Consider the following 81,390-nt stretch of genomic DNA (forward strand, 5'->3'; position numbering starts at 1 on the left):
GTAAGCTGCTAACCAACCGCCTTGTTGATATTCCAAGGCAGTAATGCCTCTACATCTTCAAGTGTTTTTGCTTGGGGTAATAACGTGAATACTGTTTTTAAATAAGTTGACGGCTCTAGGCTGTTCGCTCTAGCGCTTTCCACCAAGCTATATAAATTAGCACTGGCTTTTGCTCCCTCTTCGCTCGTAGAGAATAGCCAGTTTTTTCTACCCACCACAAAAGGCCTAATGCAATTTTCAGCATGATTATTATCCATCGGCCACGCGCCATTCTCCGTATATCGGCTCAGTTTGTACCACTGATTGCTTAAATAGGTGAGTGCCTTGGTTAACTTCGCTGATTTTACGGGATGCTTTAACGACTTATCGAGCCACTGTTTTAACGCCGCTAATATCGGGGCACTTTCTTGTTGTCGAACAAGATGTTTTTTATCGGTTGTTGCTGTTTTTATTTTGGCTTCAATACGAAAGAGTTTTTGAATATAAGACAGCGCTTGCTCAGGTTTTCCCGCGGTGCCTTTTGGTTGTGCATCACTCGCTTCCTTAAAATAACGCCTCGCATGTGCCCAACAACCTAAATGCGTTAAGCCATTTGTTTTAGCAACCGCGTCGTAAACAGCATAACCATCTGTCATTAACGACCCGCTAAAGTCACCTAACATCAGCTCGGCCACGCTGGTTTCTCTGGTGGGACTGTAGTAAAACAAGACCATCCGCTGGTCGGTATTATTGGTCATTATCCACATGCGACTTTGTTGGCTCGCACTACGGCCTTCTTCTTTGAGTACTTGAGTCACCGTTTCATCCATGAAAAGTACATCTTGCGCCCTTAATACATCAAGCCCTAAATTAATCAGGGGTTGCACTAATTGGCCACACTTAATCATCCAGTTCGCCATACTGGTTGAGTCTAGCTCAACGCCTAGGCGTTTAAAAATAAGGTTGCTTTGGCGATAAAGCGGTAAGCCGTCACAATATTTATGCGTAGCGATTTGTGATAATAATCCTGGACTAGCAATAGACTTTTCAATCGGTTGCGCGGGTTTTTTAGCGGTAACAAAATAATCATTACAACATGGACACATGTATTTACGGCGAATGTGGTTTAAAACGGTTACCTTAGCAGGGATATAATCGAGCTGCTTATGGCATTCATCACTAAAGTGCTTTAAGGCTTGGTTGTCATGCGGGCAAAACTTTTCATCTTCTGGTAAGTCATGAATAATATCGGTAACTGGCAAATCATCAGGGATTGATAGGCGTTTCTTTTTACGCTGGTGAGCAGGAACAAGCGTTGTACTTTCTTGTGCGTCATCTTCATCACTTAATAATTCAGCTTCGTCGAATAAGCCCAATTGGTCGGGAGACCATTTTTCACTAGAAGCACCAAACCGTTGCTGAGTCATGTAACGAATGTATTCTTCTAAGGTGGCGATTTTATCTGATTTCTTAGTAAGCTGTACGTCTTTTCTTAAGAGTAATTTTTCATTATCATCAAGCACACTTTTCTGCTCAGACAACTGAGTTTCTAGCGATAAAATACGCTGAATTAATTGCTCGTTACTGAGCGTGACAGGATGATTTTTCATGGCTGTATTATAACAAAAAACCGTCAAAAAGCCGAGCCAAACTCAATGTTTTTATGGAGTTTTATCGCACTAATATCCACGCCTCGCAGTAACCAATGCAACTGTTCTTCATCAATGTTAATCGTCGCTAAATCATGTTTTTTAGGCCACTTGAATTTATCTTTTTCAAGGCGTTTGTACCACAAACAAAACCCCGTTTTATCCCAGTAAAGTAGCTTTAATTTATTGCGTTGTTTCGAACAGAAAACAAATAGAGCGCCTGAGCTTAACGATTGCTCCATCGTCAACTCAACAATGGCGGCAAGACCGTCAATTTGTTTCCTAAAATCAACAGGGTCACAATGCAAATAAACAGCGATGGGCTGAATAAACATCTTCATGCGAGTTGCCTCACTAAATTGACGAGCCAGCTCACCTCTGTTTTACTATCGAGTGTTAGCTCAATGTTACCGATATTTAGCTTAATATCATGTAAGGGGACAATGCTTCTGTGCTCAGGCTCTGCCAAGTGAATTTGAGAAAAGGGTGATTGAACAGTGGTTGTGACTATTGACGTTTCAGAGGTGAATTTTGCTTTGTTTTTGTAAAAGTTAGACGTGGATATACCGTGTTCAAGGCAAAACTGTTTTATTGATAAATCACTTTCAGTTTGGGTTTTAAAAAGTGTAAGCCATTGTTGTTGTGTTCGTCGCATGATGATCTCCTTAAATAATTAAAGTGATCATAGGCGAATGCTAATAGCTAGGGAATTAGGTGGTTGGTTAGGTGCTTACGTTTTAGCTCTGCTGAATAAGCATAATCTGCAGGTAAAACTAATTGTCCCTCAGTGTCAAATTCAATCGTCGCTGGGGGTGAAGGTATGCCATATTGTTCTAGTAATGCTTTAAATTCTTTTTCTGAGTATTTAGATAACGTATCAATATTGTGAGCTGTAGGAAGTAATAATGGTATATCATTTATATTCACTGAGCCTGATTGTGAGCTGGGTGTAAGATATTCATCTAGATTAATTTCTTGTTGATCTCCTTGCGTTGTGTTCATTTTAAATACCGCATCTGCGCTTGATTTATCTGCCTCTACAACGGCTTGTTTTTCTTGATAAGCGATAAATATGTCAGAAAAAGTATGGTTACTTTTTTGCTGATTGATTTGCGGTACACTTTGTGAGTTCGTTTGAGAAACGGTATTTGTTATTTCCATTTTAACCTCGATACTTTTTGTGTTGTATGGTTTCTAGCATATCAAGTACGCTTGCCCTTAGCTTTGCATCGCTGCTTTGTGCTGAACCAAGGGATTGATCAAATTCTACTGATTTTCGTGCCAAGGCGACCGTGTCATATTTTTCATCAGGATCGAAGTCTCTACTCGGAGGAGCTCTCATTGCTAATCCCTCTTGAGATGTAATTAACCCGTTTATTTGTAACTCTGACGACATACGGGTTAATTCGTTATATGACATATTAGTCGGGTCGTATTTATTGGCGATTTCTTGCAATTTTTTTTCCGCATTTAAGCCAGCATTACTAATATTTACTGTATCTGTAGTGTTTTTACTTTGAGTTGTAGGATTATAGTTAGTTGAGTCAGTGGCAATAGTATTGTCTGTTTGATAGATACGACTCACTTGGTTACTACTATTTATTTGCATAAAATTCTCTGATGTAAATTAAGGTGTAATAAATGCTTTATTTGAATATAGCAATGAATATGCCAATAGGTTTTATCTGCGCTTCTAGCTTAAAACTGACTTTTAATACTTTTTTAAAAGCAAAGTAGGCAGGTTATTGCCAGCACTGGCACAACAACGGCAATAAAAAGATTATTCAGTTACAAAATGGTGAGTTTTATTTGTTAGGAATTGCAGTGTCATCACAGATATTTACAGGTTGAGCTTTCAAGTAATCATAAGTGACAGATCGCCATGTCTCAGAACAAAAATATAAAATAGTCAGTATTTGTAATGTATTTTACCTTCGGTTGTAGCAACCACTGAAGGTACTACATATAGTCATTTAACATTCATAAATATTTAATTTGTAGTCATCTTGTTGTCAAAATTAGTGACTAATATCTTGGTGTAAATTTATACAAGTAACATAAATCATTCCGTTTTGGGATAAAAATATCCTAGATTAATTGAGAGACCAAATGAATTTGATACATAAAATATTTGCCCTAAGTACTATTAGCTCTTTAATGCTGATTAGCGGCTGTAACAATGATAAAAGCCCATCACAAGATGAAAGTTACAAAGCTGTTGATATAACAATACTTCATACAAATGACCATCATTCTTATTTAGAAGGACAAACTTATGACCTTAAAATAGATCATGATGAAAGTGCTGAAGGGGTAGAAGATATACGTCTTAATTTAGGTGGTTTTTCTCGTATAGCGAGTGCCATCTCTGAATATAGAGATACAAATACCTTAGTGATTAATAGTGGAGAGCTAAATGGAACGCTTTATTTTAGCTTATACAAAGGCGAAGTAGATGTTAAAGTTTTTAACTATCTTAACTTAGATGCCTACCAATTAGGGAATCATGAATTTGATGAAGGTGAGGCTAGGCTAGCTGAACTTATTGAAATGGCTAATTTTCCTATTATAAGTGGTAATGTTCATCCAACTGCAGATAGTCCTCTTTATAATTCAGATATTAAACCTTACGTCATTAAAGAAATCGACGATGAAAAAGTGGCAATTTTAGGTGTACTGAAAGTAGAAAAAACTCGTGAGTCATCGCTTGTCACTAATGCAGTTGAGTTTACTGATGAAATCACCTCAGTTAAAGCGCATGTGGCAGATTTAACTGAGCAAGGTGTAAATAAAATTATTTTATTAAGCCATTTGGGTTATGATTTTGACCAAGTTTTAGCCACTCAAGTCACGGGTATAGATATTATTGTCGGAGGTGATACTCACAATGCTTTAGATTCAACAGGTGAGTTAGCTAAATTAGGTGTTAACGTAACTGGTGAATACCCGAGTGTTGTTAATAACCCTAATAACGAGCCTGTCTATATTGTACAAGCTTGGGAGTACGCTAAAGGATTAGGAAAGTTAAATGTGAGTTTTGATGCTGATGGTAAAGTTACCGAAATTGGAGGGCATCTTGAGCTATTAGTAGGGCAACCGTATCAAGTTAAAAATGAGTCTGGTAGTTGGGTTGATGCCTCCGTAGCAAAAATAGCTGATATTTCAAAAGCTATCAGTAATGTAAGCAGCATTCGAGAAATTGAAGAAGATGTTGCGGTAAATGAAATTATTCAGCCATACAAAGATTCATTAGAGGAATATCAGCAAGTTGAGCTAGGAACTGTTTCAAAAACAATGCCATTTACTCGTATTCCAACTGATTTTAGTTTAGGCCAACAACCTTCTGGTAGTTATGCGGCTCAAGTTGTTGCTGATGCATTTTTAACGTATTTACCCAAGGCTGATGTATCGATTCAAAATGCTGGTGGTGTAAGGAGTGAGTTTACCAGTGGTGTATTTACAGTTGCTGATGCTTATACTATTTTGCCTTTTTCAAATACCGTTGTAACTATTGATATGACAGGGGCACAAATAATTAAAGTATTGAATGAAGGTTTGACCTACTCACAAGGTATTTCAGCTTCTACAGGATCATTTCCATATTCATCTCACTTACGTTATGACGTTATTTTAGGGGCACTCGAGCAACAAGGTATTACCAATGTTGAAGTTAAAGATAGAATCACAAATGAATGGAGTGAAATTGATCTCAATGCCACCTATTCGGTTGCTACTAACTCGTTTACGGCACAAGGTAAAGATGGTTATGTCACGTTTGCCGAAGTACGTGAAAACACCCCCGCAGCATTTGAAGAATCAGATGTTGTTTATGTTGTGCCTCTTATTGAATATTTCCGTGACGAATTAGAAAACAATATGCTTTCAGCTCTAAATAATGAGGAGTATTGTATAAAATCTGTTATAACGCTTAATTAGTTGTTTGTTTAATCACCAGCTCATCATTTGTGAGCTGGTGATTGTTTCTTCATTATTTTATGTTTTTGAAAACCATTTTTTATACTCTATTGATTATTAAGGTTTTTTAAAGTTCTGGTATATACTCTATTTCAACTTTTGCATCAAGTGCCAACCCAGCTGTAGCAAAAGCACTGCGTGCGAGGGGCTTTCAAAAAAGGACAGGTAGGCTTCATTTGCTTTGTTCCAATCTTTTATGTCAGCTAACATCAAAGTACATTTAGTAATGTCACGATAATGTAAATTATATTCTTAATGAAATGCTTGGGTAGTTGAGTCAACGTTTGATCATGTCTCAGGTGACGTTATGGACGGCTGCTTACAATATTTACTGTTTGTGCTATTTCCTATTTTTAGAATAGCTACCGCTCGCATCAGCAAAGCTACTCCTATCAGCATTACAATAACTGTGATGATCAACCCATTTGTAAAACTCTCGCTTTTTTCAGTAATTATTCCAACTAGTGCAGGTGCAATAACCTGTGCAAGCCCATAACTGAAGGTTAGATGACTCATTGAGCGGGAGGCATTATCAGGGTATAAACGTCCTACCATTGACAATGTCATGCTAACAATGCCAATAAAACTGCAACCATATAGTACAGCACTAATATAAGTCACGGTTGCTGACGGATCAAACAAGAGTATAGCTGTACTTACCATGTTTAAAATATAGGCTTGGAACAATGATGACCAAAGGCCAATTTTTCTTACATAGATATCCCATAACCAACACCCTGGTGCAGCAGCAATCCCCACTAACAACCAAACAATCCAACCAAGGCCTTGCATTCCTGGAAGTAACTCAACTATTGCAATCAGAAATGTTGCTGTGACTACATACCCAAAACCAGCGCAAAAGTAAGCGGCTTGCAAGGTTAAAAAAAACTGTTTTGAGGGAAGTGCTTGAGTTTCTTTATAATCAGTATTTTGCGTGCTAATTGTTGATCTAGAAAAGTCGGGGAACCAAAACAGCACAGGGATAATTAGAACGAGAGCAAGTACTCCATAAATTAACCATTGTTGATCCCATGTATAGTCTATTTTTATGAGTTGGGCAGTAATTGCTGTCAGCACAATACCAATCCCTAAACTTGAAAAAAAAATGCCAAGTTCAGCTTTCGCATTATTATGTCTGAGCCAGTGCATTAATAACCCACCACCGAGTAAAACACCTGCGGCACTGCTTAAGCCAGAAACATAACGCAATAAGTACCATAACCATTCATTTGTGGTTAAAGCCATGCACAGTGTAGTAACAACTGCTGCTATTAAACCATAACGGTACAATGTAATTTTTAATTGAAGGTTATGCATGAAAGAGATAAGTAATGCTCCACATAAATATCCTGCATAATTTGCAGCGGCTAAAAAACCTGCAATAGTCTCCGTAATACCAATATCTTCAGCCATTTCAGGCAACATGGGTGTATAGGCAAATCTAGCTATACCGACAGTGATTACACCGCCAGTTACGCAAGCAAGCTGAATTTTAGATTGTTCTGATAATTTCAAACTACATTACTCGTCAATAGTATCTACCTTAGAATATCTAATAATCGAAAGACAATCTCTATACACTATGACAATATATACATATAAAGCGTCAATATGTGAAATGAATGCCAGACTACACAAATGAACTTAAATTACTTGATTTGAAAAGCCTGCCTCGCGAGGTTTTTGTACGGCAACAATATATGCCACCAAGGCACACGTTTCCAGCGCATAAGCATATGTGGCACCAATTTTTGTACGCTAGTTCTGGTGTGCTAATTGTTGATGTCATTGGTGAAAGACTTTTCATTCCACCAGAAAATGCAGTTTGGCTTCCTTGTGGGTGTCAACATAGTGTTTCAACTGAATATGGTGCTGAGTTAAAGAGCTTGTACATTGATAGTAAATATCAGCAGTTACCTACGGACAAAAGCTTGGTACTAAAAATATCTCCCATCATAAAAGCACTGATAACAGAAGTTTCTACATTTGATGTTGAATATTCAACACTAGGTTATGAAGAACAGGTTATTTCGCTTATGTTAAGTACGTTACCAAGATTAAAACATGTAACCGATCATCTTCCTTGGCCCACATCAGTAGAGCTTTTGAAAATGTGTAATCAACTTTATGAACGACCAGGAGGTAAGCAAACAACACAGATGTTGGCAGAACATTTAGCGATGTCGAAACGCACATTAGAGCGAAAATTCCATAGAGAAACCAGTATGACTATTCAGGCATGGAGTTTAAGACTTCGTTTTTTAAAAGCGATAGAGTTACTTACAGCGGGGCATAGTATAACAAATATTGCTTTGGATTTAGGGTACAGCTCAGCTTCTCCTTTTATTTATATGTTCCGAAATATCTCTGGCATGAGCCCTGGAGAATATATAGGGAACTTATCTAATACAAAGTCAAAGTAAAACTGGAGATACTGGTATTAATTAATACGCATTTTTACACTGTGTAGCTTTAAAATACAGACTAAAGCTACATTGTGTAATTACATAAGTTACTGATATTTAATGCGCTAAATTAATATTTTCGATAATGTACAAACGGTTGCCATCAATCACTGTTTGACCCGCATCAAGGTATTTTTGCTCAAGTACACCGCTTGATGCCCATGTAGCAAAGTCATCGTCGTTTATCACGCCAATAGTGTTATCGTTGATTAACCATATACCTTCTAATTTATCGTGCGGATAACCAGTTTCAGCGATTAAATCTACCAGCAGAGTTTTGCTAATAGTTTCAATTCCTGCATTAGCAAGCGTTGTCCAGCCATCAGCTTCAAGTGTTATTTCTTCAAGCGTTTTGCCATTAATCAATAAACCTAATGAGTCATCTTGCGTCAAATCAGTGGTTGCAGTAATTGTTTCTATATTGGTGGCATTGCTGATATCAATTTTATATAGGTGCTTCATGGCGGAACTATCTTCATTATAAAACTTACCATCACGTTCAATAACAACAAACTCTGTATTGCTTAAAGCAACAATACCTGATTGTGAATTTTGCGTTTTTTCTTGCTTATAAAGATATTGACCAACATTACCATCGGTTAAATTAATGGTAACAATACGAACAATATCGTTAACTTTCACTGCACTAATTGGATTGTACATAGTAGATTGCATAATACCTACTAAGGTAGTTTCATCAGGTGTAACGGTTAATCCTTCCATACCGCGGTTAGCACGGCGATTGGCAAATTCAGCGGGCAATGTGTAGGTGTTACGAGGATCTGCAGCAAAGGCATTAATACGTCCAATTTCAATGCCTTCAGCATTAAAATGAACCATATGTGGACCGTATTCGTCACTTATCCAAAATGTTCCATCAGACAAAGCGACTAGACCTTCGCCATCTAAACCATAATCATCTAATTTAATTGGGTTAGTTGATTCATCAAAAGGTAAGTTCATGTCTTCGACAATTATATTTCCATCAGCGTCATACGGGGTTTCACCTGTGCCACCTAATGCGCTGCTATTAGGTAAGCCTGTGATAAGTGTGCCATCAGGACGTTTTAATAAGAGCTCTTTAATTTTTTTTACATCGCCATTATCTTGCAGTTCAAATAAGCCAATTCTAGGGGTATAGTCAGGTGTGGGGAATTTTTTACCTGTACCTTGTTCTCCAGTATAAGAAGCGTTGGGCCCCCGATCAGTTAAGGCATAAAAACGCGTTGAGTCTGAAGGATGCGCAACCATATCAGAGCCGAAACCACCGTTGCGAATTTCCATAAAACTTCCTGGTAAAGCACCATTGTCAATATCAGAACGCATTACAGTATAGGGTAATGGTGAGCCAGAGGTACTAACAGGGTTTGCATTACAATTTGAGCTTGTATTCGTTATCTCTGTTTCAGCTAATACATTGTCACCATTGGTATCTAAGCCAGATATTATCTTTAAACCACCAAAAAAACATGCGTCATTACCTAGCGCTAACGTTTCATGGGCAATTAAACTATTTAAGCCGTTGATACCTTGCTCACCTTTATCTCCATCATCACCACATGCGGTTAAACCTAAGCTAACCATTAAAACTAATGTTAATTTTGTGTGTTTCATTTTCACCCTTTTATTTTTTATCTTAGTAATTATTTGATTAATTTGAGATTAAATAAAACTTATTACAAATAGATTAAGAAAAAATTACCGTTTGATGAAATAGGGTAGACGGGTGAAATTTGATACAATCATTGATGTTGATTAGATTTAGAAACAGGGATGTTTAGTTTGATGACTTTACAAAACAGCAAGAATCTTCATCATTGGGGGGCGTTAAACATTGTAAGGTTTCAATAATATTATCATCTTTTTTTAATTGCAGCTTAGTATTCTCAGATTGAATGATATTTGTATGATACTGGGGTGAATACATTTTTATTGTTTTTTTGTGTTTAGTTGCTTGCATGTAAGTATCTCCTTAAAACGTTAACCTTAGCGTTCATGTAGAACAAAAATAAGCGAGTATGTTGAAGATGCAGAATTTATTTAACGTAATCCACATCTTCAACCATCGTTCTATTAATTTTTTGCTACGTGATCAAATAATTTGACAAATTGATCTAATCCTTCATTTGCTGTTTCATTACTAATGGTTAATGCGGGTAAGAATCGAATAACATTACTATAGAAACCACAAGCTAGTAGCACTAAACCGTACTTAGCTGCATTTGCAATAATTGCTTGAGTTAACTCGGTATTAGGTTGTTCACTGTCACCGTCTTTGAATAATTCGATAGCGATCATGGCTCCCTGATTGCGAACGTCACCAATAAGTGTTGGATATTGTGATTGTAATTGCGATAAACGTTCGTTAAAAATAGCGCCAATTTGTGCCGAGCGACTAACTAAATTTTCTTCTTCAATGACTTCTAATACAGCTAAAGCGGCAGCACAAGCAACAGGTGAACCACCATAGGTTCCACCTAAACCACCAGGTAGCGGAGCATCCATAATATGACTTTTGCCTACAACGGCAGCAATAGGGAAACCACCCGCAATACCTTTTGCCATGGTAATTAAATCAGGTTCAATGCCTGAGTATTCACAACAGAACATTTTACCTGTGCGGGCGAAGCCTGTTTGTATTTCATCGGCAATTAATACTATGCCATGCTCATCACACATTTTACGTAATGCTTGTAAAAATTCTATAGGTGCCGCATAAAACCCACCTTCGCCTTGTACAGGCTCAACAATAATTGCTGCGACATCTGTTGGTGCAATATCAACTTTGAATAAATTTTCAACTGCCTTTAATGATGCTTCTACCGATATGTTATGACACTCAATAGGAAAAGGAGCATGGAAAATATCACCTGGGAATGGTCCAAATAAATTTTTATAGGGTGTAACTTTACCTGTTAGTGCCATGGTTAAATTGGTACGACCGTGAAAGCCACCGTTAAAAGCAATAACGCCACGACGACCAGTATGCGCTCTTGCTATTTTCACGCAGTTTTCTACTGCTTCAGCACCAGTAGAAACAAAAATGGCTTTTTTATCTGAATCGCCTGGGGCAATTTCGGTTAATTTTTCGGCGAGTTCAACACCAACTTCATAAGGGTTAATCATGATACAAGTATGACTAAACTTGTCCAGTTGTGCTTTGGCTGCCGCCGTTACTTTAGGGTGACTGTGGCCAGTATTACACACGGCAATACCTGCGCCAAAGTCGATAAAACGATTACCTTCTACGTCCCAAAGTTCAGAGTTTTTAGCGTGATCTATATAAATTGGGTATAAGTTGCCTTGCCCTCTTGCAATAACTTTTGTTTTACGGGTTTGTAAATTTTTGTTTGTCATTTTTATTACCTTTTCAATCTGTTTATAGCGTAATTAATAGAATAATAGTGGGGTTATTTGTTTAAACCACCCATGCATAAATACTTAATTTCCAAGTAGTCATCTAAGCCGTATTTAGAGCCTTCTCGGCCATTTCCTGATTGTTTTACGCCACCAAAAGGAGCCACTGCATTTGAAATTATGCCTTCATTTATACCTACCATGCCAAACTCTAATCCTTCAGCAACACGCCAAATAACACCTATATCGCGAGAATAAAAATAGGCTGCTAATCCGTACTCGGTGTCATTTGCTATTGCAAGTGCTTCTTCTTCATTTGCAAAGGAAATTAATGGTGAAACTGGTCCAAATATTTCATTAGCGGCAACAGGCATATCATTAGTTACATTGCTTAAAATTGTTGGTTGGAAAAAGCACGAACCTGCTTGGTCAACTTGTCCACCTAAGACAAGTTTAGCGCCCATTTTTATGGATTCATCAACCAAATTTTGTACATCAGCAACGGCTTGTTCACTAATCATAGGACCAACATTGACCCCATCAGTTAAACCATTACCCATTGATAATTCACTTACCGCGATAGCTAGCTTTTCACTAAATTCTGCCAACACATCTTGGTGAACTAAAATACGGTTTGTACACACACAAGTTTGTCCTGCATTACGGTACTTAGATACCAAGGCACCCTGTACCGCTGCGTCTATATCGGCATCAGCAAACACGATGAATGGTGCATTGCCACCAAGCTCCATAGAAACTTTTTTTACGGTAGAAGCGCATTGGCTAATTAATGCTTTGCCAACAGGAGTTGAACCAGTAAAGGTAAATTTAGCAACATCAGGGTGTTCTGTTAGTACTTTACCCATACCTCGAGCATCATCGCCCACAACCACATTAAAAACACCAGCAGGAATACCTGCACGTTCAGCAAGTTCAGCCATTGCTAATGCTGATAATGGGGTTTGTGTCGCAGGACGTACCACAAAAGTACAACCTGCAGCTAATGCCGCAGCAGCTTTACGTGCAATCATTGCGTTAGGGAAATTCCATGGGGTTATTGATGCAACCACTCCAACGGGTTGCTTTATAACAACAATGCGTTTATCACTTGCTGGCCCTGGAATAATATCGCCATAAACACGCTTACCTTCTTCTGCAAACCATTCAATAAAAGCGGCGCCATAAGCAATTTCGCCTTTTGCCTCAGCGAGTGGCTTACCTTGTTCTAGCGTTAAAATTCGACCTAAATCGTCTTGATGCTCGATCATTAGATTAAACCAATTACGCATTAAACCTGCACGTTCACTAGCTGATTTTTTAGACCACATTTTAAAGGCGCTTTTTGCTGCTTTTATTGCTAACTCTGTTTCAGCGATGCCAGCGTTGCTGACATTGGCAACCAGTTCACCTGTTGCTGGGTTATTTACAGCTAATTCGGTCTCACTACTATGCCAACTTCCGTTGATATAAGAAAAGTTTTTAATTAGTCGCTTATCTTTTAGATCGTACATATTCATCTCCGCAATATGATTTCTACAAATGAATCATTTTCTCTATTGAATAACAAAACAAACTCGGGTTAAATATAAAACATTCAACACAATGTTTTACGGTGGTAAAACTAATGAACAAATCATCTATTATTCCTAAACCAGTCACTGAATATGACTTACGCTTATTGCGTATATATAAAGCTGTGGTTGAAAATGGCGGCTTTGCTGCGGCTGAAAATGAATTAGGAATTACACGATCAACTATCAGTGTGCATATGTCTAATTTAGAAACTCGAATGAAGCTTAAGTTATGTTTACGTGGTCGAGGTGGTTTTGCGCTTACTGAAGAGGGGCAAGCTGTTTATTATGCAGCCATTAATTTATTTGATTCACTTAATGATTTTTCTTTGCTAGTCGGTTCTTTAGGAAGTGAACTTAGCGGCGAGTTAGTTATTTTATGTGCAGAGCAACTTGATGTTGCAAAACAGCAAAAAATTGCGAAAGTAATTCAAATTGTACACGATAGTTTTCCAAACCTACATTTGGTACTTGATGGTGACAGTATTCATAATATTGAAAAATCATTATTAAAAGACAAAGCGCACATAGCATTGTTTCCTAGTTATCAACAAACAGAAGGGCTTTGTTATCAATCAATTTACAGTGAACCTATTTATTTATGCTGTAGTAAGCAGCATGAATTTTTTACTCAGGTCGATACGGTTATTAGTGCTGAAAAGTTGGCGTCGGTGCCTGCTATTCATCCAGGTATTGATATTGATGCCTTGGGTAGAGAGCAATTAAAAAAGTTGAATTTGCTGGCTAAGGCGTATCAATTTGATATGCGAAAAGCAATGGTGCTGTCGGGAAGATATATTGGTTATTTACCGCAAAGCTACATTCAACAAGAATTAAATAGTGGTGATATACGTATTATTCAGCCTAGCTCATTAACGTATCAATTTAACTTATCGCTTGTTTATAAAAAATCACCTAGAGAAGTTAATAAGGTTGATTTGCTCAAGGAAGCATTTGCCAAAGCATTTTAGTTCTTTGGTGTAGAGTTAAAATATTTATTGTGTTGTTTTACATTGAAAAATCACCTCAGTAGTATTTATGATAATAACACTGAAGTGATTTGGTTAAGTTAGGCTGTGTACTATTGTTCTATATTTTAAACTGAATTGGGGTCTAGCAAATTTAGTAGCCCCCAATTTAACTAAATTATCGGGTATGTTTCGTTAAAAATATAACTATAAAACACCTTCTTTTTTAAGCCAGTTTTCAAAATCACATAGGGTTAAAGATAAGCGCTTTATTAAAAGTTTGGCTTCTTTTTGAGTAATGTTTAAAGGTGGGGCAATCATTACATATTCGCCATAATGGCCATTATTACTTCTACGTCCATAAATTAGAAGCCCATGCTTTGCCGCAAATTGTTTGAATTTTTCTGTGGCTTGATATTTTAATGGTATTGGGGTTTTAGTTGATTTACAAGAAACGAACTCAATGCCTAAAAGTAAGCCTTTGCCACGAACATCACCAATAATGAAGGAATCAGCTTGAAGTTGTTTTAATTCTTTTTTTAAATAACTCCCCATAAATTGTGTGTTTTCTAGTAGGTTATTATGAGTTATTTCAGATAAAACTGCACTTCCTACAGCACAAGCTAATGGGTTAGCGTTATATGTGTGAGCATAATTAAAACCTGTCAGTTCAGCTAATTCATCAACTAAAGTAGCACTGGTCAGCATCGCTCCTAATGGTATATAACCTGCTCCCAACCCTTTAGCTACAACAACAATGTCGGGTTTAGCATCAGACCATTGGTGATGTGTTAAAAAGGTACCCGTTCTACCAACACCTGACATGACTTCGTCATAAATTAAAAACACACCATACTTATTACAAATTCGACGAATTTCTTGAAAGTATAATTCTGGTGGGCTAATTGCTCCTGAGCTAGAGCCCCCAACAGGTTCTACAATAAAAGCTAATACACTTTCATTACCAAGTTCTAATATTTTATTTTCGAGCTGTTGTGCACATTGCAAAGCATAGTCATGTTCATTTAGATCACCAGCAAATCTATAATTCATTAAAGATTGAATTTTCTCTGATACCGTGATCATATCCGAAAATATTTCGTTAAAGGTAGGGTCTCCACTTACCGCTAAACAACCTAAAGTCATGCCATGATATGAAGGTTGACAACTGATCAATTTATGTTTGTTAATATCACCTTTTGCATAGCTATATTGTCTACAAAATTTAATAGCCATATCTACTGCTAATGAACCACCTGAAACAAACAAAGCCCTTTCAAATCCATCACCAGCTAATTCTGTAAGTTGTTTTGATAACCGTAAATTAGGTTGATTTCTTGCGGTTGAAGCAAATGAAAAGCAGAGCTTTTCAGCTTGCTCTGTCATTGCGTTAATAACTTTTTGATTACCATGGCCTATGTTACACGTTACAGGGCCAGAAGAAGCGTCTAAGTATGAGTTACCTTGTTCGTCCCATAAAAATACTCCTTCTCCCTTTACCATTGTAGGTCTAGGAAATTCATCAGAATTAGAATAAAACAAATCTTGTGCACCCCCAAAATTTGGTCTGCTGTTTTTTATACTGCTATCATGCTTATTTTCCATTACACACCATTACTATTTCATTAAGTTGTTAATTTTTATTGTGACATTCGTTCTATTATCATAGCTATACCTTGTCCACCACCTATACAAGCTGCAGCACATCCATAACGAGATTCTTCTGAAATTAGAATTCTAGCCAGTGTGCCAGCCAGTCTTATGCCTGAAGCCCCCAAAGGGTGACCAAGTGCTAGTGCGCCTCCTTTAATATTTAATTGTTCATTCTTTATATTAAAGTATTGTTGGGCATAAAGAGGAACGACACTAAAGGCTTCGTTAATCTCCCAAAAATCGATATCACTGGCTTTTAATCTTGCTACATTTAACGCTTTCTCTACTGCAGGGATGACTCCTTGCCCCATCATTTCAGGTTTTGTTCCTCGATCAGCAATGCTGACAATTCGAGCTAACGGTTTCATTCCTGTTTTGAGCAAAGCCTCTTCAGACATTAAAACGATTAAAGCGGCTCCAGTTGATAATGGAGAACTATTACCTGCAGTGATCAAGCCATTTTCTTGAAATGAAGGCTTTAATTGAGATAGTTTTTCAGCTGTTGTTTCTTCTCGAATACAAGCATCATTAACAACTTTTAAATTATTCATATTTGTTAATGGAATAATTTCTCCTTCAAAGAAGCCAGCATCACGGGCAATTGATGCTTTTTGGTGGGAAGTCTCAGAAAACTTATCCATTTGTATTCTAGAGAAGTGTTTACTGCTTGCTAAGTTTTCTGCTGTGAGTCCCATATTCATAACAACATCCATTTCATAGGACGAATTATAACGATTCACGTCAGGTACTTGTAAAATACCTTGCTCAAAAAGAGATGGCCCCATAGGAACACGTGTCATATGTTCATATCCAGCAGCCATAGCAATATCTGCTGATCCTGAAGCTATGTTTAGCGCACTAAATCGTAATGCTGCTAAACCAGATCCACATTGCTGTTCAATACTTCTACTAGCACACTGATCACCAAGTTGAGATAATAGTATTGGGTAACGACCACCAAAACTCCATTGTTCTTTTACTTGTAATGCACAACCTACTGAAAGATCATCTACCTCTTCTCCACTAAAGTTTCCTTCTTTAAGCTGGTGATTGATAAGCTGTGCTAATAGTTGGTCACCACTGATATCAGCAAATAGATCAATTTCTTGCTTGTAAGGATGAGCACGAGTAAAGGCAGAACGAGAATAACTTACTAAATAAACATTTTTCATTGTGGTTTTCCTATTTTACACCAACGACTTATAAATAAGGCGTAAGCCTTTAAGGTATGACGAATTGATTCAATATCAACGCATTCATCTATGCCATGAATATTTTTAGCAATAGGTCCGTAACATGTACCTGCTGTTTTGTTGTAAAAGTGAAATGCTCTGAGATCTGTTGTGCATGTTGACAAATATTGCTCAGGCTCACGTTGTGTTAAACTTTGATGGCACTCTGATAACATGGTTATTCCAGGGTTTTGCAAATCTACTAAATGACCTTCTGAGCGAAAACCATGAAAACGTAAGATAGGTTTGTATTGATTAAATTCTATGCATTCACTTACTGCTAGCTCAATTTTATCATTAACAAGCTGCATTATATGATTGCTTGTCATACCTGGTGGAAAACCTATTCTGCCTTCCATCTCTGCATGTGAGGGGACGCTAGATGCCCAATTTCCACCTTTAAATTTTCCTATATTTAAGTTGAAAGGGTGGTCATATTGATCATAGGGAGCATGGCGATATTTCTCATTAAGTTCATCTTCAAGTGACTTTAGGTAGGGGATCAACAGTTGTAGCATTTCAATCGCATTTGCCCCAGCCGTTGTATCTAAAACATGCGCTGGTCGACCTTTAATAATAATTTTGAACCACAATACGCCGAGTTGCCCACTGTAAATTTGTGGTCCAAATGGTTCGGGTATTAAGACAAAATCACCATCATAGCCTTTCTCAAGGCAAGCTAGAGCCCCATTACCCGTACATTCTTCTTCAATAACAGCTTGTATAGTTAAAGGAGAATCTATACGGTAGCCTGCATGTTGAATAGCGTGTACAGCATAAATCATAGCAGCAACGCCTGATTGCATGTCGCCTGCACCACGTCCGTATAACCAACCATCTTTTTCCCATGGTATATTGGGTGCTTGGGTCCACATATCAAAATGAGTTGCGCTAACAACATCAAGATGACCATTAAGAACTAATGTTTTACCTTCTGCTCCAGGATTTAATGCACTGACTAGATTGTATTTTTTATCATAATCCCACTCAACAGGAGCAAACAAAGGATGTTTACCTATACGTTTTATATCAATAGGAACTCTGATAACAGGTAAGTTTAAATCCTGTAAGTTTTTTTCAACAACATCAAGTACACCTTGTTCTTTATTTAAAACACTATATTGTTTAACCATTTCTTTGGTGAATTCAATCACTTCAGGAAAGATTGCATCACAGCTATCTAATATTTCTTGTTCAATAGTTTTAATCATTAGAAAGTACCAATGTTTTGAGGAATAATTAATGGCGCATCTGTTTGTTCAATTAACTCTTCTAACGTTAATCCTTCTGCAATTTCTTTAAGTAACAAACCGTTATCTGTGACATCGATAACAGCTTTGTCTGTGATAATTCGCGATATGCATTTTTTGGCTGTTAAGGGTAATTTGCATTTTTTTAGGATTTTTGAATTACCTTTTTTATCGTTGTGAGAACATAAAATAATAACTTTAGGCGTTTTTTGAGCTAATTCCATCGCGCCTCCAATACCTGGCGAAAAGTACCCTGGTATTTTCCAATTAGCTAAACTCCCTTCTTGATCAACTTCAAAGGCACCCATGATGGTTAAATCAATTTTTCCGCGTCTAATCATCGCAAAAGACACTGAACTATCAAAAAAACTAGCCCCATTTCTGATACCAATATATTTACCTCCTGCATCGATTAACTCAGGGTATATCAATGTTTCATCTGAAATTTTTTGTGCACCTAATACCCCATTTTCTGATTGAAAGAAAATATCTAAATCAGGTGAAATAAAGTCAAGAATTTTTGTTGGTAAACCAATGCCTAGGTTAACTATTTGGCCACTTTTAAGCTCTTTTACTGCTCTAGTAATGATTTTATTTACATTCATGTTAAATGCTCGCTAGTTTGTTTTTATGACTGGATAGTTCTAGGTTTACAATTGAATTAACAAAAGCACTTGGTGTGTGGATGTGTTCAGGGGTTAATTGACTACTAGGAATTAAGTGAGATATTTCTACAATGACATTATTCGCAGCCATTGCCATTAACGGATTGAAGTTTATTGCCGAGCTTTCATACACTAAGTTTCCATAGCGGTCAGATAATTTAGCGTGAATGAAAGCAAAATCTGCGTATAAAGCAGACTCAATTCTTAATTGCTTACCTTGATGTTCTATTAGTAAAGCTTTATCAGTTATTTCTGTATCTAAACCAATATCAGTTAAAAAACCATAGCAACCCGCACCAGCATTTCTTATTTTTTCAGCTAGTATTCCTTGGGGATAAAATTCTACCTTAACCTTTTGTTCGTTCATCATATCAATGACGGTTTTGTTTAACCCAATATGTGACGTAATTAATTTATCAATTTGTCCATTTTCTATGAGTTTGCTAATACCCAAAGAGGCCTCATTCGCATCATTTTTTATAATAGTGAGATTACGTTGTCCTTGTTTTAGTAATTCATCTATTAAAGTAAATGGTGTTCCAGGATTTCCAAAACCTCCTACCATAATGCTTGCACCATTGGGGATTGTTGCAACAACGTCTTCTATAGCAATCAGTTTATTCATAGATAGTTTTTCCAGATAAAAATAAAAATTAATGTGTTGAGTTTTATAAGTACTATTTTGTAAGTGTGCTAGTAACAGCGACATCGTAATCACTTTCTGTAAACATGTACTTATTGTTATAGGCTAATAGAATGGTCATTAACGGAGCGAAAAAAGCTAAAAAAGTATAAGGTAGATAATCTAGCGTAGAAACGCCTAGAACGCCTGAAAAATAAGCACCTCCCAATCCCCAAGGTACAAGTGGAGATGTGACTGTTGCTGAGTCTTCACTGACTCTTGAACACACCTCAGGTAATAAGTGCTTTTCTTTATATATTGGTAATAACATACGCGCAGGAATGATGATGGCAAGGAATTGACTCGCGCCGAGAAAGTTCACAACAATGGAGAAAATAACGTGAGTAGTTACTAAACCGCAGACAGATTGGACTAAGCTTTTTATGTTACTTAATAAAACTTCGAGCATTTTGGTTTTTTCCATTAAGCCACCAAGACTTAATGCGATAAAACCTAAAGAGACTGTCCACATCATATTTTGTAAACCACCTCGTGAAAGTAGGTTGTCAATATTTTCAATACCTGTTTTAGATTGATAACCATAATTCATTGCAGTAAACATTTCGTTAATTGACATATTCTGCGCAAAAATAGCAATTAACACTCCAATAAAGCTTGCGGCAAACATAACAAGTAGACCTTCAAACTTTTTAATTGCCATTATTATTACTAATACGGGAGGCAAAAAAGTAATAGCTGACAGTGAGTAATTATCGCTAAGCCCTGTTAGCATTGCATCAATATCTCCCTTATCAATAGTTGCATCTGGTGAAATGTTTAAGCCTAAGAAAAAAAAGGTTATTAAGGTTAATAAAATTGCTGGGCCTGTAGAGTAAAGCATACTTTTTATATGTTTGAATAAATCAGCTCCTGCAATACCTGCAGCTAAATTTGTTGAATCGGATAATGGCGACATTTTATCCCCAAAAATTGAACCTGAAATAACCGCACCAGCAGTGATTGCTGGTGAAATGCCAAGCCCAAAACCAATACCCATAAAAGCGACACCGAATGTAGCTGAAGTTGTCCATGAACTGCCTGTGGACAAAGAGCCAAGACAACAAATAAAACATGCGGAAAATAAGAAGTAAGTAGGAGAAAGAAATAACATGCCATAGTAAATAAATGCTGGAATAGTTCCTGCTGCAATCCAACTTGCGATCAATACGCCAACCATCATAAGAATAAGCATGGGGAGCATGGCAACTTGGCAACCGTGCAGTATTCCGTTTTGTACTTCTTTCCAGCTATAACCAAAAAACAATGCAACACAAGCCGTATAAGAGAGTACTAAGATTAGAGTTATGTGAATAGCACCACTGTTGTCAAAAATAAATACTTGTGCAGCGATAGCGATCATAAGAAATAACATGACACTAATAGCCCCAAAGCTTGAAATTTTATTTGCCATGTTCTTTTTTTTATTTCGCATTGAATGCACCTATGAAAGTGTGGCTATTATTACTTTATTTATAGCTTAGCTACGCAGCTTATTATTTAAATTAATAGTCAATAATATATTTTATAAGAGTTTATGTTGAATATTTGATGTATGTCAATATATGATGGGTTTTCTATAATTGATGAGTAAAAGTCATGAATAATATAAATTTAAATTCAATGAAGTCATTTTCTATTTTTAAAACATTATTTGAAAATGGAACAGCGTCAAAAACAGCCAAAATATTAGGGATAACACAATCTGGTGTTAGCCGTTCATTAAGTGTACTTGAACAAAATATTGGTTTTGACTTATTTATTAGGGAAAAAAAGGGGCTTATAGCAACACCTGAAGCAAAGGAGTTATATAAAGAAGTCTTAAGATTAATGCATCATCTGGAAGAAACTAAACATAGTATTTTAGCATTGAGAGAATTCGGTGCGTCTCGTTTTAGAATTGCAGCCATTCCTGCATTAGCATTTGGCTATATTCCAGAAATAATTTCTAAAATTCTTGAAATAAACCCTAAGTTAAATGTTTATTTTGATGTTTTATCAAGTAATGAAATTATGAATGCAGTTGAGTCAGATTCTTTTGATGTTGGTTTTGTTACCCTTCCTGTAAAAAGTAAGCAGCTGCATATTGAATCTATAATGGAGACGAAAGCTGTTTGTGTAATGCCTAAGGACCATCCTTTAGCATTACATGAAGAAATAAAACTGCATGACTTGAAAGGATGCAATGTTTTAGTACCTAATCAACCTAATGTTGCTGCAGATCAGTTGTTACATTTAATTTCTGAAAGCAATGTTCAACTAAAAAGTAAAACGGAAGCTAACTTGGCAAGTATATGCTCATTGGTAAGTAATAATGTAGGAATCAGTGTCATAAACCCGATAACGGTGAATGATTTACAATGCGAAAATATAGTTGTTAAGCCCTTTACACCAACAATCAGTTTTTCCTTTGCACTAGTTTATAAAACTAATTGGCAAGAGAATAAAATGATTAAAATTATTAAAAATATTATTGAATCTACTTAAATAACCTGAGCTCGGTTTAAGATATAGTTAACCTACTGAAAAATAAACATTAAATTTTTGATTCTCTTCTAGCTTGATAGTTTTACTTAATTCAAGGCAAATTTACGCGTTAATAGCTGGTCTATTGCAAGTGAATTTAACGCCGAAGTTAGTAAAAATAGCTGCTAGAAGAACATTTATTAAGCCGAGCTGAGGTTAAATAATATTAATTTCTATAATTTATTATTTTGATAGCACTCACTCTTTGTTATGACTTTTAATCATTAAAAAGTGCAAAAACATCATATATTGTAATACTTGGTGGTGTATGTATATTAACCGCTGGGAATAAATAAAAAGAGAGAGAAACATGAAAACTAAAAAAACTTTACTCGCTATTGCAATAACAACATCTATAGTTAGTACTTTTTCTACTAATCTGTATGCAAATGAGTTTGAAGGTAGCTCAGCAAAAGTCGAGGAAATAGAAAAAATATCTATTGTGGGATCTCGTGTTCAAGGTCGTGGTTCATTAGACACTGCAGCACCTGTAGATGTTATATCAGGTGAGGATTTTGTAAATCAAGGCTCAAATGATATTGGTGATTTATTAAGAACTGTTGTTCCATCGTATAATGTCAGTGCGCAGCCGATTAGTGATGCAGCGACATTTGTGAGACCTGCCAATTTAAGAGGTCTTGCCCCTGATCATACGCTTGTACTATTAAATGGTAAGCGTCGTCATCGTTCTGCTGTCATTGCCTTTTATGGCGCTGGACTTTCAGATGGCGCTCAAGGGCCAGATATATCGGCATTTCCAGCAATAGCGTTAAAACAAGTTTCCGTTTTACGAGATGGCGCTGCTGCACAATATGGCTCTGATGCAATTGCTGGTGTTATGGATTTTGCATTAAAAGATGCTTCCAAAGGTGGTACTTTTGAAGTGAAAGTTGGTCAATTTTATGAAGGTGATGGTCAGAATTATCAATTTGCAGGAAACATAGGGTTACCTTTAACCGATGCTGGCTTTTTAAATTTAAGTGCTGAATATGGCGAATCAGATCCTACCGATCGTTCTTTACAAAGAGATGATGCACAATCATTAATTGATGCGGGCAATACTTATGTTGCTAGCCCTGCCCAAATATGGGGATCTCCTGAAGTTCATAAAGATTTAAAATTAACCATTAACTCTGCTGCAGAAATGGATGATAACAGTACTTTTTATGCTTTTGGTAATTATGCTAATAAAGTTTCTGAGTCTGGTTTGTATTATAGAAATCCAAACTCTAAAGAAGGTGTATTTACCCAAGGAGATAACCATCTTGTTGCTGACTTAGACGGTATTGATAACGGTATTACTTGCCCAACATTTTTGGCTGGTGATAGTACTGGTTTAAGCCAAGTTATGGATAATACGACTGATATTGGCGCTAATTGTTTTGTATTCAATGAACAATTCCCTGGCGGTTTTACACCGACTATGACAGGTGAGGTTATTGACTTATCTGGTGTTATGGGCATAAAAGGTGATTATCAAGGTGGGGATTTATATTATGATATTAGTGTTGGGGCTGGTTATAGTGAAATTGATTTTGCAGTTGAATCTATTAATGCATCGTATGGGCCCCAAACACCTTTAAATATGGATGCGGGCACTTATATTCAACTTGAAAAAAATATAAATATTGATTTAAGTTACCCTGTTGTAGTTGATATATTTGACTCTGATTTGAATGTTGCAGGTGGCTTTGAATGGCGTGAAGAACAGTTTGAAGCAATAGTGGGTGATCCAGAATCATACAATATTGGTCCCTTGTCAAATCAAGGATTTAGCTCAGGCTCACAAGGATATATTGGTCTTAGTGAAGTCAGTGCTGGTAATTGGGATAGATCAAATATTGCCCTATATCTCGATTTAGAGGCGAATGTAACTGAAAATTTACTTATAGCTTTGGCTGGACGGTGGGAAGATTTTGAGGATTTTGGAACAACGACAAATGGTAAATTATCATTACGTTGGGATATGAATGATCAATTTGCTTTTAGAAGTACAATATCTAGTGGCTTTAGGGCCCCAACTCCAGGACAAGCAAATATAAGTAATGTGAGTAGTGTTTTACAAGATGGCGTGATTGTAAATAGTGGTCTTATTCCTCCAACAACTGATTTAGCTGTTAAGTTTGGTGCAACAGAATTACAACCCGAAAAGTCTAAAAGTTTTTCTTTGGGTACTATTATGAATTTTGATGACCTTTCAATAACAATTGATTATTTCAACATTGATGTTGAAGACAGAATTGCTGTATCAAACTTTATATCTTTAACTCCAGAAGAAGCTATTGGTTTAGAGAATCAAGGAATTGCTGGCGCGTCAGAATTTGCTAACTTCCGCTATTATACAAATGATTTTGACACAGTCACAAAAGGTGTTGATCTTGTTGCATCATATCCTTTTGATGTATTTGGAGGTGACTCTAATATTAGCTTAGTAGCAAACTGGACCGATACTGAGGTTGAAGGTTCATCAAGCAACCTTTTAGATGAAACTCGTATTAGAACGTTAGAAGAAGGCTTACCAAATATTAGAGGAAATATAAATTTTACTCATAATCAAGGTGACTGGCGTGCTCTTGTCAGAGTTAATTATTACGGTGACTATTATATCGCTCATGTATCATATGGCGGATTTGCCTTTGAGCCTAGTTCAGAAATAACAGTGGATCTAGAACTTGGTTATTCACTAAGTGATAATATGTCAGTAACGGTAGGTGCAAGTAATTTGTTTAATGAATTTCCAGACGAAAATCCTTTTGGTAGTATTTTAGGTGCTAAATATCCTGAATTTTCTCCTATGGGGATTAATGGTGGAATGTATTACTTAAAATTTAAATACAATATGTAACACGTTGTTGGGGTATTGACAAATAGCATATGAACCAGACTTCTTCATATGCTATTTTCAATGAAGTTGTATGGTTATGTTTTTTTCGATTTAGCCCTGATACTAACAATTAATTATTATACAACGTATATGAACGACTGTTGTTCCATCGGCAGTCGTTTTTTCAATTAAACCGCTCTATAGTCATTTGCCAAAAAAAATGTAAGACATATCTTACAAGACCGTAAGACATGTTGTCGTTATTTTGAAGGAAAAAATCAAGTTTAAAATTAAGTGTATGAATATATTAATTAAAAAAATTAATATAAATTTTACAAAATTGTTACATGAAAAATTTTTTTTAATTGATATCCCAAAATATTTTTTAAAGCGTATTATTAATCCTGTCAGGGAGACATAGAGAAGGAATCTCTATTAAAATATTTTACTTAAGTAATGATTATTTAATGGAAATATATTAAGGGAATGAATGTAAGGAGGCTTAAGGATTAAGTCGAGTGAAGAGGACTTCGCTGAAGGATGATATGAACATGGATGTGGTCAATTATGGATAATTGAAGTCAGGAAGATAATGTCTGGGAGACACAACTCGTTTTATAGGAAATAAAACGATAAGACTAAGGATAGCAATAGCATGGAAATATATGGATATAGCGCTTAGGACAATGAGTAGAATTTACTTAACGGATATACTAGGGATAGTCTTTCATGGATGAAATGAGAAAACTGAATACAATGCAGGATGCATTATAAGCTAGTTACAAAAATGCAGTTCTTTGAGCTGCATTTTTCTTTTTAAGTCTTTCCCTTTTGAGTCTCAATCACCTAAACGTATTTATAGAACTAGACTATCAATATTTTAACTACAGTACTCATATCAATAACTTAATAAACTTCATCAATACACGTGATAGTTCTTAATTATCGTCAGTCTATTTTTATAGAACAATTATTTCTTTATTTTCGATATATTTTCCAAGACTATTGCAGCAAAAAACACGATAATTAGTGCAATTATGCATAATGCACCAAAGAAGGGTAGCTAAATCTATAAACAGGTTTAGTTTAAACACTTTGTTGCAACAAAAACTATGGAACTATTTAATGGAAATCAAAGTAAACTTTCTCGATAACCTTAGACTTGAAGCTAAATTTGATGATTTTACGGTTATTGCTGATCAGCCTATCCGTTATAAAGGGGATGGTTCAGCGCCAGGCCCTTTTGATTACTTTCTAGCTTCATCGGCACTTTGTGCTGCCTATTTTGTTAAAGTCTATTGTGCATCTCGTGATATTCCTACTGAAAATATTCGTTTATCACAAAATAATATTGTTGATCCTGAAGATCGCTACAAACAAATTTTCCAAATTCAAGTTGAATTGCCTGAAAATATTTCTGACAAACATAGGCAGGGTATTTTACGATCGATCGATCGCTGCACGGTTAAAAAGGTTGTGCAAACAGGGCCTACATTTAAAGTAGAAACAGTGGAGAACCTTGAAGAAGATGCTCAAGCAATGTTAATGGGGCAACCAGATGATGACACAAGCACTTTTATTTTAGGTAAAGATTTACCGCTTGAGCAAACGATTGCTGATATGACGGGAATTTTGGCTTCTTTAGGAATGAAAATAGAAATATCTTCTTGGCGTAATATTGTACCGAATGTGTGGTCTTTACATATTCGTGATGCAGCGTCTCCTATGTGTTTTACTAATGGTAAAGGTTCAACAAAAGAGAGTGCGCTTTGTTCTGCTCTGGGCGAGTTTATTGAACGTCTTAATTGTAACTTCTTTTACAATGATCAATTTTTAGGCGAAGACATCGCCAATAGTGATTTTGTTCATTATCCAAATGAAAAGTGGTTTAAACCAGAAAACGATGATGAATTACCGTTAGGTATTTTAGATGATTATTGTTTAGGAATTTATGATCCTGAAAATGAATTACGGGCGTCTAATTTAATTGATACTAACTCAGGTAATGTTGAACGCGGTATTTGCGCTATTCCTTATACACGCCATTCGGATGGTGAAACAGTGTATTTCCCATCAAATTTAATTGAAAATTTATTTTTGAGTAATGGTATGAGTGCAGGTAATAATTTACCTGAAGCAAAAGTGCAATGTTTATCTGAAATTTTCGAACGTGCAGTAAAAAGACAAATTATAGAACAAGAGATTGTGTTGCCTGATGTTCCACAACAGGTACTAGAAAAATACCCAAGTATTCTAGCGGGAATTAACGGTTTAGAAGCGCAAGGGTTTCCTGTTGTCGTGAAAGATGCTTCATTAGGTGGGCAATTTCCTGTGATGTGTGTCACGCTTATGAATCCTAAAACGGGTGGGGTATTTGCTTCATTTGGTGCTCATCCTAGCTTTGAAGTAGCACTAGAGCGTAGTTTAACAGAGTTGTTACAAGGGCGTAGCTTTGAAGGTTTAAACGATGTTCCCAAACCAACCTTTAATAGTATGGCAGTATCAGAGCCAGAAAACTTTGTAGAACATTTTATCGATTCAACAGGTGTTATTTCTTGGCGATTCTTTAGTGCTAAGCATGACTATCCGTTTTGTGAATGGGATTTTTCAGGCACGAATGAGCAAGAGTGCGAAAGCTTATTTGCTATTTTGAACGGTCTCGGTAAAGAGGCGTATATCGCGGTGTTTAATCAACTAGGGGCAACAGCTTGTCGTATTTTAGTGCCAAATTATTCAGAAGTGTATCCAGTTGAAGATCTTATTTGGGATAACACTAACAAAGCATTAGAATACCGTGCCGATATTTTGAGCCTTCATAGTTTAAGTGATGAAGCATTAGCAAGTTTATTTGAACGATTAGAAGATAGCCAGCAAGATAATTACATTGATATTCGCACCTTAATTGGCATTGAATTTGATGAAAATACGGTGTGGGGACAATTAACGATTTTAGAATTAAAAATTCTTATTTGTTTAGCACTCGGCGCACTTGAAGACGCATTGGATTTAGTAGGGGAATTTTTACAATACAATGACAATACGGTTGAACGAGGTTTGTTTTACCAGGCAATTAACGCCGTGCTTGAAATTATGCTAGATGATGATTTGGCACTAGATGATTTTATTCACAGTTTAAGCCGTATGTTTGGTGAAGAAAACATGAAGAATGTTGTTGGCTCAGTATCGGGCGACATTCGATTCTATGGCTTAACTAAAACTAGTATGAAACTTGAAGGATTAGATAAACACTTGCGATTAATTGATAGTTATAAAAAACTGCATCAAGCACGACGTTTAACTATGTAGTGTTCTTCAATGTGTTTAAATAGTGTTACTCAAAAGCCATTATGTTTATATCAGCAAAGCTAATCTGCTTATTAAACTTTATTGCTGTTATTTAATGTCTGTTGAATCTAAGATAAATAGTGTTAAACTCATCCGACCAGATTAACATTAACAGGAAGAGTAAACATGGCAAAAGAAAAACCAACTAAAGTAATGGCGCTTTATAAAAGAGTAACGCGACTCCCATTTGGTCATAAAATATTCTCTATTATGGTGGCGCGAATAGCGCCTTATTTTAGTACTATTAAGCCACTTATTACTGAATTAAGACCTAATTATTGTGAATGTTTTATTAAAAAAACTAAAAATGTTCATAATCATATAAAAACGGTGCATGTTATTGCTATTTGCAATGGTTTAGAGATGGCAATGGGGACAATGACCGAAGCGTCTATACCAAAGCATCTGCGTTGGATACCTAAAGGAATGTCACTCGATTATACAGCCAAGGCTGGGTCTGATATACGTTGTGTAGCAAAAGTAACTTCAGAGAAGTGGCAAGTTGGTGATCTTTTTGTTGAAGTAACTGCCTATGATATTAATGATGTTGTGGTGGTAAAAGGGCATATTAAACTTTGGATTTCTGAAAAATAAACAGTTTAAAATTTTATATACTTAAGATGCATTTTTGGTGCATTTAATGACAAGTGCGCATCAATTTGATGCAATGATATTCACCATAATCAAAAATTCACAAAAATAAATTTAATACTTTGATATTAAAAAGGAAATTAATTCAAATAACCGTGCACTTTTTGGTGCAATTTTTGCAGATGTAGTAATAATATCTGCTTCAACTTAGCCGTCTTCTGTATAACGAGTAGTATAGACGGCTGTTGATGTTCATTAAGGAAGTAAAATGGACTCTATACTTGTTATTATTACTATTTCATTAGCGCTAGCTAGCGTACTAAATATAGTATTAACTAAATTTTCTATTTCTCATATTATTGGTTATATCATTACGGGTACTATTGTTAGTACGCTGTTTGATTTTAATGGTAGTCATGATCTTCATTCATTAGATTTAATCGGTGAGTTTGGAATAGTTTTTCTTATGTTTACGATAGGTTTGGAAATGTCCTATTCTAAACTTGATAAAATGAAACATTTGATATTTATCAATGGCTTTTTACAAGTTGCTTTTAGCTCACTTTTAATTTTTTCTGTCGCTTTTTATGTCTTTTCACTTGACGCTATTTCATCGTTAATTATTTCACTTTCATTTAGTTTATCTTCAACAGCCATTGTTTTACCGTATTTGAAAAAATCAAAAGATATAGTAACGCCTTATGGTGAAAAATCGGTTGCCGTTTTAGTCTTTCAAGATTTAGCCGTTATTCCTATTTTATTATTAATGAGCTTCTTATCGAATAATGAAATGTCGATGGTAGATATTCTATTAAAAACATTTCTGTATGCCACGGCTATTATTGTTTTTATGTTTACCTTGGGTAAAAAAATTATTGGTTGGTTGCTGCATTTCTCTTCTACTGCAAAAATGGAAGAGTTGTTTTTAAGCTCTGTTTTCACCATAGTGATAGGTGCCTCATTATTCGCCCATGAACTGGGTTTTACCTATTCGTTAGGTGCATTTATTGCGGGGATGATTATTGCTGAAACTAACTTTCATATTAAAGTTGAGTCAGATATTGCCTCCTATAAAGACCTCTTGTTAGGCGCATTTTTCTTTTCTATTGGTACTAAAATTGATATTTTTTATTTTGCTAGTAATTTATATTTAGTGCTGGGTATTCTTTTGCTCGTGATGACTATTAAAGCAATTATTATCTATTTTATTATTAGAAAAAATGCTAACAAAAGTGATGCAATAAAATCGGCACTTGCGCTTTGTCAAATAGGTGAGTTTTCGTTTGCTATTTTTGCTTTGGCAGTAAATCAAAATATTTTGCAAAGTGAACTGGGTAATTTTTTAATATTAATTACAGTATTATCTATGTTGCTAACGCCATTTATGATTAACAACATTTATAAAATTGCCTCCCTGTTTGTTGTTGAATTTTTTGAAGCAGATAAAATATCGCCAGTTAACATTAGCAATCACACCATTGTTTGTGGTTTTGCAATTCTAGGGCGAATTGTTGCGAAAGAGCTAACTAAAAAAGAAATTGATTTTTTGATTATATCTGACAATTTACAACACGTTTTGTTAGCAAGAAAAAGGGGCTATAAAGCGTATTTTGGTCATTTAGATAAAATACCCGTGTTGGAATCTCTGAAAGTAGAACAATCGAATAGTATTATTATTACTGTTAATACCCTAAAAAATAAGCAAATAATTTGTGAGGCAGTTTTAGATTATTACCCACAAGCCAATTTGATTGTTAAAGTTAATACCCTTGAAGAAAAAAATGCTTTGTCCGTGCTTAACATTAAAGCTTTTGTTCATGCGCATCATGAAACAGCTATGCTACTTGTTAAACGAAGCTGAAGTTAGATTAAATTAGTGTAAGTTAGCTTGATTTGAATTCAGTGAAATTACCTTTGATGCTTATCATTAGCCAACTTAAGGTGATTATTAATATAAAAGACCAAGGCAGAAACAACCACATGAAAAGATAGTTTTACTACTGAGATCAATATTCAGTAAAAAATAATAATATACAATGCAGGTGGCGTTTATTAAGTTTATATTTGTTACTTAATTTTATGATTTAAATCAAGTTTTTATGTCATGTTTTTGCTAAACCGCGACGTTATGTCACAGGTGTAAAGGAGCACAAAATTATATAATTTAGCCACTTTTTTAACCGTGGTTCAAATTATTATGAATAATGAAAAAAAATCTCAAGTTAAGCATTTAATATCACCTATAGCACTGATGATTAGTGCTATATTATCCCCGTTTGTTGTTGCTGATGATGATAATTCATTAGAAGTTATTGAAGTGCATGGACAGGAACAAAATTCACATTTGGAATTAGGCTCATCAGAGTCTTTATTAAGCGAAGCTGGAGTTGATTTTTCGGCTGCTGGCGGTGTTTCTAATTTACCTATTTTAAATGGTATGATGGGTGAACGAATTAAAGTATTAGTTGATGGTGCTGACGTTACAGCAGCATGTGCTAATCATATGAACCCACCACTTTCTTATATTTCATCAAATCAAATATCTTCTTATAGTGTTGTTGCAGGTATTTCGCCAGTAAGTGCTGGTGGAGATAATATTGCAGGTGTCATCAGCGTCAATTCTATTTCACCTAAATATAGTGAAGGCAGTGACTTTGCATGGCATTCTGGTTATCTTTCTGCGCGATATCGTAGTATTGACGATGGACGTTCTATTGGTGTTGGTACTCGTTTAGCCAGTGACACATTTAGTCTTAATTATCAGGGTGCTTTTACCGATGCTGATAGCTATGAAGACGGAAACGGTGATTTAGTAATTGATACCTTATATCGTGCTCAAAATCATAGTTTAACCGCGGCAGTGCGCGATCAAAAGCAACAGCTTGTAGTGAAGTTAACACATCAAAAAATTCCGTATCAAGGCTTTGCAAATCAATACATGGATATGGTTGATAACACCAGTTATGGTGTGGTTGCTCAATATAAGCGAGAGCTAGAAAATAGTGAATTTGAGGGGCAACTTAATTGGCATAGTGTAAAACATGAAATGGGTTTTTTCACACCTGAAAAAATGGGCATGATGCCTATGGAAACTGATGCTGAAGATGTGAGCTATCAATTAAAATGGCGTTTAAATTTAGCAAACAACAGTACACTATTACTTGGCCAAGAGTATTTTGACTATAGCCTTGATGATTGGTGGCCAGGCATTGAAGGTTCAATGATGATGGGCCCTAACGATTACATTAATATCAATAATGGTAAACGACAACGTGTAGCCGCATTTGCTGAATATGAAAATCAGCTAGACACAAAATGGTGGTTGAATGCTGGTGTACGTGTTGAAAATGTACATACCCAGGTTGATAATGTGCAATCATACAATAACGGCATGAGTATGGGAGGAATGGGGGGAATGTCAATGGCGCCCAATGATGCTGATGCAGCTGAAAAATTTAATGCTCTTGATAAAGAAAGTGATGATACCCTAGTTGATGCTAGTGTGTTGTTAAGCTACCAAATTACGAATAATGATGAATTGCAATTTGGTATTGCGCGTAAAAATCGTGCGCCGAGTTTATACGAGCGATATAGCTGGGGTGTTGGCAGCATGGCCACCAGAATGATTGGTTGGTATGGGGATGGTAATGGCTATATTGGTGACCCTGAATTGGATCCTGAAACAGCACATACCTTTAGTGCTACTTATACTAAATCTGCAAAAAATGATGATTGGCGTGTTAGTGCTAATGCTTGGTATACCGATGTAAATGATTATATTGATGCTGATGTTGTTAGAAACCTGAATACGACTGATGTTGAAAGTTCTGACCGAAATGCACTACAGTTAACTAATGTTGATGCTAAATTATATGGTGTGAAAATTGATTTGTTGGCAAGTATTTATGAGTCTAAACAACTTGGTGAGTTTCAGTTAAAAGCTAATGTAACTAATACGCGTGGAACACGTGATGATACTAACCAGTCTTTATATCAAATAAAACCTTTGCAAACTCAATTAGGACTTCATCAGAAAATAGGTAAATTTGAAAACGCCTTAACGTGGGAATGGGTCGACAATAAAACACGTGTTGATCATAACCGTTTTGAAAACCAAACGGATAGTTATCATTTAGTTAATTTAAGTACAAAAGCGTCATGGGATGCGTTAACAGTAAGTTTAGAAGTGGCAAACTTACTTGATGAATACTATCAACTACCGTTAGGTGGAGTGAGTGTTGCTCGATATAGACAAGATAATGCTAATGGATTTGAGCAAATAGCAGGCCAAGGACGATCTGTTAATATTGCACTAAGCTACGCTTTTTAAATAAAATTCTGTATTAAATTTAAAAACCTCGTAATAGTTTTTTATTACGAGGTTTTAAACAATCTAAAACTTTATAAGTGTATTGGTTAGGGCTAGGTTTAGCCACTTTTATTAGTTATTATAAGGCGACTTTTGATATTTAATAAAACAACTCATGACAAAAAAATTATTCGTTTGGGATCTTCCCGTTAGACTGTTCCATTGGCTTCTGCTTATTTCACTTTTATCTGCATGGTATACATCAAACGGTGAAAGAGACTTAATAGATTATCATTTAAAAATTGGTTATTTTACATTAGGGTTAATAATTTTTCGTATTATGTGGGGGATATTTGGTACACAATACGCTAAGTTTTCACAATTCTTTCCAACGAAAGCAAAACTGCTAAGCTATCTAAATAAATCAAAACAGAACCAAGTAGACACTACAGTGGGACATAATCCACTGGGTGGGTTAATGATAATTTTGATGCTGTTATTAATACTATCACAAGCAATCAGTGGATTATTTATGAATGATGATGTATTTACCACAGGCCCTTATTATGAGAGTGTTAATAGTTCAATTCAAAAGTTTATGTCGTTAATTCATCATAATGTTTTTGACATAATACTGTTCGTATCAGTAGTACATATTGGTGCTATCTTCTATTATTTATTTGCTAAGAAGATCAATTTAATTGTGCCAATGTTTACTGGCTATAAATCAACTGATAATAATGAAGCTAGCAGTATTAAATCATCTAAATTATTGTTAGCATTGGTCATTATTTTTTTGATAGTTGTGTTTTTATATTGGCTGTTGGTATTGAATATACCAATAGAGGAAGAATTTTATTATTAAGTGTAAGAAAAGTATGAAGGTCTATATCCAATCAATTTGAAAGTATAAAATTCAAGTTGACTGGATATAAATAGGTAGTGTCAGGGTCTATGCCTTATTTATCTTCTTTAAAATCATCATGGCAACCGCCACATGTTTTACCAACACCGCCAATAGCTGCTCTCATGGCTTTTTCATCACCAGAAGCCGCTATTTTTATCAATTTGTCTGAAGCTAGGGATAAATTTTTGATTCTTTTTTCAAATGCTTCACGTTCATTCCAAACTTTAGCTAATGCTTCGGTTTTAACTTTGTAAGCGCTTGTATCTGTTGCTGTATAATCGTCAATCATAAATGATAATTGATTAATGCGAGTTGCATTTTTTTCAATCACTTTAGCATCAAAGGGTATTTTACCTTTTGCCATGGCGCCCAAGGTACCCATATTTGCACCAAGCAGTTTAAAAACAGCTTGGCGTAATTCAGTTGCTTTTATCGCATGTTTTTCTGATGTTGCTGGGTTAGCTGCAGCGACATTAGTTGCTAAAATGAATGTACAAGCCATCATAATTTTTGTTGAATATAATTTCATTATTTTCCTTTTTTCCTTTAATCGTTAACGACTAAACTTTACCATTAAAATCTTTATGAGTTAACCACTAATACAAAGTGTGTTTAAAATTGTGTTATTTATCGTCATATAAACTAATTTGTATTCGCTGTGTTTTAGGACGTTGTTATTTGCTTTAATTACGAACGATTTCTTTTAATTCTTGTTTATAATAATTACCGTTATCAACGTAATGTATTGCCCCTTGTGCCAGCATAGTCTGTGCTTTTTCATCAAGTTGCTTAACGACTTTAGCGGGAGATCCCAAGACCAAACTCCCATCAGGAACATTCATGTTCTCAGTTACCAATGCATTGGCACCAATTAAGCAGTTTTTGCCAATTATTGCGCCATTAAGCACAACAGCATTGATCCCTATTAAGCTTCCTTTACCTATAGTGCAGCCATGTAGCATAGCTTTATGCCCAACAGTGACATTTTCAGCTATGGATATGGGAAAACCGTCATCAACGTGTAAAACGCTTCCATCTTGAATATTTGAGTTAGTTCCTATGCTAATTTTTGCCTTATCCGCTCTGATAACCACATTAAACCAGATACTTGCATTTTCACCTAATACCACATCACCAATGACACTGGCATTAGGTGCTACAAAACAGTTTTTTGGAATTATTGGGGAAAGTTTACCTAGCTGATAGATCATAAGTATGTACCTTTGCGTTATTTGTATTTATTGTGTTATTTATAAAGTTTCTTTAACCTAATGTTTTAATGGTAAAATTAATGAAAAAATACTACCTTTATTAATTTCACTGCTCACTGTAATGGTACCTTTGTGAGCTAATGCGATGTGTTTAACAATAGATAAACCTAAACCAGTACCGCCTAATTGCCTACTACGGGCTTTATCTACGCGATAAAAACGCTCGAATAATCGTGATAAATGTTCTTCAGGAATACCAGTACCTTGGTCAGCAACACTTATTTTTACGTTACTGTTTTGCTTCGTAACGGTTATTGTTATTTCACTGTCACCATTACTGTATTTAATCGCGTTGTTTAATAAATTAATAATTGCTTGTTCAATTAAAGCTGAATTATGCTTAAATATTATTTCTTCGCTATTGTGTAAAATTATTTTTATTTTCCGTTTTAATGCTTTCTCTTTACACAGAAAAATAGCGTTACTGATGGCTAAAGTAACTGATTCATCGACAAAATCAATTTCATCTATTTCTGTTTCTTTTTCTATTTTAGACAAGGTAAGTAAGTTTTCAATAATGCTTTCTAATCGAATCGAATGAGTATGAATAACATCAATAAAATAAGCTCTTTTTTCTTGTACTAGCTCAGGAAACTCTATCAATGTTTCAGACAAGCCTTGAATTGCCGTCAGTGGCGTTCTCAATTCATGGGATACATTGGCAACAAATTCTTTGCGTTGTAATTCAAATTCTTTTAGTTTGGTTATGTCATTAAAGACGATAAGAGTGCCACATTTATTTTTATGAATATCCAGTAAAGGTGCTGACTGAGCAAAGAGTACTTGCTCATAGTCGCCGCCATGGTGAATAACTATTTCTTGTCCCGCGGGAGAATCTTGTTGAAGCGCGAAAATAATCAGATTACGTAACTCATCATTTTTAATAATATTATTTAAACTTTTACCTTCGATATTTTTTGCAGAAATTTTTAAAATCTTATAAGCTGCTTGATTAATACGAAGCACTTGTTTGCTATTATCTACAGCAATAACACCTTCTACCATGCTAGAGAATACAGCCTCTTGTTCATTACGTTGGTTCAGAATAATTTCAATACGTTGATTCAGTTGAATGGCTATTTCGTTGAATGCTTGACCTAATTGCTCTGTTTCAAGAGAGTCATTTGAATGTAACTGAACACGACTAGAAAAGTCTCCTTTTGCTAGTCGTTGTGCTTGTACTTTTATCATTTCTAGCGGCCTAACTAAAGATTTTGACATCCACCAGCTAACAAAAATAGTGATAAAACTTAGTAAAGCAAAACCGATTGCCACTTTATAGTAGATATTCCAAAGGGCATTTTGCAAGGTATCTAAAGGTGTTGATGTTCTAATAAAACCGATAATTTTTCCTTGCGCAATTAGCGGCATGGCAAAATTCATTCCATCAGTAGATATTGTGTTGCTATATCTTATTGATAAACCTTTACCATTAAGTATTGCTTGTTTTATTTCAGGCCTATTTTTATGGTTATCCATTATTTGAGGATTATTCTTATTATCCCCAAGTACTTCACCTGACGGTAGCACTATCGTAAGCCTAGTGAGTGATTCGTTTCCTAAAATTAATGTTTTTTCTTGAATATCTTGGTAATTTTTAGATTGAATAAGGCGTGAGAATTCTGGCGCTAATAATTTTGCTCTTATTTCTAAATCAATAGCGCGCTCTTGATAATAAAACGATTTAAAAGACCAAAGAGCAATCATTACAATGGCGAGTAATGAAATAAATGAAATAATTAAAAAAGAGGGGTACAACTTCCAAAAAAGAGTTTTGCGTTTTATTGTCATTTTATAGTCGTTAGCGTAGCTGTTAGCAATGGATGTTGTTAGTGATTTCTTATTAAAAGAGTCACTTAACTATCAAGCCTGTGATAATACTATATTAATTGAATCAAAAATAGAAATGAGTTCGGTGAACAACATTTAGTTAGTATTTTTATTGTATATATGAAATTTTATATATATAATAAATTTTATATTTAGAGTTATTCAAGATGTATTGTTAAAATGGATATGAATAAACGTAGTGTACTTTTTATTTGTACTGGCAATTCAGCAAGATCGCAAATGGCTGAAGCTTTACTTAAACACAAAGCGGGCGATAGATTTGATGTTTTTAGTGTGGGTACTCATCCAGAAACCATTGACTTACGTGCTATAGAGGCATTAAAACAATTTGGTGTAGAGACAACCCATTTGGTTCCTAAAGGGGTTGATACTTTTGCAGGAAAAACTTTTGATTTTGTTATTACATTATGTGATAGAGCCAGCAATGAATGCAGAGATTTTCCTAATGCAAACAAGCAATTTTCGTGGGATTTTCCCGATCCTAAAACACGTTCAGGTTATATTCCCTTTACAACAACATTAAATGAGTTAAACACTCGCTTATCAATGTTTTTATTGATAGAAAGTGCGAGTGATGTAACCCCTTTAGATTCAAATGTAAATAAGAATGTTATAACGGAAAAGCAACAGCAACTTGTTCTCCTTGATCCTGTCGATTTTTATAAAAATTTTACTGATGAGATCAGAATAAAAGTGTTAATGCTGTCGCATTATCACGGAGAGCTTTGTGTTTGCGAGCTAATGGAAGCCTTAGCAGAAGATAGCCAACCTAAAGTATCACGTAATTTAGCCTTATTAAGAAAGTCTGACATTATTACTGCCAGAAAACATGGGCAATGGGTTTTTTATCGTATAAACCCTCAATTACCGCTTTGGGCAAAATCAATCATAGCAACAACAACTGAAAATAATACAGCCATGATCAGCGAACCACTTCAGCGGCTAGCTAAAATGAAGAATCGACCTAATAAAGACAGTTTTTGTAAATAAATTCATGTCAAAATATAAAGGAAATTTTAATGGGTATTTTTGAACGTTATCTCTCTGTTTGGGTTGGTATCAGTATTGTATTAGGCGTGGTACTTGGGTTGTGGCAACCTGATGCTTTTCAAGGTATTGCTAAGTTTGAAATTGCGCATGTTAATATTGCTGTTGCTGTATTTATTTGGGTAATGATATATCCCATGATGGTACAAATTGATTTTTCAGCAGTCAAAAATGTTGGTAAAAATCCTAGGGGTTTAGTGCTTACTATTGTAATTAATTGGTTGATTAAACCTTTTACAATGGCTGCTTTAGGTTGGTTATTTTTTAATATTCTATTCGCTGATTTAGTCGATTCCGCATCGGCACAAGAATATATTGCTGGCATGATTTTACTTGGTGTTGCCCCTTGTACCGCAATGGTGTTTGTATGGTCTCAATTAACAAAAGGTGATCCTAACTACACGTTAGTACAAGTGTCTGTTAATGATGTGATTATGATATTTGCCTTTGCTCCTATTTCCGCACTATTGTTAGGCGTAAGTGATATTCAAGTGCCTTGGGAAACGTTATTTATTTCCGTAGTGCTTTATGTACTGTTACCTTTGGTTGCAGGGGTGTTCACTCGAAAGATTTTGAATAATAGTGAGAAATCTTTAACCCATTTTTTATCAGCAATGAAACCTTGGTCAGTTATTGGTTTACTTGCTACAGTTGTTTTACTTTTTGGGTTTCAAGCTAATACTATTATAAATGAACCTGAAACCATTGGTTTAATTGCCATTCCTCTGATGATTCAAAATTACGGTATTTTCATTATTGCTTATATTGCAGCTAAATGGATGAAGCTTCCACATAATATTGCGGCTCCAGCCTGTTTAATTGGCACATCTAATTTTTTTGAATTAGCGGTTGCGGTAGCAATTTCATTGTTTGGCTTGCACTCAGGTGCTGCGTTGGCAACTGTTGTTGGTGTATTAGTTGAGGTGCCAGTGATGTTGTCTTTGGTTTATATTATCAATCGTACACAACATTGGTTTGGAGCAGCGCATGTTTGAGTGGTTTACTGATTTTTCTACTTGGTTGGTGGTTGATGTTTTTGGCTTATCAAAGGCCACAAAATTAGGGGATGCACTTCATTTTTTTATTGAAGATACCACCAAAATATTCTTTTTATTACTCATTATGATTTATGTGATTGCACTCTTGCGTGCATCAATGAATGTTGAACGTGTTCGTGATTATTTAGCAGGAAAAAATAAAGGTATTGGGTATTTACTGGGGGCTGGTTTTGGTGCCATTATGCCTTTTTGCTCGTGTTCGAGTATTCCTGTGTTTCTTGGCTTTACTTCAGCTGGTATTCCCGTTGGTATTACTATGTCGTTCCTCATTACATCGCCACTTATTAATGAGGTTGCGGTATTATTATTAGTGAGTTTATTAGGGTGGAAGTTCACCGTACTGTATTTAGTGGTCGGCATGTTAGTTGGTATTTTAGGTGGTTTCTTTCTTGATGCGATTAAAGCTGAGCGTTGGCTACAATCTTTTGCGGCTAAAGCGTTAGAAAAAGGGCAACAAGCGGCAATATCGACACAAAATTCACAGATTAGTCGTTTATCTTTTAAGGAACGGCATCGTTTTGCTAAAGAAGAAATGCTGGAAATCTTTGGTCGAGTATGGAAGTGGGTCATTATCGGCGTTGGTTTAGGTGCGGCGCTGCATGGTTTTGTACCAGAGGGCTGGATTAAAGAGCACTTAGGAAACGGTCAATGGTGGTCAGTACCTTCTGCAGTTTTATTGGGTATTCCATTGTACTCAAATGCTACGGGTGTAATTCCCGTTATGGAAAGCCTAATTAAACAAGGGCTACCTATTGGAACAACACTTGCTTTTTGTATGAGTACCGTGGCTGCCAGCTTCCCAGAGTTTATTTTACTAAAACAAGTTATGCAATGGCGTTTGTTGGCCATATTATTTTTGGTGCTGCTTGTTGCATTTACACTCATTGGGTGGGTTTTTAATTTATTAACCCCCTTTATTTAAGGAAATTATCATGAAAGAAATTAAAGTATTAGGTACTGGTTGCGCAAAATGTACAAAAACAGTTGAACTTATTGCGAAAATTGCTAAGGAATTGAATATTGACGTTAACGTGATTAAAGAAACTAACCCAGAAGTTATTATGGGATATGGAGTTATGAGTACGCCTGCGGTTATTATTGATGAGGTTAATGTTCATAGTGGTTCTATTCCACACCGAGAAGCGGTTGAATCTTGGTTAAAATAGTTATGGTCATAATTAGTACCACCTGAAACAAATAGAATACTCAAACCACGAAATATATCGACATAAATGTAGGAAAAATAATGACTATTAAAATTGGTATTAACGGCTTTGGCCGTATGGGACGTTTGTCAATGCGGGCAGCATTTGACTGGAATGATATTGAAATTGTTCATATTAATGATCCCGCTGGAAATGCTGAAACACTTGCACATTTAATGAACTTTGATTCAGTGCATGGACGTTGGCAGCATGAAGCTAAAGCGACAGCCGACGGTAGTGCAATGCTCATTAACGGTAGAACAATTCCTTGTACACAAAATAAAGCAACACAAGACAGTGATTGGTCAACTTGTGATGTGGTGATTGAAGCTTCGGGAAAATTAAAAACCAAAGCGTTATTACAAGCCTATTTAGATCAGGGTGTGAAGAGAGTCGTTGTTACTGCACCCGTGAAAGAAGAAGGAGTTTTGAACATTGTTATGGGTGTGAATGATGATTTATATGACAAAAATAGTCATCCCATTGTAACTGCTGCGTCATGTACTACTAACTGTTTAGCTCCGGTAGTAAAAGTGATTCATGAGAATATAGGTATTAAGCATGGTTCTATAACGACGATTCATGATATTACCAATACACAAACTATTATTGATGCGCCACATAAAGATTTACGTCGCGCACGCTCATGTGGTACTAGTTTAATTCCGACCACAACAGGATCAGCCACTGCTATTACACATATATTTCCTGAACTAAAAGGTAAATTAAATGGTCATGCGATACGTGTGCCGTTAACGAATGCGTCTATTACTGATTGTGTATTTGAAGTAGAAAAAGCGACCAGTGTTGAAGAAGTGAATCAATTACTTAAAGCTGCAGCTGATAATGAACTTAACGGTATTATGGGGTATGAAGAGCGTCCATTAGTATCGGTAGATTACAAAACTGACCCACGTTCAGCCATTGTTGATGCACCTTCAACCATGGTAGTGAATGATACGCAGGTGAAGCTATATATTTGGTACGATAATGAGTGGGGATATGCTAACAGAACGGCTGAACTTGCTCGTAAAGTGGGTTTAGCTGATTTGTGGTAAAAAGCATAATCATAGAATAAGGAATAGTATACATGGGGCTTTTATCGTTTAATGGGGTGCCATCATTAAAGTCGTTGTCTCTACAAGTTAAACAATATTTAGTGATTACAGGTAACTATTGGGCGTTTACCTTAACTGATGGTGCATTACGTATGTTAGTCGTATTGTATTTTCATCAGTTAGGTTACAGCCCATTAAATATTGCCATGTTATTTCTATTTTATGAAGTGTTCGGAGTAATCACCAACTTAGTTGGGGGGTGGCTTGGGGCACGATTAGGTTTAAATAAAACCATGAATATTGGTTTAGCGCTACAAATTGTGGCGTTAGCAATGTTGGCGGTGCCTGCTGATATGCTTACTGTTGCCTATGTTATGGTTGCACAAGCATTGTCTGGAATAGCTAAAGACCTAAATAAAATGAGTGCTAAAAGTGCAATAAAATTATTAGTACCTGATAATGCTCAAAGCAAACTTTATCAATGGGTTGCTATTTTAACTGGTTCCAAAAATACCCTAAAGGGAGTTGGCTTCTTTCTAGGTGGCGTACTATTAACATTATTCACGTTTAAAGGCGCGGTTATTTTAATGGCCATGTTACTAGTATGCGTGTGGATCTTTAGCTTAGTTTCTCTGAAAAAAGAGTTAGGAAAAGCAAAAAATAAACCTAAATTTAAAGAAATATTTTCAAAAAGCGCGGCAATTAATAGGCTCTCTGCTGCTCGCATGTTTTTATTTGGTGCTAGAGATGTGTGGTTTGTTGTTGCTTTACCTGTTTATCTTGCGGTTACGTTTAATTGGAATCATTGGTGGGTTAGTGGTTTCATGGCTTTGTGGGTTATTGGTTACGGTATGGTGCAATCTTTTGCACCTTATATTACGGGTAAAAAACAAGGCAAAGTACCTTCAGGAAAGTCAGCTTGCCTTTGGGCAGGTATATTAAGTGTTTTGCCAGTATTCATTGCCTTATCAATCTATTTTGATTTTCACATTCAGTTGTCAATTATTTTTGGCTTATTAGTGTTTGGGGTAATATTTGCTATAAATTCATCACTACACAGTTATCTTATTGTCAGTTATGCTAGTAAAGATGGTGTGTCATTGGATGTTGGTTTTTATTATATGGCGAACGCAATGGGCAGATTAATTGGTACTGTGCTGTCTGGTTGGATTTATCAACAATATGGGCTAACAGCATGTTTATGGATTTCTACACTCTTTATCGGTATTGCGGCAGTTATTTCCTTTAAATTGCCAAACGAAGTTAGCTAAAAACTAACCGATTCACAATATAATTGAGTAGTTATTCATTAGTTTTTTGCAATAGTATTCGGTTATGATTTTCTTGACCATGTGAAAATGTAGTTGCCTTATGCTATTTTGAGTATTTTATTGAACATTTGATTATAGTGGGGGGATTTCTTGAAGGCGATACTATCAACCATATTAGTTATTTTTATTGCAGGATTTATTGCAGTTAAATTCTTTTTTTCCAGCATTTTTGCATTATTTGGCTACACAGCATTACCTATTGATCAGTTAGCTAAATTAACACATTCTCAAAAAGTTATTCAAAAAATGCAAAAGCGGCATAAGAACAAAAGTGCTAATGTATCTAAACGTTTTATAAAGCGCTCAGGTAAGAAAGTAGCAATTACTGCTGCATCTGCTGCCACTATTGGTACCGTTGCGGTTATTGGCACCTTAACTTACTTAGAAGTTAGTCAGTATTGTGATGAACAGCGAGTATTAAGCGAAGACGCTAACATTTTGTTTGACACCAACACAGCGTTTGATATGAAAGCCTGCCTTGAACAAGGTAAACAAGATTCTGCACACTTTGCTAACGAAGCATGGCAAGGTGTGAAAAATAGTAGTAGTGAAGTATTGGATGACGTATTAAATAATATTGAGAAATCAAGTGATGAATTACTAGACCCAAGTCGAAAGGCAACCGCCGAATTATTTGAATCAATAGATAAATGGTATCAAAAAGTGTTTGAATAAAGCGTTAAAAATAACCTAAAGCACTATTCACAATGCGTTAAACAATGTTGTTAACATACTGAGTAAAACGTTGATAATCAATATTACCTCCCGTTAGAATAACGGCGGCTTTTTTTCCTTTCATTTGATCTTTTTCCTGATTAAGTGCAGCTAAAGTAATGGCTCCAGCGCCTTCAGCTAAGTTATGCGTTGCCTGATAATATTGCAGCATGGCTTTTGCAATATCATTGTCATTAACCTGCACTATATGATGACAACCTTTTTGTATTATATCGAACGCTTCTTGCATTGGTGAACGGGTTTTTACCCCGTCGGCAATAGTGTTTGCCTGTTCAGTATTAATTATTTTCCCAGCAGCTAATGACAAGGCAAAAGTAGGGGCGCCTTTTGCTACAACACCGACTATTTTAGTATTTAGGCCGAGTAAGTCTCTTACTTGAATGAGCCCAGCAATTCCTGAACCCATACCAATGGGAACATAAACAGTATCTAAATTTTTTACATGGTTAAATAGTTCTAATGCATAGGTGGCTACACCAAGCACCAATTTTTGCTCGAATGGAGCAACAGCACGATAACCTAATTCATGTTGCAGTATTAAGCTGTGCTGGCGAGCGGCTTCAAAATCATGACCATGAATAACGAGGTTTGCACCGTGAGATTGTATTGCACGATTTTGATCTTCATTGTTACCTTCGGGTACAACAATTGTCACGGGTAAATTTGCTCGTTTTCCTGCAAAAGCCAAGCTTTGGCCATGGTTACCTATGGTTGCAGATATTAGCCCTTTAGGTGGAGCGTTTGATTTCATCAACGCATCAACTAATACAATGCCACCACGTACTTTAAAGGCTGTGGTTGGGGTGTGATTTTCATGTTTAACCCAAACCTCGCAGCCACAAGTTTGGGTCAATTGCGGCCAATTGTACTGTGGTGTTGCAGAAAAAACACGATGAACGAGTTGGCTGGCTTGTGTTAATTCTTCTAATGAAAACATAATATTAATACCTTAATAAACAAAAACAGTCGCAAAACATTTACTGATAAACGTTTACTGAACATTATTGAACAATATAACATAACGTATTGTTAACTATGGTTATACTATATTGTTTCAGTTAGTTTTTAATGCTTAATTGCCAATTAGGCCATTGATGTGTGCTACAACACTGCGGCCTAATGCGCCTAAATTGTAACCACCTTCAAGTACAGATACTATTCGCCCTTCTGCATGTTCTAACGAAATTGTGCGTAGCTCATCAGTAACCCAACGATAATCGCCTTCAGTTAAGCTAACATGTGACATGTCATCTTCAATATGTGCATCAAATCCCGCTGAGATAAAGATCATCTGAGGTTTGAACTTACGTAAAGCTGGAAACCAATGCTCAGAAATTTCTTTACGAAAATCTTCACCTTTTGTTGTGGCGGCAAGTGGTGTGTTTATGACTGGTGGTGTATTACTTTCTCGAATATCAAAAGGATAAAAAGGATATTGGTAACTAGAACAAAATAAATAAGCACCATCGCTGGTATTATCAACAGTTGGAAAATAATTTCTTACAATGTCTTCAGTGCCATTACCGTGATGGACATCAAAATCAACAATGGCAACACGGTCAAGTTTATATTTTTTTCTTGCGTATGCTGCGGCAATAGCGACATTATTAAAAAAACAAAACCCCATGCCTTTGTCATGTTCAGCATGATGCCCAGGAGGACGTGTTGCGCAGAAAGCACGCGATATAGTTTTGTCCATCACTAAGTCAACCGCATCAACGGCTGCACCAGCTGATAACAAAATAGACGTTAATGTTTTTGAATTCATGACGGAATCTTCGCCAACAGTAAAGTATTCGTCATCAGCTTGTGGTGCATTGTCAAAAACAAAGTTTATATGTTCTTGCGTATGAGCTAATGAAAGTAAAGACTTATCTATAGGCTTAGAGTCAAATTGTCGAATAACATAATCTAAACCACTTCGGATAAGTTGATCTGATATTGCCGTTAAACGTTTGCCATTTTCAGGATGGTGCTCACCCATATCATGTTCGCCACACCGATAGTGGCCAATAATTCCAACAGTCATATATTTCTCTTTTATAGTGTATCGTCGCTCATTCTGCTTTGTAATTAGATTTCGTTACTACGCTCATTACTCTCGTTTAATGAAAGCTTTAAACTGACCTCATCAAAATCTTCACTTGGCTGACGAACAAACCCAGCTCTTTCAAAGACTTTTAGCATCGAGGCATTGTCTCTACGTACACAAGCAACTAGGCTGTCGAGCTTTCTTATTTTAGCAATTGCGATCATTTCACCTAATAGTGTACTTGCCATACCACGACCACGTAAACTTTCTTTTATTACAAAAGCCACTTCGCCAGAGTTAATACTTTCAATATAGTAATATCGGGCAACGGCTTGAATTGCTTCACCTAAATAATCTTTACGGGTAAAGCATAGTGCTAAATCGACGTGTTGATTAACGCTAACTAAGTTGCATGATTTTTCACGGGTCATTTGTGTTATATGGTGATTATATCGCATAATTAATGTTTCTTTATTATGCGAGTAAAAAAACTCTTGTAGCTTACGTTCATCGGCGGGCGATAATGGACGTAAGGTATAGTCAATATTAGCAAACGTGAATTTTTTCAGCTCTACATCACCTAATTCGGGTACTGAACTGGGTGAACTTTCTTGATACTCGGGCACCCAATAATGTTTACGTACATCAGCAAGTAATTGATCCCTAAATTTAGGGTGAGCAATGCGTATAAGTTCTAAAGCACGTTCCCTAATACTTTTGCCTTGTAATGATGCTATACCAAATTCAGTTACTACATAAGATACATGACCTCGTGACGTTACCACGCCGCCCCCTTCAGTAATATGAGCGACAATACGAGATATTTTTCCATCTCTGGTGGTTGAAGGCAGTGCTATAATGGGTTTTCCACCTTTACTAAGCGAAGAGCCGCGAACAAAATCTACTTGCCCGCCAATACCACTATAAAATTGGTATCCAATAGAGTCAGAAACAACCTGGCCTGTTAAATCGACCTCAATAGCACTATTAATGGAAACCATATTGTCATTTCGCGCAATATTAACAGGTGAGTTAACATGTTCAGAGGGGTAGAACTCAATATGAGGGTTACCATCAACAAAGTCATATACTTTCTGGCTACCCACACAATAGGTAACGACTGCTTTACCTTTATGAAAGGTTTTTTTGCGGTTGTTAATAGCACCTTTTAACATTAAATCAATAATCCCATCTGAGATCATTTCACTGTGAATACCTAAATCTTTATGGTTCGCTAAATAACGTAAAACTGCTTCTGGAATTTTTCCTATACCAATTTGTAATGTTGCACCATTCTCAATTAACATCGCCGCATATTGGCCAATTTGCTCTGTACGACGGTCGAACTCTGGTGGAATAATTTGGGGTAGATCTTGTGCAACATTGATCCAAGCATGAATTTGGTTTAAATGCACAAAACTATGGCCATTAGTACGTGGCATTTTAGGATTAATTTGAGCAATAACATATTTTGCTGCTTTTACTGCTGACGAAACAATATCTACACTGACGCCTAAAGAACAATATCCGTATTCATCTGGAGGACTAACCATAATTAGCGCTGCATCAAGGGGTAAACTATTTTCATTAAATAAACGAGGAATATCTGAAATAAAGCATGGGGTATAATCGCCACGCCCTTCGGCAATGGCTTCTCTAATGTTCTTTCCACCAATGAATAAACTATTCACTTTGAACAGGTCTTTATGCTCAGCTTTTGCCCACACATTTTCTGATAAGGTTAAAATGTGTACGGTTTCAATGTCGTGTAATTGCTTTGAGTTGGCAATTAAATCATCAATTAAGGCGTTGGGTACCGCCGCTCCTGAGCCAATAAAGATACGATTGCCTGACTTTAGAAAATCTTCCCAATTGATGCTATTATGTTCTTCATAGTTTGTTAACATGAAAATTCCTATTTGAGTACCAATTGTCATAATATATAGTGCAATATTGTTGAACTAGTTATACAAAGACAATCTTATTAAAACACGTAAAATAACGGTAAGCTATTAGCTATAAGTATGATTGAGTACGATAGATTTTTATTGATCATCATCAACACAAAGTTTGTTAACATTACTTTTTAACAATGTGCTCAGGTTATTATAGTCGTTTGATTTAATTCTCGCAGAGTGTGCAAGCAAACAATTCATTTGTTATTCATTTTATATCAAGGTTTTTTATCAGACTTCGATTTTCATTTCTAGGAAGAATTCGTGCCAACCAACAAAATATTTATCATTGGTTTACCAAGAACTGCCACCACAAGTGTTTGTTTAGCAATGTTAAGCTTAGGGTTTAAAACAGCCCATAATGCCTATACAAAAAATGCTTTTACTGAAGCAGAAGTAATTGCTGATACGCCAGTTTTTTGTGATTATCAGTCTCTTGACCAACATTTCCCTAACAGTAAATTTATTTATTTGTCGCGTGCTAAAGAAGGGTGGTTGCCTTCAATTAAACAGTTGTTATATCGCATGATAACTAATTTACAACGCAGTGATGGTGGCTTTAACCCTCATTTGAAACGTTGTTATAATGAAATATTTTCACCACTAACACCTGAAAATATTGCTCAAGATAATTTCCTTTTTCAATGTTATCAGCGTCATCAACAAAGCGTTTATGCCTATTTTAAAGATAGATCGAATGACTTTTTAGCCATAGATGTCAGTGATGCTTCAAGCTACCAACAATTATTAAGTTTTTTAGGTATTTCAACCTTGGCAGGTAATGAAGGTGGTTTTGAAAAAATTAACATTGGTGGCAAAGTGAAAGCTTGGCAAGATATCAACAATGTTTTGAAAATTGAATCAACGAACAAAGGGCGTATTGATAAGGTTCTTTATTAATGTTCGCCTGACCTGTAAAATCTTTTTTATTTAACCAACACCCAAAGACTTTTATGTTTGAATTAAAATTTAACACCACGCAAGCATGGACCGATGCTGTAATGGCTGATTTTCCCCGTTTTTTGCAAGACCATGCCGCAGCAGAGAAAAAAGCGTCGGGCATGGCGATGGCAATGCTGTCTCACTATCCGGATAAAGCTAAATTAGTACGGACAATGACGGATTTAGCCATAGAAGAGCTTATTCATTTTAAACAAGTATTAAAGTTACTTGTCGCGCGTGATATTACCTTAGGACAAGACAAGAAAGATCCATACATTAACCAAATCAGACAACTTTTTCGAAACGGCACTAGTTATTTTTTAATGGATAGGTTGTTAGTCGCAGCAGTAATTGAAGCCCGAGGTTATGAAAAATTTTGGTTAGTGTCACAAGCACTGCCAGAAGGCAAAGATAAAGATCTCTATGTTGCCATTGCTAAGTCTGAAGAAAAACACAAAAACTTGTTTGTTGAGTTAGCCTATGAATATTTTGACAAAGCAGAAGTGGATCAGCGCTTAGAAGAAATTTTAATCGCAGAAGCGGCAATATGCGAGAGCTTACCTATTCAAGCAGTGCTTCATTAATACAATTAAGTTTATCATTTACTATGAAAACACGTTTTGACAGCATTACACCAACGTTAGTCAGCCAACGAAAGTCGGTGCATGAACTGTGTCGACAATTTACACGTAGTCCTAGTAAGGGGAATTTAAAACGTTTAAAAGCTTTGTTTTACTCTTGTGGAGAAGATGTTTTTATCGAATATGGTTTTCATATGGATTACGGAGACAGTATAAGTATTGGCGATAGAAGTTTCATCAATGCCAATTGCACCATAGTTGATGGAGCTAAAGCAGCACAAAGTGAAATTCATATTGGCAGTGACTGTTTGATTGGCCCTAATGTGCAATTACTTGCAGTGTCGCACGATATGAAACCTCACGATCGCTTGATGAAACATAACTATGTTGAAAATATTATTATTGGTGATAATGTCTGGTTAGGCGGCTCTGTTATTGTGCTTGCAGGTGTTACTATTGGAAACAATAGTGTAGTGGGCGCGGGTAGCGTTGTTACTAAATCTATAGCTGAAAATAGTTTTTATGCTGGTAATCCGGCAATTAAAATTCGTGATTTATCAGTTTAAAAATAAACTAACTATTAGTGTATTTTACTAACTTCTCGTTTAATTTATGCTAAAAAATGTTGTATGTTTTTTATCTGTTTGTATTTTAAGGATTAATTGTTGGCTTAGCATTTGCTTGCTTAATAGCTTATAAAATATAAGTATAAACAAGGAAATAAAATGTCAGTTATTTTAGAAGATAGACCAATTGAAAGTGTCCGCAGTGAAATTATTGATCAACTGGTGATGAATTACAGTCATGGTGAGTTATCTTACGAAGCATTTGAGCGCCGTTTAGATCAAGCGATGGAATTGCAATGTCATCAATCATTAGTTGAGCTAGCAAAAGATTTACCATTAACGGTAGATAAAGCGTTTGTAGAAAGCAAAAAACAAGATTTAGCACCTAACATTGTTTCAGGGGATACTGAAGATGTTGAATATATGATCAATGTTTTTAGTGGTAATACCCGCAGTGGTGCTTGGACAGTGCCAAAAGAAATTCGCTCTTTTAGCTTATTTAGTGGTTGTGATATCGATTTAACAGACGCAAAATTTACCCAAACTGAACTGCGCATTAAAGTGTTTTCCCTCTTTAGTGGCAGCAATATTTACATTCCTGAAAACGTTAATGTTGTCTCAAAAGCATTTTGTATTTTTGGCGGCATTGATTACCAAACCGCGACTCAAGTTAATCCTCATATTGTAACCCCAACTATTACAGTTGAAGGGCTTTGTATTTTTAGTGGTATTGATATAAAAGTAAAACGTACGATTAAAGAAAGGTTTGTAGAGATGGCAGATAGTTTGAAAAAATTGTTTTCGTAACTACCTGCTTTGTTACCTTTACAGTTACCACTTTATGCCTTTTTATTGTAACTCCCAAACTAGCCAAGTAGGGAGTTGATGCGTTTTAGCTAAGCCCAGAGCTTTTTCTTGATGCATTTGTGCTTTGGCTTTATTCTCTATACCTGCATAGCTTAAGCTCATTTGTCGATGCCATAAAGGATTTTCAGCTGACGTTTTTTCAATGGTTAACAGCAATTTTTGTGCACGTTCCGGTTGTTTTTTAATATTAAAACCTTTTGCTAATTGTATGGTCACTTCGGTGTGTGATTCTGGAAAGCGTCTTGATATTTCTTTAAGAAAATCGTCGATATCAGCAGATTGTTTTGACCAAAACATATACTTAGCAAGTTGATACGCCTGTAGCCATTCAATTTGAAAACCAGCCCACGAAGCTTTCTTTTTCTCAAACTCATCTAATACCTGATGATAATTTTCAAATTTCATCATCTCTTGGGGATCAAAATAAAAGTTTGGTGCTAAAAAGGTAAGGGCGTCATACAGAGCAGGCATGGCAGTGCTAAAATGGGTTTCTTCAGGGTAAGTTTTAAATTGCCAATTCCAATCTTTCTTTGCGTTGGTTTTTTCTTTTAGTGCATCAACGAGTGTTCTCACACCCATTCCTTCCTCATTAGCAACGGAAAGAAACAATGTCGGTGGTGTATTTTTCAATGTTGAAATGTACGTAGGTAATTTTTTTGCTAATGACTCATTATCAAACCAAGCACTTGGACTCATGGCGAGAAAAGCATTAAAGGTGGTATTTTCTTGCATCATGGCATAGGTCGTAAATAGCCCACCTAATGAGTAACCCGCCAATGCTTGCTGAGCAGTGGTGCGATAATTTTTCTTTATCAAAGGTACTAATTCTTGCTCTAAATATCGATTAAACAAAGAAGCACCACCGTATTCAGGGTTGTTTTCAAAGGCCCAAGTAGTGTGGTAAATATAGTCTTGTTGCCCTTGGTTAGCCACGCCAATAACTATCATTGGCGGAATTTTCCCCATTCTACTTAAATTAGTGACTAATGCTGAAGTATGTTGAAATTGAAAATCACCATCGATCACATAAAGGGTCGGGTAATGACGATTATTGCTGTAATAACGCTCAGGTAAGGACACCATATAGCGCCTGTTTTGATCCAATACTTTTGACTGATGTTCAAACATATAGCCGCTATTTATAGGTGTTTTTTGGGTTTCAGCGAATGAGATTTTACTGAGTAAAATCAAAGTTATTATAATTATTTTTTTTAACATAAAAGTTCCATTTGAAGTGTTTATTAATGTAATACCCGTTTTAATTTAACAAGTTAGCTAGAGCAAAAATGCATAAGTCGCTATAATTAAATCCTAACATTTTTATTCTTTGTAAATAAGGTTTTATATGCGCTTTCTTTCTCGTCGATTAGTTATGCCAAATGATTTAAATTATGCCAATTCATTATTTGGTGGCCGTGCACTTGAATGGATAGATGAAGAAGCTGCCATTTTTGCCATTTGCCAGTTAGAAACCAATTGTTTAGTGACCAAACATATTGGCGAAATCAGCTTTGAGTCAGCAGCAATGCAAGGGGATGTGGTTGAATTTGGTTTGGAAACCAAAAAAGTAGGTACCAGCTCAATTACCATCACCTGTTTAGTGCGTAATAAGATAACTAAAAAAACCATTTGTTTGGCAGATGATATCGTTTTTGTGAAAGTTGATCCTGAGACACGTAAACCTATTTCTCATGGGAAAACCTATGAGGGATTAATGAATCAAAATAATAGTTAAACAGATAGTTAAACAGATAGTTAAACAGATAGTTAAACAGATAGTTAAACAGATAGTTAAACAGATAGTTAAATTATCAAATAGGCTAGCGACAAACTCATAGATGTATTGCTAAGCACTTAACTTGGCAATACAATGTATACATCATTTGTTATTCATTAATTGTTATTATGTCTTCAGATCGTTTCGGTACCAGTGCCAACTACAAGCAACAAGAGCAGGGCTACCGTGACCGTGCTTTAAAATTATTTCCTTGGGTATGTGGTCGTTGTGCCCGTGAGTTTGTTTATTCTAATATTAAAGAATTGACGGTACATCATATGGATCATGATCATACCAATAACCCAAACGATGGCAGTAACTGGGAGCTATTGTGCATATATTGTCATGATAATGAACATGCCAAATACACAGAACATGCAAATTATAAAACAGAGATAAAAGCAGGGGATACCAACCAAGACACAGCAACCTATAACCCTTTTGCTGATTTAAAGTCTATGTTGAAAAAGTAATTCATAAACTTAGGTGGTTCTTCGAAAATTTCAAGACTATGTGAGCAGGGGGGATAGGCCCTGTAAACAGGAAAGTGAATTGATTTGTGATTTTTTATATCAATCCTTATGAACGAGAATATTAATGGCCAATATTCGAATTGAACTAGATATTAATATAACCTGTTTGTTTCTCCAAATACTAACTTTAGTAGATGTAAGGTATTTTAGTTCAAGCCTGACAGTCGCAAAAGCTACCATAGCAGTCGTAATAAGGGGCAAGTCAGAGAGGTATTTATCTCACTTGTGCCACTTGCAGTCAGATGTAGGAAAATGCTACTTTCTCGACCAAATTGGTATGTTTCCAGTCAATCCTCCCGCCTTAATGGGGAACAGTCTTATTTAAAACGCTGTAAAAAACCGTACTAACTAATTGGCTCTTTAGGCATACTAAATAATTAGAGCATTTCATTAATTAAAACTCTTTCCTATTAGTTAGTTGAATCTCACTGGTAAGCCATTGGTAAATTAAATTTTGAATAAGGATATATATGAACTTGGTCAGAAATAAAGTTGCAGTCTTCATCTATAAAGTGATGATTAAAACTATGCATAAGCTCCAGCAGTGGCCGAGAAATATAACTCCAGCCCCATTTCAGTTAATACAAACTGGATCTTCATTTTGGCAATCAAGAGCGTTATATGTCGCTACTAAATTGGAAGTTGCTGACGTTCTTGGTGATGATACTGTAAGTATTACTACGATAGCTAATAAGTTAGACCTTCATGAGTCCCATTTATATAGATTAATGCGAATGTTGGCGTCTATTGGTGTTTTTAAAGAGACCAGTCCAAATCAATTCAAGAACTCTAAATTATCTCAGTACTTACGTAAGAACCATCAACACAGTGTACAAGCAATGATATTGATGCATAATTCTCCAGAAATGACTATGCCTTGGCTATCCTCAAGGCTAATTCGGAACTAAATGCAGTTGTTTTTGACAGACCTCAAATAATAGAGACAGCAAGAGATTTTTGGAGTAGCAAACAAGATAAAGATGTCTTAAATAGAATGAAGTTTATTGGCGGTGACATACTTGATAGCCTTCCATGTGCTACCTCTGATGAAGATGTTTATTTTTTTATGGCAGTGTTTCATACTTTTAGTGATGAAGACTGTAAGAGAATATTTTTTAACCTTCAACAAGCTATAGGAAGTTACTCTCCCCATATTATCGTTGCTGATGCAGTTGCAGAAGAGAGCAATATAAATGAAATAACAGCTTCTATGGATATGCAAATGCTGATCGGTTCAGAGGGACGAGAGAGAACGTTAGGTGAGTGGAGTAATATAATATCTGATACTGGCTTTAATATTATACAAGTTATAGATATGCGTGCACTAGGTAAGTATATCGTTATACAACAGCAACAATACACAAATACTTAAAATATACTTACAAATAAGGTTAAAGGATTGATGAATAAAAAAGATATTTTACTCGTTGAAGATGATCTATTATTAGCAGATCTTATTAAAGATTTTTTAACGAAATACGAATTTAATGTTTCAATTGTTTCCGATGGATATGAAGCGGTCACACAAATCATTGAGAAACAGCCATGTCTTGTTGTCTTGGATCTGATGCTTCCTGGGCAAAGTGGCATGGAAGTGTGCCGTCAAGTTAGGTCTCAATATGATGGCATTATATTAATGCAAACAGCATTAGATGATGATATTGATCAAATGATGGGACTAGAGCTTGGCGCTGATGATTACGTTATAAAGCAGGTGCAACCTAGGTTGCTATTATCAAGAATAAGGGCCTTGTTACGGCGTATTGAACATAAGCCGAAAAATATAAACGAAACAGTAATAAATATTGATGAACAGGCCAAACTTATTACCTTGGATAACTTATCTATTAATATTGGATTAAGAAAAGTCACATTAGCAAACGAAGAAGTTTTATTAACAACGGCTGAATTCGAATTGCTATATTTATTAGCAAGAACACCAGGCGAACCTGTATCAAGAGATATGATGGCAAAACAGCTGAAGGGCTATGAATATGACGGACTAGATCGTTCTTTAGATAAAAGAATTTCTCGCCTGCGTAAAAAATTGATGGATGATATGGAAAACCCACAAATAATAAAAACGATACGCGGCAAAGGCTATCAATTGTGTAAGCAAAATAGGGAATAATACATGTTTAAAGCGTTTTTGGGTTTATGGGCCGTGGTCTTTCTACCGTTGTTTTTTTTACTTTTCCCATCTTCTTACAGCCCCATCACTATACTTAATGAGTATACAGAGAAAAATCGCTATGTAGGTATCTATGAAGGTACCTTTTATTTGATTGCCAATCGACTAGATACAATAGATGAAAACTTATGGAAAGATGATGTACAGAGTTTATCTAAAGAATTTGGTTATGGATTATCACTGAAGAGGTTGAGTGACTGGCAAAGTGATATTACACAATATCAATCACTTAGCAATGGTGAATTTGTTTTTATAAACGATGAACCAGAATTATTGATAAAACGAGTAGAGCAAACCCAATGGGTCATTGTCATGGATGTTGACAGTTCACAAGAAGAAAATATATATCGAGGCAGCAAAGGTTCATTATATTTACTCCAACAAGAATTTAAGTTAAAAGATAAAGATAGTTGGTCTGACAAATTGGTTGAATTAAACACGCGCTTTGCTTTTAAATTATCAATTTTGCCCAAATCATCTTTAACCATAGAGCAAAAGCTAGTAAATAAACTTAGCAACTATGAAATGATTTGGTTACCTAACCAAAATGAAAGGTTAGATTTTTATTTTTTATTACCCGATTCGACCCATGTTATTAAGGCAGAAGAAATTCATGTTTCCGGCATAAGTCCTATATTCATTATAGTCATTTTGCTAGTCTTTGTTTTGATCATCTCTATAGCCATGTTTTTATGGGTTTCTCCTCTTTGGAAAGATCTGTCAAAACTTAATATTATTGCGACTAAGTTTGGTGATGGCGCGCTTGATGAAAGAGCACTAATTACCAAGAATTCTACAGTATCACAACTTACTTCATCCTTTAATAAAATGGCAAATAAAATTGAGCAATTGTTTTCTAATCAAAAAGAATTGACACGCGCCATAGCACATGATTTACGTACCCCCCTGTATCGACTTAGGTTTGCTTTTGAAATGATTAAATCAGACGATGCTACGCAAAATGAAAAAACAAATTACTTTGATGCAATTGACAAAAGTATTGATGATTTAGATCAGTTGATTAATCAAACATTAGTTTTATCACGTTACAATAACACAGTTGATTTAACGTCTTTTGAAAATCAAATTTTTGCAAAGATACTTCAAGAAGAAGTAGATTATTTTAAATTGGAAAGTCCTAGTTTTATTGTAGATTTGAATATTAGCGATTCGTTAATAAATCGAGAAATATTTGTTGATAAACGAGCAATGATTAGAGCGATTAATAACTTAACTTCTAATGCTAAGCGTTTCGCAACGAAAAAAATATCAATTAATTTTTATGCAAATCTCACCTATTACTTCCTCTCTATTGAAGATGATGGCCCAGGTATTCCAGCCTCAAAATGGGAAAATGTTTTTGCACCTTTCTCGCAGTTAAATAATGAACAACGAGAGTCAGGAATGGGGCATGGATTAGGTTTGGCTATTGTTAAGCAAATTATGAAATGGCACGAAGGAGAAGTTAAATTATCTGACTCAGCGTTAGGTGGTGCGAAATTTGTAATGCTTTGGCCAATTTCGCAATGATACTAGCTGTCACAAACTGTCACAGTTCGTCCACACTAGTACATACAAACTGCAAGTTTATTTATTTATACTTTTGTCATTACTTTAAATAGACGGATGGAATAATAATGAAAACAATTAACTCAAACAAAATAAAGAGCACGGCATGTATACTTTTATGTGCTTCTGTTTTAGCAGCATGTGGTGGTACCTCAGCTGAAATTGATAAAGATATTAATGATGCCGAAAAAAACAACAGCTCAGTGTTTACCCTTGTGAATGCAACGGATGACATGGTGAATTTCTATGCGAAATACATTGGTATCAGTGAAAGTATCTATCAAAGTGAATATGAAGTTGCCAGTGTAATAAATGATGAATCTAGCACGCAAATTATTTACCAATGGAACGATGCGTTGAGTCGAACAAGCATCGCTATTACCGATACGAACACTCAAACTTTGAGAGCGACTGATGAGTACAACTTAATCAATAACCAGGCTTATATTGGTATCGCTTGGCTTGATGAAGGTGAATATGCCATTAATTTAGTTGAAGCTAATAATAACACTACAGAAAATGACTATACGGTTAGGTTTTTTACTTCCACAGATCAAACTCTACACTTTGATGGTAGTAATTTGCCCGAGATTATAGCCGAAAAAGCTCAAATAACGAGTTCTTTCTCATTTGATAATTGTGCTGATATGGAGTTGATTAACAATATATCAGCAAATTTCTGTCAAATAGCTAATGTTGGAAACAGCTATATTGCGGTGATTAAAGCGAATGGTGACGTAATTTTTACTCAAGAATAAATGGCTTTCAAAGATACACGTAAGTACTTTATTTTAATATAACCTATTTGTTTCTCCAAATACTAACTTTAGTAGATGTAAGGTATTTTAGTTCAAGCCTGACAGTCGCAAAAGCTACCAAAGCGGTCGTTCAACATTTAATTGATAACGTCCATTTACGCTTCAAATAAACGAATACTGACTCATTTAAGACCAATAAAATCGTTGTTTGTTTTTACTCTCAGCACCTATTGATGAATAAAAACCTGAAGCGTTTATGTTTTCTACAGGCGTTTGCCATTGCAATTTACTGATACTTATTGAATTACCGTACTCCCTTGCTAAATACATAAGCTTTTTACCTAATAATTTCCCCCTAGCTTTTGGCGTCAAGTATAAGCAATCAACATAAAGATAATAATCCATATCCCATGTTGAAAATTGTTTGATAACACTTAAATAACCTATAATTACATTTTCATACTCAGCAACAAAAATCTTCATAGGATATTCATCAAGGTTACTTAATGCTTGCTTTTGATTTGACACATGCAAAATACAAGATTCATATTCTGCATGCTTTTTAAATAACATATACAGTTGTTCTGAATCACTATTTTGTGCTTCACGAATAATAGTATTGCTCATAATCTTGAGGTCTTTTTTAGGACTGAGCACTAGCTTGTTTTCGGTTTACAGGGTAACGCTCAAAATCTTCCCAATAATGTATACCGCCTATCATTTCTTTAACAGGGAATCCTAAAGATGATATTTTCATTGCCGCTTTGGTTGCACCATTACAACCAGGGCCCCAACAATAAACAACAAAAATAGTTTTTTTATCATACTGATTAAAAGTCGCTTCGTTAATTTCACTATGAGGCATGCTAATAGCAGTAATAGCATGACTTTTATCAAATGCGTCTTTTGAGCGAACATCAAGTAATAGATAGTTATTATTACCAGCTTTAATATCAGCATAAACATCTGAACAATCTGTTTCAAAGCCTAATTTATTAGCAAAAAAAGTATTTGCTAGATCACTAGTTGCGGGGTTAAAAGCAAGTACATTGGATGAAGTAGACATCATAAATCCTTATTAAAAATTAAATAGTGAAAGGTTAATTGATTAACAAGTTAAGATAGTTATTACTAAAACACCATTCACGATATCTGAATAGTGTTTTCATTATTTATGAATGCTATTTTGTCATGCTATTAGGTATAGTGGTTTATTGCTATGAAAAATTTTACTGTACAAATAATAACGAGGTTTTGATGGAATTTTATCATTTACGCTCTTTTGTCATTGTAGCTAAAATAGGTAATTTAACTGCGGCTGCTAAACAGCTATGTTCGACCCCTCCAGCTATCAGCGCACACATCAAAAGTCTTGAAGAAGAGCTTAAAACCAACTTGTTTATTCGCTCTAGTAAGGGGATGAGTTTAACCAGCCAAGGGGAGTTATTGTTAAATAAAGCGGAAGCTACGCTTAATTCAGCTATTGATATGGTTAATTTAGCTGCGGAAAATCAAAATGAAATTATTGGCGATTATAAGTTATCTATTAATCAACAACCCCCTCAATTAAAACTAACGAATTTATACCAGAACATTAGTGAAAACTGTCAAGGTATTAGCCTTAGTGTATCCACAAGATCAACGGGTAAAGCAATTGAAGAAATTCAAAACAAAATTATTGATGGAGGGTATGTTTATGGCAATGTGCCTGAAGATTTATTTGCTATTAAAATAAAAAAGCAAAACATTACCACTATTATCCCTTTCTCAAGCAAGTTAAACGACAATACAACGATAATTGAGCTTACAAGCCAACCATGGATAAAAATGGGTGCATATTGTCCTTTTGATGAAGCTTTAAAAAATAAACTTCCAAATCACAATTTAGCAAACATTAACACAAGTGATGATAATACACGCTTATCACTTGTTACATCAGGTTGTGGAATAAGCTTTTTAGAAACTGAAGTGGCATTACAGGCCGCATCAAAAAGACAAGTAAATATACTGCAACAATTAGATTTCGCTATCGATTTATTTTTTGTCGTTCACAAAAATAGAATGAATGAGCCTGTAATTAAAGCAATTGTTGAAGAAATAAAAATACTTTGGGATATTAGAAGTTAACTAACGTTTGCCTATTATTTTAACTCAACGAATCAATTATTAACGGCAGCAAAGAGCTTAACCCCGCCCTTGACTCAAGCCTTATGTAAAAGCACACAAGGGCCTAAATACTCTTTATTGACATCATTTTTATTATTTATAACAACTCAATATTTGTTTTTATTGGGTTAGGTATTTTTGATAACCATTAATACCAAAATACCTAACCGATTTTTTCTGAGTTAACTTTTTAGCAATAAGCAGTTCGTCACAATAAATTCGCACCACTTGCTTATCACCGTTTGAATCTGTGTCGTAACAGTGATTGTCATTGTCTCTGAGGTTATCAAATTCAGTTTTCATGATTAATTTCATGCGCTGTTAACCTACAAATTATTTATATCTTTTTGTACTTGATAGCCTTCATCAGTCACTATTTTTTCAAGTACTTGTACACGCTCGGTTAGTTTTTCAACTTGTTGTCTGAGTTGGCTACTTTCTTCGTCAGCTGTTTTACTGTGCTTTAACGTTTTTGTTTTAAATTCGATATGTTTTTTATATATTTCATACATAACGCCAAAAACAACACAAACGATAACTACAACCATAGTTGTTCCACTCATTACCTATCTCCTTTCAATAATATCTCATTAATTCGTTAACTACTTTGCAATTGCTGTTTTTTGTCTTGACGTAAATAAAGTATATTGACAACAAATAAAGCCACAAGCATTGGAAGGCTAGTTAGTACTACATAATGCCAACCACCGGTAAACAATACCCAACCAGCCATAAGTGATGCAAAGGCTTGAAAACCAAATAAAACAAAGTCGTTAGTAGCTTGCACTTTATGACGCTCACAAGGGCGATAACTTTGTGGCAATAAAGATGTTCCAGTTAAAAATAAAAAGTTCCAACCAATACCTAGTAGCACCAATGCCCACCAATAATGCATTACCTCTTGACCTGAAAAGGCAATTAAGGCAACAACAATATAAATGATAGTGCCTAATTTAAGTAAACCTTTCAATGCAATTTTTTTAACCAGCCAAGGCGTTAACAACGAAGGTATATACATTGCGGCAATGTGGCTTTGTATTACCCATTTAGTTTCTATTAAACTATGACCTTGCATGTGATGCATACTTAACGGTGTTGCTGTCATTAAGTAACTCATCAGGGCATAACCTATGGTAGCCGTGCAAATAGCAATAATAAAAATAGGCTGTTTGATAATAACTGTTAAGGGCCTTGCTTCACCGTCATTTGATGTTTCTTTGATTTCAGGCTCTTTAAAAAACACCATAATGAGCGCGGCTAAGCCAATGAACAGTGCTAATAATAGAAACGAGCCAGTATAACCATGAGGTGAAGCAACCCAATCTTTCGCGGTTACCGCAATTTCAGGGCCTAAAAAGGCTGCGAATACACCACTTAACATTAAAATGGCTAATATTTTGGGAATATCATCTACATTATTGGTACTTTCTATTGCTGCAAACCTAAGTTGTTGAGTAAACGCGCCGCCAATACCAAATAAGAAACTTGCTAGTGCAAACAAGTTAAATATTGCTAACGTTGTAGCTAAAACAGCTAATAGTGCAGCCACCAAAAGGCAGCTAAATCCGCTAAATATCGCAAACTTTCGCCCTTTAGCTTTTGCAATCATAGCGCCAGGAATAGAGCCAGCAGCAACACCTAAAATCATCAAACTAATAGGCAAGGTGGCAAGAGATGCATTGGTAGTTAGTTCACTTGATAATAATCCCCCAATAAAAACAATTATTGGGGCAGAGCACATGACTAAAGGCTGCGCCATAAAAAGCAGACTAATATTTCTAGGTAAACTAAACTTTTTTGTTAGTAACAGGGCTGAAATTACAATGAGTACTAAAATGATGACTATGTTTATCATAATTAGCCAGATTCCATGGCTAAAATAGTTTTAATATCAAGTTCACCCTGATACTTCTTCAAGGTTTCTTGCTGTTGTACTCGGGCTAATACTGCCATACGATCAGATAATTCATTACCTTCAATATTGGCATGGCCTTTTACATGGCTGATCACTAATTGTGTTTTGATTTCTTGATAAAGCGAGAAACATGCTTTAATTAAGTCTAAATTTTTGATTTCTTCGCCTTTGCCACGTGTCCATCCTTTTGCTTGCCAACCTTTTGCCCATTTTGTGATGCAATCAATTGAATATTTTGAATCTGATAGTACTTGTACTTTTTCAACTTTTGACAAGCATTTTTTAGCTAACTTGAATGCATAGAGTAAACCATTTAATTCTGCGGTATTGTTAGTACCATTAGCTTGGTACAAACCATAATACAGTGCGCTGATTTTTCCTTGCTGATAAACGGCTAACCCCGTACCTGATTTCCCTGGGTTAGGTGAACAAGCACCATCGCAATATATTTGAACTTCAGCTGTTTGTATTTTATTTATTGTCGCTGTGCTCTGGCTGATATTAGGCGATTTTTTAGCTGAAACAGTGCTGCTTTTATTATCTGTAGCACGTTTCATTAAGGCTTTGGTGTAAGTTGATGCAAAGGCAGCTTCTGCTTCAGCTTTGGAAGGGAAGCCCATAAATTGAGCATCAGATCGCCCCTGAGTGTGGTTTTGAACTTCGCTCCACGTTGAAAAAACACCTGTTTTAGCGCCTTTCCAGACAACATAAAATTTTCTACTCATACAAAAATTTATCTATATTTTATTAATAATATTGCGTGCTATTATCAATAAAATATCTACTTATAGCTAGAAAAAAAGCCTGATAAGCGTAACTAGATTATTATGCGCAATTCTTTTTGGTGACGACGGTTCTTATTTTGGCGAGATTCTATATAGCGCCCACGTTCTTGGTTTTCTTTGCGTCGATCTCTGCCTGTACGGCGCTCGCTTTCTTTTTCTATGACAGGAGCCGCTTCAGCCAATTCTTCAGGTTTTTCTTCTGAGCTTGACTCATCATTTAATAATACTGTTTGGCGATATTTGTTTTTTTGTTTTTTATCTTTAACCAATTGTTCAGTTTGTGCAATATGGCTGAGATAGGTTAAATCGTTTATATACTTCATATAATTTATATTTATACACAAGAGATTAAAGGGTTACCCTTGAGTACATCCCCCACATTTTTTGATACTTGTCTAATTAATCGGCATATAAATGAAAAAGTTTAATCTTTTTCATTATTTTTATTTTAGTTTTCGATTAATCTTTGTGCCTAAGCTAAACCTTGCTAAAATTCATTTATTAACTTTGTTCAACGTTAGGATATTTCATGGCAATTAACTGGTTTCCTGGTCATATGCATAAAGCTCAAAAAGAAATCAAAGAGATTTTGCCACAAATAGATGTAGTAATAGAGGTTTGTGATGCCCGTTTACCATTTAGCAGTGAAAACCCTATGATCACTGAAATAAGAGGAGATAAACCTCTTATTAAGGTTCTCAATAAAAGTGATTTGGCTGATCCAGACAAAACAGCTATATGGCTCAACTATTTAGAGTCTCAACATAATGTTAAGGCTATTGCTTTAACTACTGAAAATGCATCAATAGCCAAAACCATTCCTAGCTTGATTAAAAAATTGGTGCCTAATAAAGATGAAGAAGGTAAACAAATTAATGCGGTAATCATGGGAATTCCTAATGTAGGCAAATCAACTTTAATAAATACCTTAGTGGGTAAAGCTAAAGCAAAAGTAGGTAATGAACCCGCTGTAACCAAAGGGCAACAGCGCATTAAGCTAGAAGAGGGGGTATATCTTTTTGATACACCAGGGATGTTATGGCCAAAAATTGCGAATGAAAATAGTGGCTATCGTTTAGCTGTTTCTGGTGCTGTTAAGGATACTGCGTTTGATCATGACGATATTGCTTATTTTGCCGCTGAATATTTACTTAAAGCTTATCCAGAACGCTTAATGGAACGGTATAAATTAAGCGAGTTGCCTTTGCACGAAGAAGATTTGATTGAAGCGATTGGTAGAAAACGTAGCTGTATTAAAAATGGTGGTCATGTTGATATGCATAAAGCTTCAGTGATTTTAATTAATGAGATACGAGATAAAACACTGGGCGTTATTACGTTTGAAATGCCAGAAAATATAGAAGATGAAAATGCCTATTTTGCAGAACAAGAAGCAAAAAAAATTGCAGCCCGTGAAGCTAAAAAATTAGCGCGAGGACGAGGCAGAAAAAACAAAAGATAGTATCAGTATTCTCAGTAACCGCGCTTAAGGAAAATACAATGTCAGAAAATACATCGTTAGAAAATACGCAACCATTAGATACGTTTGCTTTACATCCACAATTAGCACATGATTGTTTTGAACTAGCAGAGTTTCCTCTTTGTAAATTACTGTTGTGTAATGATAGTACTTATCCTTGGTTTATTTTGGTGCCTAAAGTGGCAGATGTTTCTGACATATATCAACTAGATTGGCAGCAGCAGCAGCAGTTGTTAAATGAGTCAAGCTTGTTAAGCGAGTTACTTATGCAAGTATTTGAGGGAGATAAAATGAATGTTGCTGCACTGGGTAATGTTGTGGAACAATTGCATATTCATCACATTGTTCGGTTTCAAACTGATAGTAGTTGGCCTAAACCCATTTGGGGACAATTACCCTTAACCCCTTATTCAGACGATGCATTAATTAGGCTAAAAGAAAAATTATTACCCAAGTTGGCTGTGATTTTTCAGCCGAATTAACCTTTTCAATGCATTAAGCAAGTTAAATACACTAAGCAAGCTATTAACTTTGTATGATAACGAAAGCTAAAGCCGTTATATATTAGGCAGTCAGATTTAGAACAAAATTCAGAGAAAAATATGCGGGTCTCAATGTGTAAGGATGAACCTAAAGTCATTTTTAAACATGAGACAGCGCTATTTGGCATATATTTATTGATTAACATTTACTCTGATAGCTCAGCTGTAGGCTCTGTGTTTGAAATGGGTAATTGTAATCTCATATGGACTAAGTTATTACTCGTAATTGGGTTGTTATCAATAGCAACGGCAGCTTCAAAATCTGACAATGCTTGTGTTAATTGGTTTTGTCTAAATCTAGCGACACCACGATTACTATAATTAAGGGCTGTTAAATATTTAACTCTTTTTTTTGTTTCTGGCATTGACTCTAAGCTTTTGATAGCTGATGTACAGGCTGACTCAGATTTACTATTTTCATTTGACTGTAAATAGGCAACACATAAGTTCATTTTACTAGCATAAAATTCTTTGTATTTTTTGTTCGTGGTTAATTTTTCTATACTTGAGGCGATTTCACCTTTAGTGATATCTACTGTACCAATAGCACCTTTTACTACCGCAACTTTAAACGTTGTGTCGTTCGCTGCAGCACTATTGATTATGCTTAATAATAAAGTAGTCAATATTGTTTTTTTAAACAAAGACTTATTCATGTTCATTTTCTCCATCAGGTTATGTATCTTGTTGATACATAACTAATATAGAGATAAGGTTAGCCACTGACAAACGATCAAAATAAACCCATTAGATGAATAATATTCATGTGTAGTTAACCCGATAAAAACATTTAATTATTAGGCTGAAAAATTGTTTTTAACCCACTCAGCAAATAGTGAAAGTTCAGGTCGTTCATCCATGTTTTCATGTTGAATGAGGTAATATTTATCATTAGTATACAATTCTTCATCGAACAGTTTGATTAATAGTTCTTCGCTAAACCAAGCCTTACTCATTGGTAAGGGAATTAATGCTATGCCCATACCTTGCTGCGCGGCTCGAGCGACACCAAACATACTATCAAATTGAATAATTTGTTTAGGGTCAAAATCATCAACACCATTTTTATCGGCCCATTGATGCCAAGACCAAGGGCGCGAACTATGTAAAATTAATGGCGTGGTTTTTAAAGCAGAAAATCCAGTAGTTTTTAATTTTTTATACAGTTTTTTATTACAAGCAGGTGCATAACGTATAGGAAACAATTCATGAACAATGTTGGCATTTGGTTTGCCATTAGCAAGTACAATCGATAAATCTGCTGATTGCGACTGTTCCTTGCTTGATTTAACTGTTTCGAGTTGCAAATTAATTGTAGGATTACTTTCAGACCATAATGTTAGGCTTGGAACAAATAATTCACTGGCAAAAAACTCCGGTAAACTAATAATAATCGTTTGATTTTGTTGTTTTTGAGTGAATTCAGATATGGTTGATTCCAACTGGTGAATTATAGGCTGAATCGACTGATAGAATTGTTTTCCTGCACTGGTGAGTTCAATTGTGCGAGTACCGCGTTTAAAAAGAGATGTGCCTAATTGTGTTTCCAGTTGTTTGATTTGATGGCTTACAGCTGATGGCGTTAGAAATAATTGTGAAGCAGCATGTTTAAAGCTTAAACATTTTGACGCAACGCAAAATGAGCGTAGGCCACGTATTGGTGTTTGTATTGACATAGTAAATATTTTTTAAGAATGACGAACTATTATAGCAAAACTCAAGCCGAATTTTAAGGTTTTGATAATTAAGAGTTATTTTTGAAATATGAACTGATTTGATACGTGGTGCACTATAATGACGTACTATAAAAGTATTTTTGCACCAAAATGACGTTTTTTACGTTTAGAAAAAAGTCCGAAAAAAAAGGACATCAATTGATGTCCTTAAAATAAAACAAGTTAATCATATAAAAACGTTTTAAAAATCGGGGAGACTTAAAAACAAGTTAATCATATGGTTATTTCTCATCTATGACAAACGAGAAAAATTCATTTAATAGATTAGTTATTTTCACTTGTTAAGCTATAGTAATTACAAAGTAGTTATGTTGAACGGTTAATGCTTTTTCTACATTATTTTACGTTATATGTATTTTACGAATTAATATTATGTGAAAAATATATTTATTCTCTTTGATAGTTTTAACTGCTTTTTATGAGTGGAAGCTATATAAAAATGTTTTTAGGCAGGTTTTTAGACAGCGAAATAATATTGTCTAAAACTATTAGAAAAAAAAGGACATCAATTGATGTCCTTAAAATGTAACAAGTTATCATATAAACACGTTTTAAAAATCGGGGAGACTTAAAAACAAGTTAATCTTATGGTGATTTATCATCTATGACAAACGAGAAGAATTCATTCGACAGATTAATTTTTTTCATTCATGTAAAAAAGGTTTGCTGTATGACTTTTGTAAGATTTATTATCCCCTCTGCTATTTGGATATAGGATTTATTGATTGCTTTAAATTGTGATAAAGTTCTGTTTAAAGGGCTGTTGTATCAGAATTTTTTACCTCAATAGTCTACAATACAATTGTCCAGCTATATAACAATCATCTAGAAAAAACATTAGTATATATTTATGATAAAAAACAGTCTTGAGCTTTTCCAATACTCAGATGCCAATTTACTTTTAGCTTCCGAATATAACCCTTTGCTAGTGGTTCTCTCAATCTCTATCGCTATTTTTGCTTCTTACATGGGGCTTCAAGTTGCTTCTCAAGCAGCGAGAGCGTCATTCGTGCGTAAGCATGTTTATTTATTTATAGGCAGTTTAGTTTTAGGGTGTGGTATTTGGTCTATGCACTTTATAGGTATGCTGGCACTAGAGTTGTGCACAGCAGTGTCCTATCAATTTAAGTTGACTATAATGTCAATGATACCTGCAATTGCTGCTTCGTGGGTCTCACTGAATTTAATTACTCAAGGTAACCTTAAACACTTTCAATTAATCATTGGAGGCATATTGGTTGGTTTTGGTATCGGTGCAATGCATTATATTGGTATGGCTGCAATGGAAATGACACCGTTGCTTCGTTATGATTTATCAATATTTGTTGTTTCTATTTTAGTCGCTATTATTTTGGCTATCTTATCGCTTTGGGTCAGGTTTGGCCTTGATGATATAGGTAAAATTCAACTCAGCCGTAAACTAAAGGTGATTATATCAAGTTGTGTAATGGGAATGGCTATCTCTGGTATGCACTATACAGGTATGGCGGCAGCACGATTTGTGTTACCTCCTGGCTTTGAAACATCAAAACAAACGGATGATATTTCACTTTATCTAGCAGTTGGCATTAGCCTTGTTACCATCTTTGTTATTTCGATAGTATTAGCGGTTAATTTGATTTTTAGATATAAAAATATTTCAGCTAAAGCACTACAAAATGAAAGACGACTTTCGGCTATTATGGAAACAGCAGTGGACGGTATTATTACTATTAATGCCAAAGGCATTATTATTAGTGTTAATAAAATGGTGACATTATTATTAGGGTGGAAAAGTGAGGAGTTACTCGGTAATAATGTAAAAATGATTGTACCAGCACCATTTCAACATGGTCATGACCAATATATTGAAAACTATTTACAAACGGGGGTTGCAAAAATAATTGGCGCAGGACGTGAAGTAGAAGCCATGACAAAAAGTGGTGAAAAAATACCTATGCGTCTTGGTATTGGGCACGTTAAAGTAAATAACCAACATATGTTTGTTGCTTTTATTTCTGATTTGCGTGACCGAATAAAAATGGAAACAACACTACGGGAAAATGAAGCAAGAATTCGTTCTCTACTCACTAATATTCCTGGAATAGCTTATCGATGTATTGATGTTCCAGGTTGGCCTAATCTTTTTATTAATGATGAGGTTGAAAAAATAACGGGGTATCCAGCGCAAGACTTTTTATTACCTGATCCTAAACGAAGTCTAGGTGATTTTGTTCACCCAGATGACTTTAGCATAATTGAAGCAACGGATTTACGTCATCCCGATGGGTATCAGATTGAGTATAGGCTTATTGATCGATATAACACGGTAAAATGGATGTTGGGCTATGGTCGCGCAACCAAAGTTGAGAACAGTAAAAATTACTATCTTGATGGTTTTATTATGGATATTAGTGACCGAAAAAAAATGGAATCAGAAATGGTTACGGCTAAGGAAAAAGCTGAAAAAGCAGCAGAAACACGAGCAGCATTTTTAGCTAATATGAGCCATGAAATTCGGACACCTATGAATGCTATTATTGGTTTTAGTGATATTCTACTTGATAGTGAATTGGATAATAAACAAGATAAATATCTTAATACAATCAATCAGTCAGCTAAATCATTACTACATATTTTGAATGATTTGTTAGATAGCGCAAAATTAGAGAAAGGAAAGTTTCAATTAGAATATCGCGATTTTTCGCTTGTTGAAGAGGTTGATGCTGTGGTTTCTACTTTATGGTTAGAAGCTCAGAATAAAGGATTGGAAATTAGTCTCAATATTTCTCCTAAAGTACAGGGATATTATAATGGTGCGCCTGATCGTATCCGTCAAGTTTTAACCAATTTGTTAGGCAATGCTATTAAATTTACACAGCAAGGCACTATTGAAATTAGAATTGAAATGCTAGCAGATCAAACCATTCAATTTGTTATTAAAGATACAGGCATAGGCATGACCCCTTCACAGTTAGAAACGATATTTGACGCATTTGCACAAGCAGACGAGTCAATGAGTCGACGTTTTGGAGGAACGGGGCTTGGTACAACCATAAGTAAACAATTAGTTGAATTAATGGGAGGGAATATTACCGCGACGAGTATTGAAGGAGAGGGAACTGAGTTTAGCTTTACATTACCCTTAAAAGCAATTGAGTCTATAAATAATGGAACAGAACAATACAACTCCCAAGCGTTGTCGCCTCTTAATGTCCTTGTTGTTGATGATATTGATCAAAATATTGAATTGCTCTCTTTAATACTTAAACGTCATGGTCATACTGTATTTGAAGCTAGGGATGGAGAACAAGCCTTAGTTCAAATGGAAAATAACGGCATTGATATTGTACTAATGGATATTCAAATGCCTGTTATGGACGGCTTAACCGCAGCTAAATTCCGTAGAACATTTGAAGCTAATAATAATTGTAATAGAATCCCTATTGTTGCGCTAACAGCGAGCGTATTACCACAAGATAGACTTTCTGCTGAGCAAGCTGGTATAGATGGCTTTGCTAATAAACCTATTAATATACGAGAGCTTTTTAATGAAATTGCTAGTGTGCTTAAGTTACAAAATATAACCGTTGACGCGAATGATATGGTGGATAAATCAACATTAAAAATAGATGTTGATAGCGGGATTACGTTATGGGGTTCTAAAACTAACTTTTATGCGGAATTAGGTCGGTTTATAAAACATGCTGAATCTGAACTATGTACTCTTAACGACTGCTTAACTGATAATGATTGGCAAACATTAGAACAATTAGCACATAAGTATAAAGGTAGCGTGGGTAACCTTGCTTTGAATCGTTTGATGAAGATGTTTGAGTTATTAGAGCAGTCAACACAAAAGCGTGAAAGGGAACGTAGTCAGCAAAATATTATTGATATTGAAACTGAATTCCGCATTATTAAAGATTGTGTCATAAAAAGGAGTGATGGGACAGATGAAATTATTCAAGTTGATCCAAGTGTTAGTGACGAGAGTATAAATAACCTGATAGAGCTCTTACAACAGCTTGAACACTGCGTGCAAAATAATGAATTCGATGATGCACTTTTGGATAAACTACAAGCGTTAAATTCAGTAAGCCCTAAAGAAATTAATGAGATTATTAATGCATGTAATGATTTTGAATTTTCATCTGCTGCTGATTTAGTTAATGTATTAATAAGTAAATTGGAATAGATAATAGGAAAAGCTATGGGAAAAATGCAAGGTAATAGGCAACTTGTGTTAGTGGTAGACGATGAGCCTGCTAATTTACGTGTACTTAATCAATTATTAAATGATACTTATAAACTGGTGTTTGCAAAAAGTGGCCAGGAAGCGCTACGTTTAGTTGAAAAAGAATTACCAAATATAATTTTGCTCGATGTTATGATGCCTGAAATGACAGGTTATGAGGTCTGTGAACAACTTAAGAAAAACACAAAATTTAAATCTATTCCAATTATTTTTATTACCGCATTAAGTGATCCCACCGATGAAGCTAAAGGCTTAAATTTAGGCGCTGTAGATTATATATCTAAGCCTATTTCTCCAGCGGTTGTTAAGGCTAGAGTGAAAACACATTTATCTTTAGTTGATGTTGATGAGCTTAAAAAAAGTCGATTAGAAGTTATACAACGTTTAGGGCGAGCTTCTGAATATAAAGATAACGAAACGGGCATGCACGTTATGCGGATGAGCCATTATTCCAAAGTGATTGCTGAGGCCTATGGTTTTTCAAAAGCGGACGCTAATAATTTATTTAGTGCAGCCCCCATGCATGATATTGGTAAAATAGGCATTCCTGATAGCATTATGCTAAAACCAGGTAAGCTTACCGAGGAAGAATTTTCTATTATGAAAAAACATCCTGAAATTGGAGCAGAAATTTTAGGAGAATCTGATTCTGGTTTGATCGCGTTAGCCAAAGTAGTGTCATTAACCCATCATGAAAAATGGGATGGAACGGGGTACCCCAATCAGCTTGAGGGAGAAAATATACCCATAGAAGGAAGAATTGTTGCATTAGCTGATGTATTTGATGCGCTCACAAGTGTTCGCCCATATAAAGACGAATGGCCACTAGAGAAGGCAATGGACTTTATTCGTAGTCAAAAAGGCAAACATTTTGATCCAGAATTAGTTGATTGTTTGGATCAGCAATTAGATAAAATTCTTATGATTAAAGAGCAATGGAAGGATTGACGATTTTAGATATTTTGCTGAACAACGAGTTATTGAAATAAGCACCTTGTATTTGGCAATTTTTTCTACGTATAAAATAGATCACTTAATTAATGAAACGCCGCTAATAATATAAGTCTTTTTATTGATCTGGAATTAATTAAAATATTAAGTCGTTTTTTAAATGCTGTAAAAATTGTGATTTTTGCTCTTACTAAACGCAAAGAGGAAAGTTGTTATAACTTTCCTCTTTATATTGTATTCAGCGTTAAGTGATTACCGTAAAACAATGAGTGGTATATGGGTTTGTTCCAGCATTTTTATTGTATTACTACCAACAAAAAACTGTCGAATTTTAGAATGACCGAATGCTCCCATAATGACGAGTTCAATATTATGGTCTTTTTGATAGGTCATTAATGCCTCGTTTATGCTTCCTTTCAAAAATGCAGTTGTTACGTTAAAGCCTTTTTCTGTTAGTCGAGCTTTGGCATTATCAAACTTACTTATCAAGGCTGCTTCGTTATTTTTCACCGATACTAAATGACAATTAACCCCCGCTAATAAACCACTGTCGAGCACTTTTTGTAATGCTCTGTCAGCAGACGCTCGGCCATCGTATGCAATCATAAATGATTTAGGAGCAGTAAATGTATTAGGAACAATCAGCACGGGTTGTTCAGATTTTCGTAATAGGGTCTCAATATGTGAACCAAGTACTTTAAAGTCACCATCATGTTGTAAGCCACTTCGACCAATAACAATAAGTTGACTGTCTTTTTCAACGTCTAATACAGCATCAACAACATCGCCATGACGTTGGAGTGATTCAACGTGTTCAATACCCGAGTTTTTAGCTGATGAAGCCACAAATTCAAGTAATTCCTGTCCTAATTGTAAGGCAATTTTAGCTTTTTGCTCGTCTAGCTTTGTCATTTCTTCAAGTAAGCTAGAACGTGCTCCTAAGCCAATTGCCCCTGTGAAATCGTCAGCGCCGTGTTGTTGCTCTTTCTCTATGGTGTGTAAAAAACAAATGGTTTTATTGAGTTTTTTAGCAGCCCAAATACCTGCGTCAGTCACTGACTGAGTAATAGAAGAACCATCGATACAAGTAATAATTTTATTCATTGTTTTCTCCTTAGTGACCGCCCAATAGTTTATCAACTTCATTTGGGGTATTGTGTACCCCAAACTTATCTACTACGGTTTCGGTGGCTTCATTCATTCCGATGATATTCACAGTAGCCCCTTCACGACGGAATTTAATGACCACTTTATCTAATGATGACACAGAGGTAATGTCCCAAAAATGTGCATCGGTTAAATCAATAACAACATGACTTGCTGCTTCTTTAAAGTCAAATGATTCAATGAATTGTTCGGCCGACGCGAAGAAAATTTGACCTACAACTTTGTAAGTACGTATGTTTTTTTCTTGTGAAAAATCAGATTTAACCGCCATAAAGCGGCCAATTTTATTAGCAAAAAAGAGTGTTGCTAGCAACACACCTATCATAACGCCAATAGCTAAATTATGTGTAACTACAACAACAACAACGGTTGCGATCATTACGATGTTGGAGGAGAGAGGATGTTTACGTAAGTCTGTTATTGATGACCATGAAAAAGTACCGATAGAAACCATGATCATTACAGCCACTAATGCAGCCATCGGAATTTGTTTTAACCATTCATCAAGAAATACCACCATTACCAGTAGAAAAGCACCTGCTATAAAGGTAGAAAGTCGTCCTCGTCCACCAGATTTCACATTAATAATTGATTGACCTATCATGGCACAGCCAGCCATTCCACCAAATAATCCAGCACCAATATTAGCAATGCCTTGGCCTTTACATTCTTTGTTTCTATCGCTGCTTGTATCGGTTAAGTCATCTACAATGGTTGCTGTCATCATAGATTCAAGTAAACCAACAATAGCAAGACCTACAGAGTATGGAAAAATGATTGTTAGTGTTTCTAATGTTAGTGGAATATCAGGCCATAAGAAAATAGGTAATGTGTCAGGTAATTCGCCCATATCACCTACGGTACGTATATCTAAACCGATAATCATTGAAAAAATTGTTAAACTGACAATACAAACTAATGGAGAGGGTAACACTTTACCCACTTTGGGTAGATATGGGAAAAGGTAAATAATGCCTAAGCCCGTTGCTGTCATGGCATATACATGCCAAGTGACATTGGTTAGTTCGGGTAGTTGAGCCATGAATATGAGTATAGCTAAGGCATTAACAAAGCCTGTTACAACTGAACGAGAAACAAAACGCATTAATTCGCCAAGGCGTAAAAAACCAGCAAATATTTGTAGTACACCTGTTAATAATGTCGCGGCAAGCAAGTATTCAAGGCCGTGATCTTTAACTAAAGTAACCATTAAAAGTGCCATTGCACCTGTGGCAGCTGAAATCATACCAGGCCTTCCACCAACGATAGAAATAATAACAGCAATACAGAATGAAGCGTATAGCCCGACTTTGGGATCAACACCAGCAATGATAGAAAAGGCAATGGCTTCGGGGATAAGGGCTAATGCCACTACGATACCCGCAAGCACATCACCACGAATATTAGAGAGCCAGTCTCTTTTAACGTGTTCGAGCATGCAAAATAACCTAATTGTTTAAGTCCTCAAACGAGAGGAATGAATAAAGCGTAAACGCAAGTGTCTCGCGAAAGATGCGAGTAGGGCGCTCAACATAAGCGAGTGCAGGAAAAGAAATAGGCCTAGGGCGGCGTAAATGCCAAGTTCAACTCCATACAACATAAATTTAAGGGGATAATATACAAATACTTTGTGTTTTACAACCATAAATTAGAATGCATAATAAAAATTAATCAAGTTATTCAATAACTTAATGTTTTTAATTGATAAGTTATCTATACTTTTTTATGTACTTAATTAACATATCATTATGTTTGAGCAAGTAAAATCAATGTTTTACATGTTAAATAAACAAGATTTAGTGGATGTAAATTATTTAACGTTGAGTAAACTAAGTAATATTTCGCCGCCTATTTGGTTTAAAGTTAAGCCACCTTGTTCACCAATAGCTGATAATTTTATATTATTTTTAAGTATTGTTTTTGTGGTGTCAGACTCGATTATGTTGATCTCTAAATTTTTGATATGAATAGCTGCTATTTTAATTTTTTGCTGAGGCTTTCCTCGTGCTTTTTTACTTTCAGTATGCTCAACAATGGGGCCAGCTTGGGGATGCTTTTTTGCATATTCTATTGCATTAAGGTCAGGATGATTTTCAGCATACAATTTAGCACTTATTTGTGGGTATTGTTGAGGGTAGTCATTGGCAAGTTTTGTCGTTATGTTTTCAATAAGTTTATCAATATTTGTTCCCTGATCCGTTTTTTCTATATTTAGCGTAAGCCTATTTAACGTTACTTTATGTATATTTGTTAACTTTGCCTGTGATTGAGTTGGCGATAATTCAACAGAAATTTCATCAATAGTGAGTGCATTTTTAGCTTGATAGTGCTCAATGTTAGCTAAGTGAATCCCTTTAAATGTCGCTATGCCTGAATTGGTTGAAAAATCAGCCTGTGTAACAGTTGTTATTTGTCCTGTGTAATAATGCCCCTGTAAAGTAATTTGACTTGCTAAATATTCATTGAGTGAGTTATTGGCTAAATACCAAAGCATGGTGCTAAAAAAGAGTAATAAGGCGAATGCAACGACGGCGAGTTTATTCAAGAGTTGATCTCTATTTGCGATTAATAGTTGATATTTTAAGATAAATTGTTGGTTGGGTAAATGCCATAATTGATTCTTTACGTTATAATCATAATGCATTCTTACTATAATAATTCGAGATCTTCATTTATGTCTAATGACAACTTTATTGCAAACCGATTACCGTTATTTATTATTTTATTTTTACTCGTTGCTCTTATTATTTATACACAATGGCCTGAAACAGAACAAGACACGCAAGAGTACAAACGTGTTGTTTCAGTTAAGGTAATAACACCGCAATGGACTGAATTTAATAATGGTATTGAAGCAATAGGTACAGCAAGAGCCAATGAACAAGTGCTGATTAGTAGTAAGTATTCAGATTTAGTTGATCAAATATTGTTTGAAGATGGCCAGTTAGTAAAAAAAGGTGATGTACTTGTTCATTTAAATAGCCAAGAAGAGCAGGCTAAAGTAAATGAGTTAGAAGCTAATTTATCTGAATCAATGGCACAGTTGAAACGTTTTGAAGACTTACTTACCTCAAAAGCTACGTCTAAGTCATTAGTAGACCAACAAGAAGCTAAAACTAAAGCAATTGCAGCACAGCTGCAAAGTGCGCGTACTAAATTAAATGATTTGTCTATTAAAGCACCGTTTGATGGCATTTTGGGGTTTAGAGAAATAAGTTTAGGCGCTTATATAGATGCTGGAAGTGTGATTACAAGTCTGGATGATTTATCTGTAATTAAAGTTGATTTTAATTTACCAGAGCGTTATTTAACGACGATCAGGCATGGACAGTCAGTTATTGCACTCAACTCGGCCTACAAAGGTCAACAATTTATCGGTAAAGTTACTTCAATTGATACACGCATTAATCCCGTAACACGTACGTTAAAAGTACGGGCAGAAATTGTTAATGATGATTTATCTTTACGACCGGGTATGTTGCTTAATATTGAGGTTGTAAGGCAAGTAGAAAACCTACTGCAATTACCAGAGAGTGCCATTATTCCGATTGAAGACAAACATTTTGTTTTTATTATTCAGCAAGGAGATGGACAAGAACAAAGTGTTATTAGGAAAAGTGTAAGTTTGGGAAGGCGACTTCCTGGTTTTGTTGAAGTACTTAAAGGGGTTGATCAAAATGATCTTGTAGTTATTGAGGGTGCATTAAAATTAAGTGATGGCACGGTAGTAAAAATAATTAATGCACCAGAAGTACTTAATGTAGAGGATAAAGCCAAGTGATTTTATCTGACCTTTCTGTAAAAAGACCCGTTTTCGCAACAGTCATAAATTTACTTATTATTACGTTTGGTATTGTCGCTTTTTTGATGTTGCCATTGAGAGAATACCCTGATATTGACCCGCCAATCGTTAGTATTAATACAAATTATCCAGGGGCTTCTGCTGCCATCGTTGAAACAAAAATCACCCAAGTACTTGAAGACAGAATTAGTGGCGTAGAGGGAGTTAAATCCATTACGTCTAATTCGAGAGTAGGGCGTTCAAATATCACTATTGAATTTCATTTAGATCGTGATATTGATGCCGCAACAAACGATGTTCGTGATCGTATTTCACGCGCACTGAATAATATTCCAGAACAGGCTGATCCTCCTGAAGTATTTAAAGCCAATGATGATGAAAATGTTATTGTTTGGTTTGTTCTACAGAGTGAATCAATGACAACATTGGAATTAACTGACTACGCCAATCGTTATATTGTTGACCGTTTTGCTGTTGTCGACGGTGTTGCACGTGTACGTCTTGGTGGTGGTCGTACTTACGCGATGAAGATTTTATTAAATCGATCTGCTATGGCTGCACGTAACGTTACCGTTCAAGATATTGAATCAACATTACGTAGTGAAAATGTTGAGTTACCTGCAGGGCGAATTGAGTCAATCGACCGAGATTTTTCTATTCGTGTACAGCGAAGTTATTTAACACCTCAAGACTTTTCAAACATGGTTGTTACCCGGGCAAATGATAACTCGCTTGTGCGCATGGGAGATATTGCTAAAGTGAGTATTGATGCCTTAGATGATGAAAATATGTTTCGAGGCAACGGTAAAAATATGGTGGGGCTAGGTATTATTAAACAGTCTAAAGCCAACACGTTAGAGGTAGTGAAGTCAGCTCGTAAGGAAATGTTATCAGTACAAAGCTCATTACCCATGGGAACAACAATTACGAACAGCTATGACTCTTCTGTTTTTATACAAGGCTCTATTGAAGAAGTTTACAATACGTTGATGATTGCTATGTTAATGGTTGTGTTCGTTATTTTCTTATTCTTAGGTAATATTAGAGCAACTATTATTCCAGCGCTGACAGTACCTGTGGCATTAATCGGCTCAATGATGACTTTATCTTGGTTTGGGTTCTCGATTAATTTACTTACTTTATTAGCGCTTGTTTTAGCTATTGGCCTTGTGGTTGATGATGCTATTGTAGTACTAGAAAATATCTATCGTCGAATCGAAAATGGACAACCACCGTTAATTGCTGCTTACGAAGGCGGCAGAGAAGTCGCTTTTGCCGTTATTGCAACAACACTAGTTTTGGTTGCTGTATTTGTACCATTGGTATTTTTATCAGGAAATGTTGGCAGGTTGTTTACTGAGTTTGCCATTGCAATTGCAGCGGCTGTAGTTTTCTCTAGCCTTACCGCGTTATCTTTAACGCCGATGTTGTGCTCTAAAATGTTGAAGCATAAAGAACGTAGTTCTTCTTTTGGTCAGTTTTTAGATAGAAAATTTGCGCAAATTGAAGCTTCTTATGGTCAGGCACTTTCAAAAAGTATCCATCAACCTATCCTTATTATCAGTATTATTGTTTTATCACTTGTAGCTGTTTATTTGTTGTTTATGCAATTGCCTTCAGAATATACCCCTAAAGAAGACAGAGGGAATTTATTTATTGTGATGCAAAGTGCAGAAGGGGCAAGTTATGAAAATAACGTTAAAAATATGCAAAGTATTGAAGAAAAACTGTTGGCATATAAAGAGCGAGATGAGCTTGACCGAGTGATTGTTAGAGTACCTGGTTTTGGTGGAACTGGTGGCATTGCCATTGTAGGGATGCCAGATTGGGGGGAGCGTAGTTTTGATACTTTTGAATTTATTGGTAAAATAAATGAAGAATTGAAAAGTATTACCGATGTTAGGGCTTTTGCGCTTATGCGCCGTGGTATAGGTGGTGGTGGAAGTGATTCGCCCGTGGCTTTTGTTTTACAGGGGAATACCTATAGCGAGTTAGCAAAATGGCGTGATATTGTGATTGAGGCAGCACAAAAAAATCCTAACCTCACCTCTATTAATAGTGACTATAAAGAAACGTATCCACAATTAATGGTGAAAATTGATCGTGACAGAGCATATGACTTAGGTGTTCCTGTTGGTGATATTGCAGAAACATTAGAGACAATGTTAGGACAACGCCGAGTTACAACGTTTGTTGAACGAGGTGAAGAATACGATGTAATTATTGAAGGGGATGAAAAACAATACCGTAGCCCTACTGATATTGACAATATTTATGTGCGTTCTCCTACAACAAATGAACTGATCCCTTTATCCAACTTAATTATTATAAGTGAGGAGGCAACGTCATCACGATTGAATCGCTATAATCGTTTGCGTAGTGTTACTATTACGGCAAATTTAGCGGATGGGTACGCATTAGGTGATGCTTTAGATTTTCTAAAAGATATTGCCGACCATCAACTACCTGATGAAGCTCAAATAGACTACAAAGGTCAGTCATTGCTATTAAAAGAATCGGGCAGCTCTATTTTGTTAGTGTTTGTTTTAGCCTTATTGATTACGTTTTTAGTGCTTGCAGCACAGTTTGAAAGCTTTATTCATCCTTTTGTTATATTGTTAACCGTACCTTTAGCGCTAGTTGGTGCTTTTGCGGGACTTGAACTAATGGGAATGAGTTTAAATATATACAGCCAAATAGGTATTGTAATGCTGATTGGTTTAGCGGCCAAAAATGGTATTTTAATTGTTGAATTTGCTAACCAATTACGTGACAAAGGTGTTTTGTTTGAACAAGCTTTAATTAATGCTGCGCAGCAGCGATTGAGACCGATTGTTATGACCACGTTTACCACTGTAATTAGTGCTGTTCCTTTGGTTTTAGCTTCAGGGCCAGGCGCTGAAAGTAGAATGGTGATTGGCGTGGTTATTTTTGCGGGAGTATCATTGGCAAGTATTTTTACTTTGTTTATTGTGCCAGGGGCTTATTATTGGCTTTGTCAAAACACGGGTTCTCCTCAAGCTATTGCTAATGAAATAGCAAAAGAGCAAAAAGCATTAGCTTTGAATAAAGAGAAGTTGTAAGAAGCAATAATTTGCTAAAATGGCTAAAAATCCGCCTATGTGGTTTGTGTTTATAGACTCACGTAGGCGGTAATTTGAATAACTTAAATTGCGTTGCTTGGTACACTTGTAGGGCTGATATGTTCAATAGGGTAGCAGCCTAATACTTTAATAAAATTTGTGTGCTCTGTAATTTCACTGATTGCTTCTTGTAAAGCAAAGTGTTTTAAATTAGCTTCAACATCAATATAAAACATTTCTTCCCATGGGCGACCTTGAATTGGACGTGATTCAAGTTTGCACATGTTAATACCTTTTTCTTTAAGCACTAACAAACATTCAACCAAAGCCCCTGCTTTTTGACCTGTAGCTAAAATAATGGCGGTTTTAGCTGGAATTTGTTCTGCAACATCAACGGCCTTTCTTGCAACTAAAATAAAACGAGAGTGGTTTTCATTTTGGTTGGCAATAGACTTCTCTAATGCTTGCAGTTGATATAATTGCCCGCCTTCTTCACTACCAATAACAGCAATAGTGTCATCCTTAAGCTCCGACACTTTAAGCATTGCATCAGCTGTACTATCACAATATTCAATACGAATACCCGTTTGTTTGTCTAAAAAATTACTGCATTGAGCAAAAGGCTGACCGTGAGCATAAATTGTTTTGATTTTATTTAAACTGGTATTTACTGCGGTAAGAAGGCAGTGTTCAATGGGTTGGGTAATTTCACCCACAATAGACAAATTAGTGTGCTGTAGTAAATCATAAACTTGATTAATACTCCCTGAGCTTGTATTTTCTATTGGTAACATGCCGTAATCTACTTGGCCTGATTCAACTTGCTGTAAAATGTCACCAAAACTTTGGCAACCAGACTCGATAATTTTCTCGGCGCGTCTAGAAAAGTATCGATGGCTCGCTAAATAACTATACGAACCTTTATCACCTAAAAAGGCAACGCTTACGGTAGGTGTTTGAATATCAGGATTTGCTAAACTTTGTAAGTACGCTTGTTGGTTTAACACAGAATCTTCAATAATTGTTTGAAAGACACTGGTAACATAATGTGCGTCTAAACCTAATTCTTTGCCTTGCTTAATTAAGCGAATTAATAATTCTTGTTCACGTTGTTGGTCACGAATAGGTCTAACTTGCTGTACTTTACTTTTAGCTACATTAAGTGTGAGCGCACGACGTTTAGCGAATAAGGTTAATAATTCCCTATCCAAACTTGTTATTTCTTTTCGTATTTCGTTTAAATCTAATTTTTCGCCCACGTTTATTTCCTATATTGCTTTGTATTGCTGTGCTGTGTAAGCAAAAACCTTTTAAATAAAGGTTTTAAATGAATTATATCTAAGCCACCTGAAACTTATATTTTAAAGTGGTTTGTGTATTTTTGGGTATTATAGAGCGCTTACTCTAGCGAGCTTGACCGATTTGTGTCAATAGTTTCTTTAGACCATTTTTTAAGAACACTGCTTTATGGGATACATTGAACAATGATACTGAAGCTACAAATAGTTGCTATAAACCAAACTAAACTACGTAACATAGCAATATTGAGTAAATAAAAAATATTATATGCTATGCGAGCACAAACATGGGCAATAGCAAGTAATTCTATATTACTGCCTGTATGGTGTGTAAAAATAGCTAGTAAGACAGCAGGAGCAAAGAGTATAAATGATTCAAAGGCATTTTGGTGTGCGGCTAACGCTCTTGCACCAAATCCAGTTAATTTACTTTGCTGATCTCTTGGATGATTATTGTTATATCCACCAAGTTTATTCATTGCAATAGCAACAGGGCCTTTTGCAAGCAATGGTAATAGTGCGGCAATAAATAAACACCAAATTAATGTTGTCATGTTCTTTTCCTTTTCATGTTTAAATCATGTTTTAGTTTAAATATGTTATTAATAGCTTAATAAAGTCAGTTTATATTTAGTTTTCCCTGGTAAAAAAGGAGAGGCATTTCCTTGTACCCAATCATTATGACCCTTACCGTAAAATGGGCTCCAAGGATGCCCTGATTGGCTTGTTGGCATATGAAAAATACCTGTTTCTTCATGTCCAGGTGAAATAACCATACGCTGTGATGCACCAAAACTTTTACCTTGTACTTTCGGCATAAAACTATCGCCTGATAATGCCATTGCGGGCATATCTAACCACCTTCCCAAAAAAGGTATCGCTTTACTTAACGGATGATTAATTTCAGTGGTACTTTGTTGTCCCCAAGTTGCTTGACTAAGTAACTGTTTATCACC

General features: G+C 35.6%; 73 protein-coding genes. 35 read left to right on the plus strand and 38 right to left on the minus strand.

Annotated features, from left to right (window positions below):
* Positions 1–8: 8 nt before the first annotated feature.
* From tnpC to ACE1OF_RS09075, 5 genes are read right to left on the minus strand one after another with little or no spacing between them, the layout of a single operon-like run.
* Entirely contained in the window at positions 9–1,589 is a 1,581-nt protein-coding gene (gene tnpC / locus ACE1OF_RS09055; protein ID WP_448894004.1) for an IS66 family transposase, read from the minus strand.
* Positions 1,590–1,612: 23 nt separating this feature from the next.
* A complete protein-coding gene (gene tnpB / locus ACE1OF_RS09060) occupies positions 1,613–1,969 on the minus strand; it encodes an IS66 family insertion sequence element accessory protein TnpB (RefSeq protein ID WP_448894005.1) in 357 nt (118 codons plus the stop codon).
* Positions 1,966–2,283, minus strand: coding sequence for an IS66 family insertion sequence element accessory protein TnpA (tnpA, locus tag ACE1OF_RS09065; RefSeq protein ID WP_448894006.1), 318 nt, complete (start codon positions 2,281–2,283; stop codon positions 1,966–1,968). Before tnpA ends, tnpB begins: the two co-directional genes overlap by 4 nt.
* A 47-nt stretch (positions 2,284–2,330) precedes the next feature.
* Positions 2,331–2,789 (minus strand): hypothetical protein, encoded by a 459-nt coding sequence (locus tag ACE1OF_RS09070; protein ID WP_448894007.1) that lies wholly within the window; start codon positions 2,787–2,789, stop codon positions 2,331–2,333.
* Between the two features lies 1 nt (position 2,790).
* Positions 2,791–3,237, minus strand: coding sequence for a hypothetical protein (locus ACE1OF_RS09075; RefSeq protein WP_448894008.1), 447 nt, complete (start codon positions 3,235–3,237; stop codon positions 2,791–2,793).
* Between the two features lie 500 nt (positions 3,238–3,737).
* Between ACE1OF_RS09075 and ACE1OF_RS09080 the strand changes: the two genes are divergently transcribed.
* Entirely contained in the window at positions 3,738–5,564 is a 1,827-nt protein-coding gene (locus ACE1OF_RS09080) for a bifunctional metallophosphatase/5'-nucleotidase (protein ID WP_448894009.1), read from the plus strand.
* A 327-nt stretch (positions 5,565–5,891) separates the two neighbouring features.
* On the opposite strand, the gene ACE1OF_RS09085 is transcribed toward ACE1OF_RS09080, so the two are convergent.
* Positions 5,892–7,118, minus strand: a complete 1,227-nt coding sequence (locus ACE1OF_RS09085) for a YbfB/YjiJ family MFS transporter (protein WP_448894010.1) — start codon at positions 7,116–7,118, stop codon at positions 5,892–5,894.
* 107 nt (positions 7,119–7,225) lie between these two features.
* Here ACE1OF_RS09085 and ACE1OF_RS09090 point away from each other — a divergent pair, with 107 nt between their 5' ends.
* Positions 7,226–8,026 carry an AraC family transcriptional regulator gene (locus ACE1OF_RS09090; protein ID WP_448894011.1) on the plus strand — a complete coding sequence of 267 codons (801 nt, stop codon included), beginning with the start codon at positions 7,226–7,228 and terminating at the stop codon, positions 8,024–8,026.
* A gap of 99 nt (positions 8,027–8,125) precedes the next feature.
* Here the strand turns inward: ACE1OF_RS09090 and ACE1OF_RS09095 are convergent, their stop codons facing one another.
* The 4 genes from ACE1OF_RS09095 to ACE1OF_RS09110 form a co-directional block, all read right to left on the minus strand.
* The gene (locus tag ACE1OF_RS09095; protein WP_448894012.1) at positions 8,126–9,682 is read right to left on the minus strand and encodes an esterase-like activity of phytase family protein; all 1,557 of its coding nucleotides are present in this window, start codon (positions 9,680–9,682) and stop codon (positions 8,126–8,128) included.
* A 163-nt stretch (positions 9,683–9,845) separates the two neighbouring features.
* Positions 9,846–10,028 (minus strand): hypothetical protein, encoded by a 183-nt coding sequence (locus ACE1OF_RS09100; protein ID WP_448894013.1) that lies wholly within the window; start codon positions 10,026–10,028, stop codon positions 9,846–9,848.
* Between the two features lie 113 nt (positions 10,029–10,141).
* Positions 10,142–11,425, minus strand: a complete 1,284-nt coding sequence (gene gabT, locus ACE1OF_RS09105) for a 4-aminobutyrate--2-oxoglutarate transaminase (protein ID WP_448894014.1) — start codon at positions 11,423–11,425, stop codon at positions 10,142–10,144.
* Positions 11,426–11,478: 53 nt separating this feature from the next.
* A complete protein-coding gene (locus ACE1OF_RS09110; protein ID WP_448894016.1) occupies positions 11,479–12,936 on the minus strand; it encodes an NAD-dependent succinate-semialdehyde dehydrogenase in 1,458 nt (485 codons plus the stop codon).
* A 113-nt stretch (positions 12,937–13,049) separates the two neighbouring features.
* Here ACE1OF_RS09110 and ACE1OF_RS09115 point away from each other — a divergent pair, with 113 nt between their 5' ends.
* Positions 13,050–13,967, plus strand: a complete 918-nt coding sequence (locus ACE1OF_RS09115; protein ID WP_448894017.1) for a LysR family transcriptional regulator — start codon at positions 13,050–13,052, stop codon at positions 13,965–13,967.
* A gap of 204 nt (positions 13,968–14,171) precedes the next feature.
* On the opposite strand, the gene ACE1OF_RS09120 is transcribed toward ACE1OF_RS09115, so the two are convergent.
* Genes ACE1OF_RS09120 through nhaC form a run of 6 tightly spaced genes read right to left on the minus strand, consistent with a single transcriptional unit; the run spans position 14,172 to position 20,878 of the window.
* Positions 14,172–15,569, minus strand: coding sequence for an aminotransferase family protein (locus tag ACE1OF_RS09120; RefSeq protein WP_448894018.1), 1,398 nt, complete (start codon positions 15,567–15,569; stop codon positions 14,172–14,174).
* A 35-nt stretch (positions 15,570–15,604) separates the two neighbouring features.
* On the minus strand, positions 15,605–16,789 hold the full coding sequence (locus tag ACE1OF_RS09125) for an acetyl-CoA C-acyltransferase (protein WP_448894019.1): 1,185 nt from the start codon (positions 16,787–16,789) through the stop codon (positions 15,605–15,607).
* Entirely contained in the window at positions 16,786–18,060 is a 1,275-nt protein-coding gene (locus tag ACE1OF_RS09130) for an ArgE/DapE family deacylase (protein WP_448894020.1), read from the minus strand. Before ACE1OF_RS09130 ends, ACE1OF_RS09125 begins: the two co-directional genes overlap by 4 nt.
* Entirely contained in the window at positions 18,060–18,704 is a 645-nt protein-coding gene (locus ACE1OF_RS09135; protein ID WP_448894021.1) for a 3-oxoacid CoA-transferase subunit B, read from the minus strand. The genes ACE1OF_RS09130 and ACE1OF_RS09135 overlap by 1 nt, the downstream gene beginning before the upstream one ends.
* 1 nt (position 18,705) lies before the next feature.
* Positions 18,706–19,389, minus strand: coding sequence for a CoA transferase subunit A (locus ACE1OF_RS09140; RefSeq protein ID WP_448894022.1), 684 nt, complete (start codon positions 19,387–19,389; stop codon positions 18,706–18,708).
* A 52-nt stretch (positions 19,390–19,441) separates the two neighbouring features.
* A complete protein-coding gene (gene nhaC, locus ACE1OF_RS09145; protein ID WP_448894023.1) occupies positions 19,442–20,878 on the minus strand; it encodes a Na+/H+ antiporter NhaC in 1,437 nt (478 codons plus the stop codon).
* Between the two features lie 164 nt (positions 20,879–21,042).
* Here nhaC and ACE1OF_RS09150 point away from each other — a divergent pair, with 164 nt between their 5' ends.
* From ACE1OF_RS09150 to ACE1OF_RS09180, 7 genes are all read left to right on the plus strand, one after another.
* Positions 21,043–21,930 carry a LysR family transcriptional regulator gene (locus ACE1OF_RS09150; protein ID WP_448894024.1) on the plus strand — a complete coding sequence of 296 codons (888 nt, stop codon included), beginning with the start codon at positions 21,043–21,045 and terminating at the stop codon, positions 21,928–21,930.
* Positions 21,931–22,279: 349 nt separating this feature from the next.
* A complete protein-coding gene (locus ACE1OF_RS09155) occupies positions 22,280–24,814 on the plus strand; it encodes a TonB-dependent receptor plug domain-containing protein (RefSeq protein ID WP_448894025.1) in 2,535 nt (844 codons plus the stop codon).
* Positions 24,815–25,918: 1,104 nt separating this feature from the next.
* Positions 25,919–28,099, plus strand: a complete 2,181-nt coding sequence (locus tag ACE1OF_RS09160; RefSeq protein WP_448894027.1) for an OsmC domain/YcaO domain-containing protein — start codon at positions 25,919–25,921, stop codon at positions 28,097–28,099.
* 165 nt (positions 28,100–28,264) lie between these two features.
* Positions 28,265–28,732 (plus strand): hotdog fold domain-containing protein, encoded by a 468-nt coding sequence (locus tag ACE1OF_RS09165; protein ID WP_448894028.1) that lies wholly within the window; start codon positions 28,265–28,267, stop codon positions 28,730–28,732.
* A 265-nt stretch (positions 28,733–28,997) separates the two neighbouring features.
* A complete protein-coding gene (locus ACE1OF_RS09170; RefSeq protein WP_448894029.1) occupies positions 28,998–30,590 on the plus strand; it encodes a cation:proton antiporter domain-containing protein in 1,593 nt (530 codons plus the stop codon).
* A gap of 336 nt (positions 30,591–30,926) precedes the next feature.
* Positions 30,927–33,059: a TonB-dependent receptor plug domain-containing protein gene (locus ACE1OF_RS09175; RefSeq protein WP_448894030.1), complete on the plus strand. Its 2,133-nt coding sequence runs from the start codon at positions 30,927–30,929 to the stop codon at positions 33,057–33,059.
* A gap of 154 nt (positions 33,060–33,213) precedes the next feature.
* Complete coding sequence (locus tag ACE1OF_RS09180) at positions 33,214–33,903, plus strand: cytochrome b/b6 domain-containing protein (RefSeq protein WP_448894031.1); 690 nt, start codon at positions 33,214–33,216, stop codon at positions 33,901–33,903.
* 94 nt (positions 33,904–33,997) lie between these two features.
* On the opposite strand, the gene ACE1OF_RS09185 is transcribed toward ACE1OF_RS09180, so the two are convergent.
* The 3 genes from ACE1OF_RS09185 to ACE1OF_RS09195 form a co-directional block, all read right to left on the minus strand.
* A complete protein-coding gene (locus ACE1OF_RS09185; protein WP_448894032.1) occupies positions 33,998–34,474 on the minus strand; it encodes a c-type cytochrome in 477 nt (158 codons plus the stop codon).
* A 154-nt stretch (positions 34,475–34,628) separates the two neighbouring features.
* On the minus strand, positions 34,629–35,156 hold the full coding sequence (locus ACE1OF_RS09190) for a gamma carbonic anhydrase family protein (protein ID WP_448894033.1): 528 nt from the start codon (positions 35,154–35,156) through the stop codon (positions 34,629–34,631).
* Positions 35,157–35,213: 57 nt separating this feature from the next.
* Positions 35,214–37,007: an ATP-binding protein gene (locus ACE1OF_RS09195; RefSeq protein ID WP_448894035.1), complete on the minus strand. Its 1,794-nt coding sequence runs from the start codon at positions 37,005–37,007 to the stop codon at positions 35,214–35,216.
* 225 nt (positions 37,008–37,232) lie between these two features.
* Here ACE1OF_RS09195 and ACE1OF_RS09200 point away from each other — a divergent pair, with 225 nt between their 5' ends.
* From ACE1OF_RS09200 to ACE1OF_RS09230, 7 genes are all read left to right on the plus strand, one after another.
* Positions 37,233–38,057 carry a metalloregulator ArsR/SmtB family transcription factor gene (locus tag ACE1OF_RS09200; protein WP_448894080.1) on the plus strand — a complete coding sequence of 275 codons (825 nt, stop codon included), beginning with the start codon at positions 37,233–37,235 and terminating at the stop codon, positions 38,055–38,057.
* A 29-nt stretch (positions 38,058–38,086) separates the two neighbouring features.
* Entirely contained in the window at positions 38,087–39,109 is a 1,023-nt protein-coding gene (gene arsB / locus ACE1OF_RS09205; RefSeq protein ID WP_448894037.1) for an ACR3 family arsenite efflux transporter, read from the plus strand.
* Positions 39,102–40,094, plus strand: a complete 993-nt coding sequence (locus ACE1OF_RS09210; protein ID WP_448894039.1) for a permease — start codon at positions 39,102–39,104, stop codon at positions 40,092–40,094. The genes arsB and ACE1OF_RS09210 overlap by 8 nt, the downstream gene beginning before the upstream one ends.
* A 10-nt stretch (positions 40,095–40,104) precedes the next feature.
* Entirely contained in the window at positions 40,105–40,338 is a 234-nt protein-coding gene (locus tag ACE1OF_RS09215; RefSeq protein WP_448894040.1) for a thioredoxin family protein, read from the plus strand.
* An 80-nt stretch (positions 40,339–40,418) separates the two neighbouring features.
* The gene (locus tag ACE1OF_RS09220; RefSeq protein ID WP_448894041.1) at positions 40,419–41,435 is read left to right on the plus strand and encodes an ArsJ-associated glyceraldehyde-3-phosphate dehydrogenase; all 1,017 of its coding nucleotides are present in this window, start codon (positions 40,419–40,421) and stop codon (positions 41,433–41,435) included.
* Positions 41,436–41,467: 32 nt separating this feature from the next.
* Positions 41,468–42,706: an organoarsenical effux MFS transporter ArsJ gene (gene arsJ, locus ACE1OF_RS09225; protein ID WP_448894042.1), complete on the plus strand. Its 1,239-nt coding sequence runs from the start codon at positions 41,468–41,470 to the stop codon at positions 42,704–42,706.
* Between the two features lie 150 nt (positions 42,707–42,856).
* Complete coding sequence (locus ACE1OF_RS09230; protein ID WP_448894043.1) at positions 42,857–43,441, plus strand: hypothetical protein; 585 nt, start codon at positions 42,857–42,859, stop codon at positions 43,439–43,441.
* Between the two features lie 37 nt (positions 43,442–43,478).
* Here ACE1OF_RS09230 and ACE1OF_RS09235 read toward each other — a convergent pair whose 3' ends face one another.
* From ACE1OF_RS09235 to ACE1OF_RS09245, 3 genes are all read right to left on the minus strand, one after another.
* The gene (locus ACE1OF_RS09235) at positions 43,479–44,438 is read right to left on the minus strand and encodes a threonine dehydratase (RefSeq protein WP_448894044.1); all 960 of its coding nucleotides are present in this window, start codon (positions 44,436–44,438) and stop codon (positions 43,479–43,481) included.
* Between the two features lie 135 nt (positions 44,439–44,573).
* Positions 44,574–45,530 carry a histone deacetylase family protein gene (locus ACE1OF_RS09240; protein ID WP_448894045.1) on the minus strand — a complete coding sequence of 319 codons (957 nt, stop codon included), beginning with the start codon at positions 45,528–45,530 and terminating at the stop codon, positions 44,574–44,576.
* Between the two features lie 44 nt (positions 45,531–45,574).
* Positions 45,575–47,440, minus strand: coding sequence for a GNAT family N-acetyltransferase (locus tag ACE1OF_RS09245; RefSeq protein WP_448894046.1), 1,866 nt, complete (start codon positions 47,438–47,440; stop codon positions 45,575–45,577).
* A gap of 312 nt (positions 47,441–47,752) precedes the next feature.
* Here ACE1OF_RS09245 and ACE1OF_RS09250 point away from each other — a divergent pair, with 312 nt between their 5' ends.
* From ACE1OF_RS09250 to ACE1OF_RS09265, 4 genes are all read left to right on the plus strand, one after another.
* Positions 47,753–48,388 (plus strand): sulfotransferase, encoded by a 636-nt coding sequence (locus tag ACE1OF_RS09250; RefSeq protein WP_448894047.1) that lies wholly within the window; start codon positions 47,753–47,755, stop codon positions 48,386–48,388.
* A 53-nt stretch (positions 48,389–48,441) separates the two neighbouring features.
* A complete protein-coding gene (locus ACE1OF_RS09255) occupies positions 48,442–49,014 on the plus strand; it encodes a tRNA-(ms[2]io[6]A)-hydroxylase (RefSeq protein ID WP_448894048.1) in 573 nt (190 codons plus the stop codon).
* A 23-nt stretch (positions 49,015–49,037) separates the two neighbouring features.
* Entirely contained in the window at positions 49,038–49,577 is a 540-nt protein-coding gene (locus ACE1OF_RS09260) for a sugar O-acetyltransferase (RefSeq protein WP_448894081.1), read from the plus strand.
* 159 nt (positions 49,578–49,736) lie between these two features.
* Positions 49,737–50,384, plus strand: coding sequence for a DUF1707 and DUF2154 domain-containing protein (locus ACE1OF_RS09265; RefSeq protein WP_448894049.1), 648 nt, complete (start codon positions 49,737–49,739; stop codon positions 50,382–50,384).
* Between the two features lie 42 nt (positions 50,385–50,426).
* Here ACE1OF_RS09265 and ACE1OF_RS09270 read toward each other — a convergent pair whose 3' ends face one another.
* Complete coding sequence (locus ACE1OF_RS09270) at positions 50,427–51,662, minus strand: alpha/beta hydrolase (RefSeq protein WP_448894050.1); 1,236 nt, start codon at positions 51,660–51,662, stop codon at positions 50,427–50,429.
* 127 nt (positions 51,663–51,789) lie between these two features.
* Here ACE1OF_RS09270 and ACE1OF_RS09275 point away from each other — a divergent pair, with 127 nt between their 5' ends.
* The 7 genes from ACE1OF_RS09275 (at position 51,790) to ACE1OF_RS09305 (ending at position 57,272) form a co-directional block, all read left to right on the plus strand.
* Positions 51,790–52,179, plus strand: coding sequence for an acyl-CoA thioesterase (locus ACE1OF_RS09275; RefSeq protein WP_448894051.1), 390 nt, complete (start codon positions 51,790–51,792; stop codon positions 52,177–52,179).
* Positions 52,180–52,349: 170 nt separating this feature from the next.
* Positions 52,350–52,694 carry a YajD family HNH nuclease gene (locus ACE1OF_RS09280; protein ID WP_448894052.1) on the plus strand — a complete coding sequence of 115 codons (345 nt, stop codon included), beginning with the start codon at positions 52,350–52,352 and terminating at the stop codon, positions 52,692–52,694.
* Between the two features lie 587 nt (positions 52,695–53,281).
* Complete coding sequence (locus ACE1OF_RS09285; protein ID WP_448894053.1) at positions 53,282–53,662, plus strand: methyltransferase family protein; 381 nt, start codon at positions 53,282–53,284, stop codon at positions 53,660–53,662.
* Positions 53,632–54,126, plus strand: a complete 495-nt coding sequence (locus tag ACE1OF_RS09290) for a methyltransferase (protein WP_448894054.1) — start codon at positions 53,632–53,634, stop codon at positions 54,124–54,126. Before ACE1OF_RS09285 ends, ACE1OF_RS09290 begins: the two co-directional genes overlap by 31 nt.
* Positions 54,127–54,156: 30 nt before the next feature.
* A complete protein-coding gene (locus ACE1OF_RS09295) occupies positions 54,157–54,885 on the plus strand; it encodes a winged helix-turn-helix domain-containing protein (RefSeq protein ID WP_448894055.1) in 729 nt (242 codons plus the stop codon).
* A 3-nt stretch (positions 54,886–54,888) separates the two neighbouring features.
* Positions 54,889–56,475: an ATP-binding protein gene (locus tag ACE1OF_RS09300; RefSeq protein ID WP_448894056.1), complete on the plus strand. Its 1,587-nt coding sequence runs from the start codon at positions 54,889–54,891 to the stop codon at positions 56,473–56,475.
* A 107-nt stretch (positions 56,476–56,582) separates the two neighbouring features.
* Entirely contained in the window at positions 56,583–57,272 is a 690-nt protein-coding gene (locus tag ACE1OF_RS09305) for a hypothetical protein (protein ID WP_448894057.1), read from the plus strand.
* 186 nt (positions 57,273–57,458) lie between these two features.
* On the opposite strand, the gene ACE1OF_RS09310 is transcribed toward ACE1OF_RS09305, so the two are convergent.
* Both ACE1OF_RS09310 and ACE1OF_RS09315 read right to left on the minus strand, forming a co-directional pair.
* Positions 57,459–57,899, minus strand: coding sequence for an N-acetyltransferase family protein (locus tag ACE1OF_RS09310; protein ID WP_448894058.1), 441 nt, complete (start codon positions 57,897–57,899; stop codon positions 57,459–57,461).
* A gap of 16 nt (positions 57,900–57,915) precedes the next feature.
* Positions 57,916–58,338: a rhodanese-like domain-containing protein gene (locus tag ACE1OF_RS09315; protein ID WP_448894059.1), complete on the minus strand. Its 423-nt coding sequence runs from the start codon at positions 58,336–58,338 to the stop codon at positions 57,916–57,918.
* Positions 58,339–58,529: 191 nt separating this feature from the next.
* Between ACE1OF_RS09315 and ACE1OF_RS09320 the strand changes: the two genes are divergently transcribed.
* The gene (locus tag ACE1OF_RS09320; protein ID WP_448894060.1) at positions 58,530–59,399 is read left to right on the plus strand and encodes a LysR family transcriptional regulator; all 870 of its coding nucleotides are present in this window, start codon (positions 58,530–58,532) and stop codon (positions 59,397–59,399) included.
* Between the two features lie 159 nt (positions 59,400–59,558).
* Here ACE1OF_RS09320 and ACE1OF_RS09325 read toward each other — a convergent pair whose 3' ends face one another.
* The 5 genes from ACE1OF_RS09325 to ACE1OF_RS09345 all read right to left on the minus strand — a co-directional run bounded on the left by ACE1OF_RS09325 (position 59,559) and on the right by ACE1OF_RS09345 (position 62,461).
* Positions 59,559–59,753: a hypothetical protein gene (locus ACE1OF_RS09325; RefSeq protein WP_448894061.1), complete on the minus strand. Its 195-nt coding sequence runs from the start codon at positions 59,751–59,753 to the stop codon at positions 59,559–59,561.
* A gap of 11 nt (positions 59,754–59,764) precedes the next feature.
* Entirely contained in the window at positions 59,765–60,001 is a 237-nt protein-coding gene (locus tag ACE1OF_RS09330) for a hypothetical protein (RefSeq protein WP_448894062.1), read from the minus strand.
* Between the two features lie 35 nt (positions 60,002–60,036).
* Positions 60,037–61,293: an MFS transporter gene (locus ACE1OF_RS09335; RefSeq protein ID WP_448894063.1), complete on the minus strand. Its 1,257-nt coding sequence runs from the start codon at positions 61,291–61,293 to the stop codon at positions 60,037–60,039.
* 2 nt (positions 61,294–61,295) lie between these two features.
* Positions 61,296–62,078: a ribonuclease H family protein gene (locus ACE1OF_RS09340; RefSeq protein ID WP_448894064.1), complete on the minus strand. Its 783-nt coding sequence runs from the start codon at positions 62,076–62,078 to the stop codon at positions 61,296–61,298.
* A 92-nt stretch (positions 62,079–62,170) separates the two neighbouring features.
* The gene (locus ACE1OF_RS09345) at positions 62,171–62,461 is read right to left on the minus strand and encodes a hypothetical protein (protein WP_448894065.1); all 291 of its coding nucleotides are present in this window, start codon (positions 62,459–62,461) and stop codon (positions 62,171–62,173) included.
* A 206-nt stretch (positions 62,462–62,667) separates the two neighbouring features.
* On the opposite strand from ACE1OF_RS09345, the gene ylqF reads away from it, so the two are divergent.
* Together ylqF and ACE1OF_RS09355 are read left to right on the plus strand one after the other, a co-directional pair.
* The gene (gene ylqF / locus ACE1OF_RS09350) at positions 62,668–63,600 is read left to right on the plus strand and encodes a ribosome biogenesis GTPase YlqF (protein WP_448894066.1); all 933 of its coding nucleotides are present in this window, start codon (positions 62,668–62,670) and stop codon (positions 63,598–63,600) included.
* 38 nt (positions 63,601–63,638) lie between these two features.
* Positions 63,639–64,100 (plus strand): HIT domain-containing protein, encoded by a 462-nt coding sequence (locus ACE1OF_RS09355; RefSeq protein ID WP_448894068.1) that lies wholly within the window; start codon positions 63,639–63,641, stop codon positions 64,098–64,100.
* A 206-nt stretch (positions 64,101–64,306) separates the two neighbouring features.
* Here the strand turns inward: ACE1OF_RS09355 and ACE1OF_RS09360 are convergent, their stop codons facing one another.
* The gene (locus ACE1OF_RS09360; RefSeq protein ID WP_448894069.1) at positions 64,307–64,816 is read right to left on the minus strand and encodes a hypothetical protein; all 510 of its coding nucleotides are present in this window, start codon (positions 64,814–64,816) and stop codon (positions 64,307–64,309) included.
* A 141-nt stretch (positions 64,817–64,957) separates the two neighbouring features.
* The gene (locus ACE1OF_RS09365; protein ID WP_448894082.1) at positions 64,958–65,830 is read right to left on the minus strand and encodes a LysR substrate-binding domain-containing protein; all 873 of its coding nucleotides are present in this window, start codon (positions 65,828–65,830) and stop codon (positions 64,958–64,960) included.
* 916 nt (positions 65,831–66,746) lie between these two features.
* Here ACE1OF_RS09365 and ACE1OF_RS09370 point away from each other — a divergent pair.
* Positions 66,747–70,073 (plus strand): MHYT domain-containing protein, encoded by a 3,327-nt coding sequence (locus tag ACE1OF_RS09370; RefSeq protein WP_448894070.1) that lies wholly within the window; start codon positions 66,747–66,749, stop codon positions 70,071–70,073.
* A 24-nt stretch (positions 70,074–70,097) separates the two neighbouring features.
* The gene (locus tag ACE1OF_RS09375; RefSeq protein WP_448894083.1) at positions 70,098–71,081 is read left to right on the plus strand and encodes a response regulator; all 984 of its coding nucleotides are present in this window, start codon (positions 70,098–70,100) and stop codon (positions 71,079–71,081) included.
* Positions 71,082–71,336: 255 nt separating this feature from the next.
* Here the strand turns inward: ACE1OF_RS09375 and ACE1OF_RS09380 are convergent, their stop codons facing one another.
* The 3 genes from ACE1OF_RS09380 to ACE1OF_RS09390 form a co-directional block, all read right to left on the minus strand.
* Positions 71,337–72,188: a universal stress protein gene (locus ACE1OF_RS09380; RefSeq protein WP_448894071.1), complete on the minus strand. Its 852-nt coding sequence runs from the start codon at positions 72,186–72,188 to the stop codon at positions 71,337–71,339.
* A 10-nt stretch (positions 72,189–72,198) separates the two neighbouring features.
* Positions 72,199–73,689, minus strand: a complete 1,491-nt coding sequence (locus ACE1OF_RS09385) for a SulP family inorganic anion transporter (RefSeq protein ID WP_448894073.1) — start codon at positions 73,687–73,689, stop codon at positions 72,199–72,201.
* A 372-nt stretch (positions 73,690–74,061) separates the two neighbouring features.
* A complete protein-coding gene (locus ACE1OF_RS09390; RefSeq protein ID WP_448894074.1) occupies positions 74,062–74,796 on the minus strand; it encodes a hypothetical protein in 735 nt (244 codons plus the stop codon).
* A 129-nt stretch (positions 74,797–74,925) separates the two neighbouring features.
* On the opposite strand from ACE1OF_RS09390, the gene ACE1OF_RS09395 reads away from it, so the two are divergent.
* Together ACE1OF_RS09395 and ACE1OF_RS09400 are read left to right on the plus strand one after the other, a co-directional pair.
* Complete coding sequence (locus ACE1OF_RS09395; RefSeq protein ID WP_448894075.1) at positions 74,926–76,032, plus strand: efflux RND transporter periplasmic adaptor subunit; 1,107 nt, start codon at positions 74,926–74,928, stop codon at positions 76,030–76,032.
* Positions 76,029–79,136 carry an efflux RND transporter permease subunit gene (locus ACE1OF_RS09400; protein WP_448894076.1) on the plus strand — a complete coding sequence of 1,036 codons (3,108 nt, stop codon included), beginning with the start codon at positions 76,029–76,031 and terminating at the stop codon, positions 79,134–79,136. Before ACE1OF_RS09395 ends, ACE1OF_RS09400 begins: the two co-directional genes overlap by 4 nt.
* Positions 79,137–79,219: 83 nt before the next feature.
* Here ACE1OF_RS09400 and pheA read toward each other — a convergent pair whose 3' ends face one another.
* The 3 genes from pheA to ACE1OF_RS09415 all read right to left on the minus strand — a co-directional run.
* On the minus strand, positions 79,220–80,395 hold the full coding sequence (gene pheA, locus ACE1OF_RS09405; RefSeq protein ID WP_448894077.1) for a prephenate dehydratase: 1,176 nt from the start codon (positions 80,393–80,395) through the stop codon (positions 79,220–79,222).
* Between the two features lie 206 nt (positions 80,396–80,601).
* Positions 80,602–80,988 carry an MAPEG family protein gene (locus tag ACE1OF_RS09410; RefSeq protein WP_448894078.1) on the minus strand — a complete coding sequence of 129 codons (387 nt, stop codon included), beginning with the start codon at positions 80,986–80,988 and terminating at the stop codon, positions 80,602–80,604.
* A 48-nt stretch (positions 80,989–81,036) separates the two neighbouring features.
* Positions 81,037–81,390, minus strand: a 354-nt coding sequence (locus tag ACE1OF_RS09415; protein WP_448894079.1) for a penicillin acylase family protein, incomplete at its 5' end; no start/stop codon positions are given.

It is taken from the genome of Colwellia sp. E150_009, from assembly GCF_053543955.1.

Excerpts from the sequence above, each read along its gene's own strand:
- tnpC (WP_448894004.1), bottom strand. The coding sequence starts at position 1,589 with ATGAAAAATCATCCTGTCACGCTCAGTAACGAGCAATTAATTCAGCGT.
- tnpB (WP_448894005.1), bottom strand. The coding sequence starts at position 1,969 with ATGAAGATGTTTATTCAGCCCATCGCTGTTTATTTGCATTGTGACCCT.
- tnpA (WP_448894006.1), bottom strand. The coding sequence starts at position 2,283 with ATGCGACGAACACAACAACAATGGCTTACACTTTTTAAAACCCAAACT.
- ACE1OF_RS09070 (WP_448894007.1), bottom strand. The coding sequence starts at position 2,789 with ATGGAAATAACAAATACCGTTTCTCAAACGAACTCACAAAGTGTACCG.
- ACE1OF_RS09075 (WP_448894008.1), bottom strand. The coding sequence starts at position 3,237 with ATGCAAATAAATAGTAGTAACCAAGTGAGTCGTATCTATCAAACAGAC.
- ACE1OF_RS09080 (WP_448894009.1), top strand. The coding sequence starts at position 3,738 with ATGAATTTGATACATAAAATATTTGCCCTAAGTACTATTAGCTCTTTA.
- ACE1OF_RS09090 (WP_448894011.1), top strand. The coding sequence starts at position 7,226 with ATGCCAGACTACACAAATGAACTTAAATTACTTGATTTGAAAAGCCTG.
- ACE1OF_RS09095 (WP_448894012.1), bottom strand. The coding sequence starts at position 9,682 with ATGAAACACACAAAATTAACATTAGTTTTAATGGTTAGCTTAGGTTTA.
- ACE1OF_RS09100 (WP_448894013.1), bottom strand. The coding sequence starts at position 10,028 with ATGCAAGCAACTAAACACAAAAAAACAATAAAAATGTATTCACCCCAG.
- gabT (WP_448894014.1), bottom strand. The coding sequence starts at position 11,425 with ATGACAAACAAAAATTTACAAACCCGTAAAACAAAAGTTATTGCAAGA.
- ACE1OF_RS09110 (WP_448894016.1), bottom strand. The coding sequence starts at position 12,936 with ATGTACGATCTAAAAGATAAGCGACTAATTAAAAACTTTTCTTATATC.
- ACE1OF_RS09115 (WP_448894017.1), top strand. The coding sequence starts at position 13,050 with ATGAACAAATCATCTATTATTCCTAAACCAGTCACTGAATATGACTTA.
- ACE1OF_RS09120 (WP_448894018.1), bottom strand. The coding sequence starts at position 15,569 with ATGGAAAATAAGCATGATAGCAGTATAAAAAACAGCAGACCAAATTTT.
- ACE1OF_RS09125 (WP_448894019.1), bottom strand. The coding sequence starts at position 16,789 with ATGAAAAATGTTTATTTAGTAAGTTATTCTCGTTCTGCCTTTACTCGT.
- ACE1OF_RS09130 (WP_448894020.1), bottom strand. The coding sequence starts at position 18,060 with ATGATTAAAACTATTGAACAAGAAATATTAGATAGCTGTGATGCAATC.
- ACE1OF_RS09135 (WP_448894021.1), bottom strand. The coding sequence starts at position 18,704 with ATGAATGTAAATAAAATCATTACTAGAGCAGTAAAAGAGCTTAAAAGT.
- ACE1OF_RS09140 (WP_448894022.1), bottom strand. The coding sequence starts at position 19,389 with ATGAATAAACTGATTGCTATAGAAGACGTTGTTGCAACAATCCCCAAT.
- nhaC (WP_448894023.1), bottom strand. The coding sequence starts at position 20,878 with ATGCGAAATAAAAAAAAGAACATGGCAAATAAAATTTCAAGCTTTGGG.
- ACE1OF_RS09150 (WP_448894024.1), top strand. The coding sequence starts at position 21,043 with ATGAATAATATAAATTTAAATTCAATGAAGTCATTTTCTATTTTTAAA.
- ACE1OF_RS09155 (WP_448894025.1), top strand. The coding sequence starts at position 22,280 with ATGAAAACTAAAAAAACTTTACTCGCTATTGCAATAACAACATCTATA.
- ACE1OF_RS09160 (WP_448894027.1), top strand. The coding sequence starts at position 25,919 with ATGGAAATCAAAGTAAACTTTCTCGATAACCTTAGACTTGAAGCTAAA.
- ACE1OF_RS09165 (WP_448894028.1), top strand. The coding sequence starts at position 28,265 with ATGGCAAAAGAAAAACCAACTAAAGTAATGGCGCTTTATAAAAGAGTA.
- ACE1OF_RS09170 (WP_448894029.1), top strand. The coding sequence starts at position 28,998 with ATGGACTCTATACTTGTTATTATTACTATTTCATTAGCGCTAGCTAGC.
- ACE1OF_RS09175 (WP_448894030.1), top strand. The coding sequence starts at position 30,927 with ATGAATAATGAAAAAAAATCTCAAGTTAAGCATTTAATATCACCTATA.
- ACE1OF_RS09180 (WP_448894031.1), top strand. The coding sequence starts at position 33,214 with ATGACAAAAAAATTATTCGTTTGGGATCTTCCCGTTAGACTGTTCCAT.
- ACE1OF_RS09185 (WP_448894032.1), bottom strand. The coding sequence starts at position 34,474 with ATGAAATTATATTCAACAAAAATTATGATGGCTTGTACATTCATTTTA.
- ACE1OF_RS09190 (WP_448894033.1), bottom strand. The coding sequence starts at position 35,156 with ATGATCTATCAGCTAGGTAAACTTTCCCCAATAATTCCAAAAAACTGT.
- ACE1OF_RS09195 (WP_448894035.1), bottom strand. The coding sequence starts at position 37,007 with ATGACAATAAAACGCAAAACTCTTTTTTGGAAGTTGTACCCCTCTTTT.
- ACE1OF_RS09200 (WP_448894080.1), top strand. The coding sequence starts at position 37,233 with ATGAATAAACGTAGTGTACTTTTTATTTGTACTGGCAATTCAGCAAGA.
- arsB (WP_448894037.1), top strand. The coding sequence starts at position 38,087 with ATGGGTATTTTTGAACGTTATCTCTCTGTTTGGGTTGGTATCAGTATT.
- ACE1OF_RS09210 (WP_448894039.1), top strand. The coding sequence starts at position 39,102 with ATGTTTGAGTGGTTTACTGATTTTTCTACTTGGTTGGTGGTTGATGTT.
- ACE1OF_RS09215 (WP_448894040.1), top strand. The coding sequence starts at position 40,105 with ATGAAAGAAATTAAAGTATTAGGTACTGGTTGCGCAAAATGTACAAAA.
- ACE1OF_RS09220 (WP_448894041.1), top strand. The coding sequence starts at position 40,419 with ATGACTATTAAAATTGGTATTAACGGCTTTGGCCGTATGGGACGTTTG.
- arsJ (WP_448894042.1), top strand. The coding sequence starts at position 41,468 with ATGGGGCTTTTATCGTTTAATGGGGTGCCATCATTAAAGTCGTTGTCT.
- ACE1OF_RS09235 (WP_448894044.1), bottom strand. The coding sequence starts at position 44,438 with ATGTTTTCATTAGAAGAATTAACACAAGCCAGCCAACTCGTTCATCGT.
- ACE1OF_RS09240 (WP_448894045.1), bottom strand. The coding sequence starts at position 45,530 with ATGACTGTTGGAATTATTGGCCACTATCGGTGTGGCGAACATGATATG.
- ACE1OF_RS09245 (WP_448894046.1), bottom strand. The coding sequence starts at position 47,440 with ATGTTAACAAACTATGAAGAACATAATAGCATCAATTGGGAAGATTTT.
- ACE1OF_RS09255 (WP_448894048.1), top strand. The coding sequence starts at position 48,442 with ATGTTTGAATTAAAATTTAACACCACGCAAGCATGGACCGATGCTGTA.
- ACE1OF_RS09260 (WP_448894081.1), top strand. The coding sequence starts at position 49,038 with ATGAAAACACGTTTTGACAGCATTACACCAACGTTAGTCAGCCAACGA.
- ACE1OF_RS09265 (WP_448894049.1), top strand. The coding sequence starts at position 49,737 with ATGTCAGTTATTTTAGAAGATAGACCAATTGAAAGTGTCCGCAGTGAA.
- ACE1OF_RS09270 (WP_448894050.1), bottom strand. The coding sequence starts at position 51,662 with ATGTTAAAAAAAATAATTATAATAACTTTGATTTTACTCAGTAAAATC.
- ACE1OF_RS09275 (WP_448894051.1), top strand. The coding sequence starts at position 51,790 with ATGCGCTTTCTTTCTCGTCGATTAGTTATGCCAAATGATTTAAATTAT.
- ACE1OF_RS09280 (WP_448894052.1), top strand. The coding sequence starts at position 52,350 with ATGTCTTCAGATCGTTTCGGTACCAGTGCCAACTACAAGCAACAAGAG.
- ACE1OF_RS09285 (WP_448894053.1), top strand. The coding sequence starts at position 53,282 with ATGCATAAGCTCCAGCAGTGGCCGAGAAATATAACTCCAGCCCCATTT.
- ACE1OF_RS09295 (WP_448894055.1), top strand. The coding sequence starts at position 54,157 with ATGAATAAAAAAGATATTTTACTCGTTGAAGATGATCTATTATTAGCA.
- ACE1OF_RS09300 (WP_448894056.1), top strand. The coding sequence starts at position 54,889 with ATGTTTAAAGCGTTTTTGGGTTTATGGGCCGTGGTCTTTCTACCGTTG.
- ACE1OF_RS09305 (WP_448894057.1), top strand. The coding sequence starts at position 56,583 with ATGAAAACAATTAACTCAAACAAAATAAAGAGCACGGCATGTATACTT.
- ACE1OF_RS09310 (WP_448894058.1), bottom strand. The coding sequence starts at position 57,899 with ATGAGCAATACTATTATTCGTGAAGCACAAAATAGTGATTCAGAACAA.
- ACE1OF_RS09315 (WP_448894059.1), bottom strand. The coding sequence starts at position 58,338 with ATGTCTACTTCATCCAATGTACTTGCTTTTAACCCCGCAACTAGTGAT.
- ACE1OF_RS09320 (WP_448894060.1), top strand. The coding sequence starts at position 58,530 with ATGGAATTTTATCATTTACGCTCTTTTGTCATTGTAGCTAAAATAGGT.
- ACE1OF_RS09325 (WP_448894061.1), bottom strand. The coding sequence starts at position 59,753 with ATGAAATTAATCATGAAAACTGAATTTGATAACCTCAGAGACAATGAC.
- ACE1OF_RS09330 (WP_448894062.1), bottom strand. The coding sequence starts at position 60,001 with ATGAGTGGAACAACTATGGTTGTAGTTATCGTTTGTGTTGTTTTTGGC.
- ACE1OF_RS09335 (WP_448894063.1), bottom strand. The coding sequence starts at position 61,293 with ATGATAAACATAGTCATCATTTTAGTACTCATTGTAATTTCAGCCCTG.
- ACE1OF_RS09340 (WP_448894064.1), bottom strand. The coding sequence starts at position 62,078 with ATGAGTAGAAAATTTTATGTTGTCTGGAAAGGCGCTAAAACAGGTGTT.
- ACE1OF_RS09345 (WP_448894065.1), bottom strand. The coding sequence starts at position 62,461 with ATGAAGTATATAAACGATTTAACCTATCTCAGCCATATTGCACAAACT.
- ylqF (WP_448894066.1), top strand. The coding sequence starts at position 62,668 with ATGGCAATTAACTGGTTTCCTGGTCATATGCATAAAGCTCAAAAAGAA.
- ACE1OF_RS09355 (WP_448894068.1), top strand. The coding sequence starts at position 63,639 with ATGTCAGAAAATACATCGTTAGAAAATACGCAACCATTAGATACGTTT.
- ACE1OF_RS09360 (WP_448894069.1), bottom strand. The coding sequence starts at position 64,816 with ATGAATAAGTCTTTGTTTAAAAAAACAATATTGACTACTTTATTATTA.
- ACE1OF_RS09370 (WP_448894070.1), top strand. The coding sequence starts at position 66,747 with ATGATAAAAAACAGTCTTGAGCTTTTCCAATACTCAGATGCCAATTTA.
- ACE1OF_RS09375 (WP_448894083.1), top strand. The coding sequence starts at position 70,098 with ATGCAAGGTAATAGGCAACTTGTGTTAGTGGTAGACGATGAGCCTGCT.
- ACE1OF_RS09380 (WP_448894071.1), bottom strand. The coding sequence starts at position 72,188 with ATGAATAAAATTATTACTTGTATCGATGGTTCTTCTATTACTCAGTCA.
- ACE1OF_RS09385 (WP_448894073.1), bottom strand. The coding sequence starts at position 73,689 with ATGCTCGAACACGTTAAAAGAGACTGGCTCTCTAATATTCGTGGTGAT.
- ACE1OF_RS09395 (WP_448894075.1), top strand. The coding sequence starts at position 74,926 with ATGTCTAATGACAACTTTATTGCAAACCGATTACCGTTATTTATTATT.
- ACE1OF_RS09410 (WP_448894078.1), bottom strand. The coding sequence starts at position 80,988 with ATGACAACATTAATTTGGTGTTTATTTATTGCCGCACTATTACCATTG.